The organism is Agrobacterium sp. CCNWLW155 (assembly GCF_036888815.1).
In the GTDB taxonomy this organism is placed as follows: domain Bacteria; phylum Pseudomonadota; class Alphaproteobacteria; order Rhizobiales; family Rhizobiaceae; genus Agrobacterium; species Agrobacterium radiobacter.
Map to the genome: position 1 here is coordinate 1 of NZ_JBAKFW010000012.1, position 114,938 is coordinate 114,938.

The window sequence follows — 114,938 nt, forward strand, 5'->3', positions numbered from 1 at the left end:
GCGGGGTGGAGCAGCCCGGTAGCTCGTCAGGCTCATAACCTGAAGGCCGCAGGTTCAAATCCTGCCCCCGCAACCAAATTAGCCCGCTTCATGCGGGCTCTTTTGTTGTCAACGGAAGATTTACGCCACGCTATCCAACAATAGCCGAGGACTATCATCCGGCGCGCCGCAATAACACATTGGCGGTGGCTCCTCCGACTCGGAGGACTTCAGGCTTCGACAGGTTCGCTGACATCATCCAGGAGAAAGTGCACGATCACATAGCGCGTCGTGTATTTCTGACCGCTATCGGAGACGCTCTCGACGCTGCCGCCGTCGGAGGGATGCCATTTCTGATAGTGGGGGTTGTTGGTAATCAGCGTGATCGCCTTGCCCGAGAAGCTGCCATTCAGCCGATAGCGGGCCTCTGCCAGGCTCCAGATCTTCTCAAAATCCTCCTGGCTGATCCGGACTTTCAAGGCTTTTCTGGAGGTGGCTTTTCCAGGCGAGCCATCGTCGCTTGCCGCCGGTGGAACATGCAGGTCAACCTCTTCCGCACCATCAAGCAGAAAGGCAAATTCGTCTGGCCACATCCGTCTCACGTATCGCTCCTCCCAAAGCTTACCGCCCCACAGCACAATCATGATAGCGCGTCCGCCGCGAGAGGCAATGGCGGAAATGTACCTGCGTTTCGAATGCCCGGAACTTGAAATTGGCCGGGAGATCGTGCTTGTTCACGATCAGCAGGGCGTGTTTGCGTCCACCGTCAGTTGAGAACTGCATCGAGGAGTAAGGCATGAAGAAGCTCATCAACGATCCAGCCACCGTTGTGCGGGACATGCTTGAAGGGGTGGTGGCGCTTAGCCCTGCGACGGTCCTGCTAGCAGATGAGAATGTTGTGATCCGGTCTGGTCTTCCGGAAACGGAAAAGCGGAAGGTGGCGGTCCTGTCGGGTGGAGGCAGTGGACACGAGCCAGCCCATGCCGGCTATGTCGGTGCGGGCATGCTGACCGTGGCGGTGGCAGGCGATGTCTTCACTTCGCCCAGCACCGATGCGGTTCTTGCCGGTATCAAGGCTGCAGCCGGCCCCGCCGGCGCTCTGGTTATCGTCAAGAATTATACGGGCGACCGGCTGAATTTCGGATTGGCGGCCGAGCTGGCAAGGGCTGAAGGAATTCCGGTCGAGATCGTGGTCGTTGCCGATGACGTCGCGTTGAAGGACACGGTTCCGGCCGATCGCCGCCGGGGTATTGCAGGTACGGTACTGGTTCACAAGGTCGCAGGCGCTGCCGCGGAGCAGGGACTTCCCCTTCAGGCGGTGGCCCGGATCGCGCGGGAAGCCGCCGAAAAATTGTCCTCCATGGGAGTATCGCTGGGTTCCTGCACCCTCCCTGCTGTCGGCAGGCCGGGCTTCGTCCTTGGCGAAGCTGAAATCGAGGTCGGGCTCGGAATCCATGGCGAGCAGGGCGTGCGGCGGATGCCTGTCGCATCGGCGGACGAACTGGTGAAGCTGGTCCTCGAAACGATCGAAGCCGATGGCAGGCTGAAGAGCGGAGACCGGGTGACGCTTCTGGTCAACGGACTGGGATCAACGCCGCCGATGGAGCTTGCGATCGTGGCGCGATCAGCGGTCGCACGCCTGGAGGCGAAGGGCGTCGTGGTCGAGCGGGCCTGGGCAGGCACCTTCCTCTCCGCTCTCGACATGCCGGGCTTTTCCCTGTCCGTCATGCATGTGGACGATGCAACGCTGAGCCTCATGGATGCGCCAACCGATGCCGGTGCATGGCCGCGCGGCGGTGCGGTGAACCGCACGCGGGTCCTGCCTTGGGCAGGCGTCGAGAAGAGCGCGACTGCGGAAAACACGATAACGGCAGCCGGTGAGCGATTGCGTGCCGCCGCAGAATTGGTTGCCGGAGCCCTGATCGCCGCGGAGCCCAAGTTGACGCAGCTGGACAGTGTTACGGGCGACGGTGACCTCGGAACAAGCATGGTGCGGGGCGCCGAAGCAATCCTGGCGCTGCCCATGGAGAGCTTCGCAGATGTCTCCGGAGGATTGATGGCGATGGCAAACGCGATGCGCAAGGCAATCGGCGGAAGCTCTGGCCCCTTTTACGCCACGGGCCTGATGCGCGCCTCGCGCCATCTTGCCGGCATCGAAAAGCCGACGGCCCAGCAGATGGCGGAAGCATTCGTTGCAGCCGTTGCCGCGGTGTCTGAACTCGGTGGTGCGAGGCCGGGGGACCGCACGATGATAGATGCGCTTCATCCGGCGGCAGAAACCTTCCGGGATAAACTCGCAGGTGGAGCTTCGGCCGCGGAAGCCTGGCGATCCGCGGTGGCGGCAGGCGTTGCCGGCGCCGAGGCGACGGCCTCCATGAAGCCGAGGCTCGGGCGCGCGAGCTATCTTGGCGAGCGGGCTGTCGGACATCTCGATGCGGGAGCGGTCGCCGTCAGTATCTGGCTTGAAGCAATCAGGAACAATGAGCGCTGACGAGAGTGGGCCGGAACAGCCATGCCGTCGGCCGGACGCCCGTGAATATCTTGCGCCGGCTCCGCCGGCCTTGAAGCTCAGATACGCCGCGCCTTGATCGTGTTCATGACGAAGCTGGTCTCGATGGTGTCGACGCATTTCAGCTTTGCAATCTTGTCCTTGATGAAGCGCTCGTAATCCTCCAGCCCACCGCACATGACCTTGAGCATGTAATCCCTCGGACCCGTGACGAGATGACATTCGAGAACCTCGTCCCAGTCAAGAACGGCCGCCTCGAACATGCGGATTTCGTCATCGTGCTGACGGCTGAGGCGGATGGAGGCAAGGGCAGTCATCGTCCACCCCTCGATTGCCGGATCGATGATGGCGGAATATCCTTTGATCGCGCCTATCTCTTCCAGGCGTCGAAGCCGTCGCAGGCACGCCGATGCCGAAAGTCCGACTCGCTCGGCAAGTTCGTTGTTCGTGATCCGCGCATCGGCAGACAGTTCCTTGAGTATCCTGCTGTCGATCGGGTCTGCAATTTTCTGCGACATAAATGACCATTCTCCGCAATATATTGCTTAATGAGATAGTCCGACGCTTCAGAATGCAAGATATTTTGGTTTCACTGCGTGTAATCTGCAGGTAATTCAACGCCAGCTGAGGGATCATCGGAAATGACCGCGCCGCATCCATCCAAAACCCATATCGGCAACCACGCTCTCCATCCTGAAACCCAGATGCTCAATTATGGGTATGATCCAGAATTGTCGGAGGGCGCCGTAAAGCCTCCCGTGTTCCTGACATCGACCTTCGTCTTCAAATCGGCAGAAGACGGGCGCGACTTCTTCGACTACGTCTCCGGGCGCAAGGAGCCGCCGGAGGGCAGGGGCGCAGGCCTCGTCTATTCGCGTTTCAACCATCCGAACAGCGAGATTGTCGAGGATCGTCTTGCCGTTTACGAACGGACGGAGAGCTGCGCTCTCTTCTCCTCGGGCATGTCCGCCATTTCGACGACGCTTTTCGCCTTCGTCCGGCCGGGTGACACCGTGCTCCACTCCCAGCCCCTGTATGGCGGCACGGAGACGCTGCTGGCGAAGACCTTCCATAATTTCGGCGTCTCGGCAGTGGGTTTCGCCGACGGTGTCAGCGAGACCTCGGTGATATCAGCTGCAGAGGAGGCGATGGCGAAAGGCAGGGTGTCTGTCATCCTCATCGAGACCCCGGCCAATCCGACAAACAGCATTGTCGACGTCGCGATGATAGGCCGGGTTGCCGATGTTATCGGCGAAAAGCAGGGGCACAGGCCGATCATCGCCTGCGACAATACGCTTCTTGGGCCCGTATTCCAGCGACCCATCGAGCATGGCGCCGATATCTCGCTCTATTCACTAACGAAGTACGTTGGCGGGCATTCCGACCTCATAGCCGGGGCGGCGCTCGGCCGGAAGGATGTCATGAAGCAGGTGAAGGCGTTGCGTGGGGCAATCGGCACGCAGCTCGATCCGCATTCATGCTGGATGCTCGGACGCTCCCTTGAGACGCTGCAAATCCGGATGGAGCGGGCGAACAGCAACGCCAAGGTCGTGGCGGAATTCCTGAACGCGCATCCCAAGGTCGAAAAAATCCATTACCTGCCGTTCAGCGATCCGGCATCCGCGGTTGGCAAGGTGTTTGCCGCACAATGCTCCGGTGCGGGATCGACCTTCTCGTTCGACATCGTCGGCGGGCAGGCTGCCTCTTTCAAATTCCTGAATGCGCTCAACATATTCAAACTCGCGGTAAGTCTCGGCGGTACGGAGTCTCTTGCTTCTCACCCCGCGACGATGACGCATTCGGGAGTTCCTGCCGATGTCCGCCAGCGCATCGGTGTGCTGGATTCCACGATCCGGCTGTCAATCGGCATCGAACATCCCGATGATCTTGTCGCCGACCTGACCCTTGCCCTGGATCAGGCCTGACGACAGGTAGCCGACAATCTGTAACCGAGCGCGCCAGCGGCTATAAAGGTTGTCCTGTGCAGGTGGATCGATGTATCTGGGGGGAACTTCACTTGAACCTGCAGGCACATGGAAACGTCGCTTTATCTGCCCATCAAGGGCTTTCTCGAAAAGGCGGGCTACGCCGTCAAGGGCGAGGTTGGCGGTTGCGACCTCGTCGGCTTGAGCGATGACGATCCGCCTGTTGTCGTGATTTGCGAGCTGAAACTGAGCTTCAATCTGGAACTCATCTTGCAGGCTGTCGATCGCGCAGCCATTGCGGACGAGGTCTGGATCGCGGCTCGGGTTTCAGCCAGGGGCAAAGGCCGCGAGGCCGACAGACGTTACCGCGATCTTTGCCGCAGGCTCGGTATCGGTATGCTCGGCATTTCCGATACCGGTGAGGTCAGCGTGATCGTTGGTTCCATATCACCGATGCCGCGAACCAATCCGAAACGGCGGTCGCGGCTGATGCGCGAACACCAGAGGCGACGCGGCGATCCGACGGCAGGTGGCAGCACGCGCGCGCCGATCATGACCGCGTACCGCCAGCAGGCGCTCGGCTGTGCCCTGGCGCTGGCATCAGGGCCGATGCGGGTGCGTGAAGTCAGATCCAGCGTACCGGATGCCGGAAAGATCCTGCTTTCGAATGTTTACGGCTGGTTCGAACGGCAGGACCGAGGAGTCTATGGTTTGACCCAGCCCGGCCGTGAAGCACTACAGCGATGGCCGCAGCAGGATACGCCGGCAACTGACACTGTTACCGGCTGATTTTTTTCAGCAATGGAGGCTCGCGCCGCCACAAGATGCGGCCGGCCACACGGCCGGCTCCACATCACTGCTTTGCTGCGATTGCTTCCTTTACCGCCAGCTCCGCCATGGCCAGTGCAGCATCGCGGGTTCTGGCCGCTGCGACAAACCGGCCGTTATGGCAAAAGGTCGCGCCTTCGACGCCGCAAACCGCTTCGAGATCTTTGTCGGTCAGGCCGGCCCAAGCTGCCGGCAGGTCGGCACGCAGCTCAAAGCCCTCATCCGCGCGGCGGATACCGGTCAGACACCAGTCGTTGTTGCGCGGGTGAACGACAAAGAGCAGATGGTCGGCGCCTGCCTTCATGATGGCGGGTCGAAACGGCATTCCCACCGGCAGTTCCAGAATATGTCCCTCACCGGCATCCACGATAGCCCTGTTCACAAGCGCTTCGGCCCGCAATTTTGCAGCGCTGTTGGCAATCTTTGCCTCCACGAAGCTGCGGGCAACGGCCAGCGCCGCGTGGAAACTGCGATTATCCGCTTCGGGATCGGTCTCGTCGAAAACAGGTTTCAGAGTTTCCAGCAGGACGGGCAAAGTCAGCCCAGCGAGCTGCCCGGCGATAGAAGGGCTCAGTGCGCCATTGTCGACCAGATCGACCGGCAGCACGAAGCTGGTATCGAAAGAGGTGTGAATGGCTTCGATATGGTCTTCAGGAACGCCGGAGGCGGCAAGATAGTCGCGGCCGAAATGCTTCCAGATCAGGCCGAACGAGCTATAGGGTTGACCGTCGTCCCGTAGTGGTGCGCCGCGCTGGTGGTGATCAAATATTCCCGCCGTTGGGTCATAAGCACCTCCGACGTCGTAGATGATGCGGTTCGCGCCGGGCGTAATCCATTCGGACGCCCTGCTGCGGATGAGGCGGGCCTGCGGGAAAAGCCGGGTGAGCACGACGCTGGATAGGAGTTCGTCGGCGTGGAAGCCACCGGAATGGGTGACGAGGAAGTCCGGGATCATGTCAGGATGCGCCTTGTTGCTTGCGGAATATCCGCCTGAGATTGAGGCACCTGATATCCTTTGCCGGACGCTATCTCAACCCGCCATTCGTCACAGGGATCAAAAGCAATGCCATGCCGGACGACGTCGGTGGATCGAACCAGCCGACGTTGTCAGCGCTGTCAGTCTCTGTGAGGATATCCCGGGCGCATCGTCCAATTATTCTGCGGCGATTGTTACTCTTTCAAACCGTGCTTTAACAAGCAAAGCAGCTTCTGCGATTGCCTGATTTACCCGCGCGCTTATGGCAGGCGAAAGCTCGCCTTCTATGAAGTCCCGGCCGGAGGTGTAGATTGCGGTGGGTGCCACGAAGGCTTCGAAAAATGCAAATAGCGGTCTGAGCTGATGCTCCACCACAAGTGAATGCCGGTCTCCGCCGCCTGTCGCCGTCAGGATGATCGGCTTGCCTCTGAGGTCGGCGGGGTCGAGAAGATCGATGACGTGTTTAAAGAGGCCGGTATAGCTGCCCTTGTAGGTCGGTGAGCCGATCACCAGAGCTTCGGCATCGATGATCGTTTGAACAATCCGCCGCACATCACCATCGAGATCCGCCACGGATCGTGCCGAGCTCAATGATGCCCCGAGATCCTCGATGTCGAAAACCTGATGCTGCAGGCCCAGTTGTCCGGCCAGCGCTTCGCTGACATTTTCGACAAAGCGCTTCGTGCTGGATGGGCGCGATGTGTTGCCGGAGAAACCGACGATCAGATTGTTGCTCATTGACGTTCTTTCGAGTGATCTTGGGGAAGGGCGGTTTGCGCCAACGCGTCTTAAGCCGTCTTCAGGATTGAAAGGCCGGCCGGATGTGTCGATCGGTCATTCTCGCCTGTTTTCCAGCGCTCAAAGGCGGCACGTCCGAGAATGGCGACGGACGTATCTTCCTGGGGTGCATGGACGAGAACCGACTGGATATCGCGGAAATGCCGCTCCAGACCAAGATCGGCGTTGAGGCCGGGATTGCCGATGCCACGAACAGCCAGTTGCACAGCTTCGCGGATCTGCCTGCCGGCGAGGAGCCGGGCCCTTATCAGGTGTTCGGCATCGCCAATATGGCCTGTGAGCGCGCCGAAGATGATCTGCCGGGCGCCGGAGACCAGAAGGTCGATCTCACCCGAAAGCGTGACAAAACGTTCTGTCCGCGCAATGGGATGGCCCAGATTGGCGGGCACACGTTCGTGCGCGAAGCGGATGAAGGCTTCCTGAGCCGCTTCGGCTGCGCCGAGATAGATTGCGGTCAGCGCAAGCGTCATTGCCGCATGGCTGCGATTATCCTGCTGGGCAACGGAGGGATCAACGAGTTCCAGCACATTTTCTGCCGGGATTTCAACCTCGGTATATTCGACATCGTGCGAACCTGTCGCCCGCATTCCGAGGCTCTTCCAGTTCTCGATAATCCTGATGCCGGGCAGGCCGTTAGGCACGACAAACGTGCCGACCCGCGCCTGAGCCTCGTCGGTGTGCGCCCAGACGAGAAAATGGGTGAGGCCGTGCGCGCCCGTCACGAAGCGCTTGCGGCCCGTGATCGACCAGCCATTTGCCGTCCGGCGCGCACGCGTGGCCGGCAATCCGCCGCGCGCCGGCGAGCCCAGTTCCGGCTCCACACGGGCGGCGTTCAGCAGCAGTGGCCGATCTTTGGCTTTGGAAAGAAGGTCCCTGTAAAGACCGTCGGGCCAATGATCCTTCGTCGCCTGTCCCAGGTGGGTGAAGATCGTCATTGCGCTGATGAGCGCCACCGAGGGATCGCCGCGTCCAAGGGCCGCCAGAATATGGGCCGCGGTGCTCAAGGTTCCTCCCGGGCCGCCGTAACGCGTGGCCACGGTGCTCTCCAGAAGTCCGGCTTGATGAACGGCGCGAATGCCGGTCCAGGGAAACTGACCGGTCTGATCCGCCTCCGGTGCGGCTTCGGAAAGGGCGTACACAGCGGCGTCAAGTGCGGTGGGATCGTAAGACATGCGGATAACGGCTTTCTGGAAGGTCGAGAGGCGGGATCATCCGTTGCGGGCATGGATGATCCCGGTCTTGGAGGAAGAGGTGGGCAGGTCCGACGGCCTGGCCGGACTGCCGTGATCAGGCGGCTGCCTTCTTCTTTGCCTCTTCACGTTCGCGAATGCCCTCGCGGACGAGAGGCAGGATGTATCGTCCGTAGTCGACGGCATCATTGTAATTGTCATATCCACGGATCGAAATCAGATCGGCGCCGAGATCAATATAGTCGAGAATGGAGTCGGCGATTGTGCGCGGCGATCCGACCAGAGCGGTTGTTGCGCCGCTTGCATTGGTCGCGGTGACGGTCGGATACCAGAGCGCGCGGTCATGGACATCGCCGCGTTTGGCGATATCGAGCAGGCGCTGGGAGCCGATATTGGCGGGGGGTGTTGCGTTGACCGGCGCGCGCGAAAGGCCCCTCTGACGGTTCTCGTTCAGACGGTCGAGAACCCTGTGCGCCTTATCCCAGGCCAGTTCGTCTGTTTCAGCCACGATTGGCCGGAAGGTAACCCAGATGCGCGGGCGATCGGTTCGGCCTGCTTTTGCGGCTTCGGCATAGATGCGGTCAATCTGCTGCTTGGTTTCAGCCAGCGGCTCGCCCCAGAGCCCGAAAATGTCGCACAGCGAGCCACCGATACGATAGGCGGCATCCGACGAACCGCCGAGCGAAATCGGGATAAGACCGTTGGTGGGACGCACGGCGCTGCGAAACTGCTTGAACTGGTAATATTTGCCGTCGAAATCGAAGGGCTCGGTTGAACTCCAGGCAAGGCGGAGAATGCGGATATATTCTTCCTGGCGTTCGTAACGCTCTTCCTTGTTGAGGAAATCTCCTTCGCGCGCCTGCTCCTCGTCGCTTCCGCCTGCGATGAAGTGGACGACGACGCGACCGCCGCTCAATTGGTCGAGCGTGGCGAGGGACTTGGCCGCAACCGTCGGATAAACGGTGTTGGGCCGGAGCGCGACGATGATCTTGATGTTCTTCGTATGCGCAAGCACGGTGGCGCCCAGCGTGAAGGGATCGAACGAAGAGGAGGAATAGGGAATGAGCGTGTAGTTGAACCCGTAGTCGTCCAGTGCACGCGCATAACGTTCCAGGAACAGCGGATCAACCGGAGCATCAGGGATGGGGTTCAGATCATTGGACTCGTTGGGAAAGCTGACGCTGATGAATTCCGCAGCCATGGGAGCTCCTTGGTGTTTCTGAGTGTCGGGTAAAAGCTAAAGCCGGTGTGGCATATGAGGAAGACAGGTCTTTCTATTTCTATGGAATATGTAGAAAATATTGCCTGACTATCCTGATGGTCTAGAACCTTAGATTGCCGCCCGTTCCGGCCCTTCGTGATCGGGAGCAGGTTTCCACCCCAGAGATGGAGCAACCGTCGTCGCAAGATCGGTGAGCAGTCGTATGTTTTCGGACAGTCCGAAAGCGGGAGGCAGAAAAAGAACGAGCTCATCTGCGGCCGCCAGTCCCGGATCACCCAACACCGCCTCTATGACTTCTTCCGGTGTACCTTGAAAGACCGGGGAAATCTGCGCGCCAACAGGCGGGCCGGCAGGGGCCAGCGCACCCTTCGGGCGTGAGGCGGCAATTCCCACCGTGCGACGCTCAAGGTCGTAAGCCGCGTATTTCTCACGCAGCTCCGGGGTGGTGCCAACGAGAATGGAAGCGGCAACAGCGACCGGGGGTGGCGTCGTCTTCCAGATGCGGAGCCAGTGGGTGCGATAGGCATCAATGATCCGCGCCTGATATTGACCGAAAGTCTCGCCTTCTGCCTGATCGTGAAGGACGGTCCCGGAAATCAGGCCAATCCCAAGTTCGGCGGCCTGTATTGCTGAATCGAGGCTGGCGGAGCCTTGTCGGATACGGCTGCGCAAGGTTGGGCTATGAGGGGTCACCCGCAACTCGGCTCCCGGAGGTGCACCAATGTCCCGCTCGGTAACAGTGTGCAAAACATCACCGGCAATGGCGGCGAGGAAACGCGACTGGCGTCGCTTTGCCTCTGTGCGGGCATCGGTATCGACGGTTCCGAAAACGGCATCGAACGCGCCGTTGGTCCCGGTCGAAATGGCAAGTTCAAGCCGACCGTCGATCAAGAGGTCGGTTGTTCCCGCCGCCTCAGCCAGGAGGATGGGGTCCTGATAACGCATCGGGATGACGGCGGAGCCAAGCGTGATGTGCCGCGTATGCTGGCCGACTGCCGCAAAGAAGGGTAACGGGGAAGAAAGATAGTGGTCGAAGTGACGCTGATAGGCCCAGCCTGACTGATAACCCAGCCTTTCCGCCTGCCTGAACAGCTCTATGCCCTGTCGCAGCCCCTGTGCCGGACCGTCATCGTCGTTGAACGACACGCGCGTATTGAAACCCAGCCGCTGTTTCGGTCGAAACAACGCGGGAAGGTCGCGGGAAGCTGCTGCAATATTCATGCGAGTTGCTCCTTCCGCAGAGCGCGCTGGACAGCGGGAGCGCGAACCGTTCCGGCAATGCCCGACGGGATGGAGTTCAGCAGCGACGCGGTATATTCGTGTCTCGGATTGGCGAATATCTCGGTGACGGCTCCATGTTCGACAATGCGTCCCCGCTGCATCACCGAAACGCTGTGCGCAAGTTGCCGGACGAGGGCGAGGTCGTGCGAAACGAAAACATAGGTCAGGCCGAGCTTCGCCTGTAGCGACAGCAGAACCTCGACGATATCCGCCTGAACGCTGACATCGAGTGCGGATGTGGGTTCGTCCAGCACGATCACATCAGGCTTGAGGACCAGCGAACGGGCGATTGCCACACGCTGACGCTGCCCGCCGGACAGGGCCGACGGTTTACGCTCCAGGAGGTGCTCGCTCAAGCCGACATTCGCGAGAGCTTCCTGTACGCGTTCGGATCGCTCTTTCGGCGTCCCGATCTCGAAGCGGTCGAGTGGTTCACGAACAAGCTGCCCCACCTTCCACGTCGGGTCGAGGGACGTAAACGGGTTCTGGTAAACCAGTTGAAGATGCCGCCATACGGACCGCAGCGAAGCGCGGTTTTTGTTCGTGACGGTCTCGTCGGCAACCGTAATCGTGCCGCTTTCCGGCTCTTCGAGCCCCAGCAGCAGGCGGATCGTCGTCGTCTTGCCGGAGCCGGATTCGCCGACGAGGGCATGAGTCGTGCCCGCCGGAACCGTAAACGAAATATCGTCCACCGCAGTCAGGGTTTTGCCATCGACAATGAAGCGTTTGGTGACGCCGCTGACGGCGATCTTTGGCGACTTGTCGCCATCAAGGAGGCTGAACCCCGGATCGCGGAATTTGGCATAGCGCTCCGGGTTGAGCGCGGGGACGTCGCCATGGAGTTTTTTGGCATAGGGTGAGGAAGGGGAGGAAAAAACCGCGGACGTCCTGCCTTTCTCCTGCATGACGCCGTTCTTCAGCACGACGAGATTATCCGCCCTTTCGGCCGCTATTGCGAGATCGTGGGTAATAAGAAGGAGGCTGATGTTCAGCTCATCCCGAAGACGGGAGAGGAGATCGAGGATGCGCTTCTGGATCGTTACGTCGAGTGCCGAGGTCGGTTCGTCCGCCACCAGCAGTGCAGGGCGTGGCAATATTGCCAGAGCGATCAGCACGCGCTGCAGCATCCCTCCGGACAACTGGTGCGGATAGGAATCGTAAACCCGTTGCGGATTGTCGAGACCCACCTTGGCGAAGGTTTCGAGAATAAGTGTCCTGCGGATCGCTGGATTGGTCTCTTCCATCAGCGCTGCCGCTTCCAGCGCCTGGGAGCCGATTGTTCTCACAGGATTGAGAGAGTTGCCGGGATCCTGCGGCACGAAGCCGATTTCACGGCCGCGAAACGGCCTGAAGCGGCGTTCTGGCAATGCGAGAATGTTCTGCCTGTCGAAAATAACCTGCCCTGTGGCGTTTGCGCCGGTGGGGAGAAGCCTCAGCACGGCTTTCGCGATGGTCGATTTTCCAGAACCGGATTCTCCGATGAGGGCGAGGCTTTCGCCACGTCCGATTTCGAAGCCGACATTATGGACGACCTCCTGCCGTCCGTAGGACACGGCAAGATTTTCGACCTTGAGAAGGGGTATCGCGTGTTGTGGAGACGCAGCCACGAACTCGGGAAGGATTGGCGCTGTTTTCAGTGCGATTTGCGAAGCCATCGGCTGATCCTGTTGACAGAGAGGACGGTCACGATCGTAACGAACGCGGGCGCATAAACGAGCCAGGGCCATTTGAGGTAGTCCTTGCCGATTGAAATCAGCAGGCCCCAGTCGGAAGAAGGTGGAGGGTCGCCGTAGCCGAGGAAGGCGAGGCTGGCGATCACCAGAATGGACTCGCCGAATTGCAGCACGGCAAGCGGCAGCATTGAGCGGGACGCATTTGGAAGGACGTGTCTGAGAACGATGTAGCCGCGCGAACCACCCGAGAGAAAAGATGCTTCCACAAAGGTCGCCTGACGTGTCTTGATGACCTCAGAGCGCGCCACGCGGGCGAAGAAGGCAATGGCTGATATGCCTGTCGCAATCGCCGCATTGATCGTTTCGAAGCCGATGGCCGTGACGATGATGACCGCGAGCAGGAACTTCGGGATGGAGAGCAGCACGTCGACAAAACGCGCAAAGACGATATCCACCCAGCCGCCGAAAAATCCGGCGAGCAAACCGATCACACCACCGATGAAGACACCGATGACGACAGCGACCAAAGCGCTCGATACGGATGAGGCTGTGCCATAAACGACCCTTGTATAGAGATCACGCCCGAGATGATCGGTGCCGAACCAGTGCGCAAAACTGGGCGCAAGAAGCTTGTCGGCCGGGACACCGTTGATCGGGCTCTGGCTGGTGAACAGTTGCGGCGCAATCGACCAGGCGACGACGATTGCGATGACGAGGAGGGAAAGGGCAACCGTTGGAGTAAGGTTGAGAGCTCTCAGCTTCTCGAACGGATTGCTGCCGGAAACCGGGCTGGAGACAAGGCTCATGGTTTGGCCCCCGTTTCAAGGCCAAGTGACGTGTCGTCGATGGTCGCCAGGCGGCGTTTTCGGCCAACGATAATTTTCACCCGTGGATCGAGCAGCGGATAGAGAAGATCGGCGATGAGGTTGACGACGACGAACACCACGGCTCCAAGCGAGACGATGGCCTGCAGGACGGGCAGGTCCTGCGTGCTGACGGAGCGCTGGACGAGACTGCCGATACCGGTACGGCCGAACACGGTTTCCGTGATCAGCGAGTTGCCCAGAAGCTCGCCCACGGTAAGGGCGATAACGGTCACCACCGGTAGCGAAGCGGGCTTGAGCAGATGTGTAGTGAAAAGCCGTTTCGGCCCGATGCCGCGGCTGCGGGCAACCGCCGCGTAATCCTGTTCCGCTTCATGATCGAGATTGGCGATCAGCACTTCCGCGATCTGCGCGGAAAACGGTATGCCGATGGTGATCGCCGCAAACAGCGTCGCCCAGAAGCTGTCGGGCTCGATGACCCGGAACAGCCGGAGCTGAAACCCGAAAAGGTGGATCAGAAACAGGCCGATGACGAAATTGGGCGTCGACAGGAACAGCGAAGGGAATGCCCGCAGCAGCCCCTGCCCATATCGTTTCGGCACGACCTGTGTGCCATAGGCAACGGCGAAGGCGAGGATCAACGCAACCGTGAGCCCGGCGGAGGCCAGTACCAGCGTCGATGGCAGCACCTCGGCGATCAGGGTCGAGACGGGTCGATTGGAGCGCATGGAGATGCCGAGATCGCCCGTCAGGAATGCCGACAGGGAGTGCCAGAGCTGCACGATGATCGGCCTGTCCAGCCCCTGTGCAGCAATGATTTCGGCGATTTCCTGCTCGGTGAAACCGTTCTGCGGGTTGCGCAGAACGCTGGTGATCGGGTCGCCAGGCAGGACGCTGACGACCACGAACGTGAAGACATAGGCCAGAAGGATGACGACGATCGCCTGGCCGAGCCGCTTTGCGGCGTAGGTTAGGTAGGCATTGCTCATGCCGTCACCTCCTTGACGTTACTTGGTGGGCGCTGGCCTCATTCGGCAATGAACGCTGTGTAGTAGCTGGCGTAAGCGACGCCGTTATAGACTTCGCCCTTCAGCTTCGGCGATTGCACGTAAATGCGCTGGACGATTTGGGTGCGTGGTATGAAATAGCCCTGTTCCAGCACGTATTTTTGCAGGCCGTCCAGAAGAGGCTTTCGTTCCTCGACGGAACCCGCGCCGGCGATTTTGTCACGCAGGTCGTTGAGCTTTGCATCACGCTCATCCAGCGCAAACCAGTTCTCGCCATTGTTGGCGTTGGTCAGGATGCTGGCGACCGTGCCGGCATCGATGAAGCTGCGCGTGACTTCATATGCGGGAACTGCGGCGCCACCGAATTTGACCTTCTCGCCATAGGTCACGACATCATAAGCCCTGATGTTGACCTTCCATCCGAGCCTGCCAAGCTGCTGGGCAATCAGTTCATCGACGGATTTCGAAGTTGCCAGATAGGGATTGGAATGGATCGTCAATTCCAGCGGCTTGCCGTCTTTCACACGAACGCCGTCCGCGCCCTTGGCCCATCCGGCTTCGTCCAGAAGCTTCTCCGCCCTGTCCGGATTGTAGGCGAGGAGATCGCTATGATCGGTCGCGCCGGGGACGTTGCTCTGGATGAACGACGTCGCAAGCTTCCAGTCCTGCGTATAGACGGTGTCGATGATTTCCTGGCGATTGATGCCTGCCTGGAGTGCCTGACGCACCTTCGCATCATCATAGGGTTGAAGCTTGGTGTTGACCGCCCAGCCGTTGACGAAGCCGAGATAACGCGGCGTCGCGACGGTAAAGCCTTCTTCCTTTAGCGATTTCAGTTCCTGGGGCGAGGCGTTATAGGCGACGTCCGCCTGACCGGACTGAACCGAAGCGACGCGAAGGGATGGTTCCGACACCAGCTTGTAGGTGATGGTATCGAGATAGGCGGGTCCGGTATGGCCGACTGCGGCGGGCCCCCAATTATAGTCCTTGCGCTTGACGAGAGTGACATGGTCGCCCTCTTTCCAGGACTCCACCACATAAGGTCCGCTACCGGCGGTCTTGCTGAGGTCTGCCTGCTGGCTTGCAGGCTGGGCGATGCTTTTGGGAGAGATCAGGATGGAACCGTGATAGCCAAGGGTCGGAATGAAACCGAGCGTCGGCTTCTTGAAGAAAACCTTGACCGTCGTGGCATCGACCGCTTCCGCGTGATCATAGGTCTTGGGGAAAAGGCCGATCGGGTTGATCCCCTCCTTCTTGCGGCCGGCATACCAGATGTCGAGATTGGCGACGACGGCCTTCGCATCAAGCGGTTCGCCGTCGGAGAAAGTCACGCCGCTTTTGAGGTGCAGGGTGAATTCCGTTGCGGTGTCGTTCTGCTCCCAGCGTTCGGCAAGCCAGGGGCTGACCTTGCCTTCGGCATCGACGTAAAGCAGCTTATCCGTAACATGACCCCAGATGTGGCCCTGGAAACTGGAGATGGCGCTGTTGTTGGGGATCCACGTGTCGCCCAGTGAATCGATCAGAAACGTGATGTCACCGCCATCGCGCGGCGTATCTGCCGCCAGTGCGCTCAGAGGTGCCAATGTCGATAAAAACAGCGAGGCCGAGACCGCCAAGGAGGCTGTGAAAAGCAGCCGGCGACGCGACAGGGAGAATGAGAAAGAACGTTTTGTCATGGTATGATCCTGATAAATTCAAAGTTTTTTTCGTTGCAATTTCTGCATCTCCTGCGGACGGACTGCTGCTGCCATCGGCACAACGCACGTCAAACCGTTGCCGCACCGGCTTTTCAGCCGGGCGGGAGAATGCTGGAGTTCATTGATGATCGGGTTGGGCGTCGCGGGGTTAGCGAGCGGCTTCTGGAAGCCTGCTTGGCTGAGGAGCGCGCCCGCTTCTACATATTCCAGTCATGACGCGGTCCCTCGTTGCGGTGTTCATCTTGCCCATAACCTAGCAGTCAGGCGTGAGGGAGAAAGACTGGTTGTTCTTTTTCTATCGATTTAGTGAATTATTTTATCGCCATTTTGCCGACAGTTTGGATTGGTGTTTCAGACGCCCTTAAATTGCCGTCTCACGCCGGTGATTGAGGATGGCCCGGCGCCGAAGATGCCGTGTCACGCAGGGCAAATGTCATGGCTTCGAAAATCCTGACCGGCGGCAAATCACCGGTAAAAAGCTCAATCTCCACCCTGGCGATCTGGCCGGTCGAACCCTGAGACAGTTTCGAAGTGCCGATGTCGCGGGTCAGGATATTGGGGTTGCCATGGATGCAGATGGCATTGTCGTCAGCGGAATCCTGCGGCTCGAACCATGCGCCGGTGGCAAGCTGCATCACCCCCGGCATGACGTCCTCACTGACGATGGCGCCAGCGAGGCAGCTGCCGCGCGCATTAAAAAGCCTGACGACGTCGCCGTCAGATATTCCGCGGGCCGCGGCATCGGCCGGATGGATGCGGACAGGCTCCCGATCCCTGATCTTGGTCGAACGGCTGAAATCGCCATAGTCCAGCTGGCTGTGCAGACGTTGATATGGCTGATTGCAGACGAGGTACAGGGGATGCAGGCGGGCGTCATCGGGCGTCTCCATTCTTGGGGGATACCAGCGCGGATGACCTTTGCAGTCCTCATAACCGAAACCCTCGACCGTTTCGGAATAGATCTCGATTTTTCCTGAGGGTGTCGGCAGCGGCTTCGTCCCGGGACCCTCAAGGAAAGCGCGCGCCGGGCCACCATCGTCGGGTTTAACCGGAAGAAGCAGTTCCCCCCGCTCCCAGAAGGTTTCAAAATCGGGCGCGTCGTGGCCGCCCGCCGCAAGCGCCTGACGGGTCGTTTCGTACAGGAAGGCGAGCCATTCTCTGCTGTTGCGGTTTTCGGTAAAGGCATCGAACCTGCCAAGTTTCCGCGCAATCCCGGCGAATATCTCATAATCGTCGCGTGCTTCGCCGACAGGGGCGATCAGGCGCTTCATGGCGATCATCAGGGGATCGCGATCGGCGGCGCCGATGTCGTCACGCTCAAGCGTGGTCGTGGCGGGCAGCACGATATCGGCATGTCGCGCGGTCGAGGTCCAGGCGGACTCGTGGACGATGATCGTTTCGGGACGCCGGAAAGCGGCCCGCAACCGGTTGATATCCTGATGATGGTGAAACGGATTGCCACCCGCCCAATAGACAAGCCGGATATCAGGATAGCGGAGTGCGTTTCCATTGTAATGAAACTCGGTGCCGGGATTGAGCAGCATATCGGCGATGCGCGCACAGGGAATATAGTCCGGCACGGGATTTTTGAATTGCTGCAGCGTTGGCAAGGGAACGGCGAGCAGGCTCTTGCCGATATTGCCCAACGCGCCGATGGAATAGGAAAATCCGCCGCCGTCCAGTCCGATCTGGCCGAGCATGGCGGCAAGGACAATGCCCATCCACACCGGCTGTTCGCCATAATCGGCCCGTTGCAGTGAATGGCTGACCGTGATCAGGGTTCTGGAACCGGCCATCTTCCGCGCCAGCTTGCGGATCGTCTCCGGGTCAATGTTGCAGATCGCGGCCGCCCATTCGGGGCTTTTATGCTGGCCGTCCTCCCTGCCAAGAAGATAGTTCTCGAACCGGTCATATCCAGCCGTATAACGCTCCAGAAACGCCCGGTCGTGCAGTCCTTCCGTGACGAGGACATGAGCAAGCCCGAGCATCATCGCCACGTCCGTACCGGGAATAATGGGAAGCCACTCGGCATTCAAATCACCCGGAAAATCGTCTGCCAACGGGCTGATGAATATGAAATGCGCACCGCGAGCGCTCGCGCCGGCCAGTTTCTGCCGTACGGAATGCGTGCTGATCCCTCCACCGTGGACATCGGCGTTCTTGATCGCCATTCCACCGAAGGCGAGCACCAGCTCGCTGCTGCGTTCGATCGCGTCCCAGGTCACGCTCTTGCGGTCGAAGCTGTCATACGGTCCAAGCACATGGGGGATTATGACCATGGCAGCGCCGGAACTATACGTGTTGACGGACCGGACATATCCGCCAAGGACGTTCAAAAAGCGGTGAATCTGGCTTTGTGCGTGATGAAACCGGCCGGCACTCGACCAGCCATAGGAGCCGCCGAACACTGCGCTCGGGCCATGACCGTCATAGACCCTTTTCAGCTCATCCGCGACCAGCTTCGTCGCTTCGGCCCAGCTGACCTCGACGTAATCGTCAGCGCCGCGTCGCTGCGCGTGGCCGGTCTCGCGTTCAAGCCAGCCCCGCCGGACGGCAGGCCGTTTGATGCGAACGGGGCTGTCGGCAATCGCTGGAAGATTGCCCAGAAGCGGTGATGGATGCGGGTCACCGGGGTGGGGCTCTATCTCCAGTCGCCCATTTGCAAAGCGTCCGGAGAATGCACCCCAGTGGGAACTGTGAGTCTTGAAGGAATTCATCGCGTGGCCTCACGATCATGGATTGCAACGTGGCAATTCTATTTCGGCAGGATTTTCCCCGGATTCATGATGCCGGCAGGGTCGACCGCATGTTTGATGAGCGCCATCAGATCAACCGCGTCGCCATGTTCCTCGCGCAGATAAGCGATTTTCCCGGTGCCGACGCCGTGTTCGCCGGTCGAGGTGCCGCCGATGGAGAGGGCATATTGCACCATCTTCTTGTTGATGGCCGCCACTTCGCCGAGCTCTTCCGCATTGTCGGGATCGACCGCAAAGACAACATGATAATTGCCGTCGCCGACATGGCCGAGGATAGCCGCCGGCACGCTGCAATCCTTCAGAAGTTCGCGGGTCTTTAATATGCAATTGCTGAGCTGTGAGACCGGGACACAGACATCCGATGACCAGCCTTTGGCGTTTGGCCTCTGCGATACGACGGCGTAAAACGCGTTATGTCTCGCTTTCCAGAGACGATTGCGTTCTTCGGGTGCATTGGCCCACTCGAAATCCTTGCCGCCATGTTCCTCCACGATGGCGGATACCATGTCGACCTGTTCCTGAACGCCGGCGGGTGAGCCATGAAACTCGAAAGCCAACGTGTCCTCGATCTTCAGGTCCAGCCCGGAATAGGCGTTGACGGCCCTGATCAGGCCACGGTCCATAAGCTCCATGCGGGCGACCGGGATGCCCAGCTGCACGACCTGAATGGCTGATGCCACCGCCTGTTCGACGCTCTCGAAAGAGCAGAGCGCCGCCGAGATGGTTTCCGGTATTCCGTAGAGACGAAGCGTTATTTCGGTGATGATCCCCAGCGTTCCTTCCGAGCCTACAAATAACCGCGTCAGATCATATCCGGCGGAAGATTTTCTGGCGCGACCGCCGGTTCTGATGATCTGACCGGTCGGCAGCACCACGGTCAGCCCGAGCACATTTTCCCGCATCGTTCCGTAGCGGACGGCATTGGTGCCCGAAGCGCGGGTTGCGGCCATGCCGCCAATCGAGGCGTTTGCGCCAGGGTCGATGGGAAAGAATAATCCCATGTCTCGCAGATATGTGTTCAACTGCTCCCGCGTGACGCCGGCCTCAACCGTGCAATCCAGATCTTCACTGCTGATACGGGTTATCGTCGACATGCGCGAAAGGTCGATCGAGACCCCGCCATTGACAGCCGTCAAATGCCCCTCGAGCGAAGTGCCGGCGCCGAAAGCGATGACGGGCACCCCTTCCGCTGCGCATAGCCGCACGATCTCGGATACTTCGGAGGTGGTTTCAGCGAAAGCGACCGCATCGGGAAACACGGCTGCATGATGCGCTTCACCGCGCCCATGCTGCTCGCGCAATGTCAGGGACGTTGAAAGACGCTCCCCGAGGAGGTCCCCCAGGGATTGGATGAGAGAAGAGGACAGGTCAGGCATAAGAAGATTCCGTGGGAGCCTGGCAGCGGAATGCCACGGCAGACTTACAAACGTTGAAGGCGAAGCGCGCGCCCGGCGGAACGCCAGACTGTCTCCGCCATCTGGCGGTGATATCAGGCGGCGAGCTTTTCGCCCCTGAGATGACACTCTAGGAATGGAAGGCTATCCTGCCCCCAGTAGAGTTCATCCTGATAGCGATAGGTTGGCACGCCGAACACGCCGGCTGTCCTGGCGGCTTCGAAGCTGGCCTTTTGCAATGCCGCAACCGCATCGCTTTGGCCGTGGTTGTCGAGCGCTGCAGCATCAAAGCCTGCGGCTGTCGCAATGGCCCCTCGGACATCTGCGTTGCCGATGTCTTCACCACGAACCCAGAAGGCCTCCTGAAGCGCAGCTGCCAGCTTGAGCCAGTCATCGCCTGTCTCGATCGCCGCCGCGACTATCAGGCCGGCGGGTGCGGGATCCGAGAGAGCGGCGCGATTGTCGAAATTGAGCACTTTTCCGCGCAATGCCGCCCAGCGCTTCAGATCCCTGATCCAGTAGGCGCGTCTGGCCTCCGGGCGGTTTCGTGAATAAATGCCGCCGTTCTCCTCGATCAGCGGAATGACATGAGGGCGGATCGTGGCACCCTGTTCTTTCGCCAGCACAGCAAACGGTTCAAGACCGATGAAGGCCCAGGGGGAGCCGATGCTGAAAAAATAATCGATCGTCTTTGTCATTGTCTGCTGCTTTCAGTTGGGTTGATTGGTGGAGGCGGCGGCCGTGTCGAAGACGGAGAGAGCACAGTCTCGCGCAATCAGCACTGCTTTGGGATCGCGTCTGACGGCGACGGTTGCCAGTGCCCCTTCGTAGAGAAGCGACAGATGGGCAGAGGCAATCTCCACCGTGCTGCCGGCTCTTGCCAGGACAGCGGCAAACACGTCCCTGACCTTCGCCTTATGGGCACGCGCAACGACCACGACGCGTTCGGACTCGCCATGTTCCGCAACCGCAAGAGCGAAGGCGCAGCCGCGAAAATCCGGGCTATCGGCCTTTTCGTGGAGTTGCTCGAAGATCAACCGGATTTGCTCCTTCGGAGTCATGTCGGCATCCAGCACTTTATGGAGCGAATGGATTACCCGCTCGTGACGCGCCTCCAGATAGGCTGCAACGAGATGATCCTTCGACGGGAAATGCCGATAGAGCGTCGCCTTCGCCACATTCGCTTCTTCGATGATACGATCTATGCCGACAGCCCGGATGCCCTCGCGATAGAAGAGTGTGCCAGCGGCGGTGAGGATATGGTCTGATATGGCTTCTCGCATTATCGTTTCACACTGTCGTTTCAAAAGTCGCGCTGATACGGATTGCCGGTCATGAAGTGACGGCAGGACTGGCATGCGCCGCCCGGTCCGGGGCGGCGATGAGAGACGTGATCGCATCGAGCGGCAGCGGCTTTGAAAACCCGCCCTGATGTGCCAGCTTTCCGGCAAGCGTTTGCACGGCTTCGTTATAGGGCGTCGGAACGCCGTGAATCCGGCCCAGCAGAACGATTTCGCCATTGAGGAAATCCACTTCGCTCGAGGCTCCGCGCCTGAAGCTCTGCCAGGTCGATTGCTGGCCCGGATGAATCCCGCTGTTCGGCGCAACCCGCCAGTTCGAGATGTCGAGGCTTCGCTCGGAGGGCGAGGCAAGGGTGTAGCCTGCCGCTTCCAGCACATGTCGCGCCTCATCCACCAGCGCCGCGCTGATCCTGTCGTTCAGATCGGCCGGACCGTCGAACAGTTCCAGGGCATTGCGAACGTTGTGAAGGAGCTTTGCTGCTTTCCATCGGCGGATATCGTCGCTTGGCTCGGCAAGATATCCCGCCCTGTTCAGGTCTGCCGTGACCTGCGCGGTCACGTCATCCTGTCCGAGCGGAAAGCGCCCGACTGTCACGATGCCCAATTGCGGCTCGCCGCCAACCACCACCTTGCCGGTTTCGGTGAACCGCGCCGGGGTCAGAATGCTTGCGCCATAGACCCTGGAAAATGTTCTCAGGGCATTTGCTTCGGTCGCCAGTCCATTTTGAAAAGTTACGATCGGAAGATTTGCCGCCGCCGGTGTCGTTGTGTTCGAGATGCTTTGCCAGGACCAGAAGGCGAGCGCGCTGACGGCATCCTGCGCTTTCACGGTGAGCAGGAGGACATCATCCGGCGTCAATTCCGGAATATCTGTCAGGTCGAAAACCCTCAAATCGATCTGCCGCGTCTCCGAGGGGCGCTGAAAGGTGAGGCCATGCTGCCTGATATGGCTGATCTGGGCGCCCCGTCCGAAAAGCGCATAGTCAATGCCTGAGAGTGCGAACTGCGCTGCAAGGCTCGCGCCCACCGCACCGGCGCCGATGATAACGTAACGTGGCATCTGTCGTTTCTCGTCTTGTCTTTTTCGCGCTCCGGATTTCCCGGAGAGCTTGGCTGCTGATAGGTTCGGCGCTCTGTGCGGATAGCAATTGAGGATCGCGGTAACACACGGTTCAAAAGCACTCTGGGACAGATCGTAAAGCCTGCGAGCAGTTTGAAGGAAGACCGGTCATTCTATATCTACTAATTTTGTAGAAAATCAGTTCCCGAAATCGGCGATTTCGGGAGAGATTGCGCTGCCCCTGGCAGGCGGTCCGTTATCGCCGAGCCAGGCGCGCGTCTGCGTTCGATGCGGGCAGCTGCAACACAGTTTATTTGATGCCGAAACCGAGACGGCGCAATGTCTGGCTCAGTTCCGCGCGGCCTTTGAGCGCGGCGGCGTTCTCGACACGCTGGGAAATGGGTGCTGTCCAGCCGTTTTGCGGCAGGCCCTGTTTTTCCTGAAACGTCTTCAAGACCGCGTCATAGGAATCAAGATCATCCCGTGCGGCCTCCGAATAGGTTTCATGAAACAAGATGGATGACTGGGGCAGGCGCGGTTTGACGTCGGTTTTCACGGCCGGGTCTGGATAACCCACGGTGAGGCCAAAGACGGCAATCGTTTCGGGAGGCAGGTTCAGTTCGCGGGATACGTCTTCCGGCCTGTTGCGAATGCCGCCAACGTAGCAGGAGCCGAGACCGAGTGAATCGATTGCGGCAACGGCGTTCTGCGCGGCCAGCGCCGCATCGATGGCGCCGATCAGGAAGCTTTCCAGATAATCCAGCCCTTCTCCGCTGTTGCCGTGGTTGGAAGCGACCGTTCGCAGCCGCTTCAGGTCGATAAGCCAGATGAGGAAAACAGGTGCATCCTTTATATGGGCGTTGCCGCCCGTGAAGCCCGCCAGACGTGCCTTGCGCTCCTTGTCCTGCACCGCCACCACGCTCCACGCCTGAAGATTGGAGGATGTGGGCGCAGATTGTGCGGCTGCGACCAGAAGTTCCAGGCTGCCCTCCGGCAGAGCTTTCGGCAGATAGGCGCGGGCGGTGCGATGGTTCAGCAAGGCGTCGATCGTGTCATTCCAGAAAGGCGGAGAAAAATCGGCCTGTGTTCCGTAGCGGGCCTCAACACGCTGCTGCGGGATTTCCAGTTTGGTGATCGGACTGGAGAGGGTCATCGTGTGTAGCTCCGTAATGTTGGGAGTGGGGGCAGGCCCGGATGAAGGTCGGAAAGGTTGAGATGCCTTCCACTTGATATGCTTTGCCGGTGCCTGTGCCGAGCAATGTCTTACTCATTGGCGATTTTTCAGGGAAACAACATTTCCATAAGACGTCCGGGAGTCGTGCTGTCGAGATTTCCTTTTATCTCGCCATGTTGGGAAGAAACGCAACGGCGGTCCAAGGTAGCGCAATTATTCAGCACAAATTTTGGTGCCTGGCTGCATACGTATTGGAATAAAATTCTGCAAGAAATGTTTTCTTTGATGGTCGAGAAGAATTTTCTTCTTAAGAACATGCCACTTTGCCCCGATGCTTTCACTATCGAAACGACGTTTTCAAACGGGGATTTTCATGACGATAGGACGCCGCCAGTTCAACAAGATGCTTCTTCTGGCAACGGCAGGAACGGCCCTGCCGGGTTCGGTATTCGCCGCAAGTGACGATGCGAGCCGGCCCGTCTCCGGCGGCACGCTCAAGCTGCTCTATCGTGTCGATCCCGGCAACGCACTTTTCGCCATCAACACATCGTCAGGCACGGGGCAGGCGATCGGCCCGAAGATCGTTGAAGGTCTTCTGACATTCGATTTCGACCTCAATCCGCGGCCCTTGCTGGCAACGGAATGGTCCGTTTCGGATGATCACCTGCGCTATACGTTCAAACTCCGGCCGAATGTGAAATGGCATGACGGTGAGGATTTTACCTCGGAAGACGTTGCCTTTTCGATTTTCCGTCTGAAGGAAGCCCATCCGCGCGGCCGCATTACCTACCAGAACGTCGAGGCGGTGGAGACGCCGGATCCCCTGACCGCCATTATCGTGCTGTCCAAACCGGCGCCGTTTCTGATTGCCGCGCAATCGAGTTCGGAATCGCCGATCGTGCCGAAGCATATTTTCGAAAAGCTGAAACCGGCCGATGGTCAGACATTGCAGACCGCGATTGGCACCGGTCCTTTCAGGCTGACGGAGTGGACGCCGGGCAGTCATCTGATCTTCGATAGAAACCCCGACTATTGGGATGCCGGCAAACCTTATCTCGATCGCATCATTCTGCGCATCATCACCGACCCGGCCGCGCGGGCGGTGGCGCTGGAGACGGGGGAAGTCGATATTGGCGACAACCCGGTGCCGCTGGCAGACCTTGAGCGATTGAAGCAGAACCCTGATCTCGTCCTGGACACGAACACCTATGCTTATGCGGGGCCGCAGCAGCAGCTGTTCTTCAACTACGATAATGAAATCTTCCGCAAGAAAGATGTCCGCCTGGCCATTGCGAAGGCGATCAACCTCGATGAAATCGTCAATGTGGCGCTCTTCGGTTATGCGCAGATATCGCCGAGCCCCGTCAGCACCGCCCTGCCGAACTGGTATGACGCATCCGTCAAGGCCCATGCCTATGATCCCAGGGAAGCGGAAAAATTGCTCGATGCGGCGGGATATCCCCGCAAGGAAGACGGCAAACGTTTTCCCGTGCGGTTGACCTACAATTCCTATCTGACGCCCGGCTTTGCCGACGTCCTTCGCAGCCAGCTTGAAAAGATCGGCATTGCCGTCGAAATCCGCAAATACGACCTGCCGACCTATCTGAAGACGGTCTACACGGACCGCGCCTTTGATCTGGTTGTGGAATCCCTTTCCAACACGTTCGATCCGTCGCTCGGCATCCAGCGGGCCTATTGGAGCAAGAATTTCAAGATCGGACTACCCTTTTCCAACGCGGCCAACTACGCCAATCCGGAGGCGGATGCGCTTCTGGAGGCGGCGGCCATCGAGCCCGATGCGAAGAAGCGCTGGGTGACCTGGAGCAGGTTCCAGCATCTCATCCATGACGACGTCGCCTCCGTCGATCTTGTGGCGGCGGGAAGCCAGATCGTGGCGCACAGGCGCGTCAGGAACTACGTCACCGGCGCGCAGGGGCTGAACTGGAGTTTCGGCGACCTATGGCTCGATCCGACCGCTTGAAACCCGATGTGGAAACCAGAATTTGTCAGGAGAATATGCAATGTCCGTAAATGCTGTAACCAAAGACCGCCTCATCGAGTGGCTGACAGATGGCAAGGAACTTGCCGTTCTCGACATTCGCCCCACAGAAGAGGTGGGATATGCTTCCCCATTGTTTGCGACCAACCTTCCGGCTGAAAGGCTGGATGCGGAAATCGACCGTTTCATTCCGCGCCCTGTCGTGCGAACCGTTCTGGTGGATGATGGCAAGGGAAGCGCAGAGCAGGGGGCGGAGCGGCTTGCCGCCAGGGGCTGGAGCGATATTCACTTTCTGCGCGGCGGAATTCCGGCATGGATCGAGGGCGGCCTTGACGCCTTGCCGACATTCGATATTCCCGGCGTTCCTTTCGTCCAGAAGGTGAGAAGCGAAAAGAACACGCCAGTGGTTTTCGCCCGTGAACTGAAGGCGTGGCAGGAAGCCGGCGAGGATGTTGTCGTCATCGACACCCGCACAATAGCGGAATATGAAAAGGCGCATGTGCCGGGCGCCATCGGCGTACCCGGTGCCGAACTTCTGCTGCGTTTTTCCGACCTCGTGCCGTCACCCGACAAAAGGGTTGTCGTCTCCTGCGCGGGCCTTCCCCGCGCAATCCTCGGGGCGCAGACATTGATCGACGCCGGTGTTGAAAACGATGTCAGCTATTTGCACGATGGCACGCGCGGCTGGACGGATGACGGGTTTGAGCTGGAAACGGGGCGTTCGCAAACATATCCGCCCGCCAGCGATGATGCGAAAAATATCGCGAAGGCGCGTCTGGAGACCTTCTCCCGGCAAGACGACCTGCAGTTCATCGATCGCGCCACGGCCGAGACATGGCTGCGGGACACGGCGCGAACGACCTATTTTCTCGATGTGAGAACACCGGAAGAATTCGCAGCCTCCCACCTTAAAGGTTCGATTTCCTCGGAAGGCGGCCAGCTTCTCGGCGTTGCCTATCGCACCATTGCCGTGCGCGGAGCACGGGTCATTCTGGTGGATGATCTGCTGGGCGCCCGCGCGCGTGTTGTTGCCCATTGGCTGAAACGCCGGGGCTTTGAAATCTCCCTTCATCTGCACGACTTCGAACAGGGTGTCGAGGCGGCGGCCGCATAGGTTTCCCAGACGGTAGATGTCACTCGATTGCCGCCGCGCCTCTCCCGTTTCATGAGGAGCCGATTTGAGCCTTCGGCAGGCGCGGCGATGAGATTGCCAGGGGCAGCGCTGTCACAACGACAGGCATGATCAGTGCGGACCATGCCGCCTCATAGCCGAAATGATCGACCAGAAGACCGAATATGTAGGGGCCGATTGCCATGACCCCCAAACAGATGGTGGAAGCGAAGGCAATTGTCGATGCTATCGAACCTTTCGGCGCACTTTCGGCGATTTGCAGAAGGTAAAGCGGAAACCACCCGATCCCGAATATTCCGAGCACGGCGAGCACGAAGAGGACAATGGTTGGCGCAGTGCCGATGGGGAGAGCCGCGAGGATTGCGGCAGCGCCTGCGGCAATAACGGATACCAGGCCGAACGATTGGGTGCGCAGTCCGGGTCGGAAGCGGTCACTGAGCCATGGCAGCAGAATCCGGCCGGGAATGCCGGCAAGCTGTGTTGCGGCAAACATGGACGATGCGGCAAAGAGGCCAAGCCCCAGCCCATCCGCCATGAAGCCGATGATGTGTGCGGTGAGGGTGAATTGAAATGCCGACATGGCGATACCAAGCCGCAATACGGGCCAGAAGCTCGAATTCCGCCCGACCTCGTGGATAAGTTTTCCCAGGGGAAGCGGGCGCTCGGTTTTAGCGGCGACATCGCCTCCTTCGCGATAGAGGCCCCAGAAGAGTACGGCGCCCAGGACGGAAACACCGGCGCAGAGCCATGCCGCCGCGTGCCAGCCGTAACGGACCGCCATGAATGGCAGGAGGGCGGCTGCGATCATGGTTCCGAAAGGAACCGCGGCCTGCCGAAACCCTGTCGCTATGCCACGTTTGGCGGGGGGGAACCAGCGCATGATCGCCCGCGTGCCGCCCGGTTGGACCGCAGCATAGGTGCCGCCGAGAAATGCGATGCACAAAAGCAGCGCGGGCAGGCTGTTTGCGAATGCCGCCGCGCAAGCCATCGCGAGCGCCATGCCGAGCATGGCAATGCCGACGATGCGGCGCTCGCCGTGAATGTCGATGGCGCGGCCGAGCGTGAACATCGTCACGATCTGAACACCGTTCATGACGGTCACGGCCAGTGATGCGGATGCGAGGGAAATACCGAATGCTTCCCGCCAGAAGGGCACGAGAATGTAAATTCCCTGCGATACGAACGAGCCCGCGGTTTGCGTCGCGACTGCCACGGCAAGGACTGCCCAGATCCGGCTGTCGGTGGCGGGCGTGGGCGAGGAAATCTGTGACGACACGAAAAGCTCCTATCATGGGTTTTCGTGCAATAGCGCTCGCGACTATCAGATAGAATTAGGGGCTTGCACATTTCAGCGATAACAGCTTGTTATGCGAAACATGCGCTCATTGGATCCCGAGGCCGTCGAGGCTTTTCTTCTTGTTGCCGAACTGCAGTCGTTCACACGGGTTGCAGGGGTGATGAACACATCACAGGCCGCTATATCCCTGCGCCTGCGCCGGCTTGAGGACATGCTGGGGCATCGCCTCGTCGAACGGACGCCGCGCCGGGTGCGTTTGACGACGGCCGGCGAACGCTTTCTGGAGCCCGCGCGTGCTTATGTCGCGGCCGGCCGCCGTGCGCTTGATGTCTTTGGGCAGGAGCCGACCCGTCTCGCGATCGGTTTCACGCATCATTTGATTGGAGCCGACCTGCCTCGGATACTCCGGGTGATCAGCGAGCGCGAGACGAGCGTTACGCTTCATCTGCGCACGGCCGGCACCCGGACCCTGCTTGAACTCTACGATGCCGGCGAGCTCGACGCGATCGTCGTGTTGCGGCATGATGATATCCGCCGGGATGGCGAGCTGCTGTTTCAGGAAAGCTTCGGCTGGTATTGCAGCGCGGATTTTGATCTGCCTTCGAACGCGCCGGTGCCGCTGGTGCTGCAACCCGAACCCTGCAATTTGCGGGCCATGGCCCTTCGGGCGCTGGAGGCGGCGGACATCGCATGGCGGGAGGTATTCGTTGGAACTGGGGCAACGGCGGTAGGGGCGGCTGCCGAAGCCGGGATCGGCGTCGCACTGCTGGCGCGAAGTGTTGCGCCTGCCGGTCTGCGTGAGGTGAGGGACGGCCTGCTCCCACAGCTCTCAAAGCTGAATGTGGTAATGATTTCCGCGGTCACGGGCGATCACGCGAACGCGGTGCTGCGACGGATCACGCGGGCATTTCAGTCGCCTCGAACCTGAAATGCTATTTTCGAATTTCGAACGAGACCACAATAAGGCGGCCTGAGATCACGGCGCCTGTATCCAATCGTGACCCGGGTGAAGGCGGTTAAGGCAGTCTTTGAGCCATTGTCGTTCCGAAAGAGGTAACCCTGGCTGGGCTCTTGCGAAGTCTTCCTCATCCTTGGTGCGTCTGTGCTTCGCCTTGAACAGAAGCACGGCGGAGGGATTAAGGTGAGGAATGCCGTCAGCGCTCAGCGACACCATTTCGATACGGGGCCGCGTCATTTCCGGATTTCTCTTGTAAACCCAGGTGTCATTCGTTCCCGGCTCGATCATCATATCGGCGCGCCAGCATCCGGCAGCGCGATCGAAGCACCAGATCTGGAAAATCTCGGGAGCCGGATCCCGATCCGCCGGTAACGGCTCGATAACGCCATCGTTGACGGTGTAGAACGCCATGTAACCCAGCTTCCGGCGAAAGATGCCCAAATCTTCACGCAGGACCGTGAACTCAAGATCATCATGCTCGCGTGTCTTGCTGCCCAGCCACAGGTCGAGAGCCCAACCGCCAACAACGCACCATGGCCTCGATACACCGTCCAGTCGCCGTGACAACTGGGCAGGGCTCCACGCGTTCCAGGCATCCTGGTCCGGTATAGGCGGGTGATCATTCATAATATACGGTCACTTTCATTCAAATCTCGTGCTGTTGCTTGTTTCCTGATGGCGTCAAGCCCCGCGTTTCAGTAGTCCGGCCAGAAGCTTCAGCGCTTCCGTGAGATCGTCGAAGGACGGGCCGCCGAGGCAAAGGCGAATGCCGCTCGCCTGATCATCGGGATTAACAAGCATGGCTTCCGGAGGGGTCAACTTGATGCGCATTGCCGCAGCGGCGAATGCGAAGCGATTGGCGGCGTCGTGTTCCATTGGCAGCCAGACGTTGTATGCATCGGGATGCGCGCCAAGCTGGTTCGTGCCGAGCAGGGAAACGGCCAGGCTGGAGCGCCGTTGGGCCTCGTGGCGCAAATCGCGCTGGATCGAAGAGATGATGCCGGAGGTCAGCCAGTCCTCAACCACCGCGCAGGAGAGCGCGGATGGGGCCATCGGCATGTCCTGCAGAAGGTCTTCGGCGGTTTCGTGCAGACCGGCTGGTAAAGCAAGGACGCCGATCTGCAAGCCGGGGCCAAGGGACTTGGAGAGCCCGTTCACATGAAACGAGATTTCAGGAGCCAATGACGTCAGCGGCGGCAAGGCTTCCGCGGATGCCGCATAAACACCGTCCTCGATGATCCATACCCCCGCCCGGCGGCAAATATCCGCAATGACCTGCCGCCGCGCCGCCCCCATGGTAACGGTTGTCGGATTATGCAGGGTCGGCGTCAGATAGATTGCTGTGCAGTCACTCGATGGGGTGCCATCCAGCGCCGCCGCCAACGCTTCCGGCACCATGCCTTCGGCATCGATTTCGACGCCCTGCATCCGGTAACCTTTCCGCCGGGCCAGCGCGATGGCGCCGGGATAGGTGATCCGTTCGGTCAGGAGCAGGCCCTTGGGGCCGCAGGCTAGATCGAAGGCCAGGGCCAGCGCCTGACGGGCGCCGCTCGTCAGCACTAGATGTGAGGGATCGATGGTGAGACCCTGCGTTTCGAGCCAGCGGGTCAGAAGGCGGCGGTGTTCCAGATGCCCCGCGGGCGGGGCATAAAGATTGATATGATCCGCATCGATCCTGCGCGCGATCCCCGTCAGCGTCTTTGCGAGAATGCGGGCGTTGAGCGTGGCCGGCGGTGCGTTGGACGAGAGGTCAATCTGCCGGTCGTTATGCGCCTCCCGGATCGCCACGAATGTTCCCCGGCCCTTGACGCTGCGTGTCAGCCCGCGCCGTTCCAGAACGGAATAGGCTTTTGTCACCGTGCCAAGGCCCACCCCCAGTTTCCACGCGAGATCGCGATGGGCGGGCAGGCGGTCACCGCCCGCCAGCCGCCCCTCGATGATGTCATCGGCGAGGGCAAGCACCAGCCGTTCTGCGGCATTCGCCTCAATGTCTGCAAGACGGGGAGTCCAGGGGGATTGCAGCAGCACGTTCATACCTTCGATAAAAGTGTCACGTTACACTATTTCAATAAACAGCAAGTGTAACATAGGCTATGACGAGGCTGATTGATATCCACACTTTACGGCGGCCGGCCTGCCATCCTGCCGGCGCGCTTAGAGGATCAAATGTTCAGCCATGTAACCGTCGGAACGCGTGATCTTGAGCGGGCGGAACGCTTTTATGACGCCGTGCTTGCCCCGCTCGGTCTGAAGCGGCGAACCGTGACCCCTGATGGCGGGCCTGCGGCGCTTTGCTGGGTGAGGGCGCAATCCCCGTTGCCCCGTTTTTATGTCTATCAGCCCTTCAATGGCGAACCGGCAACGGTTGGCAACGGCGGCATGGTTGCCTTTCTGGCGCCGTCGACAGAGGCGGTGACTGTGGCCCATGCCGACGGCCTTGCGCATGGCGGCACGGACGAAGGAGGTCCGGGGCCGCGTCCGCATTATGGAGAGGGTTATTTCGGCGCCTATCTACGTGATCCTGACGGCAACAAGGTCCACATCGTGCATCGCGGAGATCTCCAGCAATAGTGCTTGGGGAGGCCTGTCCTGTTTCCGGAGAAAGTCAGAATGATCGCCAGCCAGATCGCCCTCGTTTACGGCACCTATATCGTCGCCACCGCCAGCCCGGGCCCGAGCAACATGGCGATCATGGGAACGGCGATGCGTGACGGCCGTCTGCCCGCCCTTGCTTTGACGGCTGGCGTCATCACCGGCTCGCTGTTCTGGGCGATCCTGGCGGCGACGGGCATGTCGGCCGCGCTGGCCGCCTATACCCAGGCGCTTTTCGTCATCAAGATATTCGGCGGCGTTTACCTGCTGTATCTGGCTTTTCGAGCGGGCAGGTCGGCCATGAAGCCGGTCTCCGACTTTGTGAGTGTGGATACCGGGCGCGCGACGCCGCGCTATCGGGCGCTCTACCGGCAGGGTCTTCTCATGCATATCGGAAACCCGAAGGCCATCATGGCCTGGATAGCGATCATGTCGCTGGGGTTTCGCGAGGACGCGCCTGCGGGCATGTTGCCGGCGATCATTGGCGGCTGCGCCATTCTCGGCGTTATCGTGTTCGGCAGCTATGCACTTCTCTTTTCCACCGCCTCGATGATTGCGCTCTATACCAGATTGCGGCGCTGGATCGAATCCGTGCTTTCCGTGGTATTTGCCGCCGCCGGGCTGAAACTGCTTCTCTGGCAGAACTGACAGTCCCACCATCCGCGTTGCCGATTAATCCCAACTGAAAGAGCCATGTCATGAGTTTTGCTATCCATATGATCGATGTATTCGGCTCCGGGCCGCTTTCCGGCAATCCGCTGGCGGTCGTCATCGGTGCTGATGCCTTATCGACGGATGAAATGCAGCTGATGACGCGGTGGTTCAACCTTTCCGAAACCACCTTCCTGCTACGGCCCACCCATCCGCAGGCTGATTACCGGGTCAGGATATTCTCGCTGGACAGGGAGTTGCCCTTTGCCGGGCATCCCACACTGGGCAGCTGCCATGCCTGGCTCTCCGCCAATGGCATGCCCGGGCAAGAAACGGCGATTGTTCAGGAATGCGGCGCCGGGCTGGTCACGATCCGGCGCTCGCATGGACGGCTTTCTTTTGCAGCTCCGCCGCTTATCCGTTCCGGCGCGCCGACGCCCGCCGAGCTGGAAGATGCGCGGCAGTTTTTGGGGATCGAGGCTTGCGACATCATCGATGCGGCATGGATCGACAATGGTCCGGGCTGGCTGGGGATCAGGCTGGCGTCGGCCGAAAAGGTGCTTGGCATCACCCCGGCCCGCAGCTGGACCCATCACATCGATATCGGTGTGGTTGGCCCTCATGCGAAAGGCGGCGAGACCGCTTTTGAGGTTCGCGCTTTCTTCAGCGATCATCTGGGCGCCATCGTTGAAGACCCCGTCACCGGAAGCCTCAACGCCTCATTGGCGCAATGGCTGTTCGCAACGGGCGTGGTTGGCGAAGACTATGTCGCGGCGCAGGGAACGCGCCTTGGCCGCCATGGCCGTATCTACCTTACCCGCGATGATGCCGGCCAGATATGGGTCGGCGGCGAAACGCGCACGCATGTCGAAGGCCGTTTACTCGGCCTTTGAAAGACAGATGAAAACGAGGTGACTTTGATGAATAGCAGTGTTTACCGCCCTATTTCCGAGCGCGTATTGGCCGATGATTGGGGGCGGCTGACCAAGTATGAATATGAACTCCAGCTGAGGGACGGAAGCTGGCAACGGCAGACCCGGGAGGCATATGATCGCGGCAACGGGGCGACATGCCTGTTGTACAATCCTGCCAGCGACAATGTCCTGCTGACCCGTCAGTTCCGGTTGCCGGTTCTCCTGAATGGCGGTCTGGAATCGCTGATCGAGACACCGGCGGGGTTGCTGGAAGGCGCAGACCCGGCGACGCGAATGCGTGCGGAGTTGATCGAGGAAACCGGTTATGAGGTTTCCGAACTTACGCATCTGTTCGATATCTATATGAGCCCCGGATCGGTCACGGAATATCTCGCCTTTTTCTATGGCGAATATGCCGAGAAACATAAGGTCGGGGCAGGCGGCGGTTCAGCGGACGAGGGCGAAGACATCGATGTGCTGGAAATCGCCTTGCCTGAGGCTATGCGCATGATCACCCGCGGCGATATTCGCGATGCCAAGACGATCATTCTGCTCCAGCATCTCGCTATCCGGCTTCTGCAGGAAAAGGCCACGGCACGCTGATCCTCGCCTCCGGATTTATCGATCCGGGACAGGTGCCGATCATCCTCTCATCGTTGGCCGGCAACAATGCTTCTGATCCGGCGCGACAGCGCCGGATCAACCCGATCATCGTTTTTGAAGTTCAAAAATACGAAGGAGTTTCAGCATGGATATTGCGCCGCTCAGCCCCGTTCACGCATCCACCGCATCGGCAATAGATACCTTGAAAATGCTGGTACGCTACAAAGCCTGGGCGAACGGGTTGACGTTCAGAAGCGTGATGGACCTGCCGGAAGGTGAAGCCCTTCGGCAGCGGCCGACGCGGTTCGGAAACATGGTGCATACGCTGAACCACGTTTATGTGGTGGACGATATTTTCAGGCATCATCTACAAGGAAAGAAACACAGCTACACCGCCCGCAACACCGACCATACGCCCGCAATTGGCGAATTATGGGAAGCCGTTCAGGAAATGGACCGCTGGTATGTCGATATGGTCGATACCTGGTCAGACGGGGATCTCGCGAAAGCCGTTCATTTCGAATTTGTCGGAGGAGGAGAAGGCGTCATGACCCGCGAGCAGATCGTGCTGCATATCGTCAATCATGGCACCTATCACCGCGGCTTTGTCGGCGACATGATGTATCAGGTGCCTTTTACGCCGCCGTCAAACGATCTTCCCGTCTTCATCAGGGATCACTATCGCGGCGCTTACTGAGCGCTTGCGCATCGTTTTATGCCCTTTGCCGTTGGTGCTATCACCGGGTGAAAAGATTGGCGGCCATATAGTCTACAAATGCTCTGACTTTTGGAGAAAGATATCGATTGGTCGGCCAGAGGACGCGGAAGGTCCCTGTGTCGGCCATATAGTCGTCCAGCAGCGATACCAGTTTCCCGTCAGCGACTTCGGACGTCACGGCGAATGACGGCAGGCATGTTATGCCGAATGAACGTTCCGCAAGGTAGATCAGGGGTTCCAGCGTGCTCGCAACGGTGGCGACCGGCAGATCGATCCTGATCTCGCGGCCTTCGCGAACCAGGGGCCACGGCTCAAGCTTTCCGGAATTGGCGAAGCGATGGTGAAGACAGCGGTGCCGGACAAGATCTTCCGGAATCTCCGGACGGCCATGCGCCTCCAGGTAGCCGGGCGCCGCCACGATGCTGTGCCTGAACGTGCCGAGCTTGCGGCTCATCAGCCGTGTGTCCCTGATCTCGCCGGTTCGGATGACGGCGTCGAATCCCTCTTCGATGACGTCAACCAGACGGTCTGTAAAATCAAGGTCGAGGCTGATTTCGGGATATGCCTCCATGAAGGCGGATATCGTCGGCATCAGCAACATGCCTGCCAGCGGAAGGCTGACACGCAGTTGCCCGCGCGGAACGGCCTGCGATCTCGATAATTGCGCCTGCACGGTCTCATATTCCGACTGGATGCGCCGGCAGGTATCGAGGAAGAAACTCCCGTCCTCCGTCAGTGCCATGCTGCGTGTCGAGCGATTGAACAGTCTTACGCCCAGCTCCTCCTCCAGACGTGCAATGGCTTTTCCGACGGCGGATCCGGAGATGCCGAGACGATGCCCGGCGGCCACGAAGCTTCCCGCTTCCGCCACCTGAATGAATATGCCGAGGGTTCCGAGCTTGTCCATGATGTCGTGATTAAGGAATTTTTGTCCGGTATGTTGAGAATAGCAGCTCGTTTATCCGCTATTTTCCTTCCGATATCCAGATGTCGTCGCGGCTGAAATGGCCCGAAGCTTCAAATGGAGATAATTCATGGAAACGAAACCTATCGCAGCTTTTGCGGACTCGCCCGCTCCCACGACCTTTGTTGTCAACGTCATTCATGCCCATCCGGGAAAGCAGGACGAAGCCTTCGCCATCATTCAGGATGTCGTTCACTATGTTGCCGAACGAAAGGAAGGGTTCCTCTGGAGCAGCCTTGCGAAAAGCACCGACGGAGAGACGGTCGTTAATGTCGAGGCCATTCAGGGAACCGGCAATGTCGACGAGTTCTTTTCCGATCCGCAATTCGTCGAAAAATTCCGGAAACTGGATACCGTCTCCAAAAGCGAGTTCCACACATATACGGTCGGCGATCTGGTCCTGCCAAAGCCCGTGGCCGTGTGACAGACGTACGGCTCTGAAAAATGTGCCGGTCAGGCAGCTGCCGGGGGGCTTCCCCCGGCATTGGAGAGGGACGCCGCCGCCGGGCCGTGATCGAAGCATTCGATCAGCATTTCAGTGAGAACCCGGATTTTTCTGACGGGATGTTGCCCCGGCGGTCTGACGACATATATCCCGGCCGGCGGCGGCGGATGACGTTTCATCACCTGCACAAGCTCGCCTGAGGCCAGATAATTTTTGACGAGATCGTAAGGCAGCACGGCGACCCCCAATCCGGCTGCTGCGGCGACGGCAAGAGCGACCCCGTTATCGGCCTTGAACCGTCCCTGCGGGCGAAGAGTTATCACCTTGTCGCCATCCATCACCTGCCAGGTTTCCGTTCCCTGCATGAGAGCCTGATGGGTCACGAGTTCCTCCGGTGTCTCCGGAGAGCCGTGGACCTCGATATAGTCCGGGCTGGCGACGAAAATGCCGTAGAGGGGGCCGACGCGTCTGGCGACGAGGTTGGAGTCTGGAAGGGTGCCGACCCGGATCGCACAATCGTATCCTTCTGCAATCAGGTCCACGAAACGATCGGTGTAACAGGTCTGTATCTGGAGTTGAGGATGACGGCGCGCCATCTGCGCAATCACCAGCGCGAAATGCGTTGGGCCGAAGGAAAGCGGCGCAGCAATCCGCAGGCGGCCACGGAGCTCACCAGCCGGAAGGATTGTCTCTCTGGCGACGTCGATTTCGGCTGAAATCCTCGCCGCATAGTCGCGGAAGGTTGCGCCCTCCTCCGTCAGGGAAGCACCGCGTGTGGATCGGGCCAGAAGCTGGACACCAAGCTCCGCTTCAAGCCGCACCAGCCGCCGGCTGACCATCGATTTGGAGATACCGAGCCGCAGCGCGGCCGCTGTGACGCCTCCCGCATCCGCAACTTCGACGAATGTCCTGATATCTTCGATATCCATTCAAGCGTTCCCCATTCTGCGACACAGCTTAGCACGGACAAGGACTACCGCATCAGAAACGGGAATGACAAGTTTCGTCCCGCGGCAACGCCCAAGGGGGTGCATGCCTTTTGCGCAAGCGCGCTTCAATAAACCACCAATATAGGATGAACCCATGACCTTTCGTAACGGCCTTGATTCGCTTCTCCGTCCTGAAGACTCGGTCCTCGTTCTGATCGATCACCAGCCCTATCAGTTAGCAAACCTGAACAGCCATGATCCGCAAGCTGTGGTCAACCTCACGACCGCGCTGGCAAAGCTGGCTAAAGCTTTCAATGTTCCGACCGTTCTCACCAGCGTGATCGCGGCGCGCGGTGGCCTTCTCTTCAAGCAGATCACCGACGTGTTCCCCGGCCAGGAGGTCATCGACCGCACCTGGGTGAACACCTGGCAGGACGAGAATGTGGTGAACGTCGTCAAGGCGACCGGCCGCAAGCAACTGATCATCGCGGGCCTTTGGACCGAGGTCTGCGTCGCAATGCCCGTCATCCAGGCGGCCGGCGAAGGCTGGGACGTGACCGTGATCACCGACGCGTCGGGCGGGATTTCGAAGGAGTCTCACGAAGTTGCCATCCAGCGAATGATCGCTGCCGGCGCGAACGTGATGACCGTGATGGCGCTTGCTGGCGAATGGCAGCGCGATTGGGCGCGCACCGAGCATGTCGAGGAACTGACCGAGATTCTCATTCAGCACTTCGGCGGCAGCGGCATCGCTTATCTCTGGGAGCAGCAGCTTCTCAACACGCCGGCGCCGACCACAAAGGGCGGACACTAGAACCGGCAGGGATGGCGGGCGTCTGTCGGCCCGCATCCCGTCCTCTCCGAATATGCGGATTGACCCCTTCTGAATTGAGCAAGGCGTGCGGCCGCGACGGTTCCACTGTTGCCTCGACGCGGAAGGGGCTCTCCATTCGCAGCTGCATGGCACCGCCGGCGCGACCCCAATGAGAAAGGGAGGCGCCGGCGTTGATCCCTTGCTTATCGGCGCGCGCATCGGACATACTGGCTCCTGAACCAAAAAGGCCAAGGGCAAGACGAAGCCAGAGACGCAGAGCTGGATCGCGGAGCCATGCGAGGAGATGGACCCCATGAACACGCGATTCCTCGAAACTTTCCTCTGGGCAGCACGATTGAGCAGCTTTTCGGCGGCTGCGGAACGTTTGCACACGACGCAGGCGTCGGTCTCCAACCGGATTGCCGCGCTGGAGCGTGAGCTCGGTGTCGTGCTGTTCACGCGCGATGTGCGCTGCGTCAACCTGACACCCGCCGGTCGTCTGGCGTTGCAGCATGCCGAAAAGATCGTCAACCTCACCGGCGAGTTCCGCCAGATCGTCAGTAACCGGGAGGCGTTGAGGGGCACCGTGCGCATCGGTGCTGCGGATACGATCGTGTACGCCTGGCTGCCGCTGCTTATCCGCCGGATGAACGAACAATATCCCGGTGTCAGCCTCGATCTGACCATCGATACCAGCCTGAAACTTTCCCAGCGCATCCAGAACGGCGAGGTGGATGTCGGTTTTATCATGGGGCCGATCATGGCGGCGGATATCTACAACTCACCGCTCTGTACCTTCGAATCCTGCTGGGTCGGCGCTGTCGAGCTGCCGCTGCCGGAAACGGGTGTCACGCTCGAAGATATCGCGCATTTTCCGCTGCTTACCTTCTCGACCGGGTCGCAGCCGCACCAGGCATTGCGCGCGCTCCTCGATTCCCATGGATTGTCCGACAGCCGCATCTATAATTCCAATTCTCTGTCGATCATGACCCGGCTGGTGGCGACCGCCGTTGGCGTGGGCGCGCTGCCGCGCGTGCTGGTGGACGGCATCATCAAATCGGGCGAAGCGCGTATTCTCGACATCACGCCGCCGGTGCCGCCCCTTACCTTTCACACGGTTTACCAGGAGCGCGGCGACAATGCGCTCGCCCGAGCCATCGCCGACATGGCGACGGAAATCGTTAGTGAAACCACCACGCAATGGATGATCGCTGCGGCTTAAATTTTATGCTGCGGCGCAAAATGATTAATCCATAAGCTTATCTTATGGGTTTCGATAGAGTTTTTCCGTTTGTCAGGAAAACAGTTCCCGTTCTTAATTCTCCTCGCAACATGAGAGGAGAGCAACGTGAAAGTCTCACTTGTTCAAATGAATACCCAGAATGACAAGGCAGAAAATCTTAAGGTTGCTGCCGATTTGATTGAGAAGGCGGTCAAGGCGGATAATCCAGACCTTGTTGTTCTTCCTGAGTACTTTGCATTTCTTGGAGATAATCCTCAGGAGATGCATGAAAGCGGCGAGGAATTTCCCGGTGGTGAAATCTATACGCTGCTTTCGGGGCTAGCAAAGAAGCACGCGATCACGCTGCACGCCGGCTCCATCGTCGAGAAGGAAGGCAACCGCTTCTATAATTCGACACTCGTTTTCGGTCCTGATGGCAAGCAGATTGCCCGGTACCGCAAGATTCACCTGTTCGACGTCGATACGCCGAACGGCATCAGCTATCGCGAATCCGATTCCGTGGCCCGTGGCGAAGAGGTCGTGACCTATAAGGTCGGTGACAAGACGGTTGGTTGCGGAATTTGCTACGATATCCGCTTCCCGGAACTGTTCCGCGCCCTGCGGGACAAGGGCGCCGATGTCATCGTTCTGCCAGCCGCCTTCACGCTGATGACAGGCAAGGACCATTGGGAGGTGCTGGCTCGTGCCCGCGCCGTCGAAACCCAGACTTATTTCCTCGCTGTCGGCCAGATAGGCGCTCACGCGGGTGGCAAGAAGGCCTGCTGGGGTCATTCCATGGTCATCGATCCCTGGGGCCATATCGTCGCCCAGTGCTCTGACACTGTCGGAACAGCGGGGGCTGCCCTCGATTTCGACTATTCGACCAAGGTGCGCGCCAACGTGCCGGTGGCAAACCACCATGTGCTCTGATCGGAGAAAGACCTGATGTTTATCGTCAACCCCATGCCGGAACAGATCAGCGGCGACATTATCGAGCTTCTTGAGAAGGTCGAAGTCGCAACGATTGGTCATGTGCTTCACTCCGGCTTTGTCGATCCTGAAATCCGGGCCGTTCTTCCGGGCAAGCGCGTGGCGGGCACCGCCGTCACCCTGCGTATCCCGAACGCGGATTCGACCATGCTCCACTACCTGACGCAACTCGTGCGTCCGGGCGATATCGTCCTCATCGACCGTTGCGGTGATACCCGCCACGCCTGCTGGGGCGGTGTCATCACCAACACGATGAAGATGGCTGGCGTCAAAGCCGGCGTCGTTGATGGCCCGGCGACTGACTTCTCTGAGTTCACCAAGGTCGACATGCCCATGTGGTGCCGCGGCCCGTCGCCGATCACCACCAAGATTCTTGGTCTGGAAGGTGCGATCAACATTCCGATCAGTGTCGGCGGCCAGGTGATCAATCCGGGCGATGCGATCCTGTGCGATGAAAGCGGCGTCGTCGCCCTTCATCCGAGCCAGGCGCGCGCCATGGCGGAGCGCGCCATCGGCATGCAGGAAGCTGAACTCGTGCTTCTGGAACGCCTGCGCAACGGCGAGAAGCTGCCTGATATTTCCGGGGCCAACAAATTCGTCCAGGCCAAGCTCAGCGCCTGACACAATCTTACGGGTGGCGGATCAGTTCGCCACTCCCAATAACAATAGAGGAGAACAGGACAATGAAGAAAACGATACTTCTGAGTGGGATTCTCATGCTTGGCGCGGCCGCCCTGCCGGCGCACGCCCAGCAGACCGTAACGTTCCTCGGTTATAGCGGCCTTTTCCAGGAGCGTTACACCAAGGCCGTCATCGAGCCTTTCATGGCCGCCAACCCTGACATCAAGGTCGATTATTTCCCGCAGCAGGGTTCTGCCGCCATGCTCGGCTCGCTGCGCGCCCAGAAGGCTGCGCCGCAGGCCGATATTGCGCTGATGGATGTTTCTGTCGCCAAGACCGGCACGGATGAAGGCCTGTTCGACAAGATCGATGAAAGCGTTACGAAGAATGTCGCCGACCTCTATCCGAACGCCCGCTTCGAGGGCGTCGCCGGCGTTGGCGTGACCTTCGACAACCTCGTTCTCATCTACAACACCGATGCGATCAAGACCGCACCGGACAGCTGGAATGCCCTGAAAGACAGCGCCTTCAAGGGCAAGGTCGCCATGCTCAGCGCCCCTGACATCGTCGGTATCGGCACGACCATCATCATGGACCACATGAATGGTGGCACCGATTTCATCAATAATATCGACGCCGGCATCAATGCCATGGCGGAAGTGGCGCCGAACATCCAGACATGGGAACCGAAGCCGGAAGTCTATCCGAATGTCGTCAATGGCCAGGTGTCGCTGGGCGTGGGCTGGAACGCCCGTAGCCAGGTGAATGCCGATGGTTCCAAGGGCAAGATGAAGGTGGTTCTGCCGAAAGAAGGCACGATCCTGCAGATCAACACGCTCAACCTCGTCAAGGGCGGCCCATCGTCCGAGGCGGCCCGCAAGTTCGTTGACTATGCGCTGAGCCCGGAAGCCCAGGCCGCCTTTACCGCCGCCATGTATTATGCGCCGACCAACGCCAAGGCCACGGTCGCTGCCGATGTGAGTGATCGCACGGTCGTCAAGGCGATGGACAAGGTTATCCCGGTTGACTGGATCGGCCTCTCGAAGGTTCGCGACCAGATCACGCAGGACTGGCGCCGCAAGGTCATCCCGCTCAGCCGCTAAGGCTTTCGCGCCCGGCGTGAAAAATGGCAAGACTTCCGCATCCCTCCGGGCTGGTGCGGAAACGGTATGGGCCTCGGCTCATTTCCTCCGTCGGTGTTGGGGTCGATGGAGGAGTGAGGTGGCTCGAGGGCCTGCGTTAGGGAAAGCACCGCGCACAGCGCAGGTGAATTTCCGCCGTGATTGCATAGATCAAGGGACAGGACATGTCCGAGACCCCGCCGGGGTGGGACATGTTCTGGAGAAAGGCAAAAAGCCAGAATGGGAACTTCAGACATCATGCAGCCAGGATTTCTCTCGATTCGTTCACTGACCAAGCGCTACGAGACTATGGTCGCCGTGGATAATCTCAACCTCGAGATACCCAAGGGCGAGCTGGTTGCCTTCCTCGGTCCGTCGGGTTGCGGCAAGTCGACGTCGCTGCGCATGATTGCCGGTCTTGCACCCGTGACGTCAGGTTCAATCCTGATCAACGGCAAGGACGTGACGCAGCTTGCACCCTATAAGCGCGACATTGGCCTTGTTTTCCAGAGCTATGCGCTCTTCCCGCATATGACGGTCCTCAGGAACGTCATGTTCGGACTTGAAATGCGCAAGGTGCCGGCCGCCGAAGCGGAACGGCGTGCCCGCGAGGCGATTGCCATGGTCCACCTGGAAGGGCGCGAGGACCGCCGTCCCGCCCAGCTTTCCGGTGGCCAGCAGCAGCGCGTCGCACTGGCGCGTGCGCTTGTCATCCAGCCCTCCATCCTTCTGTTCGATGAGCCTCTTTCCAATCTCGATGCCAAGTTGCGCGACGAGATGCGCTCGGAAATCCGCCGCATCCAGAAGCAGCTCGGCATTACCTCCATCTTCGTCACGCATGATCAGGTCGAGGCGCTCAGCATGTGCGACAAGGTCGCCGTCCTCAATGGCGGGCGTCTGGAACAGCTCGGCACCCCGCATGATCTTTACGAGCGTCCGGCAACGGCTTTCGTCGCCTCCTTCGTCGGCCGCACCAACAGACTGGTCGGAAACGCGGTCGGCGATCACATCACGGTCGGCGATGCGGTATTGCGGGCACCCGGTTCGCACAATGGCAAGATCGACCTTATGGTGCGGCCGCACCGCATGGTTATGACGGTTGCTGATGACGCCGTGCCAGATTTCGATGGCGCGCCGGTCAACCGCATCACCGGCGAGGTTCGTGACGTCTATTATGCCGGTGATATCCTCCACTACGAGATCTCAGCAGGCGGACAGACATTGTCGGTGGAGCGCGCCACCTCCGGCGGCGAAACGCCGGTTGCGGCCGGCAGTGCGGTCAGCCTCATCTGGCGCGTGGAGGACACGCTGGTCTTCGGAGCAGACCAATGACGGCGGCGGTCATGATCACGGCTCCCGGCAGCCGCACATCCTCCATGGTGTTTCTCGCAACGCTTCTTCTCGGGCCGATCATCGCGGTCAATGGCCTTGCCTTCGTGATGCCCGTCTTCAACCTGCTTTTGCTTTCCTTCCGTGAAAGCCTCGGCGGCGGCGGTCTCGGGGAAGCCCACACGCTCGACAACTGGTCGTCCACGCTGACCGATGGTTTTTATATCGAACTGATCGGCCAGAGCATCCTGACCAGTCTCCTGATCACCATTCTCACGCTCATCGCCTCCTATCCCATCGCCCTTTACCTTCACCGGGCGCAGGGCCGTTGGAAAACCCTGCTGCTGGTGCTGGTCATTTCGCCGCTTTTGACCTCGGCCGTGGTGCGCACCTATGGCTGGATCGCGATCCTTGCTGATGACGGCCTCATCAACAACATCCTCTTCGCACTCGGCGCCGAAAGCGGCGTGCGGTTGCTGTTCAACAAGGTTGGCGTCGTCATCGGCCTCACGGAAATCCTGATGCCCTATATGATCCTGGCGCTGCTTGCCGGTTTCGGCAGGCTTGATCCACGTGTCGAGGAAGCGGCCGAAACACTCGGCGCGTCGCCCTGGAAGGTGTTCTGGCGGATCATCGTGCCGCTCACCATGCCCGGCGTCGCGCTCGGTTGCCTGCTCTCCTTCGTTCTGGCGGTCAGTTCGTTCATCACCCCCAAGCTGCTCGGCGGTGGGCGCGTCTTCCTTCTGGCGACGGAAATCTACGATCAGGCCATCGTGACGCTCAACTGGCCACTCGCTGCGACGCTTTCGATGATCATCCTCGTGATCTTCGGTGCGGCGCTGGTGCTTTATTCCCGGCTTCTGCGGGCCATTCTTTAAAGGAGATCGAAGATGGAAGAACGTCCCGCTCCGCTGGCGCTGAAAATCGTCGCCTTCATCATGTTCCTTTTCCTGCTGGCGCCCGTGGTTCTCGTCGTGCCGATCTCGTTTTCGGCCGACAGCTACATGGCCTTTCCGCCCTCCGGCTGGAGCCTGCGCTGGTATGTGGAACTCATGCATAATTCCAAGATGATGGCGGCGCTCGGCACCAGCACCCTTCTCGCCGTCATCGTCACCGTGCTGTCCATGCTGATCGCGCTGCCTGCCTCCTATGCCATCGTGCGCATGCGGGTGATCGGCGCGGATGCGCTTCTCGCCTTCTTCACGGCTCCGCTGCTCCTGCCCACCATCGTGCTCGGCCTCGCGATCCTGATCGTCTTCGCTGGCGCCGGCCTGCTCGCCACCTTCACTGGTCTGGTGATCGCGCATCTCATCATCGTGCTGCCCTATGCGCTGCGCGTCCTCACCACCTCGCTTGCGGGCCTGCCGCTGATCTTCGAGGAGGCTGCTTCGACACTCGGGGCATCGCCGCTCACGGTCTTCCGACGCGTGACCATGCCGATGATCGCGCCGGGCGTCGTGGCGACGGCCGCACTTTCCTTTCTCGTGTCGTTCGATGAAGCGGTGATTTCGCTGTTCCTCACCGGCCCGCGCATCACCACGCTTCCCGTCGCCATGTATCAGCATGTGGAAACGCAAGCGGATCCGCTTGTTGCGGCCATTTCCGTTCTTTTGATCGTGCTCACCCTTGCCGTCGTTCTCATCGTCGACCGCACTGCGGGCCTGACCAAGACTTTCGTGAAGTAAAGTCGGCGGGGCCACCGGCTGGTGCTGGCTGCCCCTACTGGCACAGGCGCGAATTTCACTCTCGTTTATGAACGCCGCTGCTGCATCGGTGCGATCCGTCGCGCCTGTTGATTTCGCTTTGAAGGACGAAGGCAAAGGGAAGCCCATGGCTCAGACCCCCTCCACGGAATTCGACGTTGCCGTCATTGGCGCCGGTGTGGTCGGTTGCGCGGTCGCCCGCCGTTTCGCGCTGGCCGGTGCGAAGGTGGTGGTCATCGAAAAAGGCCCCGATATCCTCTCCGGCGCCTCCAAGGCCAACAGCGCCATCCTCCATACCGGCTTCGATGCGCCGGAAGGCAGTCTGGAACTGGAACTGGTGAAGGCAGGCCGGGCGGAATATCTTTCCATTCATGGGCAGATGGGCCTTAGCCTCGTTGAAACCGGCGCGCTCGTCTGCGCCTGGAACCCGGACGAGGCGGAAAAACTGCAGGCAATCGCCGATCAGGGGCGGCGCAACGGCATTGCCGGACTTGAGCTCGTCACGGCCGGACAGGCCCGTGAAACCATGCCGGGCCTGTCCGAGCGCCTTGTCGCCGCGCTCGACGTTCCGGGCGAACATATCATTGATCCGTGGTCCGCCCCGCTTGGCTATCTCACGCAGGCGGTGGCGCTGGGCGCGCGGCTGGTGCGAAACGCGGAGGTTCTGTCCGGTGTGTTCGACCGTGCGTGGCGGATCGAGACGATGGCGGGCGCTATCCTTGCCACGAGCGTCGTCAATACCGCCGGTCTGTTCGGCGATATCGTCGATGCGCGTCTGGGGCTTCCGCCCGAATTCACCATCAAGCCCCGCAAGGGGCAGTTCGTCGTGCTTGACAAGGCTGCCCGTCGGCATGTGCCGCGCATCGTTCTGCCTGTTCCCACCGAAATCACCAAGGGCATCGTGGTGTGCCCCACCGCCTTCGGCAATGTTCTCGTCGGGCCGACGGCGGAAGAGCAGGACGACCGCGAGCGTGCGACTGTCGAAACGGCGACGCTGGAAGCGTTGCTGGAGCGCGGCGCGGAGATCGTTCCGGCGCTGGCCTCTGTTTCTGTAACCGCCGTTTATGCCGGTCTGCGGCCGGCCTCCGAAAAGAAACATTACCGGATTTCCGCGCGGCCCGAGCGGCGCGCCATCACGCTCGGCGGGGTGCGTTCCACGGGTCTCAGCGCAGCACTCGGGCTGGCGCAGCATGCTTTGACGCTCCACGAGGGTTTCGGTAGGAGGTTTGCCCCGCCGCCATCAGTCCCCGAAGTGACGATGCCCAACCTGACCGAAACCTGTGAGCGGGACTGGCAGCGCGCCGATCACGGCGAAATCGTCTGTCATTGCGAACTCGTCACCCGCCGCGAGATCGAGGCGACATTTTTAAGCCCGGTGCCGCCCGGTGATTTCGGCGGGCTGCGGCGACGCACGCGGGCCGGCATGGGCCGCTGCCAGGGCTTTTATTGCAACGCCCGGCTGGCAGCGATGACGGGCGACCGTCTGGCAACCCCGCTTGCCGTTCGGGAGGGAGACGACCGATGAGCGCCGTGGAGTCCTTTCAACGAGAGCATCCAAACGCTGAGAATGCAGATGCAATCGTGGTTGGCGGCGGCCCGGCGGGCGTGGCTGCGGCGCTGGAACTGAAAGCGCGCGGTATCGCCCGTGTGATGATCCTCGACCGCGAGCCGGCCCTTGGCGGCGCGACCCGGCATTGCCTGCATTCGCCCTTCGGCATGCGCGAATTCGGACGGGTCTATTTCGGCCCCGCCTATGCACAACACCTGCAGCGGCAAGCACAGGAGGCGGGTATCGATATCCGCACCGGTCATTCCGTGGTGGAACTCGGGCAGGATGGCGCGCTGCTGGTGACATCGGCGCGTGGCGTCGAGACGCTGAAGGCTAGACGCATCGTGCTGGCGACCGGCGCACGGGAAAAACCACGCTCCGTGCGGCTTCTGCCCGGCGACCGTCCGGTGGGCGTGGTCACTACTGGCACGCTGCAATCCTATGTCGCCTTTCACGGTATCATGCCCTTTCGCCGGCCGTTGATCATCGGTTCGGAGCTGGTTTCCTTTTCCGCACTTCTGACCTGCCTCACCCATCGCGCCCGACCGGTCGCGATGATCGAGCCGGAGCCTCATCCGCTGGCGCGGTCGCCTTTTCATTGGTTTCCGCGACTGGTCGGGGTGCCCTTTCATTGTGGTGCGACACTCACGGATATTCGCGGGCGTGACCGTGTCGAGGAGGCCGATATCCGTCTGGCGGATGGCCGCATCCTGACCGTTCAATGCGACGGTGTTCTGCTCACCGGGCGATTCACACCTGAGGCAGCGCTTCTCAATGCATCCCCCGTGGATGTTGCGGCAGGCAGTGCCGGGCCGCTGATCGATCAGGACGGACGGATGGCCAATCCGATTTTCTTCGCCAGCGGGAATGTCTTGCGAGCCGTGGAAACGGGCGGCTGGGCGTTTCGCGAAGGCCGCCGCGTTGGCGCGTCGGTGGCTGACGATCTCGCCCGGGAACCCTGCAACGCGCCGGGGGTTCCCGTTGCCTTCGCCGATCCGCTCAAACTGGCGGTTCCAGCCATGTTCCGGCCGGGTGGACTCGATAGACCGGCATTTCGCGATTTTCAGCTTCGTTTCACCAGACGCGTTCAAGGCCGGCTTTCGCTTCGTCTCGACGGAACGGAAGTGTGGAGCAAGACCGGCCGGTGGCGCCCTGAACGCCGTGTGCTGGTGCCCATTCCCGGCGCTGCGTTTGAAGCGAGCCAGATTGCCTTTCACTTTCGGGAGACCAATTGATGCGCATTGCGGCGATCGATCAGGGGACGACATCGACCCGGTGCCTTGTGGTGAGCGATAGCGGCACGGCGGAGGTCGTGGCCAGCCGGCGTCACGCGCAATTTTACCCGGCCGCCGGCCATGTGGAACATGATCCGGAAGAACTGCTGCGCAATATTCGCGCGGTGCTGGCTGCCGCCGGACCGGTGGAGGCCATCGCCGTCGCCAATCAGGGCGAGAGTTGTCTGGCGTGGGATGCCGTGAGCGGTGAGGCGTTGTCGCCGGTCATCGTCTGGCAAGATGCCCGGACCACCGAAGCGCTGGCCGCCCTGCCGCCCTCGGCGACAAATCGTTCGAAAGAGATTTGCGGGCTGCCGCTCGATCCCTATTTTTCGGCCAGCAAACTGGCCTGGCTGGTCAGGCACAATCCGGCAGTGGCGCAGGCAAGGGCCGCAGGGCGTTTGCGGCTGGGCACCACCGATGCGTTCTTTCTGGACCGGCTGACGGGCGCTTACCGCACGGACCTTGCGACGGCGTCGCGCACGGGGCTGCTCGATCTTTCAACCGGAGACTGGAGCCCTGAACTCTGCGCGCTTCACGGCGTGCCGATGGATTGCCTGCCCCTGATCGGTCCTGTCGATCGCGGTTTTGGCGCGGTTGAGGCAACGCCCATCCGCGTTTCCATTGTCGATCAGCAGGCCGCGCTTTATGGGCATGGCTGCCGCAAGGCCGGCGATTGCAAGATAACCTTCGGAACCGGGGCCTTTCTGCTGGCCGTTGCCGGTAACGTGCGTCCGTTGGCGGGCGAGCTTCTGCCGACCATCGGCTGGAAGATGCAGGGCGCGCGCACCGTCTTCGCCATCGAAGGCGGCGTCTACGATGCCGGCGCGGCACTTGAATGGGCAAAAAAGATCGGCCTATACGCGGATAGTGCCGAGCTCGATGGTTTCGAGGGACCGTCGGCCATTCGCCGCGGCCTTGTATTCGTGCCCGCCCTTTCCGGCCTTGCCGCGCCCTATTGGGACAGGCAGGCCGTGCCGCTTTTCATCGGCATGGACCACGCCACCGGACGAAGTGACATGGTGCGCGCCGTGCTGGAGGGCATTGCCCTGCTGACGGCTCGGCTGATCGAGGCGGCATCGGTTGTTGCTCCCATAGGCGATACGATCTCCATCGATGGTGGCTTGTCGAACAGTCGCTATTTCGCCCGTTTTCTGGCCGCAGCCAGCGGCCGAACCATCTGCGTTACTGCCATGCGCGAGCTGACGGCGCTCGGCTTGGCGGAACTGTGCGGTATCGATGTTGCCGCCATGCGAAACGATGCCGAGATATTCACGCCTGACGGATCGGTCGGGGCAGCTGACCACGCCCGCTTTGCGCGCGCCATAGACAATGCACGGGGCTGGCGGGGCGGGTGACGCCCCCCTGTTTGTCGCCTTCACGCCGAGCGCTTCCCTGACGAATGAAAGGGCGGCGTCGGTATAGGGGATCGAAGGAGGGCTTCTTCCGGTGTGACGAATACTCGTGTCGAATCAGCCTGTGAGCATTTCTTTCAGGCAGAGTGTAATAAGATTGTGGTCTTCAACGTCAGGCAGTCCGCTGACACCCACCGAGCCAATCAGTGTGCCGCCGCGGATAATAAGGGGGAATCCACCGCCGCTGGCAACGAAATCGCTGACCGGCAGGCCGAACTTTGCGTTGAAGTCGTATCCCTTCAGTTCGGCTTCGAGCCTGACCTGAAGCGAACTGCGGTGAAAACGATGAACGACCGCGCATTTGCGGCGTGTCCATCCAAAATTGTCGATAGTCGCACCCGGCAGCAGGCTGGCGAACACCACGTCGGCGCCGTGCCTTATCTCGATTGCGACGGGAAGCGCCTGTGCCGCTGCCCGCAGTCTTATCAGGCTGCCCAGCTTCCAGGCGAAGTCGTAGTTGAAGGTGTTGAGCTGAAGGGCTGCTAGCTCTGCCCGCAGAGCGTCAAGCGAAGGCGTTTCGGTGGTCATTCATTGCTCCGGAATAAGGGTTGATCGTTTACCGATCGTAGGCGTTGGCCGGTAAACTACGATCCATTAGGGCTGAAGGGCAAGCGTCGCTGTTCCGGCTTGGGCGGTACTGCCGACCTTCGCATTCGCCGACATTGCAAACCCGATCCACGTCGCTCCTGCTGAGAAGGAATGACAGCGTAATTTGGAACGTTCCATTTTTCAAGAGTGATTGAGCCAAAACTTCACAGAGTTTTTTGAAAATCATAAAACCGAAAAACAATCATAAGATCATTGAAATTAAAGCGTTATTGGAGATTCTAGGCGACGCCTTCCACAGTTTTCGCTCTTGTCATGGTGATGTCACTTGACAAAATTGGAACGTTCCAATTAATTATCCCTCGATCTTGATGAGCGGCATGGGAGGGTTCAATGACTGGCGGACGGGTGACCGTTATAGATATCGCGCAGGCCGCAGGCGTGTCGAAATCGACCGTCTCGCTGGTGCTGCGGGGGTCTCCGCTCGTCAATGAGGGGACGCGGGCCAAGGTTAATGCGGCGATGCGCGAACTTGGTTATGTCTATAACCGCGGCGCCGCGAACCTGCGCCAGACCAGCGCGAAATCGAAAATCATCGGTGTCGTCGTCAACGATCTGACGAACAGCTTCTTTGCGGAGCTAGCCGTCGGCGTTGATACGGTCGTGCAATCGGCCGGCTATGTCCAATTTCTTGCCAATACCAGCGAAAGCATCGACCGGCAGCGCGAGGTGATTGCCTCGATGCGGGAGCACGGCATCTCCGGGCTGATCGTATCGCCAGCCCGTGCGACCGATCCGCTCGACTTCAAGCCGCTGATTGCCGCCGGCATTCCCGTCGTGGTCGTTGTCCGCAGCCTGCCCGGTGCGAAAGTATCGTCCGTCGCATCGGACAATCAGTCCGGCATGGCGCAGGCGGTTGCCCATCTTGCCTCGCTCGGCCATGGCCGCATCGCATTCATGGGCGGTTTTCCCGATACGGCGGTGTTTCATGAGAGGGTCAGCGGCTTTCGGGACGCCTTGGCTGTCGCCGGTCTGCCTTTTCAGGAGACGGCCGTTGTTCCCTGCGCGCCTTCGCGTGCCGGCGGTGTCGAGGCGATCGGGCGCGTGCTCGAAGCAAGCGATCCGGTCACGGCCGCCGTCTGCTTCAACGATGCCGTGGCTTTTGGCGTTTGCGACGGGCTGCGCGCCCGGCAAATGGAGGCGGGGCGGGATTTCGCGGTCGTCGGCTTTGACGATGTCATCGAAGCCAAGACGACGGTGCCGGCTCTGACGACCATCGCCGTCGATCCCCAAGGGATTGGCAGGCGAGCGGCGCAACTGCTTCTCAAACAGATCAATTCGGAGAAAGCCGATGCGGAGGCCGTGACAACGGCGGTTCGGCTCGTTGTGCGGGAGAGTTGCGGAGCGCAACGAAATGAAGTCGGGAGGACATTGGCATGACGGTGCGTTGGGGATTGATCGGCGCAAGTACGATCGCGCGCGAATGGGTGATCGACGCGATCAGAAAAACCGGCGGTGAGGTTGTTTCCGTTTTGAGTTCCAACCCTGTTCGCGGGGCGGAATATGCGGCGGCAAACGGCATCCCGAACGTCGCGTCCGATCTGGCGTCGCTCCTTGCCGATCCGGCCATCGATGCGGTTTATATTTCAACGACGAATGATCTGCATTGCGAGCAGGCGCTTGCCGCTGCCCGGGCGGGAAAACACATTCTCTGCGAAAAGCCTCTGGCCCTGTCGCTTGAAGAGGCTCATGCGATGGCGAACGCGGCCCGCGAGGCAAGCGTCGTTCTGGCGACAAATCATCATCTCCGGAATGCGCCCACTCACCGTGCGATGCGCGATGCAATCGCCGCCGGCAGGATCGGAACGCCGCTGAGTGCGCGCGTCTTTCATGCGGTTTACCTGCCGCCGCATCTGCAGGGCTGGCGGCTGGACAAACCGTCTGCGGGCGGCGGTGTCATCCTCGACATTACCGTGCACGACGTCGACACACTCCGCTTTGTGCTCGGTGCCGATCCGGTCGAGGTCATCGCGTTTTCTCAGGCCGGCGGCATGAGCCGGGAGGGACTTGAAGACGCTGTCATGGGTGTCATCCGTTTTGAAAACGGTGTTATCGCGCAGTTCCACGATGGCTTCACGACCAGATATGCCGAGACCGGTTTTGAGGTTCATGGCACCGAAGGCTCCCTGATCGCCAGAAATGTGATGACCCAGAAGTCGGTCGGCACTGTCGTGCTGCGCACCGAGGCTGGCGAGGAAGACATCAAAACGGGCTCCGACAATCTTTATGAGGTCGCGCTTGAAGCCTTTCACGCGGCCATTTCAGGCGGCAAACCTTCCGCGACTGCTGAAGACGGCATCTGGTCGCTGGCGACCGGGCTTGCCGTCGTCGAAGCGTCGAAAAGCGGATCCGCTGTTCGGGTCAAAACAGGGATCGAGAGCCGGTCATGAAAAAACATATCACTCCAGCGCAGGCAGCGGATCTTATTCCAGACGGCGCGATCGTTTCCGTTTCGTCGTCCAGCGGTCTGGGCTGCCCCGATCTGATGTTGAAGGCGATCGGTGACCGCTTCGATGCAACCGGACATCCGAAGAACATCACGACGCTTCATCCGATTGCCGCCGGTGATATGAGCGGTATCAAGGGCGTCGATCACATTGCTAAGAAGGGCCTGCTGAAGCGGATCATCGGCGGTTCATATCCGTCCGGTCCATCCAGCGCCGAGCCGCCGCTGATCTGGCAGATGATCACCGCCGATGAAATTCCGGCCTATAATATCCCATCCGGCATCATGTTCGACATGCATCGCGAGGCGGCGGCAAAGCGTCCGGGTGTCCTTACGAAGATCGGCCTCGATACCTTTGTCGATCCGGCCCGCCAGGGCTGCGCGATGAATGCTTCGGCAGCGGCCGAGCCGGTCGTCAAGCGCGTCACTTTCGAGGGTGAGGACTGGCTCTATTTTCCGTCGATCATTCCGCAGGTGACGATCATTCGCGCGACGACTGCCGATGAGCGCGGCAATCTCTCCTACGAACATGAGGGCGCTTATCTCGGAGGCCTCGATCAGGCGCTGGCCGCCCGAAACAATGGCGGCATCATTATTGCGCAAGTGAAACGCATCACCAAGCAAGGCTCGCTCAAACCGCACGATGTGCGGGTGCCCGGCATGCTGGTGGATTACGTCGTGGTCGATCCCGATCAAAAGCAGACGACACAGACGGCCTATGATCCGGCGATTTCGGGAGAGGTCTTCCATCCGCTCGATTCATTCGAGGTGCCGGAATTCAATATCCAGAAAGTGATTGCCCGTCGCGTGGCTCAGGAGCTTGAGGCTGGCAGCTGCGTCAATCTCGGTTTCGGCATTTCCGCGAATGTGCCGAGAATTCTGCTGGAAGAAGGTCTGCATGGCTCGGTGACCTGGGTAATCGAGCAGGGGGCGGTCGGCGGCGTTCCCCTGCTGGATTTCGCATTCGGCTGCGCCTCGAACGCCGACGCCTATATGCCGTCGCCCTATCAGTTCACCTATTTTCAGGGCGCGGGCTTTGATGCATCGTTGTTGTCATTTCTCGAAATAGGCAAAGACGGTTCCGTCAACGTCTCGAAGCTTTCCTTCCGTCCGCATGTGACCGCCGGTGCTGGGGGCTTCGTCGATATCACGGCCCGGGCGAGGAAAATCGTCTTTTCCGGCATGTTCAATGCGGGGGCAAAGCTGTCGATCAATGACGGCAAGCTGGTTGTCGAAAAAGAAGGAAAGCTGAAGAAGCTCGTCAATGAGGTCGAGCACGTGACCTTCTCGGGCCGCAGGGCGATCGAACAGGGCCAGGACATCACCTATGTCACCGAGCGTTGTGTCATGAGGCTGACGCCGGAAGGCGTGGTGTTGAGCGAGATCGCGCCGGGCATCGATTTGCAGACGCAAATCCTGGATCAGTCCGAGTTCGAACTCATTGTTGCCGATGATCTCAAGGTGATGGACGCTTCGCTTTTTGCCGAAGCCAATATCGGCCTTGCGCTTCCGACAAAAAGCGCCCGCGTGCTGGAGGGAACCTTCCATGGCTAATGGCACGGTTCGCGTCGAGATCGACGGCCACATCGCGATCATGACGGTATCGCGGCCGGAAAAACGCAATGCTCTCGATCTTGATATGCTCGGCGCGCTGATGGCGTCCGCCGATGAGGTGGAGGCAAACAATGCGGTCCGTGTGGCGATTTTGACAGGCGAAGGGCAGGGCTTTTCGGCTGGCGGCGACATCAAGGCATGGGGCGGTATGCAGCCCCAGGAATTTGGCCACGGCTGGGTTCGTCACGGCCACCGGGTTTTCGAACGTCTTGCGACCTTGCGGGTGCCGTTGATTGCCGCGCTGAACGGCCATGCGCTTGGTGGCGGCCTTGAACTGGCGGGTATCGCCGACATTCGCATTGCCGAGGAGCAGATCAAGATCGGTCTGCCGGAAACCAGCCTCGGAATGGTGCCCGGCTGGTCGGGCACGCAGCGGCTGGTCAAGCGGTTCGGCGCCCAGCCCGTGCGCCGGATGGCGCTTGGGGGAGAGGTGTTCAGCGCGCAGGAGGCGCTGGCGCTTGGGATTGTGGATGCCGTCACCACAACTGGCAACGCTCTGATCGCTGCGAAGGACTATGCGGCGCGTGTTGCCGCGCGTGGCCCGGCCGCGTCCGAGATCGTCAAACTGATGATCGCCTCGGCAAGCGGTGAAGACAACGGCACGGCGGTTGAAGCATTGGGCTCCATCCTGGCTGCCAAGACCGGCGACCTGAAAGAAGGCGTGGCGGCATTTGGCGCAAAGCGCCCGGCAATATTTAACGGAGAATGGTGATGACGGTTCTGATCAATCCGAAAATGCTGAGTGACCGGACGGCCAGAGATTTCAAGATGCTCATTGACGGCCACTGGGTCGAAGGCAATGTCGATCCCATCGAGCGGATAGCACCCGGCCATGGCTCCGTCGTCAGTCGTTTTCAATCAGGAACCAAGGCCGATGCGGAACGGGCGATAGCTGCGGCACGCGCGGCTTTCGATACCGGACCATGGCCTCGCATGACCGCGTCCGAACGCTCGGCTATTCTGTTGAAGGCTGCGGACCTCATCGCCGCGCGATCCGAAGAACTTGCCTATCTGGACGCCGTCGAGGCCGGAAAGCCGATTACGCAGGTGCGCGGTGAAATCGCCGGTTCCGTCGATATCTGGCGTTATGCCGCCGCCCTCGCCAGAGATTTGCATGGCGAGAGCTACAACACACTCGGTGACGGCACGCTCGGCGTTGTCCTGCGCGAAGCGATCGGGGTCGTATCGATCATCACACCGTGGAATTTCCCTTTCCTGATCGTCGGTCAGAAACTGCCTTTTGCGCTGGCGGCGGGCTGCACCACGGTTGTCAAGCCCTCGGAACTCAGTTCCGGCTCGACGCTTGTTCTCGGTGAAATCCTGCAGGAAGCGGGTGTCCCGAAGGGTGTCGTCAACATCGTGACGGGAACCGGGGCGGAGGTGGGTTCGATCATGACCTCGCATCCCTCAGTTGATATGGTTTCTTTCACCGGCTCCACGGGCGTCGGCAAGCTAACCATGGTCAATGCCGCGCAGACGCTGAAGAAGGTCTCGCTCGAACTGGGTGGCAAGAACCCACAGATCGTATTTCCGGACGCCGATCTCGATGCATTCATCGACGCGGCTGTCTTCGGGGCCTATTTTAATGCCGGCGAGTGCTGCAATGCCGGTTCACGTCTCATTCTTCACAAAAGCATCGCGGCGGATGTGGTCAAACGCGTCGGCGAACTTGCCAGAAATGTCAAGGTGGGCGATCCTCTGGATCCGACGACACAGGTCGGCGCGATCATTACGCCTCAGCATCTTGAAAAAATCTCCGGTTACGTTTCAGATGCGAAAAACAGCGGCGCACAGATCGCTCATGGGGGAGAAAAACTGGACTTGGGAATGGGGCAGTTCATGTCGCCTACCATTCTTTCCGACGTCACGCCTGGAATGGCGGTTGCGCGTGAAGAGGTTTTCGGACCGGTCCTTTCGGTTCTGACCTTTGAGACAACCGCAGAAGCCATCGAGATTGCCAACTCTGTCGATTACGGCCTGTCCGCAGGCGTCTGGAGCTGCGATTTCGATACGTGCCTGACGATCGGACGCCGCGTGCGGGCCGGTACGGTGTGGATGAACACTTTCATGGATGGCGCGAGCGAGTTGCCGTTCGGAGGTTACAAGCAGTCCGGCCTCGGCCGGGAACTCGGCCGCCATGCGGTCGAGGACTATACGGAAACAAAGACCCTGAACATGCATATCGGCGGCCGAACCAGCTGGTGGATGCCGCGGACTGAAAAACCGGCGTAGATCATAGAATTAGAGCGGGATTTCAGGCGAAAACCGCACACACTTTTCGCCATCCCGCTCTAGCCGGTTAGACTGACTGCGTCCGAGGAGGACGGGTGACGGGGCGGGGTATTCCTCGCTTTAATTTGCGACAATGGGAGGAACATATGCGCAAATTTCTGACAGGCACTGCATTGGCAGTGTCCATGATGGCCGGCGCCGCACAGGCGGCGGAGAGTGTTGAAGTCCTGCATTGGTGGACGTCCGGCGGCGAGGCTGCCGCGCTCGACGTCCTCAAGAAGGACCTAGAGGCGAAGAATATTTCCTGGACCGATATGCCTGTCGCCGGCGGCGGCGGCACCGAAGCGATGACGGTGCTGCGCGCCCGCGTTACCGCCGGCAACGCGCCGACCGCAGTCCAGATGCTGGGTTTCGACATTCAGGACTGGGCGAAAGAAGGCGCTCTCGGCAATCTCGATGAACTGGCGGCCAAGGATGGCTGGGACAAGGTCATTCCGAAAGCCCTGCAGCGCTTCTCGAAATACGACGGCCACTGGATTGCCGCACCCGTGAATGTGCATTCGACCAACTGGATGTGGATCAACAAGGCGGCGCTCGACAAGGCCGGCGGCAAGGAGCCCAAGAACTGGGACGAACTGATCGCCATGCTCGACAACTTCAAGGCGCAGGGCATCACGCCTATCGCCGCCGGTGGACAGCCATGGCAGGACGCAACGATCTTCGACGCGGTCGTGCTGTCGCTCGGCACGGATTTCTACAAGCAGGCGTTCATCGACCTCGACCCGGCAGCACTTGGCGGCGAGAAGATGAAGACCGCTTTCGAGCGCATGACGAAGCTTCGCTCCTACGTGGATGACAACTTCTCCGGTCGCGACTGGAACCTTGCTTCCGCCATGGTCATCGAAGGCAAGGCCGGCGTTCAGTTCATGGGCGACTGGGCGAAGGGTGAATTCGTCAAGGCGAAGAAGGTGCCGGGCACGGACTTTGTCTGCGTCCGTTATCCTGAAACGCAGGGTGCGGTGACCTTCAACTCCGACCAGTTCGCCATGTTCAAGGTCGCTGCCGACAAGGTGCCAGCGCAGATGGAAATGGCGGCGGCAATCGAAAGCCCGACCTTCCAGTCGGCATTCAATGTCGTCAAGGGTTCGGCTCCGGCCCGGTCCGACGTGTCGAATGAGGCCTTTGACGCCTGCGGCAAGAAGGCGATTGCCGACCTTGCCGAGGCTGACAAGAGCGGCAAGCTCTTCGGCTCGATGGCCCACGGTCACGCCAACCCGGCCGCCGTCAAGAACGCGATCTATGACGTCGTTACCCGTGAGTTCAACGGCGAACTGACGCCGGATGAAGCAATCGTCGAACTGCCGGCTGCCGTCGCAGCCGCAAAGTAAACGTGGAAAAATGCGGTGGGGGCATCCCCCCACCGCACCAATGCTCGCATGAAATCGCAGTCGAACCGGTCCGGGCGCCTTGCAGGCAGCCTGTCGTCTTCGGCTACCCAACTGACGGAAACGGCAAGCATCGGGCGCTGTTTCAAGGATCAAGGATATCTGCGCGATGACTGGTCGTAGTCGACTTCAGGAGCTGTTACCGAAGCTTGTTCTGGCTCCAAGCTTCGTCGTCATTATCATTTTCGTATACGGCTTCATCGCCTATACGGGCTTCCTGTCGTTGACGGACAGTAAGATGCTGCCCTCCTACAATTTCGTCGGGCTTCTGAATTACCAGCGGCTCTGGGCGCTTCCACACTGGTGGCGGGCGATCAGCAACCTTGCGATCTTCGCGTCGCTTTACATCATCATCTGCTCGGTTCTCGGCCTGTTTCTGGCGATCCTACTGGACCAGAAAATCCGTGGCGAAGGTTTCCTGCGGCCGATCTATCTTTATCCCATGGCGCTGTCTTTCATCGTCACGGGCACGGCGTGGAAATGGTTTCTCGACCCCGGCATCGGTCTGCAGAACACCATGCATCTGTGGGGATGGGAAAGCTTCCAGTTTGCGTGGATCAAGGATCGCAACTACGCCATCTACTGCGTGGTGATCGCAGCGGTCTGGCAGTCCTCGGGCTTTGTCATGGCGATGTTTCTGGCCGGCCTTCGCGGTGTCGACAATGAAATCATCAAGGCGGCCCAGATCGACGGCGCTTCGACCGTCATGACCTACCGCCGCATCATTATTCCCCTGATGCGCCCGGTCTTCCTGTCCGCATTCGTCGTTCTCGCTCACCTCGCAATCAAAGCCTATGACCTTGTGGTCGCGTTGACCGGCGGCGGGCCGGGGCAGGCGACCGAGCTGCCGGCGACATTCATGTATTCCTACACATTCACGCGCAATTCCATGGGCATTGGCGCCTCCTCGGCGATCATCATGCTCATCATGATCTTCTCGATCATCGTGCCCTATCTCTATTCGGAAATTCGCGGAGGAAAACGCTGATGAGCGGCGCTCCAAACCAACAAAATGCAATCAGCCATGGCCATCTGACGCGCGGACTGATCTATCTGGCGCTGATATTCTTTGCCATCTACTACATGCTGCCGCTCTACGTAATGGTGGTCAATTCGCTGAAACCACTGGACGAAATCCGGCAGGGCGGCATGTTGAACCTGCCGCAGGTGTGGACCGTCGAGCCGTGGCTCTCCGCCTGGTCCACGGCGCAGATCGGCGTTCAGCCGACAGGTCTCAAGCCGTTCTTCATCAATTCGATCCTGATGGTCGTTCCGGCTGTAGCGATCTCCACCATCGTTGGCGCACTGAACGGTTACGTTCTGACCAAGTGGAGCTTTCGCGGTTCGAACGTCTTCTTCGGTCTGCTGCTGCTTTCATGCTTCATCCCGTTCCAGATCGTACTGATCCCCATGGCGCGCATCCTCGGCACGCTGGGTCTGGCCGGTTCGATCTGGGGCCTGATCATGGTGCACGTGATCTATGGCCTCGGCTTCACCACGCTTTATTTCCGCAACTACTATGAAGCCTTCCCGACGGAACTCGTTCGGGCGGCCCAGATCGACGGCGCGAGTTTCTTCCAGATTTTCCGCCGCATCCTGCTGCCGTCATCGGGACCGATCATCGTGGTCTCGGTCATCTGGCAGTTCACCAATATCTGGAACGACTTCCTGTTCGGCGCCTCGTTTTCGGGTGCGTCTTCGACCCCGATGACGGTGGCGCTCAACAATCTCGTGTCCTCGTCCACGGGGGTCAAGGAATACAACGTCCATTTCGCGGGCGCGATCCTCGCCGCCCTCCCAACCCTCATCGTTTACATCGTCTCCGGCCGCTATTTCGTACGGGGTCTCATGTCCGGCGCTGTGAAAGGATAAACCATGTCGTTTCTCGAAATCTCTCATCTGCGCAAGTCCTATGGCGCGCTGGAAATTCTAAAGGACATCAATATCGACATCGAGGAGGGCGGTTTTCTGGTGCTTGTCGGGCCTTCCGGCTGCGGCAAATCCACCCTGCTCAACACGATTGCCGGGCTGGAACCCATCACATCAGGCACGATCTCGATCAACGGGCGCAACGTAGCCGGCCTGCCGCCGTCGCAGCGCGATATCGCCATGGTGTTTCAGTCCTACGCGCTCTATCCCAACATGACCGTTGCCGGGAACATCGCTTTCGGTATGGAGATCCGCAAGGTTCCGAAGGAAGAGCGCGAAAAAGCGATCAGGCAGGTCGCCGATATTCTCCAGATCGGCCATCTCCTCGACCGTAAGCCGAGCCAATTGTCGGGCGGTCAACGGCAGCGCGTCGCCATGGGGCGTGCGCTGGTGCGCAATCCGCAGGTCTTTCTTTTCGATGAGCCGCTATCCAACCTCGACGCCAAGCTGCGCGTCGATATGCGCACCGAGATCAAGCGGCTTCACCAGCGCATGAAGACCACGATCGTCTATGTGACCCACGACCAGATCGAGGCGATGACGCTGGCGACGAAGATCGCGGTACTGAAGGACGGCGTTCTGCAACAATTCGGCTCGCCCGCCGAGATTTACAACAATCCGGCAAACATGTTCGTCGCCGATTTCATGGGCTCGCCCGCCATGAACCTTTTAACCGGCACCATCGAGCAGGATGCGTCCGGACTATCCGTTTCCCTTGCGAGACCCGATGGCGAGCCGATGCGTCTTCCCGTCGCGGCCGGCAAGGAGGCGCTGGCGTCCCATGCGGGCCGGCAGGTCATTTTCGGCATTCGACCCGAGGCTTTGACAGACCCGGAAGGGGCGGACCGGAACGCCAGAACGCTTGCCGAGGGAGAATGCCACATCGAGGTCGTGGAACCGGCCGGATCGGACACATTCGCCGTGACCAAGCTCGGCGGCAAGGAGGTCGTTGCCCGCCTGCGCGCCGATGCCCGCATTCACGCCGGCCAGAACGCCCGTCTTGCCTTCAATCTCGACAAGGCCGTGTTCTTCGATCCGACGAGCCAGGCGCGTATTGCCTGAGTATTTGGTGGATCGGCATGATGAACAGTCCAGACATTGTCATTATCGGCTCCGGTATCGGCGGCGCGACGATTGCCGCCGGGCTTGCGGCGACAGGCGCTGACATCCTGATCCTTGAAGCCGGCGATTATATCGCCGACAGCCCGATCAATCGCGACCAGCGCGCCATCTTTCAGAAGGGCCATTTTCGCCCCAAGGAGAGTTGGTACGAGGCCAATGGCGCTGCGTTTAATCCCGGCAATTATTACAACGTCGGCGGAAATTCGAAATTCTACGGCGCGGTGCTGTCCCGTTATCGCAAGGAGGACTTCAGCGAGATCAGGCACAGGGAAGGCGTGTCTCCCGCATGGCCGTTTCCTTACGAGGAGCTGGAGCCATGGTACAGCAAGGCGGAGGCGATGTATCAGGTTCGCGGCGAGCTGGGCGCGGACCCGACCGAACCTGAACATTCCGCAGCATATTCATTTTCCCCCGTTGCGGACGAGCCGCCGGTGGCGGATGTCCGGGCACGCCTGAAGGCGAAAGGCCTGCATCCCTTCTCCCTGCCGCTTGCCATCGATATCGAAAAATGGCTCTCGAAAGGCCGGACACCGTGGGATGCCCATCCAAATTCTCGCGATGGCAAGATGGATGCGGAGACTGCGGCGCTCCTAAAAGCTCTCGAATATCCGAACGTCAAAATCGAAACCTCCGCTAAGTTAACCAGACTTGAGGCGGGACAGAGCGGCAACATCGAGCGCGTCCATTATGAAAAGCACGGCGAGGCCCGCTCGGTTACGGCAAAACTGGTGATCCTGTCTGCGGGAGCCGTGCAGTCGGCCGTGCTGCTGCTCCGCTCGGCGGATGAACGATATCCGAAGGGTCTTGCGAATTCCTCCGATCAGGTCGGGCGAAACTTCATGAACCACAATTCGTCGGCTGTAATTGCCGTGTCGCCAAGCTTCCGCAACACGGCCGTCTATCAAAAGACATTCGGCTTCAATGACTTCTATCTGTCCGACGGTGAGGGCGGGCCGCCTCTTGGCAACGTCCAACTGCTCGGCAAGATTTCTCCGGCGATCTTGAAGGGGGCAATGCCCCGCGTGCCGGAATGGTTGCTCCGGCAACTGACCGGACACGCGATCGATTTCTACGCCATGAGCGAAGACATTCCTCATCCCGACAGCCGGATAATGGTTGACGGAAACCGCATCGTTCTCCACTGGCGGCGAACCAACTGGGACGCTCATCTGGCGCTGGTTGCGAAACTCAAAGGCATCCTCAAATCGGTCGGTTTCCCGATCGTCTTGTCGAAACCTTTCGATAAACGCACGCCGTCGCATCAGTGCGGCACGATCCGCATGGGCAACGACCCGGCGGCTGCACCGCTCGACCCCTTCTGCCGTTCCCATGACCACCGCAATCTTTTCGTTGTCGATGCCAGCTTTCTGCCGACGTCGGCAGCCGTCAATCCGGCGCTCACCATTGCGAGCCAGGCGCTGAGGGTTGCCCATCATATCTCGACGGAGGACCTCGCCCCATGAGGCTGACGACCCCGCATTTCATGGCCGCGATGCCGCTTTATGCCGATGGCGGCCATCAGATTACTCAAGTGTAACAGGATAGTTCGATGCGTTTCGACTATATTATCACCGGTGCCGGCCCCGCAGGATGTGTGCTTGCAAACCGTTTGAGCGAAGACCCCGATGTCAACGTCCTGCTGCTCGAAGCCGGTGGAGGGGACTGGAATCCGCTTTTCCACATGCCGGCCGGTTTTGCCAAAATGACCAAAGGCGTGGCGAGCTGGGGTTGGGAGACGGTGCCGCAAAAGCACATGAAGGGCAGGGTGTTGCGGTACACCCAGGCCAAGGTGCTGGGCGGCGGCTCATCGATCAATGCCCAGCTTTATACGCGCGGCAATGCGGCCGATTACGACACATGGGTCTCCGAGGATGGCTGTGAAGGCTGGAGCTATCGCGACATCCTGCCCTATTATAAACGCGCCGAAGACAATCAGCGTTTCGCCGACGACTATCATTCCTATGGCGGACCGCTTGGCGTCTCGATGCCGGTTTCGGCCCTGCCCATCTGCGATGCTTACATTCGAGCAGGCCAGGAACTCGGCATGCCCTATAATCACGATTTCAACGGCCGGCAGCAGGCCGGCGTCGGCTTCTATCAGCTCACGCAGCGCAACCGGCGCCGGTCGTCCGCATCACTCGCCTATCTCAACCCGATCCGGCATCGCAAGAACCTGACGATCAAACTCGGCGCACGCGTCTCCCGCATCGTTCTGGAAGGAAAACGCGCCATAGGGGTCGAGGTTGTCGGAAAATCCGGCTCGGAAATCATCCGCGCCGAACGGGAAGTCCTCGTCTCTTCCGGCGCGATCGGCTCCCCCAAGCTCCTGCAGCAATCGGGTATCGGCCCGGCGGACCATCTGAAATCCGTGGGCGTGAAGGTGCTGCATGACCTGCCCGGCGTCGGTTCGAACCTGCAGGATCATCTCGATCTTTTCGTGATTGCCGAATGCACCGGCGACCATACCTATGACGGCGTCGCCAAACTTCACCGGACGATATGGGCGGGGCTTGAATATATTCTGTTCCGCACCGGCCCGGTTGCCTCCTCGCTGTTTGAAACGGGCGGTTTCTGGTATGCGGACCCGGACGCGCGCTCGCCGGATATCCAGTTCCATCTGGGATTGGGGTCGGGTATCGAGGCGGGCGTGGAGCGGCTGAAAAACGCCGGGGTCACGCTGAATTCCGCCTATCTTCATCCCAGATCGCGCGGAACCGTGCGGCTGTCATCCTCCGATCCGGCCGCCGCGCCGTTGATCGATCCCAATTACTGGTCCGATCCCCATGACCGGAAGATGTCACTGGAAGGTCTCAAGATCGCCCGCGAGATATTCCAGCAGGCGGCGTTGAAGCCATACATCATGGCGGAACGTCTGCCCGGCCCCAAGGTCATGACGGATGATGAGCTTTTCGAATACGGCTGCGCGAATGCCAAGACCGATCACCATCCCGTCGGCACCTGCAAGATGGGCAACGGGCCGGAATCAGTCGTCGGCCTTGATCTCAAGGTACACGGTCTTGAAGGACTGCGCGTCTGCGATTCCTCCGTCATGCCGCGCGTTCCCTCGTGCAACACCAATGCGCCGACGATCATGGTCGGAGAGAAGGGCGCGGACCTGATAAGAGGACTTGCCCCCCTTGCACCGGCGATTTTCTCGCACGAACGCAATGAAACGCGTCCAAGGGCGCGCGCGCAGGTTCGATAGTCATTCCGCGATCAGGCGGTCTTGATGCGAACCCGAGACGAAGCCTGCAAGGCAATTTACGAGGAGTACAACGCTCATGGACGCGACCGTCCCGCAGCATATTCTTGACGCGCTCACGGATGTGAACATGCCGCGTTTGCCGAAAGCGCCCGGTCCCAAGGAGATGATCGTGCTCGGTGGCATCGATGTCCCGGTTCATCGCGCCGGCTGCGTCGTGGTCGGCTCCGGTGCCGCCGGGCTGCGGACTGCGGTGGAAATGAAGCGGCGCGGCGATGACGTCGTCATCCTCAGCCAGAGCGCGTGGGGTGGGACATCCGCCTGTTCCGGATCCGACAAACAAACGCTCCACACCGCGAACACGGCCGATCAGGGCGACAACTTCAAGGCAATGGCGCGCGCCATCCGCAGCGGCGGCGCCATGGATGAGGATACCGCCTATGTCGAGGCGGTGGGATCGGCGCGCATGATGGCCTCCCTGCAATTCCTCGGGCTGCCCCTGCCGCAGGACCCGCTGGGCGGGACGCTGCGATATCAGACCGACCACGACGAAGTCGGCCGGGCGACCAGTTGCGGCCCCCGCACATCGCGGCTGATGGTCAAGGTGCTTGCGGATGAAGCGATCCGTCTGGATATCCCGTTTCACAATCATACCACCGTCGTCAAAATACTGACCGAAGGTTTGAATGACGAAAGACGGGTCGTCGGCGTCCTCGCCATGCAGCCCCATGAGCGCAGCGATACCAACCCGTTCGGGATTGCTCTCTTCGTGTGTCCGGTGATTGTGCTTGCAGCCGGCGGACCGGGCGAGCTTTATCGCGACAGCGTTTATCCCAATGGCTGTTTTGGTTCTCTGGGGCTGGCGCTGGAGGCGGGGATAGACCTCGTCAACCTCACGGAAAGCCAGTTCGGTATAGGCACCCGACGGGAGGGATTTCCCTGGAACCTGTCGGGAACCTATGTTCAGGCCATCCCGCATATTTATTCGCTGGATGCCGGGGGCAAAGAGCATCATTTTCTGGCGGACTACTATCGCAATACGCAGGAAATGGCCTCCAACATTTTCCGAAAGGGCTATCAATGGCCCTTCCATTCGACCCGTATGCTCGATTTCGGTTCAAGTCTGGTCGACCTTGCGATCTTCCGCGAGTCGGCGGCCGGGCGGCGGGTCTTTATGGACTTCAATCGCAATCCGCTGGCGGTGCCCGGCGATCTTCCGTTCAGCCTTGACCGTCTCGACGCAGACGTCAGCAGCTACATCGAAAACGCCGGCGCGATGAAGGAACGGCCGATCGACCGGTTGAAGCATATGAACCCGCTCGCGATCGAACTCTACCGGCGCTACAAGATCGACATCGCCAGCGAGCCGCTGGAATTTGCGGTGAACAACCAGCACATGAACGGCGGCATCATGGTCGATACCTGGGGGCGGACCAACCTGACGGGCTGCTATTCTGTCGGCGAGGCCGCAGGTACGCATGGTGTGACACGTCCGGGTGGTGCGGCGCTGAATGCCGGGCAGGTATTCGGCACACGCGCGGCCGAACATATCGGCGCAAGTCGCCGCGCGAAATCCCCGTCATCGGCAAATATTGAGGCGGCGGCATTAGCGGGCATCAATGACCTTCTCGCCATTCTGAAGGAGGATAGTCGCCTGTCCGCCAAGAACATCCGCACCGAAATCCAGTCCCGCATGAGCGATAAGGCGGGGATGATATGCGATGCCGAAAGCGTTTCGCAGGCGCTTGCCGGGGCGCGTTCGCTCAATGCGACGATCCGCTCGAACGGGATTGCTTACGGACGGGCTGCCGAGGCGGTTCGCGCCGTTCAGTGGCAACAGATGGCGATTGCGTCCGAGGCCGTGCTCACGGCGTTGGATTACTTCATTCGCGATGGCGGCGGCAGCCGAGGCGCACGCGCGATCTGCGATGCTGACGGTGAACTGGTTCCGAACGTCAATGCGGGACCCTTGCATCAATTCCGCTTTCGCAGGGAGAAAGACGACCATCGAAGCGAGCAGATCGTCGTCAGGCTCGAAGGTGAGGATATGGCGACATCGACGCGTCCCAACCGCGTCTTCGATGAAAGCAAGAAATCCTTCTTTGAACGGGACTGGCCCGCCTGGCTCACCGGACGCATCTATGATCTCGGTGAAAGAGAAGGATGCGCCGAAGACTGAATTCGTTTTGAATTATGCTCGGACGGGCCCCATTCACGCCTTTGATACGGCCGATCAGCATTCTGTCCTCGCGCTCGCAAGCTAGGCGCCTTTCAAGAAAAAAAATGAAGAAGCGGATCAGCCTCTGCCGGTGGAGGTGTTTTCCTCCATGGCTGGCCAGCTTGCCGGTGCGAGGAGCCCCCCGGCGGGATTGTCTTCGGAGGACCGGCGTTGCCCCCGGTCGCGCTGACGACGAGCATCTAATTTCTCTAATTTAAAGAACAGGCGACAAAGGCGCCCGGATTTGATAAATTACAATTTAGCCGGTTGCGGTTTGACGCGCGGATAAAGTCTCCAGGCGTTTCCACGCCGCCAGCCGGATCATGGCGCAGGAGGAGAAGTGCTATGACGGCATTCCATGTCATGGCCGGTGCGACCGGTGAATTTACTCGCCCCGAAGTCCGCAAGATTGGTTTCGCGGATATTGTCGATGCATTGAAGTTGGGACTTGATGACTTCAAAGAGAAGCCGTCCCATTATGTCTTTCTCTGTCTTATGTATCCGATTGCGGGTGTTTTTCTGGTCATGTGGAGTTCCGGCGCCAATCTGCTGCCGCTGATTTATCCCTTGATGTCAGGTTTTGCGCTGATCGGTCCGATCGCCGCCATCGGTCTTTATGAAATCAGCCGACGACGTGAGCAGGGGTTGGATAGCTCCTGGCGTCATGCGCTGGAGGTTCGACACTCTCCGGCCCTGCCGTCGATTATCGCGGTCGCCGTCATGCTGTTCGTGCTTTTCGCCCTCTGGCTGATTGTGGCGCAGCACCTCTACACCACGACGTTCGATGCGGCCGGTCCGGCTTCACTCTCAACCTTTCTGTCAGACGTGCTGACCACCCCGGAGGGACTTTCCCTGATAATCTGGGGGAATCTTGCCGGTTTCGTTTTCGCGGTCATTGTGCTGGCGACAACGGTGGTGGCGTTCCCGCTGATGCTTGACCGGGATGTCGGCGCAGTCGCGGCGGTGGATGCGAGCATACGCGCCACGCTCGCCAATCCGGTTCCAGTTGCGCTTTGGGGGTTGATCGTCGCGGCGCTGCTCGTCGTCGGCACAATCCCGGTTTTCGTCGGCCTTGCAGTCATCATGCCCATCCTCGGACATGCAACCTGGCACCTCTATCGGAAATTGATCGTCCCCGTTTATCCAAACCGTATGCCTTGAACCCATAACGGAAATCTAGCTGTCGATCATCCTTCCCGCTGTTGCGGCTCTCCTAAGGGAGCCGTTGCGGCCGGGATTGCGATGGAGCGCGTGAGGATGCCATGTCGTATCGTTTTCTTGCCATCTGTCTGCTTTTCGCCACGACCCTTCCGCTTGATGCGCACGCACAGGAGGGGGACCCTGCCGCCGGCGCCACCGTTTTCAAAAAATGCGGCATTTGTCATGTCGCCGAAACCGACCAGAACAAGGTCGGACCTTCACTGAACGGCCTGTTCGGCAGAGCCGCCGGCACCCATCCGAATTTCGCCTATTCGCAGGCGATGCAGGATGCGGGCAAGGCCGGGCTGGTATGGGACGAGACATCATTTCGCGATTATCTGCACGACCCCAAGGCGAAGGTGAAGGGCACAAAAATGGCCTTTGTCGGGGTGAAGGACGACACCGACATCACCAATCTCATCGCCTATCTGAAGCAATACTCCAAGTAGCGAAATGATGCGAGCTGAAGAGCTGTTTCTCGCCGGGGTGGATCGGCAGGATAGGGCCGAATGAGGGGCGAACTGCTGCTGTTGCCGCAATTGCTCGCCCGAACTGTTCATGAGATAATGCTAATACGTTTCGCGATAGGATTGTAGAAATAGTCGCGGCCGTGTCAGGGGAGGAGACGATGGCTGTCGTTGTGGTTCTCGTTCTGCTGGTGGTGGGATCGATCGTATTCCACCTGCTGAGCCCTTGGTGGTGGACGCCGATTGCCTCCAACTGGAGCTATATCGACAATACGATCATCATCACCTTCTGGATCACCGGTTTCGTTTTTTCGGCCATCGTGTTGTTCGTCGCCTATTGCGTGTTCCGTTTCAGGCATCGCACGGGAAACCGGGCGGCATACCAGCCTGAAAACAAGCGCCTGGAGGGGTGGCTTGCTGGAGGAACCGGGGTCGGGGTGGCTGCCATGCTCCTGCCGGGCCTCTTCGTGTGGAACCAGTTCGTGACCGTGCCTGATGGCGCCAGCGAGGTGGAAGTCGTCGGTCAGCAATGGCAATGGAGTTTCCGGCTGCCCGGCGCGGACGGCCGGCTCGGACGGGCCGACACGCGCGCCATTGCGCCGGACAATCCGCTCGGTTTGAACAGAAACGACCCCGCCGGAATGGACGATGTCATCGTTGAAGGCGGCGAGTTGCATTTACCCGCCGGCAGGCCGGTGAAGATGCTGCTGCGCGCGGTTGACGTGGTGCATGATTTCTACGTGCCGGAGTTCCGGGCCAAGATGGACATGATCCCCGGTTCGGTCACCTACTACTGGTTCACCCCGACGCGGACAGGAACCTTCGAGGTTCTCTGCGCGGAATTGTGCGGCGTCGGCCATCCGCAGATGCGCGGCACCGTCGTCGTCGATACCGAGGCTGACTATCAGGCCTGGCTACAGCAGCAACCGACTTTCTCGAAATCGCTCGCTTTGGCGGAAAAGTCGGCAGCCAGATGAGCGCCATGCGTCGTTGAACGGAAAAGCCGCGTCGGAGGAAACAGGGAGGACGGAAGATGGTCGAGATTGGATCCGGCGCGGGGCAGGTCATCCAGCCCGCTGAGGTCGAGGATGTCGAGCTTTATCACCCGAAAAGCTGGTGGACGAAATATGTCTTCAGCCAGGATGCCAAGATCATCGCCATTCAATATTTCCTGACCGCGACGGCAATCGGCATGGTGGCGCTGGTGCTATCCTGGTTGATGCGCCTGCAACTCGGCTTTCCCGGTTATTTCTCTTTCATCGACGCGGAACATTATTATCAGTTCATCACCATGCACGGCATGATCATGGTGATTTACCTGCTTACCGCGCTGTTTCTCGGCGGTTTCGGCAATTATCTGATCCCGCTGATGCTCGGCGCGCGCGACATGGTGTTTCCCTATGCGAACATGCTGAGCTACTGGCTCTACCTGCTCGCGGTCCTCGTGCTGGTCGCCGGTTTCTTCGCGCCTGGCGGGCCGACGGGCGCTGGCTGGACGCTCTATCCGCCGCAGGCGCTTTTATCGGGAACGCCGGGCGGGCGCGACTGGGGCATCATCCTGATGTTGTCCTCGCTGATCCTGTTCATCATCGGCTTTACCCTGGGCGGGCTGAATTACGTCGTCACGGTGCTACAAGGGCGCACGCGCGGCATGACGTTGATGCGCATGCCCCTGACGATATGGGGCATATTCACGGCAACCGCCATGGCGCTGCTCGCCTTCCCGGCGCTTCTCGTTGCCGCCGTCATGATGTTGTTCGACCGGCTGCTCGGCACGAGCTTCTTCATGCCCGCCATCGTCGAGATGGGCGAACAGCTGAAACAGGAGGGCGGCAGTCCCATCCTCTTCCAGCATCTGTTCTGGTTCTTCGGCCATCCGGAAGTCTATATCGTGGCACTTCCGGCCTTCGGCATCGTCTCGGATCTCATCAGCACCCATGCACGCAAGAACATCTTCGGTTACCGGATGATGGTCTGGGCGATCGTCATCATCGCGGCGCTGAGCTTCGTCGTCTGGGCGCATCATATGTATGTCAGCGGCATGAACCCGAATTTCGGCTTCTTTTTCGCGACCACGACGCTGATCATCGCCGTGCCGACGGCGATCAAGGTCTATAACTGGGTGCTGACGCTCTGGCGCGGCGATATCCATCTGAACTTGCCGATGCTGTTTGCGCTCGCCTTCATCGTCACATTCATCAATGGCGGATTGACCGGTCTTTTCCTCGGCAATGTCGTCGTAGACGTTCCGCTTTCGGATACGATGTTCGTCGTCGCGCATTTCCATATGGTGATGGGGGTCGCGCCGATCATGGTGATTTTCGGCGCGATCCACCATTGGTATCCCAAAGTCACGGGCCGCATGCTGAACGTGGCGATAGGGCATATCCACTTCTGGATCACCTTTCTCGGCGCTTACGCCATCTTCTTCCCGATGCATTATCTCGGCCTGATGGGCGTGCCGCGCCGTTATTACGAACTGGGCGAGGCCGCTTTCATTCCGCCCTCGGCACACACGCTGAACATGTTCATCTCCGTTGCAGCACTGGTTGTTGGCGCCGCACAACTGCTGTTCCTGTTCAATCTCGCCTGGAGCCTTCGCTGGGGCAAACAGGCGGGCGGCAATCCGTGGCGGGCGACGACACTGGAATGGCAAACGCCGCAGACCCCGCCCGTTCATGGAAACTGGGGCAAGGAGCTGCCGGTCGTCTATCGCTGGCCTTATGACTACAGCGTGCCCGGCGCGGATGAGGACTTCCTGCCGCAAAACCAGCCGGCTGCGGCCGGGCCGTCGGAGAGGGCCCTGTCATGATCGCCATTCTCATCTTCATGGCGGGTATTGCCGGCATCATCGCCTGGTGGATGGCGGGGCAGCGGCTCACTTCAAAACCATGGCTGGAAGTGGGGGTGGCAGGCGATGCACCGCAGATGCAGGGATCGTCGGCGACAATAGCGAAACTTGGGCTCGGCATTTTTCTGGGTGTCGTGGGCGCGCTGTTCACGCTGCTCATCAGCGCCTATCTCGGCCGCATGGGCGGCGCGGACTGGTGGGGCATCCCCATTCCCGGGCTGTTATGGGCCAATACTGCGACGCTTGCCGCTAGTAGTCTGGCGCTGCAATGGGCGAAAACCGAAGCCGGCGCCGGTCGCCGCGACAGGCTGAATATGGCTCTCGCGGCAGCCTTTGCGACGGCCGTTCTCTTCGTTGCCGGGCAGTTTCTGGCGTGGTGGCAACTCACCTCCGCAGGCTATGTGCTGGCGGATAACCCATCGAACAGCTTCTTTTACATGATCACCGGGCTGCACGGCCTGCATATAGTGGGCGGGCTCTGTGTGCTTGGACGCACCGCAATCCGCGCCCGCAGCGAGCCCTTGTTGGCAAGGATGCTCCTGAGCGTGGAGCTGTGCGCCATCTACTGGCATTTCATGCTGGTGGTGTGGCTGATCCTTTTTGCGCTCTTCGCCGGCTGGGCGAATAGTTTTGTCGATCTATGCCGTCAATTGGTCAGCTAGAGCGGCGGGAGATGAACCGGAGCAGGTCCCGCCGCTCTAAGTTTTATCTAAGCATCAGATTTTCCGGACGCTACGTACTTTTACTGGAAATCCTCTAAGGAGTGTCGATCATGACCGCATCCATGGAAAGGCCAGCAAGCGATCCGCATCTGCGCCCCACGGGAATGCGCGGCGTTGCCGCCGATCTGTCATCGGACCAGCGGGCGTTCAAGAACGTCTCCTGGGGCAAGGCGATGATGTGGATCTTCATCCTCAGCGACATCTTCATTTTCGGCTGTTTCCTCCTGGCCTATATGGCCGCGCGCATGTCGACCACCGTCGCCTGGCCCAATCCGAGCGAGGTTTTTGCGCTGACGATTGGCGGCAAGGATATCCCGCTGATCCTGATTGCCATCATGACCTTCGTCCTCATCAGCAGCAGCGGCACGATGGCCATGGCCGTCAACTTCGGATACCGCCGTGACCGTCGCAAAACCGCGGCGCTGATGGTGGTAACGGCCCTCCTTGGCGCGACATTCGTCGGAATGCAGGCATTCGAATGGACGAAACTGATCGAGGAAGGCGTGCGTCCCTGGGAAAACCCATGGGGTGCGGCGCAATTCGGTTCGACGTTCTTCATGATCACGGGCTTTCACGGCACCCATGTCTCGATAGGCGTGCTGTTCCTCCTCATCATCGCGCGCAAGGTATGGCGGGGAGATTTCGATCAGGAAAGGCGGGGATTTTTCACCAGCCGCAAGGGGCACTACGAGGTCGTCGAGATCATGGGGCTTTATTGGCACTTCGTCGATCTGGTGTGGGTCTTCATCTTTGCATTCTTCTATCTGTGGTGAGTGAGGATGGCATCATGGCACAGGAACAATCACAGCAGCATCCGATAAGACTTTATATGGTGGCCTGGGGACTGCTTTTTGTTCTCAGCACGTTCTCCTATATGGTCGATTATCTCGGCATTCAGGGCTATCCCCGATGGTCTTTGATCATCGTATTCATGCTGCTGAAGGCGGGGCTGATCATCGCGATTTTCATGCATCTGGCCTGGGAACGGCTCGTCTTGATCTACGTCATCCTGCTCCCACCGGTCCTCGTGCTTGTCTTCGCCGCCCTGATGGTGTCGGAATCCAATTATACGGCTTTCACCCGGCTGACCTTTATGACTGCGGGTTCCTAGGCCGCGGCAACATATTTCAGGCTTGCGGAAGCAGCACGCCGACGGCGAATTCCTCGTCAGTCGCTGTGTGGCCGGCCTGCGTCTTGCGATATTCGCTGGGCGTGAAACCGCGCTCGGTTCGCAGCGTGCGAGAAAGATGCGGCGCGTCGCAGAAACCGGTGGCGAGCGCAATCTGGGTGATCGGGTCATGCGTGGTGCGCAGGAGGGAGAGCGCACGGTCCAGCCGAAGCTCGAGATAGACCTTGGACGGCGTCGCGTTCAGGTCGGTGAGGAAACGCCGTTCGAGGCTGCGGCGGCCAAGGCCAAGGTCGTTCGCCAGTTCCAGCACTGTTTTCGGAACCTCGATATTCTGCTGCATCCGCAGGATCGCTTTTTTGACCAGAGGATCATTGGCCTTTCGCGCGCTCTGCTGGCCGGGCTGGGGTTTTTCGCCGCTCAGCGCGCTGTCGATCATCATGATGTTGAGGCTTTTGATGGCGGCGGACTGGCCGACATGGCGCTCGACGAGGAAAGCCGCCAGATGGGCTGCGCCGTGACCACCGGAACAGGTCAGCCGGTCACGGTCGATGACGAAAATCTGGTCGGAGATCATCTGGACGGTATCGAAACGGTCGAGAAAATCCTGATGGTGGAACCAGCTCACGCAGCAGCGATAACCATCAAGCAGGCCCGCTTCATGCAGAATGAAGACACCGGTGCAGAGCCCGACGATGGGAATGCCCGCCGCCGCCCGGTCTTTCAGGAACCGCAGCGCTTCCTGCGGCAGGGCGCTGTGATCGCTGATCAAGCCGCCGACAACGACGATATAGTCGTAATGCCCGGCGTCCATCAGCCGTGTATCCGGCTGCACCTTCACGCCGCAGCTCGATTGCACGCTGCCCAGCGTTGCCGAGAGCACCGACCACTCACACAGGATAGGTCGGGAACGGTCCGCCTCGTCGGCGGCAAGACGCAGCACATCAACGAAATTCGCAAAGGCTGACAGCGTGAAGCGGTCGGCAAGCAGGAAGGCGACGCTGAGGCGTTTTCTGGCGCGGTGTGAGGTCATGACGCAAATATTCATGCAAACAGACGCGATTGTCCAGCCGGGGCGCGGCAAATGCTCATAGCGTTTACGACACGAGATTTTCCAACCATCGGGTCCGCTCATGACGCGTTTTAATGCTTTCAATCTTTTGCGGAATGCCCTGACCGGCCACAAGAACTGGGACGAGCAGTGGCCGGACAGCCAGCCGAAAGCCGAATATGACGTGGTCATCGTCGGCGCCGGCGGCCATGGTTTGGGTGCCGCCTATTATCTGGCCAGCCAGCACGGCATCACCAATGTCGCCGTCATCGACAAGGGTTGGCTCGGCGGCGGTAATACCGGCCGCAACACGACGATCATCCGCTCGAACTATCTCTATGACGAGAGCGCCCGTCTTTACGATCACGCCGTCGATCTGTGGGAGAACTTGAGCCAGGAGCTGAACTACAACGTCATGTATTCAAGGCGCGGCGTGCTGATGCTGGCGCATAATGTGCACGATGTGCAGAGCTTCAAGCGTCATATCCATTCCAACCGTTTGAACGGTGTGGACAATCGCTGGCTCACCCCGGAAGAATGCAAGGAATATTGCCCGCCGCTCAGCATTGTGCCGAATGCGCGTTATCCTGTCATGGGCGGTGCGCTTCAGGAACGTGCCGGCACTGCGCGCCACGACGCCGTCGCCTGGGGGTATGCGCGCGGCGCTGCCGCCCGTGGGGTCGATATCATCCAGAACTGCCCGGTCACCGCCATTCGTCGCAATGCCGATGGCTCCGTCGCTGGTGTCGAGACGGCGAGGGGCTTCATCAAGGCGAAGAAGGTCGCGGTTTCCGCCGCCGGCCACACCTCAGTTGTTATGGACACGGCCGGCGTGCGCCTGCCGCTCGAAAGCTATCCTTTGCAGGCGCTGGTGTCGGAGCCGATCAAGCCGATCTTCCCCTGCGTTGTCATGTCGAATGCGGTCCACGCCTATATCAGCCAGTCCGACAAGGGCGAGCTGGTTATCGGTTCGGGTACGGACCAATATACATCCTATTCGCAGCGCGGCGGCCTGCCGCTGATCGAGCATACGATTGCGGCCATCGTCGAAATCTTCCCGATCTTCAATCGCATGCGGATGCTGCGCAAATGGGGCGGTATCGTCGATGTGACGCCGGATCGCTCGGCCATTCTCGGCAAGACGCCGGTTGACGGGCTTTACGTCAATTGCGGCTGGGGTACGGGCGGTTTCAAGGCCACGCCGGGCGCTGCGCACACCTTCGCCTGGACCATTGCCAAAAACGAACCGCACCCGATCAACGCGCCGTTCACGCTGGAACGCTTCCGCACCGGCCGCCTGATCGACGAGGCCGCCGCCGCCGCGGTGGCGCATTGAGGAGCCGACCCCATGCTTTTGATCCGCTGCCCCTATTGCAATGAAACGCTGCCCGAAGCCGAATTCACCTATGCCGGGCAGGCCCATATTACCCGCGCCGCCGATCCTTCGTCGCAGACCGATGAGCAATGGGAAGAATTCCTGTTCATCCGCGAAAACGTGAAAGGCCCGCATTTCGAGCGCTGGCGGCATCTGCATGGTTGCGGCCGCTTCTTCAACGCCGTGCGTGACACGGTGAGCGACCGCTTCCTCACGACCTATCGTGCGGGTGAACCGCGTCCAGAACTTTCTTCCCTGACCCGTGCACCAGCCAGTTCCGAGGTGTCGAAATGAACTCCTATCGCGTTTCCGGCCGTGGCCGTGTGGATGCCACCCGCTCGGTCAGCTTTACCTTCGATGGCAGGACCTATCGCGGCGTGAAGGGCGATACGGTCGCCTCGGCACTTCTCGCCAATGGCGTGCATCTCATGGGCCGCTCGTTCAAATACCACCGCCCGCGCGGCCCGGTGGCGGCGGGTTCCGAAGAGCCGAATGCGCTGATCGGCACCCGCCGCAGCGCAGGACGTTTTGAGCCGAACACCCGCGCCACGGTGCAGGAAATCTGGAACGGGCTGGAAACCACCTCCCAGAACAAATATCCGAGCCTGAAATTTGATATCGGCGCTGTCAACGACATGGCCTATATGCTGTTTTCAGCAGGTTTCTATTACAAGACCTTCATGTGGCCGAAGAGTTTCTGGAACAAGGTCTATGAGCCCTTCATTCGCGCGGCCGCGGGTCTCGGCGTTTCCCCCACCGAGGAAGACCCGGATATCTATGCCTCGCGCAACCTGCATTGCGATGTGCTGATCGTCGGCGCTGGTCCGGCTGGTCTGGCGGCGGCGCGTGCGGCGGCGGTCGATGGTCTCAAGGTCGTGCTGGTCGATGAAAATGCCGAAGCCGGCGGCACGCTGCTGTCGGAGCCGCAGGCGAAGATCGATGGCAAGCCCGTATGGAACTGGCTGGCGGATGAATTGACGGCACTGAAGGAGCGCGGCGTCAAGGTAATGACCCGCACGACGGCCATCGCCTATTACCACCAGAACATGATCGGCCTTTGCGAAAAGTTGACCGACCATTTAGAGGCCGTGCCGAAGGATACGCCGCGCGAACGCCTGTGGCGCGTTCGGGCGCGTCACGTCGTATTGGCGCAGGGTGCACTGGAAAAGCCGCTGGTTTTCCACGGCAACGACCGGCCGGGCGTGATGCTCGCGGGTGCCGCCCAGACCTATCTCAACCGCTATGGCGTCAAGGTCGGCAACCGGCCGGTGGTGGTGACGAGCCATGACAGCGCCTGGTACGCGGCGTTTGATCTTCACGGCGCGGGCGCACGCGTTCAGGCAATTGTCGATACCCGCGCCAAGGTGCGGGAAGAACTGGTGAACGAGGCGCGTGCGCTCGGCATTCCGGTCAAGCTGTCGCATACGGTCACGGCGACGTCGGGGCGGCTGCGCGTCAAGTCAGTCCGGGTCAATCCGGTTAGTGGCGCGTCGGTCGGTGCGGGACAGGAAATCGCCTGCGATGCGGTGCTGATGTCCGGCGGCTGGACGCCGTCGCTGCATCTCTTTTCCCATACGCAGGGCAAGATCGCCTGGGATGATGAGCGGACTACCTTCCTTCCTGCCGCCACCAACGAGGATTGCGTGATTGCCGGGGCCGGACGCGGGCTGTGGGGCATCGAAGCGGCGCTGAAGGACGGTGCTGAACGGGGTCGCGAAGTTGCAGCAGTGCTCGGCAAGGCCGCCAACCCTTCCGCTCTTGTGGTGGAACATGACCGCACCGGCAGCGGCGTCTCGCACACGGAACTGCCGAGCGACCGTGATGCCGGCAAGGCCAAGGCTTTCGTGGATTACCAGAACGATGTGACCGCCAAGGATCTGAGGCTCGCCGTGCGTGAGGGCATGCGTTCCATAGAGCACGTCAAGCGCTACACCACCAACGGCATGGCGACCGATCAGGGCAAGATGTCCAACATCAACGGCCTCAACATCGCGGCGGAAGCACTCGGCAAACGCCAGCCGCAGGTCGGCCTCACCACCTTCCGCCCGCCCTATACGCCGACGACCTTCGGAGCCTTCGCCGGTTATCACCGCGGCGCGCATTTCGAGGTAACGCGCAAGACGCAGATCGACGGGTGGGCTGAGGCGCATGGCGCGGTCTACGAGCCGGTCGGACAATGGCGTCGCGCCTGGTATTTCCCTAAACCGGGCGAAGACATGGATGCGGCTGTCGGCCGTGAATGCCGGGCGGTGCGCCAGAGTGTGGGCATTTTCGACGCCTCGACGCTCGGCAAGATCGAGGTTGTCGGGCCTGATGCGGTCGAGTTCATGAACCGCATGTATACCAATCCCTGGACGAAGCTCGCCGCCGGCCGTTGCCGTTATGGCCTGCTGCTCGGCGATGACGGCTTCATTCGCGACGATGGCGTCATCGGCCGCATGACCGAAGACCGTTTCCACGTCACCACCACGACAGGCGGCGCCGCCCGGGTGCTGAACATGATGGAGGATTACCTCCAGACGGAGTGGCCGGATCTCAATGTCTGGCTGACCTCGACGACCGAACAATGGTCCACCATTGCGCTGAACGGCCCGAACGCGGCAAAGCTGCTCGCGCCGCTGGTGGAAGGCGTCGAACTGACGGAAGAGGCCTTCCCGCATATGTCCTGCGTGGAGTGCACGGTGGCCGGCATGCCGGCGCGGCTGTTCCGCGTCAGCTTCACCGGCGAGATCGGCTTCGAGGTCAATGTCCCTGCACCGCTCGGCCGCAAGCTCTGGGAAATCCTGTGGGAGGCCGGCCAGCAATATGGCATCACGCCTTACGGCACCGAGACCATGCATGTGCTGCGTGCCGAAAAGGGTTACATCATCGTCGGTCAGGATACCGATGGTACCGTCACGCCCTATGACGCCGCGATGGGCTGGGCCGTGGGCAAGAACAAGCCGGATTTCGTCGGCAAGCGTGGCCTTGCCCGCCCCGATCTCGTCGCCAAGGATCGCCGTCATCTCGTCGGCCTTCTGACCGAAGACCGCTCGAAGCTGGAAGAGGGCGCGCAGATCGTCTTTGATCCGAAACAGCCGATCCCGATGAAAATGGTCGGCCACGTCACCTCGTCCTATCACTCGGATGCCGCCGGCCAGCCCATCGCGCTGGCTCTGGTGGAGGGTGGCCATGAGCGGATGGGCGAGACCGTCTACATCCCCATGCTGGACCGCACCATTGCCGCGAAAATCACCGGGATGGTCTTTGTCGATCCCGAAAATACCCGCCTGAAAATCTGACCCGGAGATGACAATGAACATGCGCGTTTCCTCCCTCGTTTCCGGCACTTTGGCCGAGAGCAAAGCGGCCCGGGTCAGCATCCTGCCGGTGCAGACGCGGCTGTCGCTACGCGCCCGGGGTGATCTCACCCCGCTCAGCGCCGCCCTTGGCCTTGCCTTGCCCGACCGGATCGGCACCCGCTCCGCCGCAGGCGAAATCGAGGCCGTGCGCCTCGGTCCCGACGAATGGACGATCCTTGCTCCGACAGGGGAAGCCGACAGGCTGATTGCGGCCTGCGGCGCTGTCTATGCCAGCCACCCACACAGCCTCGTCGATATTTCCGGCCGGGAAGTGACGCTCTCGATCGAGGGGCCACAGGCTGGCGAACTGCTGACGCTGGGCTGCGCCCGCGATATCGACACCATTGCTATTGGTGAGGCGCGCCGAACGATTTTCGACGGCGTGACCGTGGTGCTCTGGCGCGATGCGGAAAACCGTTTCCGCATGGATATCTGGAACAGCTTCGTGTCGCATCTTGGCCATTTGCTTGAAACCGGCTGCAAGGAACTTGCGGCTGATATCGCTTGATCTGGGAGGAAAAAACAATGCTCAACCGCCTGTCACATAATACCGTTTCGGACACGGTGATCGCTGACGCCATCGCCGAGGAACTCGACCGCCAGAAAACGCAGATCGAGCTCATCGCTTCGGAAAACATCGTTTCCGCCGATGTTCTGGCGGCTCAAGGCTCGGTGCTGACCAACAAATATGCCGAGGGCTATCCCGGCAAGCGTTATTACGGCGGCTGCGAATTTGTCGACAAGGTCGAACAGGTCGCCATCGACCGGTTGAAGCAGCTCTTCGGTGCAGAATTCGCCAATGTGCAGCCGCATTCCGGCGCGCAGGCCAATCAGGCGGTGTTTCTGGCGCTGCTGCAGCCGGGCGACCGGATCATGGGCATGTCACTTGCCCATGGCGGCCACCTGACCCACGGTTCGTCGGTGACGATGTCCGGCAAGTGGTTCGATGTCGTCTCCTATGAGGTCGATGCCGATACACATCTGATCGATATGGAGAAGGTGCGGGCGCGGGCGCTGGAGACCAAGCCGAAGCTGATCGTGGCGGGCGCATCGGCCTATCCGCGCCAGATCGATTTTGCCGGCTTCCGCAGAATAGCCGACGAAGTCGGCGCTTATCTGATGGTCGACATGGCCCATTATGCCGGTCTGATCGCCGGCGGCAAATATCCGAACCCGGTGCCGCACGCCCATGTCGTCACCTCCACCACCCACAAGACCCTGCGCGGCCCCCGCGGCGGCGTGATCCTTACCAATGACGCCGATCTGGCGAAGAAGCTGAACTCGGCCGTCTTCCCCGGCAATCAGGGCGGCCCCCTGATGCACGTCATCGCCGCCAAGGCCGTGGCTTTCGGCGAGGCCTTGCGTCCGGAATTTTCCGACTATGCCGGCCAGGTCATCGCCAATGCGCAGGCGCTGGCAAAGGTGCTGACGAAGGGTGGTCTGGGCATCGTCTCGGGTGGAACCGACAGCCACATGGTGCTGGTCGATCTGCGGCCGAAAGGCGTGACCGGCAAGGTTGCCGAAATCGCTCTGGAGCGGGCGGGGCTTACCTGCAACAAGAACGCCATTCCCAACGACCCGGAAAAGCCCTTCGTCACTTCGGGCGTCAGGCTTGGAAGCTCGGCGGGTACCACCCGCGGTTTCGGCGTGGCCGAATTCGAACAGATCGGCGCGCTGATCTTACGTGTCATCGACGCGCTGGCGGCGAATGCCGAAGGGGATGCCGCGGTCGAAGCCGAGGTGCGGGGAGAGGTTGCTGCACTTTGCGAGGCCTTCCCGATCTACGGTTCGTAAGCGGCCCTGCCGGGCTTCGATTAGTCTCAATCGCCGTCCTGACCACGGCCGGCGGTTGATAGGCAATCTGCGCGAAAGCGCGGGCGATCCGTCCGCGCGGCAAAGACCCAGGGGAGCAGGATTTGAGCACCTATATAATGACAGTCGCGTGCCCGGCGCGCAGCGGCATCGTCGCCGCCGTATCCGGTTATCTCGCCCGGTCCGGATGCAATATCAACGACAGTTCGCAATTCACCGACCAGGAGACTGGCCGCTTTTTCATGCGGTTGAGCTTCGTTTCCGAACAGGGATCGGGACGCGATGCGCTGCTCGACGGCTTTGGTCCCGTCGCGGCCGATTTCGATATGGACTATGATATTCATGACCTTTCGCGAAAGACGAAGGTCGTGATCATGGTCTCGCGCTTCGGTCATTGTCTCAACGATCTGCTGTATCGCTCCCGCATCGGCGCGCTGCCGGTCGAGATCGTCGCGGTGATTTCCAATCACCTCGATTACCAGAAGCAGGTGGTGAACGAGGATATTCCCTTTCACCACATTCGCGTCACGCCGGAAACGAAGCCCGAGGCGGAAGCCGCGATCCTGCAGGTGGTGCGGGATACCGGAGCGGAGCTTGTGGTGCTTGCGCGCTACATGCAGGTCCTGTCGGACCGGCTGTGTCAGGAAATGTCTGGCCGCATCATCAACATCCATCATTCTTTCCTGCCATCTTTCAAGGGCGCCAACCCTTATAAACAGGCCTATGAACGCGGGGTGAGGCTGATCGGCGCGACCGCCCATTACGTCACCGCCGATCTCGATGAAGGGCCGATCATCGAGCAGGATACGATCCGCGTAACCCATGCCCAAAGCGCGATGGACTATGTCAGCCTGGGTCGGGATGTGGAAAGCCAGGTTCTTGCGCGGGCCATCCACGCCCATATTCATCACCGGGTCTTCCTAAATGGAAACAGGACGGTTGTCTTTCCCGCGTCTCCCGGAGAACACGTGTCCGAGCGCATGGGTTGAATGCGGGGTCGCGCGGAGCCGTGATTTGTGTCCTTCGTCAGTGGTTCGTCGTCATGTCGTCCCGCCAGTAGCAGGCGTTGAGATAACGTTTTTTGGACAGGACGGATAATTTGTCCCGAAAGCCCTGCCATTGGGAGAATGCATTGGCGAGCCACAGGAAATAATCATTGGTGGAAGCGGCTGTCTCCATTGCCGCATCGCAAACGCATTCAACAAATTTTGCGGAAGACACGGCCGAGCGCGGCAGCCAGTATATTTTTATTCCCGAAGGTGCGGCGATGTCATATCGGCAATTCTCGGCCCGGAGGAAGATATGGCCCACGGCATTTTCGCGCAGGTTCTCGCAGATGCGGGCGGCAAGGCCGCTTCATCTCCGGCCAGCAGATAGTGTCGAACGATGCAGCAGTCGGTGCCGAATTCGAGAATATGCGAAGCGACGGCGTCGATAAGCAGGATCGCCCCGCAGGCATGATATCATCGGCCATCAATGTTGCCGGTATCATGCTTGCGGGGCGACAGCAAAGTAAAACAATCGCTGTACTATAGATTGGTCTGTGACCTTTCCTGCGCAAATATCAATTACCGCGATGAATGAGGCAGACTACGAGTAAAGGTTGTTATTCGGCGGGCTGCGCCACGGCCTCTATGCCGGATCTTTCGCGATCTCCGGAGAGGCTGCGCTGACCGAGCGTGATGATGGCAACGGTCGAAAGGCTTGCGGCGACTGACACCCAGAAACCGTTATCCGGGCCGAAATTATCGATGACCCAGCCGGAGAGAAATGCCCCGAGCGCCATGCCGATACCGATGCCGGTCATCACCCAGGTCACGCCTTCCGTCAGCATCGATTCAGGCACACGGCGCTCGATCAGGCCGAATGAGGTGATGAAGATCGGAGAGATTGCAACGCCGCTGAGGAAAACGGCAAAAGCCAGAAGGGCGACAGAAGTGCTGGCGACAAGCAGCGGCAGAGCGGTGAGTGCAAGCACGCTGACGGCGATCAGCAGTTGGCGTTGCAGCGGCATTTTGGGATTGAGCGCGCCGAGAATGAGGCCGACCACGAAGGACCCGATGGCATAGACGCCGATGACGAGGCTGGCGGCTTCCGGTTGGCCAAGTTCCTTGGTGATTGCGACGGCACTTACCTCGGCAGTGGCGAAAGTGGAGCCGACAAAGATCAGCGCAAGCGTGATGATCTGGACCGGACGCAGGGAGATGGCCGAACGCTGCCGGCGACCGCTTTCAACCGGGCGTACCTTGGGCTCGGTCGAACGTTGCAGAAGGAAAGCGAAGGTGCCGAGCGCCAGGAAGGTGGTGCTGATCATCATGCCCGCTTCCGGAAAGAGCGAGACTGCCAGGCCGACGGAAAGCGAGGCGCCTGAAATGTAGACGAGTTCGTCGGCGGCGGATTCAAAGGCGAATGCGGTGTTCAGTTCCGGCCGGTCGCGGAAGATTTCCGTCCAGCGGGCGCGCATCATGGCCGGAATGCTCGGCATGGCAGCGGCGAGGAAGGCGGAAAGGAACAGCGTCCAGGCCGGCCATTTCTGGTTTGTCGCGATAATCAGCGCCGCAAAGGCGATGACCGAGACGATGGTGGCGGGGATGAGGACCTTGCTCTGCCCCTTGCGATCCACCAGCCGGGAGATTTGTGGGGAGACGGCGGCATTGGTCAGCGCAAAGGTTGCGGAGACGGCGCCGGCCAGCCAATATTCGCCATGGGTTTGCGAAAGCATGGCGACGATGCCGATCGGGGCCATGGCAATGGGAAGGCGGGCGAAGAAACCGGCGGCGGAAAAGCCTTTTGCGCCTGGAGCCCGGAAAATTTCTCTGTATGGATTAGCCATCGGGATGCACCTTGTTCAGAGGGTGTCCACCACATACATACGTGGCGTATGTGAATGAGATAATTGCATACGGCGCGTATGTCAACTAATATACGCGTCGTATGTGGAAAATGGAGAAAAAATGCGCAAACCTCGCAGTGAAATGATTGCCGAGACGCGGACGAAGCTTCTGGCTGCCGGCCGCAAGGCCTTTGGCAGCATCGGTTATGCGGAAGCGTCGATGGATGACTTCACCGCCGAGGCCGGTCTCACCCGCGGCGCGCTCTATCACCATTTTGGCGACAAAAAAGGCCTGCTGTTGGCGGTGGTGGCCGAAATCGATGCGGAAATGACGAAGAGGCTCTGTGACATCTCCTCGAGGGCCGAGTCCCGGTGGGAAGGTTTTGTCGAGGAGAATCTCGGCTATGTGCGCATGGCTCTCGAACCGGAAATCCAGCGGATCATGTTTCGTGACGGGCCGGCGGTGCTCGGCGATCCGTCGCGCTGGCCAAATGCAAACGGCTGCATCTCGGCAGTCGCGCGAAGCCTCGATGCCCTGAAGGAAGAAGGCACCATCGGCGATATCGATGCGGAGGCATGCGCCCGCTTCATCAACGCGGCAAGCAGCGCCGCCGCTCAGTGGATCGCCAATTCCGACGACCCCGAAATGACCTCGAAACGGGCCGTGGGCAGCTTCCGGGCCTTTCTGGAGGGATTGCGGATCAGGAAAGACTGAACCGGGCTTTACACGGTTGCCCATGCGCGCCGGGCAGCCCGATCATTCGGCCCCGCAGCATCTCTGCATACGCCCGACAATTTCGTCGAGGCTCGATATCCGCTGGCCCCCTCGGAGAGAAACGCATCATAGAGGGTTGCCGCGCCGCGCGGCGACCGGAGGAGGACGGCGTGCTGAAACCGTCCCCCGCGAATTTCCCATGAGCCCGGATATGCTGCCTGCAAGTCATGCAACTGTCATATCGCGGGTCTAGGAGAAAGTGTGGTTTTCACACGTTTCGCGAGGGGAATATGCGCAAAATCGTTGCTGCTTTGGTCGCCACGACCTTTCTTGCCGGCGCCGTCCAGGCTGCCGAGGTTTATCCGCTTGATCGTGCTACGATCCTGACCGGTTCGCCGTTCGATTTCAAAGTCGAGTTCGCTTCCGTCGTAAAGCCGGAAGACGTCAAGATCACCGTCAACGGCCAGGATTACAAGGCCGCTCTCGGCAAGGATGCCGAGTTCGTCGCCGAAGAAAAGAACAAGGACAAGGTCCTTGGATCGGCCGTCATCCTGCGTGGGGTCACGCTCGCCAGCGCCGGTGACTACAAGGTCGAAGTTTCTGCCGGTTCCGAAACCAAGGCGATCACCTGGACCGTTTATGGCACGCCGGCCCAGGCAAAAGCCAAGAACGTCATCTTCCTGATCGCCGACGGCCTGTCCGTCGCTCACCGCACTGCTGCCCGCATCATGTCCAAGGGCATGACCGAGGGTAAGGCCAATGGCCGCCTCAACATGGATGATGTGCCGCCGGTCGCCTTCATCGGCACCTCCGCCACCGACGCCGTCGCCACCGACAGCGCCAACACCATGTCAGCCTACATGACCGGTCACAAGACCGCCGTGAACGCCATTGGCGTTTATGCCGACCGCACCCCGGCCTCGCTCGACGATCCGAAGGTCGAAACGATCGCGGAAGCCCTGCGCCGCCAGACCAAGAAGTCGATCGGCATCATCTCAACCGCCGAACTGCAGGACGCCACGCCGGCTGCCGTCGTTGCCCACACCCGCAAGCGCGGCGACAAGGCCGACATCAACGGCATGCTGTTCGACGTGAAGCCGGATGTCCTCCTCGGCGGCGGCTCCGCTTATTTCCTGCCGCAGGCGACGGCGGGTTCCAAGCGCAAGGATGACAAGGACTATATCGCTTTGTTCAAGGAAGCTGGCTACACGCTGGCGACCAGCAAGGCGGAACTCGCCACGGCCGCCGGCACCAACACCGGCAAGATCCTCGGCCTGTTCCACACCGGCAACATGGACACAGCGCTCGACCGCGAGTTCCTCAAGAAGGGCACCACGGCGAAGTTCCCGGATCAGCCGGGCCTCGTTGAAATGACCAAGGTTGCGCTCGGCGAACTGTCGAAGAACCCGGACGGCTTCTTCCTGATGGTCGAAGCTGCCAACGTCGACAAGATGTCCCATCCGCTTGACTGGGATCGCGCTGTCGTCGACACGATCGAATTCGACAAGGCCGTCGGTGTCGCCCGTGAATTCGCCGCGAAGAACCCCGATACGCTGATCGTCGTCACCGGCGACCATACGCATGGCGTTTCCATCATCGGCACCGTCGATGATGACAAGCCGGGTACCGAAATGCGCGAAAAGGTCGGCACCTATGCCGAGGCCGGCTTCCCGAACTATGAAGACAAGGACGGTGACGGTTATCCTGATAAGGTCGACGTTTCCCGTCGTCTGTTCCTGAACGCCAATAACGGTCCTGACCATTACGAGACCTTCCGTCCGAAGCTTGATGGCCCGTTCACACCGGCCGTCCAGAACGAAAAGAAGGAATATGTCGCCAACGAGCAGTACAAGGACGTTCCCGGTGCTGTGTTCGTACCCGGCATCATTCCGAAAAGCTCGGATAGCGGCGTCCACGCGGTGGATGATGTCGTTCTGCAGGCTGAAGGCCCCGGCGCCGAAGGCTTCCGTGGCTACATGGAACAGAGCGACGTCTACAAGGGTCTCGCCGAAGCTTTCGCACTTGGCGCCAAGCAGACCAACTAAGATATGAATGTTGTGAGGGCACGCCGCTATCGCGTGCCCTCACAATAGTTTCAGGTCTTTCATCGTCCATTCTGACGAGGGACGATGGCAGACCTTTTCAAGAAGGAGAATGGTCATGAGCAAGGCTGATCGGGCGCACTTCAACCGTCGTCAGACCCTGGGTCTCATTGCCGGTCTGCCGCTGCTGGCCGCCGGCACGCGCGCGCAGGCGAACAGCGACATCACCTTCGACGAACTCTATGGCAAGGTTAGCGTCCTCGGGCTGGAGTTTTCCGAAAAGGTCAAGCAGTTGAACGGCAAGGAGATCGCCATGCGTGGTTTCATGGCGCCGCCGCTGAAGGCCGAAGCGCAGTTTTTCGTGCTGACCGAAATCCCCATGTCGATCTGCCCCTTCTGCTCCACGGATGCAGATTGGCCGGACAACATCGTCGTCGTTTATCTCGGCGAAAAACAGACTTTTACCCAGCCGAGCCAGACAATCGAAGTGCGCGGCACGCTGGAAACGGGTTCCTGGACCGATCCGGATACCGGCTTTGTCAGCCTGCTGCGCATCCGCCAGGCAGAATACGCGACGGTTTGAGACCATGCTGTCCCTGAAGATAGATGATCTTGCCGTATCCTTTCCCGGTTTGTCAGCGCCGGTTCTCGTTCTCGACGGTCTGGAAATCGCTGCCGGTAGCCGCGTTGCGCTGACGGGTGGTTCCGGCTCGGGCAAAAGCACCCTCATCAACATCATCGCCGGCCTTGAGCGTGTTCAGGCCGGCCGCGTTGTCTGGGGGGAAGAGAACATTGCGGATTTGCCCGAGGGCCGTCGCGACCGCTGGCGGGCCGCCAATATCGGCCTCGTCATGCAGGAGTTTCATCTTTTTCCCGGCTTGTCCGCGCTGGATAATATCCTGCTGCCCGCCCGCCTGTCGCGTGCGGCAAATGCGGACCTCATGAAGCGCGCGGAATCCCTGTTTGCGACTGTCGGCCTCAAACGCCCGGGGCAGCACGTTGAGACCATGTCGCGCGGTGAAATGCAGCGTGTCGCTATCGCCCGTGCGCTGCTGCGCAGTCCCGGCGTTATCATTGCCGACGAACCGACCGCAAGCCTCGATCTCGAAAGCGGCGAGGCTGTCGGTGATCTCCTGCTTTCCGTTGCGGCCAGCACCGGCAGCACGCTTATCGTCGCCAGCCATGACCAGCATCTTATCGGCCGCCTCGACCGGCGTCTCACCCTCAGCGGCGGCCGTATCGTCGCCGATACCGAGCGGAAGGAGATTGCGGCATGATCGGTTTCATCCTTGCCGACCTGCGCCGTCTTTGGCTGGGTGGCATCGTCGTGGTTCTCCTGGTTGCGCTTGCCACCGCGCTTGGCGTTGCGGTCACGCTGCAGGAGCGTTCGCTGCGTCTCGGCAGCGCCCGTGCCGCCGATAAATTCGATCTCGTTATCGGCGCGGCCGGCAGCGAAACCCAGTTGATCCTTTCCTCCATTTTTCTGCAGGCCGCACCGCTGCCGCTTGTGGACGGCGCTGTTCTGACGAAGCTCGCCGCCGATCCGCGCGTTGCCTGGGCGGCACCTGTCGGGTTTGGCGATTCCTTTGCCGGATACCCGATAGTCGGCACGACGATGAGCCTCGTCAGCAACACGACATCAGGTTTTGCCGAGGGCAGGATGTTCGCGCTGGAAGGCGAAGCCATACTCGGGGCTGCCGTCGATCTGTCTCTCGCTGCTGAGATCAAGCCGATGCACGGCACCGCCGAGACCGGCGGCCACACCCATACCGAGATCGCCTATAAAGTCGTTGGCAAATTGCAGCCCACCGGCACGCCCTGGGATCGCGCCATTCTCGTGCCGATACAGGCCGTGTGGCACGTCCATGGTCTCGGTCATGATCATGGCCATGATGAAGGGCATGAGGATGGCCATGCGGGCGCGCATGATGAAGAACATCACCACGGGGACGGTCACGATCACGCCCATGAAGGCGAAGAACATCACGAAGATGGTGATACGCATGCCGAAGGCGAGGCGGATCATGCCGAAGCCGCTGTTCAGCTGGTGGTCTCGCAGCGACAAAAGCATGCTTTGGCCCTCGGCCCAGCCACTTCGGCGCATGTGGAGTCTGACCATCAAGGCGGCATCGATGCGGATGCGCCAATCGTGGAGACTTTCGGCGAGGGCACGCCCGGCCTGCCGGCCATTCTCGTCAAGCCCAAAACGATCGCCGACGCCTATCGCCTGCGGCAGGAATACCGGACCGGTAATACGCTTGGCGTTTTCCCGGGCGAAGTTCTGACGGGTCTCTATGCGACGCTCGGCGATGCCAAGATGGTGCTGAGCGCGGTTGCCGCCGGTTCGCAGGGGTTGGTGGCGGCGGCGCTGGTGCTGGTGACGGTGATCCATGTCGGGCAACGACGCAGGCAGATCGGCGCATTGCGGGCATTCGGCGCGCCGCGCGGCTCGGTATTCGCCATCGTCTGGCTGGAGCTTTTTTTACTGGTGGTGCTCGGTGTCGGCATCGGTTTTCTGGTCGGATTGGGCGCTGCCCATATCGGCGCACAACTCTTTACCGCAAAAAGCGGCGTCATCCTGCCGGTTGGCTTCACCCGCGAAGATTTGCGTCTTGCACTGTTCCTGCTGGGCTTTGCCGCGGTTCTTTCGGCGATACCGGCTTTGCTCGCCTATCGTCAGTCTCCAGCCGCCGCCCTCCGCGCCTAGGCCTCGGGCAGGGTGCCGCAGCCTGCGCTTTTTTTGGATTGATCGAATGGCGTGCAAGTCCGGGCGATTGGCACGGTCTAGTTCGTCAGCGTTTTGATAGCCACGCCGACACATCGACGCTTCGGCCTCAAATATGCTCTCCAAGGCGTAAAGCATGAGCACGCACATAAAATATAGTTTTTTTACTGTGGCCGCTTTTTATGGCAGGCTTGCATCGAGGCTTGGGAAAAAAAAGCAGGAGCCGCGTAATACCGGGAGGGAACCGAGATGGTCGAAAAGAAGCCGGGTAAATCTGCCGAAATCGCGCAAACCGAGCCGTACGCTGCTGCGCCGACACTTCTTTCGGGCGGCAATCCGCAGATTGCCAAGGGATATGGCGACGGCCCGGTGCAGGCCTATATTGCCGCCATGCCGGGTTGGAAAAGTCCGGTCGGAGCACGTATCGATGCGCTGATCGAAAGCCTCGTGCCCGGTGTGCGTAAGGCCGTGAAGTGGAATTCGCCCTTTTACGGCATGGAAGACGATGTCTGGTTTCTCAGCCTTCACTGTTTTACGAAATATATCAAAGTGACCTTTCTCAACGGCGTATCTTTACAACCCTTGCCACCCGGCACCTCCAAACATCCGAAGGTTCGTTACCTCGATATCCATGAGGGTGCGTTTGATGAAACGCAGTTTGCCGACTGGGTGCGGCAGGCGAGCGCCTTGCCCGGCGAAAAAATGTGAGCGATTTGGTTCGCCGGCTCGGCAGGCTTGGGAGCGGGTGAAGATCGCGGAATGCGGCGGCGAATCATGCCGTCTTTCCTCACCTTCAAAGGCCGCGCCGCACTGGGGATGATGAGAAATTGCAGGCTCCTCGATACAGTTTTTCCGTCGCGAAGAAAAACCGGCCGATCCGGCCGATTTCTGTTTACTTTTGCCGATGTTGCACGCCATCACGCTTGCTGAACTCGCTGCCAGGCGTATCGCAAACCACGGAGGATGAGATGAAGGCACTGGTGCTGGAAGAAAAAGGCAAGCTCTCGCTCAGGGATTTTGATATTCCCGGTGGAGCAGGATCCGGTGAACTCGGGCCGAAGGATGTGCTTATCCGCACCCATACGGTCGGCATCTGCGGCTCTGATGTCCATTATTATACCCATGGCAAGATCGGTCATTTCGTCGTCAATGCGCCCATGGTGCTCGGGCACGAAGCGTCTGGAACGGTGATCGAAACCGGTGCCGAGGTAACACACCTGAAGGCTGGTGATCGCGTCTGCATGGAGCCCGGCATTCCCGATCCGACATCGCGCGCCGCAAAGCTCGGCATCTATAATGTCGATCCGGCTGTCCGCTTCTGGGCGACGCCGCCGATCCATGGCTGCCTGACGCCTGAGGTCATTCATCCTGCCGCCTTCACCTACAAGCTGCCCGAAAACGTGTCCTTTGCCGAAGGCGCCATGGTCGAACCCTTCGCCATCGGCATGCAGGCGGCGCTGCGGGCGCGTATCCAGCCGGGCGATATCGCCGTGGTAACGGGTGCAGGTCCGATCGGCATGATGGTGGCGCTCGCAGCACTTGCCGGCGGTTGCGCGAAGGTCATCGTTGCCGATCTTGCCCAGCCGAAGCTCGATATCATCGGCTCCTATGATGGCATCGAAACCGTCAACATTCGCGAACGCAATCTCGCAGAGGCCGTTTCGGCTGCGACCGACGGCTGGGGTTGCGATGTCGTCTTCGAATGCTCGGGCGCCGCACCCGCCGTGCTTGGCATGGCGAAGCTGGCGCGGCCGGGCGGTGCGATCGTGCTGGTCGGCATGCCCGTCGATCCGGTTCCGGTCGATATTGTCGGCCTGCAGGCCAAGGAACTTCGGGTGGAGACGGTTTTCCGCTATGCCAACGTCTATGACCGCGCCGTGGCGCTCATCGCGTCCGGCAAGGTGGACCTGAAGCCGCTGATTTCCGCGACCATCCCCTTCGAAGATAGCATCGCCGGTTTCGACCGTGCGGTGGAAGCGCGGGAAACGGATGTGAAACTGCAGATCGTGATGCCGCAGTAACGAACGAAGCCAGCCGCTGATGATTGAGCGGCAGAGACGTTGCGGAAAAGTATGAGTGTAGCTTGCCGGCATCCGGCAGGCTACACGTCAAAATTTCAACGAAAATCGCTTCCGGTTGCGCATTGTTTGAGCGCATCACGCCAAATTGAGCGGAAAAATCGGCCCCATCGCCGCGTTTATGGTCAGCCCTTTCGGGCGACTCTTCAATTTTCGACAAAAAAGAGTCAAAAAAGTATCGGTAATTTCTTCGGCGTGATGTGGATGTACCGCAGCCGCCCGCCATATGCTCCTCATCAACGCCTGGGACGAGCCATAAAGAGGAAATGGCTCCTGTCCGCAAATACGGCGGACGCGACTGATGGGAGGAACCATGATGCAGCCCGATCTGGAACTGGTGCACATCCGCAAGGGCGAATCCTTCGCCGCCTGGCGGCATGGCTATCCGTTCCGCACCGTGCGCTGGCATTATCATCCCGAATACGAAATCCACCTCGTCGTCGCCACATCGGGCACGTTTTATATCGGTGATTTCGTCGGCCGCTTCGGCCCCGGTCAGCTCATCATGACCGGTCCCAATCTCCCCCAGAACTGGATCAGCGAGATCGAGCCGGACGAAATCGTGCCGACACGTTCCCTCGTGATCCAGTTTCCGGAGAGCTTTATCGAGGATGCCTGCACTTCCATGTCGGAAATGGACGTGGTGCGCGGCCTCCTGGATCGCAGCCGCCGCGGCATTCTTTTCGATGATGAGACGAGCGACCGCGTCCGCCCGCTGATCCTCCGGTTGATCGAAGCGCAGGGACTGACGCGTCTGGCGCTTTTCTGGGAAATTCTCGATCTCCTGGTCAATGCCCCGACATCGGAGGTGCTGGCGAGCCTTAGCTACGAGTTGGATCTGACCGGCATCGGCGACAGCGGCATCAACCGTGCTCTGTCGCATCTGCGCCAGCATCTGACCGAGCAGGTTGAGGAAATCGATCTCGCCGACATGGTGGGTCAGAGCCCGAGCGCCTTTTCCCGCGCCTTCAAGCGCCACACGGGAACGACGCTGGTGCGGTATCGCAATCAGTTACGCATCGATCTTGCCTGCCAGATGCTCCTGGCGGATCAGGATGTGAAGGTGGCGGAGGTCTGCTACGATGTGGGCTTTTCCAACCTTTCGAATTTCAACCGGCATTTCCTGAAACTGAAGGGAATGTCGCCGTCGAGGTTCCGAACCATATTCGCAGCCCAGAAGGCAGCGGTCATGGCGGAGTAAACCAGCGACACATCGCCGATTTTTACCAATTCGGGCAGAGGGCTGTCCGGAACCGGGCACCTGTTGCCCCAACTTTCCAAACGGGAGGAAAAGTGAGATGAAAATGAAATCCAAGTTTCTGATGGCGACAGCCGCAATTGCAATGATGGCCGCTCCGGCGCTGGCGCAGGAAAAGCTGAAGATCGGCATGACCTTCCAGGAACTGAACAACCCCTATTTCGTATCGATGCAGGAAGCCCTGAAGGAAGCCGCCGCAAGCATTGGCGCAGATGTCGTCGTCACCGATGCCGGCCACGATGTGGCAAAGCAGATTTCCGATGTTGAAGACATGCTTCAGCAGAAGATCGACATCCTGCTCCTGAACCCGACCGATAGCGCCGGCATCGAAGCCGCCGTTCACGCTGCCAAGGCTGCCGGCGTGACTGTCGTCGCCGTCGACGCCAACGCCAATGGCCCGGTCGACACCTTCGTCGGCTCGAAGAACCGCGACGCGGGTTACCAGTCGTGCAAATATCTCGGTGAAGCCCTCGGTGGTAAGGGTGAGGTTGCTATCCTCGACGGCATTCCGGTCGTGCCGATCCTGCAGCGCGTCGAAGGTTGCAAGGCGGCTCTTGCAGAATTCGCAGACATCAAGCTGGTCGACACGCAGAACGGCCGTCAGGACCGCTCCGTTGCTCTCGGCGTCGTCGAAAACATGATTCAGTCGCGTCCGAACCTCGCCGGTATCTTCTCGGTCAACGATGGCGGTGCGATGGGTGCACTCGCTGCGATCCAGGGTTCCGGCAAGGACATCAAGCTGACCTCGGTAGACGGTGCGCCGGAAGCGGTGAAGGCAATTGCCGACGGTGGCCCTTTCATCGAAACCACCGCGCAGTTCCCGCGTGACCAGGTTCGTGTCGGTCTTGCCATGGCGCTCGCCCAGAAGTGGGGCGCACGCGTCGTGCCGAAGGAAGTGCCGATCGACGTCATGGTTGTTGACAGCAAAAACGCCGGCGAGTTCAGCTGGTAAGAACTCCTCCCAGGTCCCGTCCCCGCTTCGTGCGGGGGCGGGGCAGTCCCGACCATCGAGGAGGGTGAAATGCTGGAACTGAATGGAATAAGAAAAAGCTTTGGCAAGATCGAAGTCCTGCGTGGCGTCGACCTTCAGGCGCGCGCCGGTGAGGTGCATGCGCTTCTAGGCGAAAACGGCGCCGGCAAGTCGACTTTGATGAAGATCCTGTGCGGCATTCTGCAGCCCTCGGAGGGGACGATCCGCATCGACGGCAAGGATCGCCGCTTCGCCAATTATGATGAGGCGATTGCCGCCGGCGTCGGCATCGTGTTTCAGGAATTCAGCCTGATCCCCTATCTCAATGCCGTGGAAAACATGTTCCTCGCCCGCGAAATCCGCGGGCCGCTGCGCCTTCTCAACAAGGGCGCGATGCGCAAGCGCGCGGCCGAGATCATGAGCCGGCTGGCCGTGGATGTGCCGCTCGACGTGCCGGTGCATCGTCTTTCCGTTGCCCAGCAGCAATTTGTCGAAATCGCCAAGGCGCTGTCGCTGGATGCCCGCATCCTTGTTCTTGACGAGCCGACCGCGACGCTCACCCCGTCTGAGACCGAGCACCTGTTCAAGGTCATGCGCGAGTTGCGTCGTCAGGGTGTGGCGATCATCTTCATTTCGCACCACCTTGAGGAAATATTCGAGATCTGCGACCGCATCACCGTTCTGCGCGATGGCGAACTGATCGGCTCCTGCCTGACGTCGGAGGTCGATAATGACCGTCTCGTCGAGATGATGGTCGGCCGACGCATCGAAGCCAATTTCCCGCCGAAGCCGCAGCTCGATCCTTCCGCCGAAAGCGTGATTGAAGTGGAAGAGCTGCAATTGAAGAAGGGCGGCCCCGTCTCGCGCTTTGCGCTGCGCAAGGGTGAAATCCTCGGCTTTGCCGGGCTTGTCGGTTCAGGCCGCACCGAAACGGTGCTGGCCATGCTCGGCGCGCATTCCGCATCGCGCCGCAAGATCAAGGTCGATGGCGTGGACACGCGTTTTTCCGGCCCCGACGAAGCGTTGATGCGCGGCATCGGCCTCTTGCCGGAAAGCCGCAAGGAAGAGGGGCTGATCACCAGCTTCTCCATCCTGCAGAATATTTCGCTGAACAATTACCGCAAATACCGCAAGGCGCACTGGTTCCTCGATCTCAAAAAGGAACTGGAGCACACGACGAAGGCCATGGCGCAGGTGCAGGTGAAGGCGCAGGGGCCTTTTGCCCGCGTCGACACGCTGTCCGGCGGCAACCAGCAGAAGATCGTCATCGCGCGCTGGCTGAACCATGACATGCGCGTGTTGATCTTCGACGAGCCGACACGCGGCATCGATGTCGGCGCGAAGGCGGAAATCTATTCGCTCATGCGTGAATTCGCCGCCAAGGGCCATTCGATCATCATGATCTCCTCGGAGCTGCCGGAAGTGATCGGCATGTCCGACAGGGTCTGCGTCTTCCGTTCCGGCGGCATCGTCGCCACGGTCGAGGGCGAAGACATCAATTCAGAAACAATAATGACAAACGCCACCACCGGGAGAGTTGAACATGTCGCTTGATGCAAACACCGGCACAGCCGCGAAAACGGGCGGTTTCAGTCTCGGCGCCATGTTGCGTTCGCCACTTGCTCTGCCTCTGGCAGGTCTCATCGTCGTATCGATCCTGATGGGGCTTGCGAGCGACAATTTCTTCAGCGTCAACAACATCATGAACGTGCTGCGGCAGGTTTCCGTCGTCGGCATTCTCGCCGTGGGCATGACCTTCGTCATCCTCACCGGCGGCATCGACCTATCGGTCGGTGCGGTCATGGCGCTTGTCGGCACGCTGTCGGCCGGCCTGATGGTGAATACCGGCCTGTCGCCCGCGGTTGCTTTGCCAGCTGGCCTGTTCATCGGTCTCGGCATCGGCATCTTCAACGGGGCGCTTGTCGCCTGGGGCAAGATGCCCGCCATTATCGTGACGCTTGCCACCATGGGCATGGCGCGCGGTCTCGGCCTCATCTATTCCGGCGGTTACCCGGTCAGCGGTATTCCGAGCTGGATTTCCTGGTTCGGCGTCGGCCGTATCGGCGTCGTTCCGGTGCCTGTCGTGATCATGGTGGTTATTTATGCCATCGCCTGGGTGCTGTTGCAGCGCACGGCTTTCGGCCGTCATGTCTATGCACTTGGCGGAAACGAGCTGGCGGCCCGTCTTTCGGGCGTGAAGACCCAGCGCGTCAAGCTTGCGGTCTATGGCATCTCGGGCGTCACGGCAGCTTTTGCCGCGCTCATCCTCACCGGCCGCTTGATGAGCGGTCAGCCCAATGCCGGTGTCGGCTTCGAACTGGACGCCATTGCGGCGGTCGTTCTCGGCGGCACGGCGATTGCAGGCGGCAGGGGTCTCATTCTCGGCACGCTCATCGGCGCGGTGCTGCTCGGTATCCTTAATAACGGCCTCAATCTGATGGGCATCAACCCCTATCTGCAGGATGTCATCAAGGGCGGCATCATCCTACTGGCCATCTATATCGGGCGCGAGTGGCGCTGAGCCGGCCCGGAAACATCTTCATAAACGCAGGAGAACTAAATGTCTGAATCGCTGCAAGGCAAGATCGCGGTCATCACCGGCGCCGCATCCGGCATCGGGCTTGCCACCACGGAAGCCCTCTTGGAACAGGGCGCGACCGTGGTCATGGTCGACTGGAACGAGAAAGCCTTGAATGATCTGGTGGCCAAGCTTGGCGACCGCGCCATCCCGCAGGTCACGAACCTGCTCGATGCCGACAGCTGCAACGCCATGATCCCGGAAATACTTGCGAAGGTCGATCATATCGACATTCTCTATTGCAACGCAGGCACCTATATCGGCGGCGATCTCACGGAGACGACGCCCGAAGCCATCGACAAGATGCTGAACCTCAACGTCAACGCCGTCATGAAGAACGTTCATGCCGTCGTGCCGCATATGTCCGAGCGCAAGACCGGCGATATCATTGTCACCTGCTCCATCGCCGGCCATTTCCCGACCTATTGGGAGCCGGTCTATTCGGGCTCGAAATGGGCGATCACCAGCTTCGTGCAGGGCATGCGCCGCCAGATGATCCCGCACGGCGTGCGAGTCGCGCAGGTTTCTCCCGGCCCGGTCGTTTCCGCACTTCTGGCCGATTGGCCGGAGGAAAACCTCCGCAAGGCCAAGGAATCGGGCAGCCTGATCGATGCGAGCGAAGTGGCCGATGCCGTCATCTACATGCTGACGCGCAAGCGCACCGTCACCATCCGCGACATGCTGGTCTTGCCGACCAACTTCGACCGCGTTTAAAAACTCCTGGAGCGGCGGGAAAACCGGAAACGGCCCCCGCCGCTTAAAATCTGTTCAAGCACCGGATGATCCGCTCCGAGGAGTATCGTAAATGGCTTCCTATCTTGTTGGCGTCGATGTCGGGACCGGCTCGGCGCGGGCCGGTGTCTTTGATGTCGCGGGCAAGCTTCTCGCCACCGCCAAGCGCCCGATCACCATGCACCGCGAAGATGGGGGCATTGCCGAACAATCGAGTGGTGAGGTGTGGCAGGCCGTTTGTGATAGTGTGCGGGAAAGCGTGTCACGCGCCGGTATCGATCCGGCAGAGGTTGCCGGCATCGGTTTCGACGCGACCTGTTCGCTTGTCGTGCGTGGTGCTGATGACGAGACTTTGCCGGTCGGCGCTGCCGATCATCCCGAACGCGATATCATCGTCTGGATGGATCACCGCGCCGTGGAACAGGCGGAGCGCATCAACGCCGGCGAACACGCCGTCCTGAAATATGTCGGCGGCCGTATTTCCCCGGAAATGCAGACGCCGAAGCTGCTGTGGCTCAACGAAAACCGGCCGGATATCTATGCTCGTGCCGAGCACTTCTTCGACCTGACGGATTTTCTGACCTGGAAGGCTTCCGGCGCGCTCGATCGCTCCGCCTGCACGGTCACCTGCAAATGGACCTATCTCGCCCATGAGAACCGTTGGGATGCGGACTATTTCACCCGCATCGGGCTTGGTGATCTTGCGGAGCAGGGCTTCCGCCGCATCGGTGAAAGCGTCGTTCACCCCGGCACGGCGCTGGGCAAGGGTCTCACCGAAGACGCTGCAAAAGCTATGGGGCTGGTTGCAGGCATCGCCGTTGCCGCAGGCCTGATTGACGCCCATGCCGGCGGCGTTGGCACGGTGGCAGCGGGTGGCGACGCCTCGCGATGCCTCGGTTATGTCTTCGGCACTTCCTCCTGCACCATGACCACCACAGCCGAACCCGCCTTTGTGCCTGGCGTCTGGGGTCCCTATTATTCCGCCATGGTTCCCGGCGCATGGCTCAATGAAGGCGGCCAGTCCGCCGCCGGCGCGGCCATCGATTATCTGGTGCAATTGCATCCGGCCTCTGCCGAGGCGAAGGCGCTTGCCGAGAAGGATGGCAAAGCCTTGCCGGTATGGCTTGCCGACCGTGCTCTCAGCCTTGCCGCTTCGGTTTCCGCCGCAGCTGAGATCGCCGAGGATTTTCATGTGGTGCCGGAATTTCTCGGTAACCGCGCGCCCTTCGCCGATCCCCATGCCCGCGCGGTCATTGCCGGTTACGGCATGGAGACGGGCGTGGATTCTCTCGTCGCGCTTTATGTGGCGGGGCTTCTCGGCCTCGGTTATGGGCTTCGCCAGATTATCGAGACGCAGGCCCGCAACGGCGCGCCTGTGGAAACGATCAGCGTCAGCGGTGGGGCGGGTGCTCATCCGCTTGCCCGGCAATTGCTGGCGGATGCGACCGGCCTTCCGGTTGAACTGACCGAATGCGAGGAGCCGGTGCTGCTCGGTTCGGCCATGCTGGGTGCCGTCGCCGCCGGAACCTATCCCGACCTCATCGCCGCCATGCCGGCGATGTCGCGTATCGCTAGCAGCGCAACGCCAGATCCTGATTTTCAAAAGGTTCATCAGGGGCGTTACGACGCGTTTCTGGCGCTGCAGAATGCGGCACGCGCCATTCGTTCCGCCAGCCATTCCTGAAACGGGTCACAAGCTTAGATCATCCGGCCGTATTGGCCGCAAAATAACGAGGATTCCATGCAGTTTTCCGGAAAATCCGTCATCATCACCGGCGCAGGAAAAGGTATCGGCCGCGCCTGTGCACAGCTGATGGCCGCGCGCGGTGCGGAAGTGGTGGCGATCAGCCGCACGCAGTCCGATCTCGACAGCCTGAAAAGCGAAATCGGCGGCCGTTCGATCCGTGTCGATCTTGCCGATGTCGCCGCCACCCGTGCCGCGATGGCGGAGGCTGGCCCCTGCGATTTCCTGATCAACAGCGCCGGCATCAACGTGCTGGAAAGCGTGCTCGACATGAGCGATGCGGGTTATGAAGCCGTGCTGGGCATCAACCTGCGTGCGGCCCTTATCACCTGCCAGGAATTTGCCCGCGCCCGCATCGCAAATGGCGGCGGTGGCGCCATCGTCAACATCACGTCTATCGCCGGCCATCGCGGTTTTCAGGATCACCTGTGTTATGCAGCGTCCAAGGCAGGGCTTGAAGGCGCAACACGCGTTCTCGCCAAGGAACTCGGCCCCCACGGTATCCGCGTCAACGCGGTTGCGCCGACCATCACGCTGACCGAACTCGCTGCCGAAGCCTGGAACGATCCCGCAAAGAGCCAGCCGATGATGGTTCGTCATCCGCTCAACCGTTTTGCCGAAGCGGAAGAGGTGGCGCAGAGCATCGCGCTGCTGCTCTCGGACGACAGCAAGATGATTTCCGGCGCCGTCTTGCCCGTCGATGGCGGTTTCCTCGCCGTTTGAGACAGGCAACGGCGGATATCAAGGCGCATTGCTGAAAACCATCAAACCTGATGCGCGGGGTGCAAGATGCGCCGCCGCGCATTTTATTTTTTGACGCGCAGTTGTCAGTTCAGGTCCGGATGGCGGCCAACGAGTTCCTCGCGTTTCGCCTGGAGGGTTTTCTTCTGCTCCTCCAGCTTGACGAGTTCCTCGTCGATCTCCTCGACACTTTTTTCGATGTGGAGATATTGCTCGGCAAGAAGCGATTTTGCTTCCTTCCGGCTGGAGGCATTCGGCGTATCGCCATAGAGCGGCCGGTTGGCCGTTTCCTTCAGGAAGAAGGTCGTGACGATGCCGAAGACGGCTGCGACCATGAGATAATAGGCCGGCATGTAGATGTTTTCGGTCACTTCCACCAGCCAGGCGGTTACCGTTGGTGTCAGCCCCGCGACGATGATCGAGATATTAAAGGCGATTGCCAAAGCGCTGTAGCGGATGCGGGCCGGGAAGAGGGCGGGTAAGGTGGAGGCCATGATGCCGATCAGGCAATTGAGTGCGACTGCGAGAATGAGCAGCCCGAAGAAGATCTGCACCACCTGACCGCTGGCAATGAAATGAAAGGCCGGCAGCGAGAAAAAAAGGATCGCCGTGCTGCCGACGGCGAGAAACGGCCTGCGGCCGATCCGGTCGCTCAGCAAGCCGATCGCCGGCTGGACGAACAGCATGCCGACCATGACAGCGATGATGATGAGAACGCCGTGATCCTCACTGTAATTCAGCGTTTTCGACAGATAGGTCGGCATGTAGGTCAGCAGCATGTAATAGGTCACGTTGGTGACGAGAACCATGCCGATGCAGATTGCCAGGGATCGGGTATGCTCTCTGGCGATTTCCGCGATCGGCACCATCGGCCGCTCCTTGAGCGACTGGCGGTCCTCTTCTTCAGCGCGCTGCAGCCTTTCGGTGAAAGCCGGGGTTTCTTCCGCGGCGTGGCGGAGATAAAGGCCGATGAGCCCGAGCGGTGCGGCAAGGAAGAAGGGTATGCGCCAGCCCCAATCTAGGAACTTTGCTTCCCCCATGGCGCTACTGAGCAGCACGACGAAGCCCGCGCCAAGCACGAAGCCGGCATTTGAGCCGAAATCGAGCCAGCTGCCGAGGAAGCCGCGTTTGCGGTCCGGCGCATATTCCGCCACGAAGATCGCCGCGCCGGTATATTCGCCGCCGACGGAAAAGCCCTGGGCGAGTTTGCAGAGCAACAGCAGGACGGGCGCCCAGATGCCTATCGTCGCATATCCCGGAATGAGGCCGATGCAGAAGGTGCTGGCCGCCATGATGATGATGGTGAACGAAAGGACTTTCTGGCGTCCGAACTTGTCACCCATCGCGCCGAAAAAAATGCCACCGAGAGGACGAATGAGAAACGGCACCGAAAATGTCGCCAGTGCCGCCACGGTCTGAACGGCGGGAGCCGCCTCGGGAAAGAAGACCTTGCCGACGGCATAAGCGACAAAACCGTAAACGCCAAAATCGAACCACTCCATGGCGTTGCCAAGGGCTGCGGCCGTTACGGCCTTCTTGACTTTTTCGTCATCGATGACGGTCACGTCGTCAATGCTCAGCGGGCTGGCCTGAATCTGATTGTGCAATTGTCGTCCCCTTGAATGCCTTGCGCCCAATTATTGCGCGCCATGAAAATGCCTGACATGCGCAAGTGTTCCATTTGCCGGCGGAGGGGGAGCGGTGCAGGGAGCGGCCCATATAAACGAACGCCCGGCACATGGCCGGGCGCTTCTGAAGTCTGGTGGGACAGGCTTAGTGACGATGTTCGGGCATGTCCTTCAGCTGGTCCTTTGTCCACGAGGTAACGGCATGGACGTCGCCATCTTCATCGCGCATGAAATCAAGGTCGCTGATCGGCACTGCAACGGGCTTTGCGCCAATGCCGAGAAAACCGCCGACATCAATGATGGCTGTCGTGTTGGCGCCGACACCGTGGACATGGTCAACTTTACCGACCTTGTGATCATCCGCGCCATAAACGGTGGCGCCTTCCAGAACGGACGGCGTGAGTTCGGTTTCAGCCAGACGGACGTGAATGCTGTGGTCCATTGTTCTTCCTCCTGTCTTGGGTTTGCACAAAACAAACTCCCGCACCGCAAAACCGTTCCATCCAAAATGCCCAGTGCCAGCGGACGCGAACCGCTGCTGATTTCTCATCGGTACATTGTTGGGGTTTGCGTTGGGGTGCTTCCGAAAAGGTTGCGGAATGGTCACACCTTTTCTTTGGAAGACAAGTTTTCGCTAAATTGCAACCGCTAAAGTTGTTGCGATGACGTGTCGGGATGTTATCTCTGCGTCAGGTTGAATCATCGAGGGGATGAGGGATGAAAAAGTTGGGGGCGGTTTTGCTGGTGGCGCTTTTGAGCGCATGTGCAAAGCCATCTGACGGACCGACCGCAGGCAATATCCGATCTGCGACTTTCCCGCGAACCAACGAAAAAATCCCCGTCATCGAACTGGCGAATGCACCGGCGGCCACGGTTTCCGCCGGAAGCCTGCAGGGCGCCTCCGGGCCTGGCCTTACCGCGCTTCGCAACACCGGTTACAATGCCCAGAGATTGCGGCGCGGCGACGTGATCGACATCACCGTGCTGGATACGGGAGAAGACGGACTTTTCTCCCCGACGCAAAGCAAGACGCTCAATCTCGGTCGCTTTACCGTGGATCAGGGCGGATCGGTGAATATTCCCTTCGTCGGCAAACAGCGGGTGGTGGATTCGACGCCTGAGGGGCTGCAATCGCAGGTCGTCGCCGGGCTCAAGGGATCGGCCGTGAACCCGCAGGCCGTCGTTACCGTCGTAGATAAGCCGACGAGCGCCGTCATGCTCGGCGGTGCGGTGAAGAACCCCGGAAAAATAACGCTCACCGCCCGTCAGGAGCGGGTGCTTGATGCGCTCAATCAGGCCGGCGGCCCGACTGTCGCGCCGGGCGCGGCTACGGTCACCGTGGTTCGCGGCTCGCACAGGGCCAGTGCGCCGCTTGATCGCGTCATGCGGGAAGACCGCCAGAATATCCGACTTTCGCCGGATGATCAGATCATGATCGATGGCGATGCGGCGAGTTACACGGCGCTCGGCGCCTTCAAGAGCGCTGGCGAATTCCAGTTCGAAGCCGGGAAACTCACCCTGGCGCAGGCTGTCGGCCGCGCTGGCGGGTTGCTGGATGACCGTGCGGACGCACGCAATGTCTATGTCTTCCGCAATGAGATTATTCAGGTTCCCGCCGCAACGGCATCGGGCGCGAAAGGCCCGGTCGCGACAGCCACGACCATGCGGCCGGTAATCTATCACGTCAATATGCGCGACGCTTCCAGCATTGCCCTCATGCAGCTTTTCCAGATGCAGAAGGGTGATGTGCTTTATGCCAGCAACGCGCCGCTGGTGGATTCAGCCAAGCTCCTGACCGTGTTCCAGAAGAGCGTGCCGACGGCGGCGGCACCGCTTCCCGGCAGCGGCAACTGACGATCGGGCGCTACAGAAGCTGTAGCGCTTCCATCGCCGATTGCGGACGCAAAGCGGGATTGTCATAGCAACAGGCGTCCGCAAAATCCGCCAAGCTTTGCGTTGTTCGCGCCCCATCTGACCCAGCAAGCCGCCGGGCAAGCCGTCCCACTGAAAATATATCCTGATCCGGCTTTGCCGCTGCGTCCCGCATCCGTTCCGGTGACGCAAATTCGCGTGAGGCGGCGAAACTCATGCCCCGTTCCGCATGTTTTTGGCCGATTTTAAGCGCAATGCCGAAATCGCCAAGCCTGCCTGTTTCGAAATCGCCGTCCTCCAGCAAGATATTGGCTGGCGTGACATCGCAGTGGACATAACCCCGTGCATGCATGGCGCTTAGCCCTTCCAGCAGGCGGCGAAGGATTGTGATCGCCTGCGGCGCGGTAGTAGGCCGCTGCGACGCCAGTGACTGCGGGAGCCATGGTTGCAACAGACCCGGCCGGCCATCGGGCAATCTCAGCAGCGCCGATGTTTCCACCAGGCACGGATGACGCAGTGTCAGTCCGACCTGTGCCTCCTCCCGCAATCTTTGCAGCAGCGCCGCGTCGTTTCTCAACGTCGGTGGCACGGTCTTCAGCGCATGAAGGGAGCCGAGATCGCGGTGCCGCACTTGCAGCAGCAGCGTGTTTTCGCTTTCGTAGGCAATCCGTTCAAGGGAAAAACTGTCGGCAATCCAGTCGGGTTTTGCCTCGGAAAAATGCGAGACTTTCCGATCCAGCGCGTTCCTGATCTGGTCGATCAGATCCTTCCGGTCTTCGGCCGACCTCTCCTCAGTGCCATCGTGGCGGATGCTTTCCCACAGATCGGAAAAGCGCTCGGCGACCTGCGGATAGGCAGGCCCATCGCCCGGTTGTTTACCCTTGCTCAAGCCGGTTTCCAATCACGATGGCGCTGACATTCTCGCGTGCGTCTTCGATCAGCGCTTCCTGGATCAGGGCGCTGGCGCAGTCCTTGATCGGGGTGTTGCCGACAATCTCGGCAATGGCGCGCTCCTTCAGGATTTGCACCAGCGGATAGCTGCACAGGAGCAGCCTGTCCTGCGAACTCCACTCTTCCCCGACGATATCCGGCCGGAATTGCTGGGAAAGGCCGACACATTGCGCGAGCTGCTTTTTCATGCCGACAACGACGTGATCGCGCGAAAGCTGGTGCATGGTTCCGTTTTTCAGGAGATAGGCACGCGCGTCGCCAGACCACAACACGCTCAGCCTGCGGCCGAAAATGGAGGCTATGATAACGCTCGCCATCGGCCTGCCGTCGGCGCCCATGGCCTGTCGGGACAGAAGCAGGCTGTTGACCGTGCCGAGCTTCCCCCTGATCTGCTGCGCCATCACTTCGGGATTTTCGGCGTCCGGCGTCTCGGCAAGAATATTCGTGACCAGACGCGCCGCTTCCACGGCGCTGTGCGTGTCCCCCTGTCCATCCGCTATGGCGAAGAGGGCAGGCGTCTGGGAAACGAAGAGCGAATCCGCATTCAGGGAGAGCCGTGTTCCCGGGTGCGTGGCATAGCTGTAGATAACCGGCGTGGGCTGTTCGGTCGAGGGCGCGGGCGAAATAGTGGGTGGGGTTTTCTGTCTCGCACTCTCCGGCGCCTGCGCAGGTGCTGAACCTTCCTCATCGCCCTTGCCTGCCATGTCGCTGAAGAGGCGCAGGAAATCGGAAGCTTTGGGTTTGCCGTCAAATTTGAGGCCGCGTGCACGGCGGTTGACGGGATCGATGCGCCACCAGAGGCTCGTCGGTACACGGTTACGCACCATTTCCGGTGCATCATCCTCTTCCCGTGGCTTCGGCGGGCGCAGTTTTTTGACGGAGGCGTTGAACCGGGACATGTCGAAATCACCCGTCATGGATGTTTCGGCCAGCGCCTCGGCGGCCATGAACCAGGTGTCGTCGAGATAGAGCGTTCTCGGATGTTTCCGGAAGTTATTGAGCTGGGCAACGATGGCAAGCGGATATTTTCGCCCCACCCGGTCTGCACTGGGCACCAGCACGCCGGCATAGGCGGAGTTTCCCCATATGCCGCTTTCGATGATGAAACGTATGGGAGGCGATGACGCGAATATTTCGGACCATCGGCCCGCGAACGTGTCCGCGCAGGCGTGCAGGCCGGATCGCATCCAGTCGTCAAACGTCCCGATCAATTCCCGTTCAAGCCCGTCGGAGATGAAGTCGCCATGGCTGGGTACCTTGCCGAAGAAACCGATGCGGTCGCTTTCCGCTGCGGTTTCCGCGGGCCTCGATGCCTGATTGGCCATTAGTTGTTATTGACCGTGGTGCTTTTCGTCGTTGCTTTCATCATAGATCCCCTCCGGTAAAAAAAACGCTGCGCCGCCCCGCCGCTAAAACTGTGCGGGGCAGGCAAAGCCGGCGATGGCGTCCAGCCTGAATGGGTTGAGAACCGAACCGAACTGAATATCGAATTCGGCAGCCTGAGCGCCATTCGCAAATCGCACCCGCAGCAGATCACCCGAGTGGTTTTCGATGTCGGCGCCGTCAAACAGCCGGAATGGCGACCAGTCGCCGTTTTCGGTTTTCGCCTGCTGCCAGCCGCCCGGCTGGAAGGCGATGCGCGACAGGCTGGCCGTGTTTTCGCGCGACGGCCAGGTGATCGATTTCGCCTGAATGGGGCCGTGATAATAAACGACCCGCTCACCCTCGATTTCCAGCATGACGGCACTGGAGGCATCGGTGAGCGAAACGGGTTTGACATTGATCGACACCGCCGGCGTCTCGCTGCCATTCGGGAAGAAGGCGCGCGAAATCTTGTCGGCATTTTCGAACTGGGCAATGGCGCTGCTGGGAATGCCTGCGGCGCCGAAGGTGCCTTTCCAGCTCCAGGGGTTGGTTGTCCTGTCGACAAACGGCTCCAGTCGCTGTTTGAAGAAGCTCTGGAAAACACCCGTTGGCCCGAAGAGACGGGTGAAATCCGCGATGGCGACATCGCGGGAGGATGACCTGTCAAAAGGATAACGGCCCGTCACGATGGAAGAGCACAGGGATGCCGCATCGGCTGCCCAGAGTTCGGCAATGCGGCTGCGTGCGGATTTGACCGCAAGCGAACCGACATCCGCCGCCACGCCCGCCACCCACACATCCAGCGGCGCCGGCAAATCGCGGGCCTGCTGCAACAGATCCTGATTTGCTTTGGTAAGCTGGCTATCCACGTCGAACACTTTGGCGACTTCGTCGGAGGTGGTTGCCGAGCGGGCAAGCTGCTCGTTCAGCATCTTGAAATGCGCGAGCAACTGTTCCGATGGCGAACCCCCGGCCTTGCCGCCATTGGCCTGCTCGCCTGCTGCGGCCGCGCCTTTCGCCGCCAGCATGTCCCGCAGTCTCGCATAGGGATCGGCCGCGTTCACCGTGGCGGCCAGAACGGCTGCGGTTGTGTCGCCTTCCGCGGTGGAGGCGAGGGTGGCCGGGTTTGCTCCGGGACGTAGATCGGTCGCATCCGCGATCGATCTGGCAGCTTCCACCACGATATTGCGCTCATTGGCAAGTGCGCGGCTCGTTTCCACCGCGTCGCCAAGGGTCTGGGATGGCTTGACCCGAAGGTCGGCCAGCGTATCGGCCCATTTTTTCTCGAAACGGTCGAAATAGATTTGCAGTGCAGCCTGCGCCACCTGCTCGACCGTTGCGCCACGGAGTGCATCATCGGAACCGCGCACCCACCCTTCGGAAAGTGCGATGCGCGCCGCATGGGCCACCTGTGGAATGACGACGCTGCGATATCCTTCCGCCGTGAAAAGACCTTCGATGCCTTCCGCCATCGGCACCTTGCTGCGGCGCTCGAAGGCACGCTCGCCAAGCGGGCCGAAAGCCGTGGCGGGTGTCCATTCCATCAGTTCCCGCGCCTGCGGAAGACCGGCGAGAATATCATAGGCACGCGTGCCGACAGCCTGGTCGCGGATGGTTTCGCGGGCGGTGGCGATGAGCCGCGCATCGAGCTCGATCGGGGCGAGTACGCCATTCGCCAGCGCTTTCGCGTGCTGGTCGAGCGCTTCTCTCGCCGCCGCTCGTCCGTCGCCGGGGTAGAGGGATGCGAACATCTGATGCGTCTGCACGGTCAGGAAATCGGGGTCCAGCGCACCCATGCCGCCGAGCATTCCATAGAGCTTCAGCGAATTGAAGGTGCGCGTGACATCCTTTTCGTCCTTCAGCTGCTTCTGCAGCTGCACGATCATGCGTGGCAGGAGCAGGGCGTTGAGCGCGCGCTGATAGGCGTCGCGCTGCCGTCCGGCGATCTTGTCTTCCTGATCGAGGCCGAAGCTGACGTTCCACACTCTCTCGCGGGCAAAGCCGGAATTGACATCGCGCAGATTGTCGAGCGCCGGAAGGATGCGGAGAAAATCGGCGTCGGAAACATCGCGCACGGGAATGCCCTGAACGAGCTGTTCATAAGCGCCAAGTTTGCGATCGGCTTCCGCCAGCGCCTGCGTATTGGCGAAATAGGTGAAAATCCAGCCGGTGAAGACAATGGCGACTGCAATGGCGGATACGCCATAGGCGATGCGCCGCACCAGCAATTGCCGTCCGGAAAGGCGCTTGTCGCGCATCACCAGTGCGGCTTCTGGGAAGATGACGTCCTTGAACAGCCGCGACAGGAAATAGCTTCGGCGGGCTCTGGACGCTGCGGGCGATCTTTCCGTTTCCGGCTGCGTTCCCGAAGCGAGATAAACGCCACGCAAAAGTGGGGCTTCGATGAGGGGAGAACTTGCGCAAAGTTCGCTCAGCGCCTCATGGAGCCGGTCTTTCAGCCGCGCGAGTTCGGCGGGAAAGCGGAAGATGCGCCCGCGCGTTTCGGCATTCTGCTCCTGCTGCAGGCGCTCGATCAGCATCGCATCGACGCGCTGTTGCAGCAGTTCGAATTCTTCCGTCAGGCGTTGCGGCAGGTTCTCGGCGGAGTAGCTCTCATCCAGCTTGAAGGTGGTGCCCCATACCTGCTGGCGATCGGTCTTGTTGAAACCGTCGAAGAATTCCACGAAACCATGCAGCAGATCGGCCTTGGTAAGGACGATGTAGACCGGAACGCGGGCGTGAAGATATTCATCCAGTTCCGAAAGCCGCCGGCGAATGGAGCGCAGTTCCTGCCTTTGCTCCTCGGGGTCGCGGGTCAGAAGATCGGGGATCGACAATGTCACCAGCGCGCCATTGATCGGCTGCGAGCGGCGATAACGTCTCAGAAGGCCGAGGAATCCTTCCCAGCCAGCCTTCGATGAGCCATCAAGGTCGTCCTGCGTGGTGTAACGGCCGGCGGTGTCGATCAATATCGCCTCGTCGGCGAACCACCAGTTGCAGTTACGCGTGCCGCCGATGCCCTTTACCGCGTTTTCGCCAAGCGCATCGCCAAGCGGAAATTGCAGGCCGGAATTGGTGAGCGCTGTCGTCTTGCCGGAGCCCGGTGCGCCGAAGATCACGTACCAGGGCAGGTCGTAAATATAACCGAAGCGCTTTTTCGTGACCCGCCGCAGCAGCGCCAGCGCTTCCTTGAGGCGCGTCTGGATTTCGCCGACTTCGGCCTGGCGGTTGGCCAGGGCTTCGCGCTCGATACTGTCGACAAGTTCCTTGTCCTGCTTGCGACCGCGGTAAATCGTGACGACGATATAGACCAGCCATATGGCCAGAATGATGCCGATGGCGATGAGCCGGGCCTGCGTCGTTCCCAATGGCTTGAAATCGCCCAGCGCGACCAGATAGCCGTAAAACCAGATGACGATACAGAGCGCGACCGCCCATAACAGCGACAGGAAACGGCGGCCGATGAGAGCCGCATAGCTCTCGACATAGGATCGGATCGTATAAAAATAGCTCAATGGATTCATGGCTGGGCCTCTTGCGGCTGCTGTCCCGAACTGTTCTGGATGGTCGGCGAGAGAATGCCGGCGTCGCTCAGTTTTTCATCGGGATTGGTCAGGACCATGATTTCCGTTCTGCGGTTGATCTGGCGGCCTTCCTCCGTCTTGTTGTCGGCGATCGGGTCGCTGTCGGCCCGGCCTTCGGTCAGGATCGCTTCCGGGCCGGTGAATTGGGAAAGAATGTCCCCGACCGCCTTGGCGCGCGCTTCGGAAAGGTGCCAGTTCGATGGAAACTCCACCGTCTTGATCGGCACGGTGTCGGTATAACCGATGACAACGGCGCGGAATTTCTCAGCCGCAAGCGCGCCGCCGATGCGCTGGATGAGGTCGCGGAACTGCGGGCTGACATCGGCGCTGCCGGTGGAGAACAGGCCCGAATTGTTGATGCGGACGCGCAGCCGACCGTTCACATCCGCAAGCGTGACAAGCTTCTTTTCGACTTCCGGCTGAAGGAAGGCCATCAGCTTTTCAAGCCGGGATGGTTGCCGCGGCTCCGTCTTCGGCGGTTCCACGACCTTGGGCGTTTCGACCTGCGCCGGCGGTTGTGGCGGCGGGCTTGCGATCAGCACGCTCGGTGTTTCGTTCGGCGGCAGATGGGCGAGCCTCTCGAAGGTGACATCGGAGGCGTTGTTGAGCGACAGCGTGAAGAAGAGATAACCAAGCGCAAAGGCAAGCGCCATCAGGGACAGCAAGGTCCACAACGCTGCCATCGTGCGCAATGGCGTATGCCGTGCATCGACGCCTTTCCAGTGTGGCGAAAGCTCCCGCTCGAAAGTGCCGTATTGGCCGATCAGCGTCTTGTAGAGGCTGTCGCGGATGCGCGAGAGCTCCAGCGTACCCTTTGGCGAAACGCGGGTGCGTCCTTCGAAAGCCAGCGACAGGCACAGATAGATCAGCAGCAGCAGATCCTTGTTGGCGCCGGGCGACTGGTGGAAATGGTCGAGAATGTCGAAAACCCGGTCGCCGCCGGTGACATCATTGTGGAAGGTGGAGACGAGGCCGGAGCGCGCCCAGCCTGCCCGCACGCCCCAGGGCTTGCTCAGAACGACATCATCCACCGTGGCGCAGACGACATAATGCGCCGCCCTTGCCCGCTCGGGGCTGATGCGGGCGGAAGCGAGGTCGCGCTCGTAGCGGGTGATCGCTTCAACGCAGGCGCGGCGAAGCTGGTCGGAATCCGGCTCGGCATCGCTGAAGCGCAGGAGATGCGCGAGGTTGAGAAGGGGGGCGGCCGATTGCACGAGCGTCGGCACATCGCCGCCGCCGAAATGAAAACCGGAGAGCAGCTGATCGACCGGCATGGCGGCAGCGCTTCCCTTGGGTCGCCCGGCCGGCTCGTCGGCCTCGACAATGTCTTCCAGGATCGCCGCCATGTTGCGAGCGTTCTGGTTGCGTCGGCGGCTTTCTTCGGTGATTTCGACCACCGTCGGCAAATCCTGCCAGGAGGAGGGCTTTTCCTTGCTCATTCGCGTAACGCCCACATTTCCATCTCAAGCCCGGGAAACTCGCCTGCCAGATGCAGGGCGATAGCGCCTGATGTATCAAGCTGCTTCCAGAGTGGTGATTGCGTGTCGATCTCGAAATAGACAGTGCCGGATCGATAGGGCAATTGCCGCGGCAGAACCGGCAGGGAGCGCACGGGAATGCCCGGCAGCGCCACGTTGACCAGTTCGGAAATCCGCTCCACCGGCCCAACCTTGATCTGAGCCGGCAGACGGCGGCGAATGTCCTCGGCGGCTATGTCCGCGCGCACGGCAAGCACGAAACCGGCATCGCGCAGAAGCGTGCGGTCGTGGATGGTGCCGACGCGGACGCCGTGGCGGCGTTCCACCAGTTCGATTGCCACAGCCGCCTGTTCCAGAACCGCTGACAACGATGTGCGCAGATCATCAAAAACCGCACCGAAGGTGGCCTTCAAATCTTCGTGCCGATAGGGCGGGAAATCCGTCGCCCGTTTTTTGTCCGTGGTGAAGGTGGCGAGTTCGCCGGCAAGCTGGATGCAGTCTTCGTAAAAGCGGATGGGGTGAAAACGCGTGGCGTTGGCGCAGCGGTGCGCCAGCAGCGGATCGGCGCGGTTGAGGATCTGCAGCAGGAAATAATCGCCCACTTCCGCGGTTCCCCGGATCGTCGGGTCGCCGATGCGTTCGGCAATCGCCTGCGCACGGTGGCGCACGATCCCGAGAAGTTCCGTCAGCAATTCGTTGAGGCGGGGTGCCGCCGCGCAGCTGAGGCTCGGAGGAATGAAATCCGGGTCCAGAATGACCGCGCGGTCGGAGCGGACCTCGATGACCCGTGCCAGCCCGATGAGATCATAACCGGAAAGATCGTCGCCGGTCTTGAGGAATTTCAGGCTAAGACGGCCGACATCGATGGGGGCCACGAAATCCGTCTCGATATTGGTGTCGGAGACCTCATAGCTGGAAGCGGTGAAGCGCACATTATTCGCATCTTTGCGGCCGCTGGCGGACATGTCCGCCTTGCCCGGCTGCCGGGCCGGCAGGGCGAGATAGATGAAGGCGTTCTTCACGCTTTCGTCGAGATCGAGTGGCGGCGGCAAGTCGGAATCTTCAGGCGCTTCGAAGGGCGTTCCATCGGGAAGGACGCCACGCAGGTTCGACAGGGCGAATTGCCCTATCGACAATGCGCTGCGGTCCACGCCGATTTCGGCGATGCCCCAGGGGTAAGGCGAGAGGTTGCGCGTGGTGTTGCGCACAAGGCGTTCGGTCCAGCGGTCGGATTGCTGAAAATGCTGGACGCGAAGAAACATGCCCTCGCTCCAGGCAACACGGTTCTCATGTCTCATTGTGGTTGTTTACCCCCTTTGCATCGGCCGCAATCGCGTCAGGTTCCGGTGTAGGCGCGGTCTCACCGCGCGCTGCCCGCTGCAGGAACTGTCTGATCGGTAATGGACGGCCGTTTTCCTCAAATTGCTTTTTGTACGTGGACCAGTAATCGGTCTTCATGATCAGGCCCTGCCAGTCCCTGCGGCCGATTTTCGCCCGGAGATCGTTGCCGGCATCGACGGAGGTTTCGAAAAGCCTTGGCTCGAGCTTTTGCGTGCAGTTATGGATCAAGGTTTCAAGAGAGGCGGCGAGACGCCGCTGCTGGCGGATGAGCATTTCCACCCGCTCGGTCAGGGAGGCTGACGAACCGTGGCCGGCGCGCTCGCTTTCAATGTCGAGAATGGCCAGACAATCGGCGCTTTCCCGCTCCAGCGCGGTCAGAAGATCGCCGATCTCCTGGGCGGTCGAAACATCAGCAGTTGATGCTTTCTCCAGGGTCAGCTCTTCGCTTGCCTCCGGAAAAACACTGTCAAAATCTTCGCTACTTACGGCCGAAACCGGGCGTGAGATCATGACCGGCGTGTTCAGTGCGTCGGTATGTTCGTGCTCGCTGCTCGCAACCGGCTCCTCGTCCCAGTTGTCAGGCAGAACGGTGCCGATTCCGCGCGCCGAGGGCGGCTCGCTCCAGCCTATCTCGACATTTCGCGAAATGGATTTTGCCTTCCGGTTCGCGCCCTCGCGCCATGTTTCGGACCAGTCATCGGGCGAAGCGGTGTTGCCCATCACACCGCCGGCCGAACGGCCGTTCGGGGCGATGTCGGCAAGGATCGCCGAAATGGTCAGCGGCTCGTCACTCATACGCAGGGATGCGTCGGGATCGGAAAAATCCAGCTCGGCATCACCGCTGATGGCAACCTGAAAAATCTGCCCGCCAATATTGATTTGCGAACCGTCCCGGAGACGCGCGCTTTCACCTTCGAGCAGCAGGCGGCCATCGACCAGCGTGCCGTTCGCGCTCTGGTCAAGGATCGTAAAACCTTCACCATCGCGGCTGAGCGTGCAGTGCTGCTTGGAAACGCGCCGCTCATTGTCGTCGATCTGCCAGTCGCAATCGCCAGATCGGCCGATGACGCGGCGGCCGCGCTCAAAGCTCCATGGATTGGCTCTTGCGGCTCCGATATTTTGTGTGCCCCTGAGTGCAAGCTTCATATCCATGCCCTCACGCGGAAATCGCCGAGCCTTCCGGCTCGGTCACCACAGCATCGGCGCTGTCTTTTTGGGCGGGCGCCACACGAGCCCAGCTGTTCCAGCCGAGACGGGCGGGAGCATCGGACTGGCCGAGGCGGCAAAAGGGAATGTCCTCCTTTTTCAGGATCACCTGCACATCGAAATGCAATGCGCTTCCAACGAACAGGCGCGTCAGCGAAAATATCTCCGCAAGCCGCTTCGATCCGGGCGTCAGGGCCAGATAATCCGCATAGGCGACAGGACCGATCACGACCCGGAAACCGCCGCTCATATCTTCGACAGCGCTTCCCGCCGTCGCGTTCTGTCCGAGCCTCAGTCCGGATGCCTGCCCGAGCTGGCTTTGTTCATGAAGCGGCAAAGCCACCCACCGCCGGCGAAACTGTTCGACATTGACCGGAAGTCCCGTGAATTCGCAAAGCATTGATGTCAGGGCGGAAACGTTGCGATTGCGGCCGGCCAAAAGGCCGCTGAAACGCAGGAGCGCATCTTCGCTCACGCCTGCCTTCTCGACCAGACCTGCAGTGCGAAAACCGGTGAGCGCGAGCAGGGTTTTATGGAAACCATTCTCCCGCTGCTCGACCGACCAGCGCAGGCCCCTTGCGAGGCGGTATTTTTCCGTCGCGGATACGAATAATTCGCTGAACCTTGCCGCGAACAGATTGAAGAAGCTTGCCAGCGCGCCGGAGCGATTGCGTTCCTCCCGCTGCAGCAATTCGCCATAGGCCGGCGGCAGCGAACCGAGCGGCCCGACGATGGGCGCGAAAGCGGATTTCAGTTCGGCCTGGCCGCGTTTGTGGTTGAAACCGCTGATCGCCAGCGGGGTCGGTTGTGTTCCGCCATGGGCACCGATGACGATCCCGTCATCCGCGGAAACGAGTTGGGCGACGCGAAACGCAGTGGCGGGCTCAAAACGGCCGGGATCGTCGCTGAGAAGCGCCGCCTGCCGGTCTTTCATGGTTGGCGTTTGCTGTTCCATCCCGGTCTCCTAGAGCAGCGGCCGGTCGGCCGCACGGGCAGGCCAGCGGGCAATCGGTTTGGAGTGGCCGCGCATCGTCGCCGTCAGCCGCGTGAAACTGTTGATCGAGGTGTAGAGCCCGAAGAAATGGTTGAGGACATTGGCGAAAACAAATGCGGCGGGTCGCGCGATCAGCGCGGGGTCGAACTCCACGGTGATGTCCGTTCCCGGCACCATGGCCGAGCCGATCCGGGCATGGGAATTCTGCGCCTCGACATTGCTGATCGCCTCCACGAGCTGCCGGGTTTCCGGGCTGTCCCTGAAGGAATAAAGCGACAGAATGTCCTTCAGCGGTGCGCCGCCGCTGTCGGTGAGGGACAGATGGTTGAGGAGGAGATGCGAGATCAGCCGCCATTCACGCGCCGAACGCTCGTTGACACGGATCGCCGCTGTCGGCGGCATCAGCGCATGGATGGATTTTACAGCCTCGTTGCCGGTCGAAAGCTGCAGGAAGGGGTGTCCCCCGCCAAAGGGGAGCTGGCTTGGCAGCTCGCGATTGATGCACAGCGTGTCGATGCTCGCTACCATGTCGAGCGGTCCCAGCGGTCCGCGCTTCTGATCCACGAAGGCGATGTCCGTATCGGAAGAACCATCGTCATCGAACCGGCGCTGTATCTGCCAGAACACGTTGGCGCCGTTATTGCGCTGTGTGCGGCCGAAGAACGGGGAGGTCTTTTCGGTCTGCCCGGAGCGGCTGGTCAGCTGGACGTTTTCGACGGCGTAGATTTCGCGGGTCCGCTGCCGCCGTGCATCCGGCAGCAGGCGGTATTCCGTGCGCGTGCCATCGAGGCTGAGCGGTTCGCAGCTTTGTTTGAACAGGTTGATAACCGGCGAGGCGTTCAGCACAAAATCCCGGACCGACACCATGCGCTCAAGCTGCGTGTCCGCCGCATCCAGATAGATGTAAAGCTCGCAATCGCCGCCGCTCCATTTCTGCAGTCCGTCGATATCGAGAAAGAGAAACTTCTGCGGCAGCGCGAAGAATTCGGTGAGAAGCCGGTAGCCGTCAAAACTGTTGGCGGGATAGGGCAACATCGCCTGATCGCGCGTATAGCCGGATGGCCTGAGATTGCCGGCGGGCAGGAAAACGGCTTCCTTGTCCTCGGCGTGACGGGCAAGCGCCATGCCCACGCAATGATTGGTCAAAAGCTCGTAAAGCGCCGTGGCCTGCTGCCAGGCGGCGGACAGGAAAATCTGAAGCTTTGTCAGTCCCATTTCCGGGAAAGTGCCGCCGCGCGGCGCCGTGCTGCGCAGCGAAAGCCGCAGGCAGCTGGCGGCGCCGGCGAAGGAGGCCGAAAACGGCGCGTCGATCGGCTGGCCGGACAAGGTTGCGGCTGCGATTTGCAGCGGCGCGATCTCCACCGCCTGCGTGGTGCGAAAACGGCAGCTTTCACCGCCGACGGGTTCGGCGAGGATTTCACTGTGCCTTGGGAGCGTCTGCACGGTTGCGAGCGCCGTGCTCGGGGTGAACTGCACCACGCTCATGGACGGGATGGGCGCAAGATAGTGCGGATAGAGCGTTTCCAGCAGGCTGTCCGACAGTTCGGGAAATTCGTCGTCCAGTTTCTGGCGCACACGGGCGGCGGAGTAGGCGAAGCTCTGGATCAGCCGCTCGACATGCGGATCGTCGGCGACATCTCCCGTCATGCGCAGCCTGCCGGCGATTTTCGGGAACGCCGCCGCGAAACGCGATGCGCGTTTTCTCAGGGCAAAAAGTTCGTCATTGTATTTTTCGAGAAAGCCGTCAGCCATTCGTCGCCTCCACCAGGAAACGCTGCGTGGACGGATCGATCCGGGATTCGAAGCTGATCGGCGGCATACCTTCCTGAAGGCGGAAACTTGCCTGTATGCGCATGCGAAGCGCCCGGTCGCCATCCGTGCGGTTTTTCAGGATTGTCACATGCACGTCGGCAAGGCGGGTTTCGAACAGGGAAATCCGCCGTTCGATGCTGCGCGCGAGCCGCGCCTTGGAGGCATCCGTCACCAGATTGGCCGAGAGAATACCGTCCACGCCGTAGCTCACCAGCGCATCGGACAGTTCCTTCAGCGCCGCCGGCGGGCCGGCGGGGTTACGGCGGGTATTGAGCAATGCCTCGAGATCGCGGCGGATCACCTCACGCATTTCGCGCGCCTGATCCTTCAGGCTGACGAGCGCGTCCGTTTCGGCATCCGGCGCGTCATCGAGCAGCCGGTCCAGAACGGAGCGTGACAGCGTTCTCTGTCGTGCGCGATATTGCTCGAGCGGATCAACCACGGGCGATCTGCCTTTCATCGTCGGATGCGGCGGAAAGAGAACCGATCTCGTGGAACGGCACGACATCGTCGCCAATCAGCAGGCAGCGCTGGCCTTGCCCGGTCGCCAGCGGCTGGTCCTCTTCGCTCCAGCGCGTTTCCCGGCCAAGGAGAAGGCCGACATCGTCCTTTGCGCCGTGATAGATGGCCGGAAGCAGCACGGATGCGACCGCGCCGTCGCGCAACGTCAGTTCGGCCCCGCGGAAAGCGAGGTCACG

The 114,938-nt window shown here is 60.3% G+C and carries 101 protein-coding genes (1 of these 101 running past the window's edge); 63 read left to right on the top strand and 38 right to left on the bottom strand.

The window, feature by feature from the left end; all coding sequences use genetic code 11:
- Positions 1-209 precede the first annotated feature (209 nt).
- Positions 210-572 (bottom strand): hypothetical protein, encoded by a 363-nt coding sequence (locus V6S97_RS24205; RefSeq protein ID WP_060724383.1) that lies wholly within the window; start codon positions 570-572, stop codon positions 210-212.
- 203 nt (positions 573-775) lie between these two features.
- Between V6S97_RS24205 and V6S97_RS24210 the strand changes: the two genes are divergently transcribed.
- Positions 776-2,470 (top strand): dihydroxyacetone kinase family protein, encoded by a 1,695-nt coding sequence (locus tag V6S97_RS24210; protein WP_334427827.1) that lies wholly within the window; start codon positions 776-778, stop codon positions 2,468-2,470.
- A gap of 77 nt (positions 2,471-2,547) precedes the next feature.
- Here the strand turns inward: V6S97_RS24210 and V6S97_RS24215 are convergent, their stop codons facing one another.
- Positions 2,548-3,006, bottom strand: coding sequence for an Lrp/AsnC family transcriptional regulator (locus V6S97_RS24215; protein WP_003504223.1), 459 nt, complete (start codon positions 3,004-3,006; stop codon positions 2,548-2,550).
- Between the two features lie 123 nt (positions 3,007-3,129).
- On the opposite strand from V6S97_RS24215, the gene V6S97_RS24220 reads away from it, so the two are divergent.
- Both V6S97_RS24220 and V6S97_RS24225 read left to right on the top strand, forming a co-directional pair.
- Positions 3,130-4,413, top strand: a complete 1,284-nt coding sequence (locus V6S97_RS24220; RefSeq protein ID WP_003504226.1) for a cystathionine gamma-synthase family protein — start codon at positions 3,130-3,132, stop codon at positions 4,411-4,413.
- Between the two features lie 108 nt (positions 4,414-4,521).
- Positions 4,522-5,202: a DUF2161 domain-containing phosphodiesterase gene (locus V6S97_RS24225; RefSeq protein WP_060726777.1), complete on the top strand. Its 681-nt coding sequence runs from the start codon at positions 4,522-4,524 to the stop codon at positions 5,200-5,202.
- Between the two features lie 64 nt (positions 5,203-5,266).
- Here V6S97_RS24225 and V6S97_RS24230 read toward each other — a convergent pair whose 3' ends face one another.
- From V6S97_RS24230 to V6S97_RS24300, 15 genes are all read right to left on the bottom strand, one after another.
- On the bottom strand, positions 5,267-6,196 hold the full coding sequence (locus tag V6S97_RS24230) for an MYG1 family protein (protein ID WP_060726778.1): 930 nt from the start codon (positions 6,194-6,196) through the stop codon (positions 5,267-5,269).
- A 198-nt stretch (positions 6,197-6,394) separates the two neighbouring features.
- Positions 6,395-6,955 (bottom strand): NAD(P)H-dependent oxidoreductase, encoded by a 561-nt coding sequence (locus V6S97_RS24235; protein WP_060726779.1) that lies wholly within the window; start codon positions 6,953-6,955, stop codon positions 6,395-6,397.
- A gap of 50 nt (positions 6,956-7,005) precedes the next feature.
- Positions 7,006-8,187 carry an acyl-CoA dehydrogenase family protein gene (locus V6S97_RS24240; RefSeq protein WP_060726780.1) on the bottom strand — a complete coding sequence of 394 codons (1,182 nt, stop codon included), beginning with the start codon at positions 8,185-8,187 and terminating at the stop codon, positions 7,006-7,008.
- Between the two features lie 115 nt (positions 8,188-8,302).
- A complete protein-coding gene (locus V6S97_RS24245) occupies positions 8,303-9,406 on the bottom strand; it encodes an LLM class flavin-dependent oxidoreductase (protein ID WP_003504237.1) in 1,104 nt (367 codons plus the stop codon).
- Positions 9,407-9,535: 129 nt separating this feature from the next.
- Positions 9,536-10,648 (bottom strand): LLM class flavin-dependent oxidoreductase, encoded by a 1,113-nt coding sequence (locus V6S97_RS24250; RefSeq protein ID WP_060726781.1) that lies wholly within the window; start codon positions 10,646-10,648, stop codon positions 9,536-9,538.
- Complete coding sequence (locus V6S97_RS24255; RefSeq protein WP_060726782.1) at positions 10,645-12,363, bottom strand: dipeptide ABC transporter ATP-binding protein; 1,719 nt, start codon at positions 12,361-12,363, stop codon at positions 10,645-10,647. The genes V6S97_RS24250 and V6S97_RS24255 overlap by 4 nt, the downstream gene beginning before the upstream one ends.
- Entirely contained in the window at positions 12,342-13,187 is an 846-nt protein-coding gene (locus V6S97_RS24260) for an ABC transporter permease (RefSeq protein WP_060726783.1), read from the bottom strand. The genes V6S97_RS24255 and V6S97_RS24260 overlap by 22 nt, the downstream gene beginning before the upstream one ends.
- Positions 13,184-14,194, bottom strand: coding sequence for an ABC transporter permease (locus V6S97_RS24265; RefSeq protein ID WP_020813058.1), 1,011 nt, complete (start codon positions 14,192-14,194; stop codon positions 13,184-13,186). Before V6S97_RS24265 ends, V6S97_RS24260 begins: the two co-directional genes overlap by 4 nt.
- 38 nt (positions 14,195-14,232) lie before the next feature.
- Positions 14,233-15,888, bottom strand: coding sequence for an ABC transporter substrate-binding protein (locus V6S97_RS24270; protein ID WP_112293672.1), 1,656 nt, complete (start codon positions 15,886-15,888; stop codon positions 14,233-14,235).
- A gap of 395 nt (positions 15,889-16,283) precedes the next feature.
- A complete protein-coding gene (locus tag V6S97_RS24275) occupies positions 16,284-18,626 on the bottom strand; it encodes a molybdopterin guanine dinucleotide-containing S/N-oxide reductase (protein WP_111792875.1) in 2,343 nt (780 codons plus the stop codon).
- Positions 18,627-18,664: 38 nt separating this feature from the next.
- Positions 18,665-20,041 (bottom strand): FAD-binding oxidoreductase, encoded by a 1,377-nt coding sequence (locus V6S97_RS24280; RefSeq protein ID WP_080864581.1) that lies wholly within the window; start codon positions 20,039-20,041, stop codon positions 18,665-18,667.
- Positions 20,042-20,154: 113 nt separating this feature from the next.
- Entirely contained in the window at positions 20,155-20,757 is a 603-nt protein-coding gene (locus V6S97_RS24285) for a 2-hydroxychromene-2-carboxylate isomerase (RefSeq protein WP_111792876.1), read from the bottom strand.
- Positions 20,758-20,769: 12 nt separating this feature from the next.
- Positions 20,770-21,342, bottom strand: a complete 573-nt coding sequence (locus V6S97_RS24290) for a TetR/AcrR family transcriptional regulator (RefSeq protein ID WP_020813052.1) — start codon at positions 21,340-21,342, stop codon at positions 20,770-20,772.
- Positions 21,343-21,391: 49 nt separating this feature from the next.
- Positions 21,392-22,420, bottom strand: a complete 1,029-nt coding sequence (locus tag V6S97_RS24295; RefSeq protein WP_003504255.1) for a ketopantoate reductase family protein — start codon at positions 22,418-22,420, stop codon at positions 21,392-21,394.
- Positions 22,421-22,730: 310 nt separating this feature from the next.
- Complete coding sequence (locus V6S97_RS24300; RefSeq protein ID WP_003504257.1) at positions 22,731-23,573, bottom strand: NADPH-dependent oxidoreductase; 843 nt, start codon at positions 23,571-23,573, stop codon at positions 22,731-22,733.
- A 394-nt stretch (positions 23,574-23,967) separates the two neighbouring features.
- On the opposite strand from V6S97_RS24300, the gene V6S97_RS24305 reads away from it, so the two are divergent.
- Together V6S97_RS24305 and V6S97_RS24310 are read left to right on the top strand one after the other, a co-directional pair.
- Complete coding sequence (locus tag V6S97_RS24305; protein WP_111792877.1) at positions 23,968-25,575, top strand: ABC transporter substrate-binding protein; 1,608 nt, start codon at positions 23,968-23,970, stop codon at positions 25,573-25,575.
- A 40-nt stretch (positions 25,576-25,615) separates the two neighbouring features.
- A complete protein-coding gene (locus V6S97_RS24310) occupies positions 25,616-26,707 on the top strand; it encodes a rhodanese-like domain-containing protein (protein ID WP_020813050.1) in 1,092 nt (363 codons plus the stop codon).
- 49 nt (positions 26,708-26,756) lie between these two features.
- Here the strand turns inward: V6S97_RS24310 and V6S97_RS24315 are convergent, their stop codons facing one another.
- Positions 26,757-28,001 (bottom strand): MFS transporter, encoded by a 1,245-nt coding sequence (locus tag V6S97_RS24315; RefSeq protein ID WP_112293675.1) that lies wholly within the window; start codon positions 27,999-28,001, stop codon positions 26,757-26,759.
- A 91-nt stretch (positions 28,002-28,092) separates the two neighbouring features.
- On the opposite strand from V6S97_RS24315, the gene V6S97_RS24320 reads away from it, so the two are divergent.
- Complete coding sequence (locus tag V6S97_RS24320) at positions 28,093-28,950, top strand: LysR family transcriptional regulator (RefSeq protein WP_031234483.1); 858 nt, start codon at positions 28,093-28,095, stop codon at positions 28,948-28,950.
- A 48-nt stretch (positions 28,951-28,998) separates the two neighbouring features.
- On the opposite strand, the gene V6S97_RS24325 is transcribed toward V6S97_RS24320, so the two are convergent.
- Positions 28,999-29,607, bottom strand: a complete 609-nt coding sequence (locus tag V6S97_RS24325) for a nucleotidyltransferase domain-containing protein (protein ID WP_112293678.1) — start codon at positions 29,605-29,607, stop codon at positions 28,999-29,001.
- 54 nt (positions 29,608-29,661) lie between these two features.
- On the bottom strand, positions 29,662-31,014 hold the full coding sequence (locus V6S97_RS24330) for an aminotransferase-like domain-containing protein (protein ID WP_020813047.1): 1,353 nt from the start codon (positions 31,012-31,014) through the stop codon (positions 29,662-29,664).
- A gap of 132 nt (positions 31,015-31,146) precedes the next feature.
- On the opposite strand from V6S97_RS24330, the gene V6S97_RS24335 reads away from it, so the two are divergent.
- The 5 genes from V6S97_RS24335 (at position 31,147) to V6S97_RS24355 (ending at position 34,437) form a co-directional block, all read left to right on the top strand.
- Positions 31,147-31,551, top strand: coding sequence for a VOC family protein (locus V6S97_RS24335; RefSeq protein ID WP_031234481.1), 405 nt, complete (start codon positions 31,147-31,149; stop codon positions 31,549-31,551).
- A gap of 39 nt (positions 31,552-31,590) precedes the next feature.
- Positions 31,591-32,220, top strand: coding sequence for a LysE family translocator (locus tag V6S97_RS24340; protein ID WP_020813045.1), 630 nt, complete (start codon positions 31,591-31,593; stop codon positions 32,218-32,220).
- A 50-nt stretch (positions 32,221-32,270) separates the two neighbouring features.
- Positions 32,271-33,116 carry a PhzF family phenazine biosynthesis protein gene (locus tag V6S97_RS24345; RefSeq protein WP_020813044.1) on the top strand — a complete coding sequence of 282 codons (846 nt, stop codon included), beginning with the start codon at positions 32,271-32,273 and terminating at the stop codon, positions 33,114-33,116.
- A gap of 27 nt (positions 33,117-33,143) precedes the next feature.
- Complete coding sequence (locus V6S97_RS24350; protein ID WP_020813043.1) at positions 33,144-33,740, top strand: NUDIX domain-containing protein; 597 nt, start codon at positions 33,144-33,146, stop codon at positions 33,738-33,740.
- 145 nt (positions 33,741-33,885) lie between these two features.
- A complete protein-coding gene (locus V6S97_RS24355) occupies positions 33,886-34,437 on the top strand; it encodes a DinB family protein (protein WP_003504276.1) in 552 nt (183 codons plus the stop codon).
- A gap of 40 nt (positions 34,438-34,477) precedes the next feature.
- On the opposite strand, the gene V6S97_RS24360 is transcribed toward V6S97_RS24355, so the two are convergent.
- Positions 34,478-35,365 carry a LysR family transcriptional regulator gene (locus V6S97_RS24360; protein WP_003504277.1) on the bottom strand — a complete coding sequence of 296 codons (888 nt, stop codon included), beginning with the start codon at positions 35,363-35,365 and terminating at the stop codon, positions 34,478-34,480.
- A 127-nt stretch (positions 35,366-35,492) separates the two neighbouring features.
- Here V6S97_RS24360 and V6S97_RS24365 point away from each other — a divergent pair, with 127 nt between their 5' ends.
- Positions 35,493-35,846, top strand: a complete 354-nt coding sequence (locus tag V6S97_RS24365; RefSeq protein ID WP_020813042.1) for an antibiotic biosynthesis monooxygenase — start codon at positions 35,493-35,495, stop codon at positions 35,844-35,846.
- Between the two features lie 29 nt (positions 35,847-35,875).
- On the opposite strand, the gene V6S97_RS24370 is transcribed toward V6S97_RS24365, so the two are convergent.
- A complete protein-coding gene (locus V6S97_RS24370; RefSeq protein WP_003504282.1) occupies positions 35,876-36,796 on the bottom strand; it encodes a LysR family transcriptional regulator in 921 nt (306 codons plus the stop codon).
- Between the two features lie 154 nt (positions 36,797-36,950).
- Between V6S97_RS24370 and V6S97_RS24375 the strand changes: the two genes are divergently transcribed.
- The 11 genes from V6S97_RS24375 (at position 36,951) to V6S97_RS24425 (ending at position 48,777) form a co-directional block, all read left to right on the top strand.
- Positions 36,951-37,610, top strand: a complete 660-nt coding sequence (locus V6S97_RS24375; RefSeq protein ID WP_020813041.1) for a hydrolase — start codon at positions 36,951-36,953, stop codon at positions 37,608-37,610.
- A gap of 313 nt (positions 37,611-37,923) precedes the next feature.
- Complete coding sequence (locus V6S97_RS24380) at positions 37,924-38,832, top strand: LysR family transcriptional regulator (protein ID WP_020813040.1); 909 nt, start codon at positions 37,924-37,926, stop codon at positions 38,830-38,832.
- A gap of 126 nt (positions 38,833-38,958) precedes the next feature.
- Positions 38,959-39,762 (top strand): carbon-nitrogen hydrolase family protein, encoded by an 804-nt coding sequence (locus tag V6S97_RS24385; RefSeq protein WP_020813039.1) that lies wholly within the window; start codon positions 38,959-38,961, stop codon positions 39,760-39,762.
- 15 nt (positions 39,763-39,777) lie between these two features.
- Positions 39,778-40,443, top strand: a complete 666-nt coding sequence (locus V6S97_RS24390; RefSeq protein WP_003504292.1) for an RraA family protein — start codon at positions 39,778-39,780, stop codon at positions 40,441-40,443.
- 62 nt (positions 40,444-40,505) lie between these two features.
- Positions 40,506-41,546, top strand: coding sequence for an ABC transporter substrate-binding protein (locus V6S97_RS24395; RefSeq protein WP_111834965.1), 1,041 nt, complete (start codon positions 40,506-40,508; stop codon positions 41,544-41,546).
- Positions 41,547-41,822: 276 nt separating this feature from the next.
- Positions 41,823-42,896 carry an ABC transporter ATP-binding protein gene (locus tag V6S97_RS24400; protein ID WP_020813037.1) on the top strand — a complete coding sequence of 358 codons (1,074 nt, stop codon included), beginning with the start codon at positions 41,823-41,825 and terminating at the stop codon, positions 42,894-42,896.
- The gene (locus tag V6S97_RS24405; protein WP_020010153.1) at positions 42,893-43,771 is read left to right on the top strand and encodes an ABC transporter permease; all 879 of its coding nucleotides are present in this window, start codon (positions 42,893-42,895) and stop codon (positions 43,769-43,771) included. Before V6S97_RS24400 ends, V6S97_RS24405 begins: the two co-directional genes overlap by 4 nt.
- A gap of 12 nt (positions 43,772-43,783) precedes the next feature.
- Complete coding sequence (locus V6S97_RS24410; protein ID WP_020010154.1) at positions 43,784-44,578, top strand: ABC transporter permease; 795 nt, start codon at positions 43,784-43,786, stop codon at positions 44,576-44,578.
- 145 nt (positions 44,579-44,723) lie between these two features.
- Entirely contained in the window at positions 44,724-46,121 is a 1,398-nt protein-coding gene (locus V6S97_RS24415) for an NAD(P)/FAD-dependent oxidoreductase (protein ID WP_031234479.1), read from the top strand.
- The gene (locus V6S97_RS24420) at positions 46,118-47,380 is read left to right on the top strand and encodes an NAD(P)/FAD-dependent oxidoreductase (protein ID WP_020813036.1); all 1,263 of its coding nucleotides are present in this window, start codon (positions 46,118-46,120) and stop codon (positions 47,378-47,380) included. Before V6S97_RS24415 ends, V6S97_RS24420 begins: the two co-directional genes overlap by 4 nt.
- Positions 47,380-48,777, top strand: a complete 1,398-nt coding sequence (locus V6S97_RS24425; RefSeq protein ID WP_020813035.1) for an FGGY family carbohydrate kinase — start codon at positions 47,380-47,382, stop codon at positions 48,775-48,777. The genes V6S97_RS24420 and V6S97_RS24425 overlap by 1 nt, the downstream gene beginning before the upstream one ends.
- 114 nt (positions 48,778-48,891) lie before the next feature.
- On the opposite strand, the gene V6S97_RS24430 is transcribed toward V6S97_RS24425, so the two are convergent.
- Positions 48,892-49,362 (bottom strand): heme-degrading domain-containing protein, encoded by a 471-nt coding sequence (locus tag V6S97_RS24430; RefSeq protein WP_020813034.1) that lies wholly within the window; start codon positions 49,360-49,362, stop codon positions 48,892-48,894.
- Positions 49,363-49,773: 411 nt separating this feature from the next.
- Here V6S97_RS24430 and V6S97_RS24435 point away from each other — a divergent pair, with 411 nt between their 5' ends.
- From V6S97_RS24435 to V6S97_RS24525, 19 genes are all read left to right on the top strand, one after another.
- Positions 49,774-50,820 (top strand): LacI family DNA-binding transcriptional regulator, encoded by a 1,047-nt coding sequence (locus V6S97_RS24435; protein ID WP_020813033.1) that lies wholly within the window; start codon positions 49,774-49,776, stop codon positions 50,818-50,820.
- The gene (locus V6S97_RS24440) at positions 50,817-51,830 is read left to right on the top strand and encodes a Gfo/Idh/MocA family protein (RefSeq protein WP_020813032.1); all 1,014 of its coding nucleotides are present in this window, start codon (positions 50,817-50,819) and stop codon (positions 51,828-51,830) included. The genes V6S97_RS24435 and V6S97_RS24440 overlap by 4 nt, the downstream gene beginning before the upstream one ends.
- Positions 51,827-53,440: an acyl CoA:acetate/3-ketoacid CoA transferase gene (locus V6S97_RS24445; protein ID WP_020813031.1), complete on the top strand. Its 1,614-nt coding sequence runs from the start codon at positions 51,827-51,829 to the stop codon at positions 53,438-53,440. Before V6S97_RS24440 ends, V6S97_RS24445 begins: the two co-directional genes overlap by 4 nt.
- Positions 53,433-54,212, top strand: coding sequence for an enoyl-CoA hydratase/isomerase family protein (locus V6S97_RS24450; RefSeq protein ID WP_020813030.1), 780 nt, complete (start codon positions 53,433-53,435; stop codon positions 54,210-54,212). Before V6S97_RS24445 ends, V6S97_RS24450 begins: the two co-directional genes overlap by 8 nt.
- Positions 54,212-55,732 carry an aldehyde dehydrogenase family protein gene (locus V6S97_RS24455; protein ID WP_183230233.1) on the top strand — a complete coding sequence of 507 codons (1,521 nt, stop codon included), beginning with the start codon at positions 54,212-54,214 and terminating at the stop codon, positions 55,730-55,732. Before V6S97_RS24450 ends, V6S97_RS24455 begins: the two co-directional genes overlap by 1 nt.
- Positions 55,733-55,878: 146 nt before the next feature.
- Positions 55,879-57,120 carry an ABC transporter substrate-binding protein gene (locus V6S97_RS24460; RefSeq protein WP_020813028.1) on the top strand — a complete coding sequence of 414 codons (1,242 nt, stop codon included), beginning with the start codon at positions 55,879-55,881 and terminating at the stop codon, positions 57,118-57,120.
- Positions 57,121-57,286: 166 nt separating this feature from the next.
- Positions 57,287-58,165, top strand: coding sequence for a carbohydrate ABC transporter permease (locus tag V6S97_RS24465; protein ID WP_003504335.1), 879 nt, complete (start codon positions 57,287-57,289; stop codon positions 58,163-58,165).
- Positions 58,165-59,049, top strand: coding sequence for a carbohydrate ABC transporter permease (locus V6S97_RS24470; RefSeq protein ID WP_003504336.1), 885 nt, complete (start codon positions 58,165-58,167; stop codon positions 59,047-59,049). The genes V6S97_RS24465 and V6S97_RS24470 overlap by 1 nt, the downstream gene beginning before the upstream one ends.
- Before the next feature lie 3 nt (positions 59,050-59,052).
- On the top strand, positions 59,053-60,168 hold the full coding sequence (locus V6S97_RS24475) for an ABC transporter ATP-binding protein (RefSeq protein WP_020813027.1): 1,116 nt from the start codon (positions 59,053-59,055) through the stop codon (positions 60,166-60,168).
- Positions 60,169-60,185: 17 nt separating this feature from the next.
- Positions 60,186-61,691 (top strand): GMC oxidoreductase, encoded by a 1,506-nt coding sequence (locus tag V6S97_RS24480; protein WP_020813026.1) that lies wholly within the window; start codon positions 60,186-60,188, stop codon positions 61,689-61,691.
- 86 nt (positions 61,692-61,777) lie between these two features.
- On the top strand, positions 61,778-63,433 hold the full coding sequence (locus V6S97_RS24485; protein ID WP_020813025.1) for a GMC family oxidoreductase: 1,656 nt from the start codon (positions 61,778-61,780) through the stop codon (positions 63,431-63,433).
- Between the two features lie 76 nt (positions 63,434-63,509).
- Positions 63,510-65,609, top strand: a complete 2,100-nt coding sequence (locus tag V6S97_RS24490; protein WP_020813024.1) for an FAD-dependent oxidoreductase — start codon at positions 63,510-63,512, stop codon at positions 65,607-65,609.
- A 384-nt stretch (positions 65,610-65,993) separates the two neighbouring features.
- Positions 65,994-66,809, top strand: coding sequence for a DUF2189 domain-containing protein (locus tag V6S97_RS24495; RefSeq protein WP_020813023.1), 816 nt, complete (start codon positions 65,994-65,996; stop codon positions 66,807-66,809).
- A gap of 101 nt (positions 66,810-66,910) precedes the next feature.
- Positions 66,911-67,297, top strand: coding sequence for a c-type cytochrome (locus V6S97_RS24500; protein WP_020813022.1), 387 nt, complete (start codon positions 66,911-66,913; stop codon positions 67,295-67,297).
- 179 nt (positions 67,298-67,476) lie between these two features.
- A complete protein-coding gene (locus V6S97_RS24505) occupies positions 67,477-68,292 on the top strand; it encodes a cytochrome c oxidase subunit II (RefSeq protein WP_020813021.1) in 816 nt (271 codons plus the stop codon).
- A gap of 56 nt (positions 68,293-68,348) precedes the next feature.
- A complete protein-coding gene (locus tag V6S97_RS24510; protein WP_334427833.1) occupies positions 68,349-70,127 on the top strand; it encodes a cbb3-type cytochrome c oxidase subunit I in 1,779 nt (592 codons plus the stop codon).
- Positions 70,124-70,828, top strand: coding sequence for a cytochrome c oxidase subunit 3 (locus tag V6S97_RS24515; RefSeq protein WP_020813019.1), 705 nt, complete (start codon positions 70,124-70,126; stop codon positions 70,826-70,828). Before V6S97_RS24510 ends, V6S97_RS24515 begins: the two co-directional genes overlap by 4 nt.
- A gap of 110 nt (positions 70,829-70,938) precedes the next feature.
- On the top strand, positions 70,939-71,661 hold the full coding sequence (locus tag V6S97_RS24520; protein ID WP_020813018.1) for a heme-copper oxidase subunit III family protein: 723 nt from the start codon (positions 70,939-70,941) through the stop codon (positions 71,659-71,661).
- Between the two features lie 14 nt (positions 71,662-71,675).
- On the top strand, positions 71,676-71,999 hold the full coding sequence (locus V6S97_RS24525) for a cytochrome C oxidase subunit IV family protein (protein ID WP_020813017.1): 324 nt from the start codon (positions 71,676-71,678) through the stop codon (positions 71,997-71,999).
- 16 nt (positions 72,000-72,015) lie between these two features.
- On the opposite strand, the gene V6S97_RS24530 is transcribed toward V6S97_RS24525, so the two are convergent.
- The gene (locus V6S97_RS24530; RefSeq protein ID WP_020813016.1) at positions 72,016-73,062 is read right to left on the bottom strand and encodes a GlxA family transcriptional regulator; all 1,047 of its coding nucleotides are present in this window, start codon (positions 73,060-73,062) and stop codon (positions 72,016-72,018) included.
- Between the two features lie 85 nt (positions 73,063-73,147).
- On the opposite strand from V6S97_RS24530, the gene V6S97_RS24535 reads away from it, so the two are divergent.
- The 6 genes from V6S97_RS24535 (at position 73,148) to purU (ending at position 80,582) form a co-directional block, all read left to right on the top strand.
- Positions 73,148-74,401, top strand: a complete 1,254-nt coding sequence (locus V6S97_RS24535; protein WP_020813015.1) for a sarcosine oxidase subunit beta family protein — start codon at positions 73,148-73,150, stop codon at positions 74,399-74,401.
- 12 nt (positions 74,402-74,413) lie between these two features.
- Positions 74,414-74,734, top strand: coding sequence for a sarcosine oxidase subunit delta (locus V6S97_RS24540; protein WP_003504489.1), 321 nt, complete (start codon positions 74,414-74,416; stop codon positions 74,732-74,734).
- On the top strand, positions 74,731-77,721 hold the full coding sequence (locus V6S97_RS24545) for a sarcosine oxidase subunit alpha (protein ID WP_020813014.1): 2,991 nt from the start codon (positions 74,731-74,733) through the stop codon (positions 77,719-77,721). Before V6S97_RS24540 ends, V6S97_RS24545 begins: the two co-directional genes overlap by 4 nt.
- A gap of 13 nt (positions 77,722-77,734) precedes the next feature.
- Positions 77,735-78,289, top strand: coding sequence for a sarcosine oxidase subunit gamma (locus tag V6S97_RS24550; RefSeq protein ID WP_162690428.1), 555 nt, complete (start codon positions 77,735-77,737; stop codon positions 78,287-78,289).
- Positions 78,290-78,306: 17 nt separating this feature from the next.
- The gene (glyA, locus tag V6S97_RS24555) at positions 78,307-79,575 is read left to right on the top strand and encodes a serine hydroxymethyltransferase (RefSeq protein WP_209692110.1); all 1,269 of its coding nucleotides are present in this window, start codon (positions 78,307-78,309) and stop codon (positions 79,573-79,575) included.
- 122 nt (positions 79,576-79,697) lie between these two features.
- Positions 79,698-80,582, top strand: coding sequence for a formyltetrahydrofolate deformylase (gene purU / locus V6S97_RS24560; protein ID WP_003504493.1), 885 nt, complete (start codon positions 79,698-79,700; stop codon positions 80,580-80,582).
- A 37-nt stretch (positions 80,583-80,619) separates the two neighbouring features.
- Here purU and V6S97_RS24565 read toward each other — a convergent pair whose 3' ends face one another.
- Both V6S97_RS24565 and V6S97_RS24570 read right to left on the bottom strand, forming a co-directional pair.
- On the bottom strand, positions 80,620-80,772 hold the full coding sequence (locus tag V6S97_RS24565; protein WP_223565243.1) for a hypothetical protein: 153 nt from the start codon (positions 80,770-80,772) through the stop codon (positions 80,620-80,622).
- 427 nt (positions 80,773-81,199) lie between these two features.
- Positions 81,200-82,426, bottom strand: a complete 1,227-nt coding sequence (locus V6S97_RS24570; protein ID WP_020813010.1) for an MFS transporter — start codon at positions 82,424-82,426, stop codon at positions 81,200-81,202.
- 121 nt (positions 82,427-82,547) lie between these two features.
- On the opposite strand from V6S97_RS24570, the gene V6S97_RS24575 reads away from it, so the two are divergent.
- The 14 genes from V6S97_RS24575 (at position 82,548) to V6S97_RS24640 (ending at position 97,991) form a co-directional block, all read left to right on the top strand.
- A complete protein-coding gene (locus V6S97_RS24575; protein ID WP_020813009.1) occupies positions 82,548-83,141 on the top strand; it encodes a TetR/AcrR family transcriptional regulator in 594 nt (197 codons plus the stop codon).
- A gap of 290 nt (positions 83,142-83,431) precedes the next feature.
- Positions 83,432-85,186 carry an alkaline phosphatase gene (locus V6S97_RS24580; protein ID WP_020813008.1) on the top strand — a complete coding sequence of 585 codons (1,755 nt, stop codon included), beginning with the start codon at positions 83,432-83,434 and terminating at the stop codon, positions 85,184-85,186.
- A 115-nt stretch (positions 85,187-85,301) separates the two neighbouring features.
- Positions 85,302-85,766, top strand: a complete 465-nt coding sequence (locus V6S97_RS24585; RefSeq protein WP_003504497.1) for a hypothetical protein — start codon at positions 85,302-85,304, stop codon at positions 85,764-85,766.
- A gap of 4 nt (positions 85,767-85,770) precedes the next feature.
- A complete protein-coding gene (locus tag V6S97_RS24590; RefSeq protein ID WP_020813007.1) occupies positions 85,771-86,460 on the top strand; it encodes an ABC transporter ATP-binding protein in 690 nt (229 codons plus the stop codon).
- Complete coding sequence (locus V6S97_RS24595; RefSeq protein ID WP_020813006.1) at positions 86,457-87,890, top strand: ABC transporter permease; 1,434 nt, start codon at positions 86,457-86,459, stop codon at positions 87,888-87,890. Before V6S97_RS24590 ends, V6S97_RS24595 begins: the two co-directional genes overlap by 4 nt.
- A 267-nt stretch (positions 87,891-88,157) precedes the next feature.
- Complete coding sequence (locus tag V6S97_RS24600) at positions 88,158-88,616, top strand: DUF1801 domain-containing protein (RefSeq protein ID WP_020813005.1); 459 nt, start codon at positions 88,158-88,160, stop codon at positions 88,614-88,616.
- A 260-nt stretch (positions 88,617-88,876) separates the two neighbouring features.
- Positions 88,877-89,929, top strand: coding sequence for an NAD(P)-dependent alcohol dehydrogenase (locus V6S97_RS24605; RefSeq protein WP_020813004.1), 1,053 nt, complete (start codon positions 88,877-88,879; stop codon positions 89,927-89,929).
- A 373-nt stretch (positions 89,930-90,302) separates the two neighbouring features.
- Entirely contained in the window at positions 90,303-91,187 is an 885-nt protein-coding gene (locus V6S97_RS24610; protein ID WP_003504503.1) for an AraC family transcriptional regulator, read from the top strand.
- Positions 91,188-91,284: 97 nt separating this feature from the next.
- On the top strand, positions 91,285-92,196 hold the full coding sequence (locus tag V6S97_RS24615) for an ABC transporter substrate-binding protein (protein ID WP_020813002.1): 912 nt from the start codon (positions 91,285-91,287) through the stop codon (positions 92,194-92,196).
- 69 nt (positions 92,197-92,265) lie between these two features.
- Positions 92,266-93,768 (top strand): sugar ABC transporter ATP-binding protein, encoded by a 1,503-nt coding sequence (locus V6S97_RS24620; RefSeq protein WP_020813001.1) that lies wholly within the window; start codon positions 92,266-92,268, stop codon positions 93,766-93,768.
- Entirely contained in the window at positions 93,758-94,735 is a 978-nt protein-coding gene (locus V6S97_RS24625; protein ID WP_020813000.1) for an ABC transporter permease, read from the top strand. Before V6S97_RS24620 ends, V6S97_RS24625 begins: the two co-directional genes overlap by 11 nt.
- Before the next feature lie 39 nt (positions 94,736-94,774).
- The gene (locus V6S97_RS24630) at positions 94,775-95,506 is read left to right on the top strand and encodes an SDR family oxidoreductase (protein ID WP_003504511.1); all 732 of its coding nucleotides are present in this window, start codon (positions 94,775-94,777) and stop codon (positions 95,504-95,506) included.
- A gap of 91 nt (positions 95,507-95,597) precedes the next feature.
- The gene (locus V6S97_RS24635) at positions 95,598-97,208 is read left to right on the top strand and encodes an FGGY-family carbohydrate kinase (RefSeq protein ID WP_112354311.1); all 1,611 of its coding nucleotides are present in this window, start codon (positions 95,598-95,600) and stop codon (positions 97,206-97,208) included.
- A 57-nt stretch (positions 97,209-97,265) separates the two neighbouring features.
- Complete coding sequence (locus V6S97_RS24640; protein ID WP_060724222.1) at positions 97,266-97,991, top strand: SDR family oxidoreductase; 726 nt, start codon at positions 97,266-97,268, stop codon at positions 97,989-97,991.
- Positions 97,992-98,095: 104 nt separating this feature from the next.
- Here the strand turns inward: V6S97_RS24640 and proP are convergent, their stop codons facing one another.
- On the bottom strand, positions 98,096-99,616 hold the full coding sequence (gene proP / locus V6S97_RS24645) for a glycine betaine/L-proline transporter ProP (protein WP_209692112.1): 1,521 nt from the start codon (positions 99,614-99,616) through the stop codon (positions 98,096-98,098).
- A 166-nt stretch (positions 99,617-99,782) separates the two neighbouring features.
- Complete coding sequence (locus tag V6S97_RS24650; RefSeq protein ID WP_111829554.1) at positions 99,783-100,079, bottom strand: PRC-barrel domain-containing protein; 297 nt, start codon at positions 100,077-100,079, stop codon at positions 99,783-99,785.
- Between the two features lie 275 nt (positions 100,080-100,354).
- Between V6S97_RS24650 and V6S97_RS24655 the strand changes: the two genes are divergently transcribed.
- Positions 100,355-101,491, top strand: a complete 1,137-nt coding sequence (locus tag V6S97_RS24655) for a polysaccharide biosynthesis/export family protein (protein WP_107677014.1) — start codon at positions 100,355-100,357, stop codon at positions 101,489-101,491.
- Between the two features lie 10 nt (positions 101,492-101,501).
- Here the strand turns inward: V6S97_RS24655 and V6S97_RS24660 are convergent, their stop codons facing one another.
- The 10 genes from V6S97_RS24660 to V6S97_RS24705 form a co-directional block, all read right to left on the bottom strand.
- Positions 101,502-102,398: a protein kinase domain-containing protein gene (locus tag V6S97_RS24660; RefSeq protein ID WP_209692113.1), complete on the bottom strand. Its 897-nt coding sequence runs from the start codon at positions 102,396-102,398 to the stop codon at positions 101,502-101,504.
- Positions 102,385-103,785 (bottom strand): type VI secretion system-associated protein TagF, encoded by a 1,401-nt coding sequence (tagF, locus tag V6S97_RS24665; RefSeq protein WP_020812995.1) that lies wholly within the window; start codon positions 103,783-103,785, stop codon positions 102,385-102,387. Before tagF ends, V6S97_RS24660 begins: the two co-directional genes overlap by 14 nt.
- 84 nt (positions 103,786-103,869) lie before the next feature.
- Positions 103,870-107,349 (bottom strand): type VI secretion system membrane subunit TssM, encoded by a 3,480-nt coding sequence (gene tssM, locus V6S97_RS24670; protein WP_209692115.1) that lies wholly within the window; start codon positions 107,347-107,349, stop codon positions 103,870-103,872.
- Entirely contained in the window at positions 107,346-108,848 is a 1,503-nt protein-coding gene (gene tssL / locus V6S97_RS24675) for a type VI secretion system protein TssL, long form (protein ID WP_111792891.1), read from the bottom strand. The genes tssM and tssL overlap by 4 nt, the downstream gene beginning before the upstream one ends.
- The gene (tssK, locus tag V6S97_RS24680) at positions 108,845-110,185 is read right to left on the bottom strand and encodes a type VI secretion system baseplate subunit TssK (protein WP_020811182.1); all 1,341 of its coding nucleotides are present in this window, start codon (positions 110,183-110,185) and stop codon (positions 108,845-108,847) included. Before tssK ends, tssL begins: the two co-directional genes overlap by 4 nt.
- On the bottom strand, positions 110,175-111,380 hold the full coding sequence (locus V6S97_RS24685; protein WP_162690426.1) for a type VI secretion system-associated FHA domain protein: 1,206 nt from the start codon (positions 111,378-111,380) through the stop codon (positions 110,175-110,177). The genes tssK and V6S97_RS24685 overlap by 11 nt, the downstream gene beginning before the upstream one ends.
- 4 nt (positions 111,381-111,384) lie before the next feature.
- A complete protein-coding gene (tssG, locus tag V6S97_RS24690; protein WP_111792892.1) occupies positions 111,385-112,389 on the bottom strand; it encodes a type VI secretion system baseplate subunit TssG in 1,005 nt (334 codons plus the stop codon).
- A 9-nt stretch (positions 112,390-112,398) separates the two neighbouring features.
- Positions 112,399-114,180 (bottom strand): type VI secretion system baseplate subunit TssF, encoded by a 1,782-nt coding sequence (gene tssF, locus V6S97_RS24695; protein WP_060724232.1) that lies wholly within the window; start codon positions 114,178-114,180, stop codon positions 112,399-112,401.
- Positions 114,173-114,682: a type VI secretion system baseplate subunit TssE gene (gene tssE, locus V6S97_RS24700; protein WP_003504539.1), complete on the bottom strand. Its 510-nt coding sequence runs from the start codon at positions 114,680-114,682 to the stop codon at positions 114,173-114,175. Before tssE ends, tssF begins: the two co-directional genes overlap by 8 nt.
- A protein-coding gene (locus V6S97_RS24705; protein WP_111792893.1) for a type VI secretion system accessory protein TagJ crosses the window boundary here: on the bottom strand, positions 114,675-114,938 show its final stretch. It continues 561 nt past the right edge of the window; only the last 264 of its 825 coding nucleotides appear in the window; the start codon falls outside the window, past its right edge; the stop codon is at positions 114,675-114,677. The genes tssE and V6S97_RS24705 overlap by 8 nt, the downstream gene beginning before the upstream one ends.

Excerpts from the sequence above, each read along its gene's own strand:
- V6S97_RS24205 (WP_060724383.1), bottom strand. The coding sequence starts at position 572 with ATGTGGCCAGACGAATTTGCCTTTCTGCTTGATGGTGCGGAAGAGGTT.
- V6S97_RS24210 (WP_334427827.1), top strand. The coding sequence starts at position 776 with ATGAAGAAGCTCATCAACGATCCAGCCACCGTTGTGCGGGACATGCTT.
- V6S97_RS24215 (WP_003504223.1), bottom strand. The coding sequence starts at position 3,006 with ATGTCGCAGAAAATTGCAGACCCGATCGACAGCAGGATACTCAAGGAA.
- V6S97_RS24220 (WP_003504226.1), top strand. The coding sequence starts at position 3,130 with ATGACCGCGCCGCATCCATCCAAAACCCATATCGGCAACCACGCTCTC.
- V6S97_RS24225 (WP_060726777.1), top strand. The coding sequence starts at position 4,522 with ATGGAAACGTCGCTTTATCTGCCCATCAAGGGCTTTCTCGAAAAGGCG.
- V6S97_RS24230 (WP_060726778.1), bottom strand. The coding sequence starts at position 6,196 with ATGATCCCGGACTTCCTCGTCACCCATTCCGGTGGCTTCCACGCCGAC.
- V6S97_RS24235 (WP_060726779.1), bottom strand. The coding sequence starts at position 6,955 with ATGAGCAACAATCTGATCGTCGGTTTCTCCGGCAACACATCGCGCCCA.
- V6S97_RS24240 (WP_060726780.1), bottom strand. The coding sequence starts at position 8,187 with ATGTCTTACGATCCCACCGCACTTGACGCCGCTGTGTACGCCCTTTCC.
- V6S97_RS24245 (WP_003504237.1), bottom strand. The coding sequence starts at position 9,406 with ATGGCTGCGGAATTCATCAGCGTCAGCTTTCCCAACGAGTCCAATGAT.
- V6S97_RS24250 (WP_060726781.1), bottom strand. The coding sequence starts at position 10,648 with ATGAATATTGCAGCAGCTTCCCGCGACCTTCCCGCGTTGTTTCGACCG.
- V6S97_RS24255 (WP_060726782.1), bottom strand. The coding sequence starts at position 12,363 with ATGGCTTCGCAAATCGCACTGAAAACAGCGCCAATCCTTCCCGAGTTC.
- V6S97_RS24260 (WP_060726783.1), bottom strand. The coding sequence starts at position 13,187 with ATGAGCCTTGTCTCCAGCCCGGTTTCCGGCAGCAATCCGTTCGAGAAG.
- V6S97_RS24265 (WP_020813058.1), bottom strand. The coding sequence starts at position 14,194 with ATGAGCAATGCCTACCTAACCTACGCCGCAAAGCGGCTCGGCCAGGCG.
- V6S97_RS24270 (WP_112293672.1), bottom strand. The coding sequence starts at position 15,888 with ATGACAAAACGTTCTTTCTCATTCTCCCTGTCGCGTCGCCGGCTGCTT.
- V6S97_RS24275 (WP_111792875.1), bottom strand. The coding sequence starts at position 18,626 with ATGAATTCCTTCAAGACTCACAGTTCCCACTGGGGTGCATTCTCCGGA.
- V6S97_RS24280 (WP_080864581.1), bottom strand. The coding sequence starts at position 20,041 with ATGCCTGACCTGTCCTCTTCTCTCATCCAATCCCTGGGGGACCTCCTC.
- V6S97_RS24285 (WP_111792876.1), bottom strand. The coding sequence starts at position 20,757 with ATGACAAAGACGATCGATTATTTTTTCAGCATCGGCTCCCCCTGGGCC.
- V6S97_RS24290 (WP_020813052.1), bottom strand. The coding sequence starts at position 21,342 with ATGCGAGAAGCCATATCAGACCATATCCTCACCGCCGCTGGCACACTC.
- V6S97_RS24295 (WP_003504255.1), bottom strand. The coding sequence starts at position 22,420 with ATGCCACGTTACGTTATCATCGGCGCCGGTGCGGTGGGCGCGAGCCTT.
- V6S97_RS24300 (WP_003504257.1), bottom strand. The coding sequence starts at position 23,573 with ATGACCCTCTCCAGTCCGATCACCAAACTGGAAATCCCGCAGCAGCGT.
- V6S97_RS24305 (WP_111792877.1), top strand. The coding sequence starts at position 23,968 with ATGACGATAGGACGCCGCCAGTTCAACAAGATGCTTCTTCTGGCAACG.
- V6S97_RS24310 (WP_020813050.1), top strand. The coding sequence starts at position 25,616 with ATGTCCGTAAATGCTGTAACCAAAGACCGCCTCATCGAGTGGCTGACA.
- V6S97_RS24320 (WP_031234483.1), top strand. The coding sequence starts at position 28,093 with ATGCGAAACATGCGCTCATTGGATCCCGAGGCCGTCGAGGCTTTTCTT.
- V6S97_RS24325 (WP_112293678.1), bottom strand. The coding sequence starts at position 29,607 with ATGAATGATCACCCGCCTATACCGGACCAGGATGCCTGGAACGCGTGG.
- V6S97_RS24330 (WP_020813047.1), bottom strand. The coding sequence starts at position 31,014 with ATGAACGTGCTGCTGCAATCCCCCTGGACTCCCCGTCTTGCAGACATT.
- V6S97_RS24335 (WP_031234481.1), top strand. The coding sequence starts at position 31,147 with ATGTTCAGCCATGTAACCGTCGGAACGCGTGATCTTGAGCGGGCGGAA.
- V6S97_RS24340 (WP_020813045.1), top strand. The coding sequence starts at position 31,591 with ATGATCGCCAGCCAGATCGCCCTCGTTTACGGCACCTATATCGTCGCC.
- V6S97_RS24345 (WP_020813044.1), top strand. The coding sequence starts at position 32,271 with ATGAGTTTTGCTATCCATATGATCGATGTATTCGGCTCCGGGCCGCTT.
- V6S97_RS24350 (WP_020813043.1), top strand. The coding sequence starts at position 33,144 with ATGAATAGCAGTGTTTACCGCCCTATTTCCGAGCGCGTATTGGCCGAT.
- V6S97_RS24355 (WP_003504276.1), top strand. The coding sequence starts at position 33,886 with ATGGATATTGCGCCGCTCAGCCCCGTTCACGCATCCACCGCATCGGCA.
- V6S97_RS24360 (WP_003504277.1), bottom strand. The coding sequence starts at position 35,365 with ATGGACAAGCTCGGAACCCTCGGCATATTCATTCAGGTGGCGGAAGCG.
- V6S97_RS24365 (WP_020813042.1), top strand. The coding sequence starts at position 35,493 with ATGGAAACGAAACCTATCGCAGCTTTTGCGGACTCGCCCGCTCCCACG.
- V6S97_RS24370 (WP_003504282.1), bottom strand. The coding sequence starts at position 36,796 with ATGGATATCGAAGATATCAGGACATTCGTCGAAGTTGCGGATGCGGGA.
- V6S97_RS24375 (WP_020813041.1), top strand. The coding sequence starts at position 36,951 with ATGACCTTTCGTAACGGCCTTGATTCGCTTCTCCGTCCTGAAGACTCG.
- V6S97_RS24380 (WP_020813040.1), top strand. The coding sequence starts at position 37,924 with ATGAACACGCGATTCCTCGAAACTTTCCTCTGGGCAGCACGATTGAGC.
- V6S97_RS24390 (WP_003504292.1), top strand. The coding sequence starts at position 39,778 with ATGTTTATCGTCAACCCCATGCCGGAACAGATCAGCGGCGACATTATC.
- V6S97_RS24395 (WP_111834965.1), top strand. The coding sequence starts at position 40,506 with ATGAAGAAAACGATACTTCTGAGTGGGATTCTCATGCTTGGCGCGGCC.
- V6S97_RS24400 (WP_020813037.1), top strand. The coding sequence starts at position 41,823 with ATGCAGCCAGGATTTCTCTCGATTCGTTCACTGACCAAGCGCTACGAG.
- V6S97_RS24405 (WP_020010153.1), top strand. The coding sequence starts at position 42,893 with ATGACGGCGGCGGTCATGATCACGGCTCCCGGCAGCCGCACATCCTCC.
- V6S97_RS24410 (WP_020010154.1), top strand. The coding sequence starts at position 43,784 with ATGGAAGAACGTCCCGCTCCGCTGGCGCTGAAAATCGTCGCCTTCATC.
- V6S97_RS24415 (WP_031234479.1), top strand. The coding sequence starts at position 44,724 with ATGGCTCAGACCCCCTCCACGGAATTCGACGTTGCCGTCATTGGCGCC.
- V6S97_RS24420 (WP_020813036.1), top strand. The coding sequence starts at position 46,118 with ATGAGCGCCGTGGAGTCCTTTCAACGAGAGCATCCAAACGCTGAGAAT.
- V6S97_RS24425 (WP_020813035.1), top strand. The coding sequence starts at position 47,380 with ATGCGCATTGCGGCGATCGATCAGGGGACGACATCGACCCGGTGCCTT.
- V6S97_RS24430 (WP_020813034.1), bottom strand. The coding sequence starts at position 49,362 with ATGACCACCGAAACGCCTTCGCTTGACGCTCTGCGGGCAGAGCTAGCA.
- V6S97_RS24435 (WP_020813033.1), top strand. The coding sequence starts at position 49,774 with ATGACTGGCGGACGGGTGACCGTTATAGATATCGCGCAGGCCGCAGGC.
- V6S97_RS24440 (WP_020813032.1), top strand. The coding sequence starts at position 50,817 with ATGACGGTGCGTTGGGGATTGATCGGCGCAAGTACGATCGCGCGCGAA.
- V6S97_RS24445 (WP_020813031.1), top strand. The coding sequence starts at position 51,827 with ATGAAAAAACATATCACTCCAGCGCAGGCAGCGGATCTTATTCCAGAC.
- V6S97_RS24450 (WP_020813030.1), top strand. The coding sequence starts at position 53,433 with ATGGCTAATGGCACGGTTCGCGTCGAGATCGACGGCCACATCGCGATC.
- V6S97_RS24455 (WP_183230233.1), top strand. The coding sequence starts at position 54,212 with ATGACGGTTCTGATCAATCCGAAAATGCTGAGTGACCGGACGGCCAGA.
- V6S97_RS24460 (WP_020813028.1), top strand. The coding sequence starts at position 55,879 with ATGCGCAAATTTCTGACAGGCACTGCATTGGCAGTGTCCATGATGGCC.
- V6S97_RS24465 (WP_003504335.1), top strand. The coding sequence starts at position 57,287 with ATGACTGGTCGTAGTCGACTTCAGGAGCTGTTACCGAAGCTTGTTCTG.
- V6S97_RS24470 (WP_003504336.1), top strand. The coding sequence starts at position 58,165 with ATGAGCGGCGCTCCAAACCAACAAAATGCAATCAGCCATGGCCATCTG.
- V6S97_RS24475 (WP_020813027.1), top strand. The coding sequence starts at position 59,053 with ATGTCGTTTCTCGAAATCTCTCATCTGCGCAAGTCCTATGGCGCGCTG.
- V6S97_RS24480 (WP_020813026.1), top strand. The coding sequence starts at position 60,186 with ATGATGAACAGTCCAGACATTGTCATTATCGGCTCCGGTATCGGCGGC.
- V6S97_RS24485 (WP_020813025.1), top strand. The coding sequence starts at position 61,778 with ATGCGTTTCGACTATATTATCACCGGTGCCGGCCCCGCAGGATGTGTG.
- V6S97_RS24490 (WP_020813024.1), top strand. The coding sequence starts at position 63,510 with ATGGACGCGACCGTCCCGCAGCATATTCTTGACGCGCTCACGGATGTG.
- V6S97_RS24495 (WP_020813023.1), top strand. The coding sequence starts at position 65,994 with ATGACGGCATTCCATGTCATGGCCGGTGCGACCGGTGAATTTACTCGC.
- V6S97_RS24500 (WP_020813022.1), top strand. The coding sequence starts at position 66,911 with ATGTCGTATCGTTTTCTTGCCATCTGTCTGCTTTTCGCCACGACCCTT.
- V6S97_RS24505 (WP_020813021.1), top strand. The coding sequence starts at position 67,477 with ATGGCTGTCGTTGTGGTTCTCGTTCTGCTGGTGGTGGGATCGATCGTA.
- V6S97_RS24510 (WP_334427833.1), top strand. The coding sequence starts at position 68,349 with ATGGTCGAGATTGGATCCGGCGCGGGGCAGGTCATCCAGCCCGCTGAG.
- V6S97_RS24515 (WP_020813019.1), top strand. The coding sequence starts at position 70,124 with ATGATCGCCATTCTCATCTTCATGGCGGGTATTGCCGGCATCATCGCC.
- V6S97_RS24520 (WP_020813018.1), top strand. The coding sequence starts at position 70,939 with ATGACCGCATCCATGGAAAGGCCAGCAAGCGATCCGCATCTGCGCCCC.
- V6S97_RS24525 (WP_020813017.1), top strand. The coding sequence starts at position 71,676 with ATGGCACAGGAACAATCACAGCAGCATCCGATAAGACTTTATATGGTG.
- V6S97_RS24530 (WP_020813016.1), bottom strand. The coding sequence starts at position 73,062 with ATGAATATTTGCGTCATGACCTCACACCGCGCCAGAAAACGCCTCAGC.
- V6S97_RS24535 (WP_020813015.1), top strand. The coding sequence starts at position 73,148 with ATGACGCGTTTTAATGCTTTCAATCTTTTGCGGAATGCCCTGACCGGC.
- V6S97_RS24540 (WP_003504489.1), top strand. The coding sequence starts at position 74,414 with ATGCTTTTGATCCGCTGCCCCTATTGCAATGAAACGCTGCCCGAAGCC.
- V6S97_RS24545 (WP_020813014.1), top strand. The coding sequence starts at position 74,731 with ATGAACTCCTATCGCGTTTCCGGCCGTGGCCGTGTGGATGCCACCCGC.
- V6S97_RS24550 (WP_162690428.1), top strand. The coding sequence starts at position 77,735 with ATGAACATGCGCGTTTCCTCCCTCGTTTCCGGCACTTTGGCCGAGAGC.
- glyA (WP_209692110.1), top strand. The coding sequence starts at position 78,307 with ATGCTCAACCGCCTGTCACATAATACCGTTTCGGACACGGTGATCGCT.
- V6S97_RS24565 (WP_223565243.1), bottom strand. The coding sequence starts at position 80,772 with ATGGAGACAGCCGCTTCCACCAATGATTATTTCCTGTGGCTCGCCAAT.
- V6S97_RS24570 (WP_020813010.1), bottom strand. The coding sequence starts at position 82,426 with ATGGCTAATCCATACAGAGAAATTTTCCGGGCTCCAGGCGCAAAAGGC.
- V6S97_RS24575 (WP_020813009.1), top strand. The coding sequence starts at position 82,548 with ATGCGCAAACCTCGCAGTGAAATGATTGCCGAGACGCGGACGAAGCTT.
- V6S97_RS24580 (WP_020813008.1), top strand. The coding sequence starts at position 83,432 with ATGCGCAAAATCGTTGCTGCTTTGGTCGCCACGACCTTTCTTGCCGGC.
- V6S97_RS24585 (WP_003504497.1), top strand. The coding sequence starts at position 85,302 with ATGAGCAAGGCTGATCGGGCGCACTTCAACCGTCGTCAGACCCTGGGT.
- V6S97_RS24590 (WP_020813007.1), top strand. The coding sequence starts at position 85,771 with ATGCTGTCCCTGAAGATAGATGATCTTGCCGTATCCTTTCCCGGTTTG.
- V6S97_RS24595 (WP_020813006.1), top strand. The coding sequence starts at position 86,457 with ATGATCGGTTTCATCCTTGCCGACCTGCGCCGTCTTTGGCTGGGTGGC.
- V6S97_RS24600 (WP_020813005.1), top strand. The coding sequence starts at position 88,158 with ATGGTCGAAAAGAAGCCGGGTAAATCTGCCGAAATCGCGCAAACCGAG.
- V6S97_RS24605 (WP_020813004.1), top strand. The coding sequence starts at position 88,877 with ATGAAGGCACTGGTGCTGGAAGAAAAAGGCAAGCTCTCGCTCAGGGAT.
- V6S97_RS24610 (WP_003504503.1), top strand. The coding sequence starts at position 90,303 with ATGCAGCCCGATCTGGAACTGGTGCACATCCGCAAGGGCGAATCCTTC.
- V6S97_RS24615 (WP_020813002.1), top strand. The coding sequence starts at position 91,285 with ATGAAAATGAAATCCAAGTTTCTGATGGCGACAGCCGCAATTGCAATG.
- V6S97_RS24620 (WP_020813001.1), top strand. The coding sequence starts at position 92,266 with ATGCTGGAACTGAATGGAATAAGAAAAAGCTTTGGCAAGATCGAAGTC.
- V6S97_RS24625 (WP_020813000.1), top strand. The coding sequence starts at position 93,758 with ATGTCGCTTGATGCAAACACCGGCACAGCCGCGAAAACGGGCGGTTTC.
- V6S97_RS24630 (WP_003504511.1), top strand. The coding sequence starts at position 94,775 with ATGTCTGAATCGCTGCAAGGCAAGATCGCGGTCATCACCGGCGCCGCA.
- V6S97_RS24635 (WP_112354311.1), top strand. The coding sequence starts at position 95,598 with ATGGCTTCCTATCTTGTTGGCGTCGATGTCGGGACCGGCTCGGCGCGG.
- V6S97_RS24640 (WP_060724222.1), top strand. The coding sequence starts at position 97,266 with ATGCAGTTTTCCGGAAAATCCGTCATCATCACCGGCGCAGGAAAAGGT.
- V6S97_RS24650 (WP_111829554.1), bottom strand. The coding sequence starts at position 100,079 with ATGGACCACAGCATTCACGTCCGTCTGGCTGAAACCGAACTCACGCCG.
- V6S97_RS24655 (WP_107677014.1), top strand. The coding sequence starts at position 100,355 with ATGAAAAAGTTGGGGGCGGTTTTGCTGGTGGCGCTTTTGAGCGCATGT.
- tagF (WP_020812995.1), bottom strand. The coding sequence starts at position 103,785 with ATGGCCAATCAGGCATCGAGGCCCGCGGAAACCGCAGCGGAAAGCGAC.
- tssM (WP_209692115.1), bottom strand. The coding sequence starts at position 107,349 with ATGAATCCATTGAGCTATTTTTATACGATCCGATCCTATGTCGAGAGC.
- tssL (WP_111792891.1), bottom strand. The coding sequence starts at position 108,848 with ATGAGCAAGGAAAAGCCCTCCTCCTGGCAGGATTTGCCGACGGTGGTC.
- tssK (WP_020811182.1), bottom strand. The coding sequence starts at position 110,185 with ATGAGACATGAGAACCGTGTTGCCTGGAGCGAGGGCATGTTTCTTCGC.
- V6S97_RS24685 (WP_162690426.1), bottom strand. The coding sequence starts at position 111,380 with ATGGATATGAAGCTTGCACTCAGGGGCACACAAAATATCGGAGCCGCA.
- tssG (WP_111792892.1), bottom strand. The coding sequence starts at position 112,389 with ATGGAACAGCAAACGCCAACCATGAAAGACCGGCAGGCGGCGCTTCTC.
- tssF (WP_060724232.1), bottom strand. The coding sequence starts at position 114,180 with ATGGCTGACGGCTTTCTCGAAAAATACAATGACGAACTTTTTGCCCTG.